This is a genomic window from Exiguobacterium sp. SH3S3 (genome assembly GCF_004337115.1).
Lineage (GTDB): Bacteria > Bacillota > Bacilli > Exiguobacteriales > Exiguobacteriaceae > Exiguobacterium > Exiguobacterium aurantiacum_A.
This window is the reverse complement of the sequence record NZ_SJUU01000011.1, coordinates 1-113,222: the sequence shown is the minus strand read 5'-3', so window position 1 is coordinate 113,222 and position 113,222 is coordinate 1. Positions and strand designations below refer to the sequence as shown.

Genomic DNA, 113,222 nt, shown 5'->3' with positions numbered 1-113,222 from the left:
CGTTACGTCGTCGAAGAGATGAAGAAGCATAACTACACGCTCGGTGGCGAGCAGTCGGGTCATCTCATCTTCCTCGATTACTCGACGACGGGCGACGGGATGCTCTCGGGTGTCCAACTCGCACAAATCGTGAAGACGACAGGACGCAAGCTGTCTGAACTAGCAGCTGAAATGCCGGTCTATCCACAAACGCTCGTCAACATTCGCGTCACGAATAAACAGGATGCGATGACAGGGGAGCGCGTGCTCACAACGATTCAAGAAGCGGAAGCTGAAATGAACGGAAACGGGCGTATTCTCGTCCGGGCATCAGGTACAGAGCCACTCGTTCGAGTGATGGCTGAAGCGCCGACGAAGGAAGACTGCGACCGTTACGTCGAACAAATCGCTCAAGTCGTCCGTGAAGATTACGGTGTTGAAGGATAATTTTGTCGAAACAGGGAATAACACAAGGGAATCCAATTTTGGGTTCCCTTTTTGTTTCCGTTTTGTCACTGTGAAATCATTTGATTTTCTTGACGGATGGGGGTGTGATTTGTACTATTAAGAGCGTGACCTTAGAAACGGAGGGGCACAAAGTACGAGAAAGCGCCAGAACTCTTTATGAGTTGACGAGGTTGGAGGTTATCGAGATTTCGGCGGATGCCTCCTAGTCGCCTGTCACGACTAAAAGCAATCCCTCAAAACGTTCGGGTGACCGGACGGCCAAAGGGGAGCGCATTGACAGCTCTTTGAAAAAGCCCGTTTCCTTTTTCGAGAAATCGAATATAGAGGAGATTTTTGTATGTGTGGAATTGTAGGAATGATTGGGAATATCGGAGCGAAGGAAATCCTTCTCAAAGGTCTGGAAAAACTCGAGTATCGTGGCTATGACTCGGCAGGTCTTGCGTTGATGCATGACTCTGTCAACGTTCATAAGGAAGTCGGTCGCATCAAGGCGCTACGCGAAGTCGTCCCAGCAGAAGTAGACGGATTGATCGGAATCGGCCACACACGTTGGGCAACACACGGGGTACCGAGCGTACCGAACGCCCACCCGCACCAGAGCACGACGGGCCGCTTCACGCTCGTCCACAACGGTGTCATCGAGAACGACGAGCAGATCAAGGCGACGCTCGACGCACCGTTCCTCTCAGAGACGGACACGGAAGTCATCGTTCAATTGATGGAGAAGAACTTCGTCGCACTTGGTGACGTCGAATTGGCCTTCCGCAAGACGTTGTCTGAGCTCCACGGCTCGTACGCGATCGCGATGATCGACTCAGAGGACAAAGAGCGCCTCTATATCGGTAAGAACAAGTCGCCGCTCCTCGTCGGACTTGGTGATGGTACGTTCAACGTCGTCGCGTCGGACGCGATGGCGATGCTCCAAGTGACGGACCAGTACCTCGAGCTCCACGACGGCGAGATCGTCATCTTGACACGTGAGTCGGCGACGATCAAGACGCTCGACGGCGACGTGCTCGAGCGCGCGCCGTACACGGCCGAGATCGATGCGTCAGACATCGAGAAGGGCACGTACGCGCACTACATGTTGAAGGAGATGGACGAGCAACCGGCCGTCATCCGTAACATCATCCAACACTACCAGAACGACAATGGCGACATCGAGCTCACGGAAGGCGTTCGTTCGCTCGTCTCAGAAGCAGACCGCATCTACATCGTCGCTTGTGGAACGAGTTACCACGCTGGTCTCGTCGGCAAGCAATTGATCGAGCGCGTCGCTGGTGTGCCGACTGAAGTGCACGTCGCGTCAGAGTTCGGTTACAACATGCCGCTCCTCACGGAGAAACCATTGTTCCTCTTCATCTCACAATCAGGTGAGACGGCCGACAGCCGTGCCGTCCTCGTCGAAGTGAAGAAGCGCGGCTACAAAGCGCTCACACTCACGAACGTTGCCGGTTCAACGCTGTCGCGTGAAGCGAACGAGACGATGCTCCTCCATGCTGGCCCTGAGATTGCGGTCGCATCGACGAAAGCGTACACGGCGCAAATCGCCGTGCTGGCGATCCTCGCTTACGACATCGCTCGTGCGAACGGGAAGAAGCTTCCGTTCGACCTTATGACGGAACTCGCTCGCATCGCGACGATCATGGACTCGGTCATGGCTCAAAAAGAAATCTTTGAGCAGTTGGCTGACAAGTTCTTGAAAGAATCACGTAACGCGTTCTTCCTCGGTCGTGGGATGGATTCATACGTTGGTCTCGAAGGCGCGCTCAAGCTGAAAGAGATCTCGTATATCCAAGCGGAAGGCTACCCAGGCGGTGAGCTCAAGCACGGACCGATCGCGTTGATCGAAGACGGCACACCGGTCATCACGCTCGTCTCGCAACCGAACACGCACCTCAACATTCGTGGAAACATCAAGGAAGTTGTCGCTCGTGGCGCAGTTGCCTGCACGATCTCGATGGAAGGCATGGAACACGAGAGTGATTCATTCGTCTTGCCGCGTGTCGAGCCGTTGCTCACACCACTCGTGACGGTACTCCCGCTTCAACTCATCTCATATTACGCTGCACTCGCGCGTGACTGTGATGTCGACAAGCCACGTAACTTGGCGAAGTCAGTAACTGTAGAATAAAGAGTAGGCCAAGATCTTTCGAGATCTTGGCTTTTTTTTGTGATTTACGTTGCGTCAACCGGCTTGATATACTGAGTTTATAAACGACTAAGGAGAGAACGCCATGCGAATCCAAACATTTAAAACATTCATCCTGCCGGAGGAAGTGCGTTCATAAGTTGGCCCACCTCCTCCGATGATTTACCGTATTGGAACAATCATATCGGAGGACTACCCAATTGAAGATTCAACAACTGTATTACATGGTCACGAGTTCGCGCTCACTTGTCATCCAGATGGTATTCACGCTGAACGCCATCTATTACGTGACGACCGCCGAGCTGAACGCGCTGCAGCTCGTCTTGATCGGCACGATTTTAGAAGTATCGATTTTCCTGTTCGAACTGCCGACGGGACTCGTCGCGGATTTGTACGGCCGCAAACGGTCGATTGTCATCGGCACCGGTTTGATCGGACTAGCCCACTTGTTAGAAGGCGGCATCCCAGAATTTTGGGCCATCGCGGTCGCCTCTTCACTGTGGGGAATCGGCTGGACGTTCATCAGCGGGGCTGAGCAGGCGTGGATTGCCGATGAAATGGGGAACCAGGAGTTAGAACAGGTGTTTTTACGAGGCGCTCAGTACAGTTCACTCGGTCGCTTTATCGGGATTGGGATAGCGGTGCTATTCGCAGAAATGACGTCCGTGCAAACGACGATTGTCGTCGCTGGAGGTTTGTTAATAGGACTCGCGCTCCTCATCTGGAAAGTAATCCCGGAAACGAAGTTTGAGCCGATCACCCGAGCTGGCACCTCAAATCTGCTTCAGGCGAAGCAGACGGTAGCAGAAGGCTACGCCCATATCCGCGGCAATACGATCCTCGTTGGGTTGGCCGCCATCACGCTCGTCTGGGGACTCGCGAGCGAAGGGTTCGACCGGTTGTGGGGCGCTCATTTGATCGATACGTTTCGGTTGTCAGAACAAGCGGCCATCTATTGGTTCGGCCTGTTTTATGCCGTTGCGTTTTTACTGAACATGCTCGTCCTCAAAGGTGTCGAGACGTACATCAAAGGACGCTACGCGACGACATTGTTTTGGTTCAACGTTTTGCTCATCCTCACGATGCTTGCGTTCGCATGGGTCGGACAATTCTTTGTGGCCGTCTTGTTGTATTGGACGATTGCCGCGCTTCGGAACGTGCATTATCCGCTCATGAGCGTCATGACGAACGAGCGGCTCCCATCCAAGGGTCGGGCGACGATTTTGTCGATGTTCGGTCAAGTCGATGCGTTCGGCCAAGTCGCCGGCGGTCCACTCATCGGCCTCGTCGCCCTATATACGTCGATTCAAGGGGGGCTCGGGGCGTCAGCACTGTTGCTACTACCGATGCTCTATTTTTTAAGAAGGATTAAGCACCATTAATTCGAAGACCGTGCCTCGATTCGTTCGAGGACGGTTTTTTCAGTTAGATAACGAATCCGCTACAAATGTCTTGTCCGAGCGCAATCAGGGTACAGTAAATATGAGACGGCACAAATGAGGGGAGCGATTCGATGAAACAAAAGAAATGGGCGACGACACTTGGTGCCATGTTGCTCGCGACGTCACTCGCCGCCTGCGGTGATACGACAGAAGAAGACCAAGCTATTGACGTGACAGAAGAACAAATCGCAGAGCAAGAAGAAGAGCATGGCGCGATGGACCATTCGGGATCGGGTGAGGTGCCTGCCGAGTTAGAAGAAGCGGCAGACCCGACGTATCCGATTGACTCGATGGCCGTGTTGACTGCGGACCATATGCTTGAGATGGAAGGCGCGGAAGCGAAGATCGTCGGTGCTTATGAGACTACAGCTTACGCGGTCACGTATACACCGACAGATGGCGGGGAACCGGTCGAGAATCATAAATGGGTGATTCATGAAGAACTCGATACATCCGAATCAGCTCCGCTTGCTGATGGGACCGAGGTGACGCTTCAGTCCGACCATATGGAAGGCATGGACGGCGCGACCGCGACGATCGACTCCAGTGAACAAACGACCGTGTATATGGTCAACTTCATGTTGCAAGACGGAGAAGAAGTGACGAATCATAAATGGGTGACTGAAAATGAATTAGAACCGAAAGAGTGACGAGAAGACTAAAAACAGGGCGATACCCTGTTTTTCTATGGAGTTTGAAACATTTCATGTCGCGTTGCGTATAAGACAGGAAACACGAATGAAAAGAGGAAATAATATGGTTCACACATGGAATGAGCGAGCGCATACTGCGTTAAAAGGGAAGACGGGGATGTTGCTCATCTGGTCGTTCGCGTGCTCGGTTCTATTAGAGATAGGATTGATGGTAGACCCGACCTATTACGGCTTGGCGATAGAATCTGTTGCGCTGACCGTCCTTAGCCTTGGTGGTATCTTATTTTACATAGTCCTCTACCCAGTTATCGTCGGATACAACTGGCTCATATTAGAGACGGTACGAGGCCAGACAGTTCGATTGAGTGACGTCTTCGCTCCGTTTCGTCACCGCTACGGGAAGCATCTGCTTGCGACGCTTCTCATCATGTTGTTCCAAGTCTTATGGACACTATTATTGGTCGTACCTGGCATCGTGAAGTACTTCTCGTATGCGTTCACGTATTTCATCTTGCGCGACGAGCCGGACCTGTCCATTACAGAGGCAATTACGAAATCAAGGGATTTGATGCGCGGGCAAAAATGGGATGCGTTCAAACTGATTTTGCCGTTTATCCCGATGTATTTAGTCGGTTGGATTTTTTACATACGGCTCGATTTGGTCGTTCTCGGCTCATGGATTTTCCTTGTCGCGACGTCACTCATCCGCCCGTTCATCATCAGTCGATTCGCGATCATGTATGAAGACGCACGTCGGGCGTATGACGAGCAATGGAACCGCTCGGCGTGAAGCGCATCGAGTCTGATTTGACACGCTGACTCGTGATACAATCTTCCTGAAAGAGGGGGAATGCACATGAATATTGGAATCATTGGGGCAGGACTTAGTGGGATTGTCGCAGCACGGGAACTCGTCCGGCAAGGACATACGGTTGAACTGATTGAGAAGAGCCAGAGCGTCGGTGGACGCTTGGCGACCCGACGGATCGGGGCCGGGAAAGCCGATCACGGGGCCGTCTATTTCACCGTACGCGGGGAAGCGCTTAAACAGGCGGTCGCCGATTGGGTCGAGCGGGACTGGGTAAGCGTCTGGTACGCCGACCCGTATCCGCGGTACGTCGCCCGTGACGGCATGAACGCGCTCGCCAAACAGTTGGCAGACGGCTTGACCGTCCAATTGAACGAACAAGTCGAGACGGTCAGTATGGAGAACGGGACGGTCGTCGTCACGACAGACGTGGCGACGCGCCACTATGACCGTCTCCTCATCACGTCACCGCTCCCACAGACGTTCGAGCTGCTCGCTGACTTATCGAGTCAGGTGGCTGAGTCGTTGCGTGAGCTGACTTACGCCCCGACGTTCGTCGGGTTGTTCGAGTTCGCGGGCGACACCCAAATCGGTGCGGACGGGATTATCGACACGGACTTGGCACCTGGTCTGTTGAAAATCATCAACAACCGGCAAAAAGGCATCTCGGCGACAGAACTCGTCAGCGTCTACATGGATGAGGCGTGGAGTGAAGCTTGGTATGAGCGTCCTGCTGAAGACACGCTTCAAGAAATCGAGCGGTTGCTAACAACCGTGACCGGAGACGTAGCGATTCAGTCGAGACAGTTGAAGCGGTGGCGCTACGCCCAGGCGACAGACGTTTGGCACGAGCCGTACTATAAATTGAACGACGCCCCGATTTACTTGGCGGGTGACGTCTTCCTCGAGCCGGACGATGCTTCAGGGCGGACCCGGTTCGAAAGTGCGTACGTCTCGGGTCTCCGCGTTGCGGCAGCGATGCGGTCCTAAACCTTCTGCGGAAGGTTTTTTGATCACGACGCCTAATAGTCAGGCATACGATTTTGAGAAAGGAGGCGTTGATTACGTGAATCGGGTGAGTCTGAAACCGTTGCGCATACAGCACGAAACCGCATTGTACACGTTTGAATGTGAGAACCGTCCCTATTTCGAGCGTTACGTTCCGAGCCGTGGAGACGCGTACTATGAACCTGAAGCATTTCGTCAGGCGTTAGAACGTTTGTTGGCCGAACAAGTGAACGGGGATGGATATTATTATTTGATTTGTCATGGTGAGGCCATCGTGGGGCGTCTCAACGTCCATCATGTCAATTTCGAGACCGGGGAAATCGGCTATCGAATCGGTGAGAACTATGTAGGTCGTGGATATGCCACCGCAGCTCTTCAGCAATTACTTACGCTTAACCTTCCTCGATTCACACGATTGATTGCCAAGACGACGACAGATAACAAGGCGTCCCAACACGTCTTGATGCGTTCTGGCTTTTCTCGTGAAGATGAAATACATCAGATTGAATGGGAAGGACGATTCTTATCTTTTTACACATACGTTTACGAAATGGACCGATGAAGCGCCTACTTCGTCGGTCTTTTTATTTGACGGCATCTAGTTTAGGGCATAAACTATCTCTAACTAGTTTAGGGGGTAAACCAAAATGAAAGAATTGATGCGGGAGGCCGTCCAACTATTTGAAGAAGTCATGTTCCACGGAGCGGAACATGTCATTGAGGCGATGGAAGGCGACGTCTGGCGCGAGTATTCGCGTGAACAGCTCCAACTATTAAAACTGCTCGAACAGTTCGGCCCGATTCAAGCGGGTCAGTTGGCGATGAAACAAGGTGTGCATAAGAGCGCCGTTTCAAACCGCTTAAAAAAACTCGTTGAGAAACAGCTCGTCGTCAGTCGACGCGGGCAAGACCAACGCGAACGGTTGATCGAACTGACAGCGGCGGGACACCACGTCGTCGAACAGGCAGATACGGCCGTCTACCATTATGTCGAGTCACTACTCGACGGGAAAATAGATGAGGCAGAGATCGAACAGTTCGTCCGGACGTTCCGGAAAATCAAAGAGCTGCTTCGAATTGGGGAGGAATAACACGTGCGCAAAATTATTCAATGGCGCTTCGGCATCTTGATCGGTCTCGTCGTGTTGACGGCGGCCTTGTTCGTCGCGGCACCAAACTTGACCGAACAGGCAGAACAGGCGGGAAGTTTCCAACTGTCTGAAGACATGGACTCGCAACGCGCGCAAGACATCTTGAACGCTGCGGGCAAGAGCGATAAGACGATTTCGCTCGTCTATGAATTTGAAGCGCTCGGAGATGCCGAACGGGCCGATATTGCCCGGGTAATCGACGAGCTGGAACAAAATGATACGGTCGTCAAAGATGTGCTCGACCCGTTCGAGAACGCCGAGACGGAGGCACAACTCGTCTCGGAAGATGAACGTATCGTCCTCGTCCCGATCACGGTCGAAGGGTCGATGGAGGACATCAACGCTTTCGCGGACGATGTCCGCGAGAACATCCTCCCGACAGACGAGACCGTCTACATCACAGGTGAAGAAATCATCAACAACGATGTGAACTTGAGTGCGCAGGAAGGGTTGAAGAAGACCGAGATCATCACGGTCGTGTTGATTTTCGGACTGCTCTTGCTCGTGTTCCGTTCAATCGTAACCCCGTTCATTCCGTTGATCGCGGTCGGGTTCACCTATCTCCTCAGCCAATCGTTCGTCGCGTTCTTCGTCGACTGGTTCGGTTTCCCGGTCTCGAACTACACACAAATTTTCCTCGTGGCGATTTTGTTCGGGATTGGGACCGACTACTGCATCCTGCTTCTTAGCCGGTATAAAGAAGAACTCAGCGCCGGGCACGCGATCGAGGACGCCATCGTCAACACGTATAAGACGGCTGGGCGGACGGTGCTCATTAGTGGTCTCGCCGTATTCGTCGGCTTCGCCGCGATCGGATTTGCCGATTTTCCGATCTTCAAGTCGGCCGTCGCGGTCGCGGTCGGGATTGCCGTCTTGTTGCTCATCTTGTTCACGGTTGTGCCGTTCTTTATGGCGACGCTCAAGAATCGCTTGTTCTGGCCGTCGAAAAAAGCAGGCGAGCATCACGACAGCAAGCTGTGGGCTGGATTCAGCCGCATCTCGGTCAATCGTCCGTTCGTCTCGATCCTTGTCGTCGCACTGATCACCGTGCCGGTGTTATTCACGTACGACGATGCCCGGTCGTTCAATACGGTCGATGAGATCGGTGACGATTATGACTCGGTGCGCGGTCTCAATTTGATCTCGGAAGGGTTCGGACAAGGCGAATCGCTCCCGGTTCAAATTATCTTGAAGCAAGAGTCGGAACTGACCGAGTCGGATATTCCGTACATCGAGAAGTTCGCGAGCGAATTAGAAAAAGTCGATGGTGTGAGCGGTGTCCGTTCGATCACACGTCCGACCGGTGACGTCATCGATGATTTTTATGTCGATACGCAACTCGAACAAGTGAGTTCAGGGCTTGCCGAGGCAGAGAGCGGTCTCGGTGACGTGCAAGACGGGCTCGCTCAAGTCGAGACCGGTCTAGACGCGGTCGTCAGTCAACTGCCGGCTGGTACGACAAACGCCGGGGCGCCGCTCGCGGAAGCGGCAGCCGGACTCGGCCAACTGAACGCCCAACTCGGTTTGATCGGACAAGGTCTCACGGCGACGCAAAACATCCCGGCGACTGTGGCGCAACTGCAACAAGTGTCTGGTGGTCTCAGTCAGATCGAGGCGGGTATCAATGAAGCAGCGTCTGCGTTGACGGCGCAAGGTGCGCAAGTCGGTGAGCTCGGATCGGGTCTCGGCCAACTCGCGACTGGTGTCGGTGAAGCGAACGCTGGGCTCGCGCAAATCGAAACCGGTCTGGGCGACGCGGTGGCGTTCCTCTCGGCACTCAGTGAAGCGGACAGCCTGCGTGAGACGGGCGTCTATTTACCGGAAGGAACGCTCACGTCAGACGAGTTCGCCCCGGCCGTCGAGCGTTACGTGTTCGACGAGGGGACGGCGACACAACTCGAGGTCATCCTTGATATGGACCCGTACTCGCCGGAAGCAATCGATACGGTCGAAACGTTGAAACAGACGATGGAACGTGTCGTGACGGACACCCCATTTGACGACGCGACCATCGGTTACGCCGGGATTTCAAGCATTAACAGCGATTTAAACGAGACATCGACGAACGACTTCAATCGGACCGTCGCCATCATGCTCGTGACGCTGTTCATCGTTTTGACGGTACTATTCCGTTCGATGATCATGCCGCTCTATATGATCGGGTCACTATTGCTCACGTACTACACGTCAGCGGCGATCACGGAGCTCATCTTCGTTGAAGGACTCGGTTATGACGGCATCAGCTGGGCCGTACCGTTCTTCGGGTTCGTCATGTTGATCGCGCTCGGCATCGACTACTCGATCTTCCTACTCGATCGGTTCCGCGAAGAATCGATCAATGGGATGACGGTGCGTAACGCGCTCGTCCACGCCATGACGAAGATGGGGACGGTCATCATGACGGCAGCCGTCATCCTCGCCGGGACGTTCGGGGCGATGATTCCGTCTGGTGTACTCAGCCTCGTCCAGATCGCGACGATCGTCATCACCGGTCTGTTATTGTACGGGTTGATCGTGCTGCCACTCCTCATCCCGGCAATCACCGTATCGTTCGGAGATGGTGTTTGGTGGCCGTTCAAACGAAAGAATAAATGACTAAAAAAGACGTCATTCAATTAAACTGTCCCTCAATTGTTAAGTACAAATGACAATTTGAGGGACAGTTTTTATTTGTTTAGTCAATGTGGGCAGAATAGCGAAAAACAAACTTCATATTTGAAAAAATGCACCGAAATATAGTGTAGATCTTTATTCTACTGAAAGAAGGCAACAATCATGGTGAATCATTTTGAAAAAATGAGCTCGTTGTTAGTATCGCGTATGTTGATCGTTTTATTTTTCCTCTCTTATCCGATTATGGGTGTTTTATACTGGATCGGGGAGCTCGCTGGACAAGACGCAGTCAGTTTTATTGTGGTAGGGAGTGTCATTCAGATTGGGTCATGGCTCGGCCATCGCTTCTATGTAGAGCATGCTTGGTTGAAGTATGGGCTCGTCACATTGATGTACATTGCGGCTTCAGCGATTATCTTGACGCTACCAGGTGCGGCGATTCAAAATGTCGTCTTTCTTTACATCGTGTTGACGTTGATGTACTTGAATCGTCATCTTGTTCTATATGGTAGCATGCTCGCGCTAATCGTCTCGGTCTCAGCTGTCTTGATTGGGCGCTTTTCATTTGCAACGCCGCTCGACCTCGTCATTTGGTTCACGATGCTCACAATGGCTTTGTCTGGCGCGTACTTTGTGTCCTTCTTTGGCGCAAAGTTGTTGCATGAGACGTTCGCACAGCAAGAGAAAGCAGAACAACATGCAGGAAAAATCGAGCTGACAATGGCGAAAACGACAGCGAGTGCGACTACGCTTCACGGAGCTGTCTTCACGATGAATGATTCAGTCGATTCAGTCACAAATGCTTCGGAACAAGTGACGGAACAAATCGGTTCGATGACGAAACGAACATCTGAACAGGCAGGTCTTATCCAAACTGTCGCTTCACAAATCCATTCAACTGTACAGGCGTTTGAACGAATGCAGCAGCAGCTCCAGGAGACAACGTCTCAAGTGAGTGGCGTCTTGCAGGACGCTCACGTCTCGCATGAAAACATGGACTCGACAGAACGTTCGCTTGCTGAACTGAACTTAAGTATCGGTGAAGTCAATCATGCGTTTAAAGGGTTGGCGGAGCGCTTCCAAGAAGTACGGACGATCACGGGGACGATTCAGCAGATTTCATCTCAGACGAACCTGCTGTCGCTCAACGCCTCAATTGAAGCGGCGCGAGCGGGTGAGCACGGGAAAGGGTTTGCCGTCGTCGCGTCCGAGATTCGAAATTTGTCGGCTCAAACCGCCCAAGCCTCATCTCAAATCAATGATATTATCCAACTCGTCATGCAAGAGGTACAAGTGACGGAACGGGCGATCGATGGCAGCACAGAACGTTTGTCGACGCAGGAAGAACAAGTCCGTAAGAGCGGGACGTCGATTCTCTCCATGATTCAGACGACAGGTACGGTCGCGAGCACGGTGGATGAGACATCGACCCAGCTCCAAGTCGTCGCTTCAGAACTGAACAAAGTCCATCAAGTGACGGGCCAAATGTCGGCACTGATGACAGCTCTCGAAGAGAACAGTCAAGACGTGCATGTGTTGACGACGTCGCAGCAACAGGCGTTGGCTTCGTTGAAAGATCAAATTGCAGAATTGAACGAGATTGCGAACGAACTCGTCTAAACGATGGACACGCCTTGAAAATAGGTGTGTCCATTTGCGTATACATCTCTTCTAAAACGGGAAAAGTTTTGCGTCAGTCCTAACATGAGGAGGAACGATCAATGGAAATTACAATCACAGCTATCTTAAAGGCTCACCCGGGCAAAGAGAGTGAGTTGCGTCAAGCACTCGATCAGGTCATCCCGCCGTCGCGGCAGGAAGAAGGGTGTCTCGCCTACGTGTTACACGAGTCGATCGATGCGCCGGGTACGTTCGTGTTCTACGAGAAGTATCGGGACGAGACGGCGCTCGACCATCATATCAACTCAAGCCACTATCAAGCGTATCGGCAAGCTGCCGAGACGTTACTCGCTGTCCGTGACGTGTACCGTTTGCGAGAGGTCTGAAAGGAGACAGTCCGATGATCACACAACCGATTATTCCGTGTATTTGGTTCGAACAAGACGTCGAAGCGATTGCCGATTGGTACGTCTCGATATTTCCTGATTCATTCGTCGATTATACGACGAAACTTATCGACACCCCGCCTGGCGAGACGACGGTCGTCACCGTCTCACTCTTTGGTCAGTTCTTTCAATTGCTCGGTGCGGGTAACTTGAAGGAGCGGAATCCGTCCTTCTCCTATATGATTTCGCTCCCGACGTCAGAAGAAGTCGATACGCTGTGGGACAAGTTATCGGACGGTGCTGACGTGCTCACGCCGCTCGACACGTACGACTTTAGTGAACGTTACGGCTGGTTGAAAGACAAGCACGGTGTCTCTTGGCAAATCATGCACAACGACGGCATGGACATCCAGACGGTGACGCCGTGTCTGTTGTTCGTCGGGGAGGCGTTCGGCCGGGCCGAGGCGGCGATGGACGATTGGGTCACAGTGTTCCCGGACTCGTACGTGCTCGACGATCAGATGATCCGTTACGATAAAGACGATGGCCCAGAATTAGAAGGGAAGTTGAACTACGCCCGTTTCGTCTTATCTGGACGTGAGTTCATCGTCATGGACAGTGCCGAGCATCACCAGTTCGCTTTCAACGAGATGCAGTCGTTGATCGCGTTTTGTGAGACACAAGAACAAATCGATGCGTATTGGGATGAACTATCGTCCGTACCTGAAGCCGAACAATGCGGTTGGCTACAGGACCGCTACGGCGTCTCCTGGCAAATCGTTCCGTGGGAAATGGAAGAGATGCTGACGACCGGCACGCCGGAACAGTTGGCGCGGGTAACGGCAGCGTTCTTGCCGATGAAGAAGATCGAGCTGACCGAGTTGCGGAAAGTATATTGAAACGAACCATGCCACCCTTAGCGAATCAGGGCGGCATGGTGTTATTCGCGTTTTGTTTTGGAGAGTGCGTCTTTCTCGATGATCGTATCGGACAGACGCAGTTGTTCAGCTGCTTCGTCGATGAAAGGCTCACATTGACTGAGCGGTAGCTCGTCTCCTGTCTCGACCGCGTAACACGTCCCGTTTCCGACGGGATCGGTCAAGTTTGGAACATAGTAGAGCGTGTCGTACCGGAACGACCCGTTACGGAACACGGTCAAGTTCGGCTCGTCGTCGAGCAGCGGGCTACCGAGCATGTAAGCGGGTTCCATCCCGAGCAACTCCAAGATGGTCGGGGCGATGTCCGTTTGACCGCCGTTCGCTTCGATCGTTCGACCTTCGTTCAAGTTGGCTGGCTTGATGTAGAGTGGAACAGAACGGTCGAGCTGAAACAGTTCGACGGCCGAATCGGCGTTCGCTTGCTCGGCCATCTCGTCACCTGCGGCGGTCAGGCCGCTGTCATGATCGCCATAAAAGACGACTAACGAATTATTCCACGTCCCGTTCGCCTTCAATTGATCGACCATCAACCCGACGGCCGCGTCGACGTAGTGGACGGTATGGTAATAGTTTTGAAGCAGCGGGTCGTCATAACCGGTCAAGTCCAATCGTTTTTCAGCTTCTGGGAGCTCATATGGCGTATGGCTCGTCAAAGCGACCATGAACGCATAAAACGGTTCCGCTAACGTGTCCATCGCTTCGACGGAAGTGGTCAAGAAATCTTTGTCGTTAAGCGCCATGCCGATGACAGGTTCTTCCGGATAGTCATCTTTGCTGAAAAAATGATTGAAGCCGATATTGTCATAGACGTTGTCGCGGTTCCAAAACGTTTTGTCGAACGCATGCATCGCGGCCGTATCATAGCCGGCTTGGCGCAAACGTTCAGGTAAGGCGTCAAACGTATGGTCACCGTACTGGGTGTACACCGAACCGGATTTGACCGGGTAGAGCGAGGTGTTGACCGTGAATTCCGCATCCGACGTCCGGCCTTCGTGCGTCTGATGATAGAAGTTCGGGAAGTACAACATCTCGTCACGAAGCGCGTTCAAGTTCGGTGTCAGTTCCTGTCCGTTGATCGTCTGTCCGATCACCGACGTCTGGAACGACTCGAGCTGCAGCATGATGACGTTCGTATCGGCCGTTGTCTCGACGTCAGTTGGAGTCGAGGTACCGAGCCGCGTCTCTTCTTGTACCGTTAAGTCGCCTCCGAAGCCGAGTTGGTCGCCGATGCCACGGAACAAGTCGAGGCCGTGATACCCCCAAAAGCCGTACTCGTAATATTCACGCATGTTCGAAATCGGTGCTTGCTCGTCATCATTCGGCTGACTGACGGTTAACGGAACGACGAAGGCGGTCAAGCCGATGACAAAACCGGCAGCGGCGATCCGGCGATTTTTTCCTGTGCCTTGCGCAGGTTTTTTTCTCATATAGACGAGGACAGCGGTATAAAGCACCAAGTCCGCGAACAATAGAAAGTCGGTCGGTTGAATCAACGTCAGGAAGCCGCCGCCGACGTCGCCCATCTGACCAACGTCTGACAAAAGCGCGACCGATAACAGATTGCCGAAATAGCGATAATACCAGACGTCGGAGATGAGGAGTGTACTGTGTAGAAACAGCGAGGCGAATAAAATCCAGCGCCGTGTTTTCGTCTTCACGAGCAACGCCCAGCTCGTCATCATGAGAATCATCCCGATGTTGACGAGTAAAAAATGAACGTTGAACGCGCTCGCGGTCAAGACGCTGAATAAAAATAGTTTGGCAAGTGATAGTGACAGATAACTCCAATAATCAAGATGGTTCATAAATAGCCTCCAAACGGTACGTACACGTCGTATTCTTTTTCATGTACCTGTTCGTAGGTGGCGGGAAACATGGGGGTGTGCGATGCGGACGAAAAAAAGCGAGGCGAGCGCCTCACTTGATCAAAAATGTGTCCCGAAGCTCGATAATCGTGCCTTCTGGGGCTTGTAGTTTGCTCAGGTGGCCATCGACGACGAAGTAGATATTCCCGCCGTGTTTCGGCAAGAACGTGACACCGAGCGCCTCGAGCCGACCGACTTCCGCTTCAAGGTCATCGACGTACAAGGCGAAGTGAACGGGTCCGGCCGCATGTTTCGAATACGGCGATAACGCCTCGTCCGCCTTCGCCGTCTGAAGTTCGATATAGAAGTCGCCGAGCTTGAGCCAACTGTTGAACGCCCGGGTATGGAAGTCGGGTGACTCTTGGACGAGCTCAAAACCGAGCGTTTCATAAAATTGCTTTGACGCCGCATAGTCGGGCGTTTGGATACAGAGATGGTGGATTTGTTTCATCGTGTCACTCCTTTGCTTTCATTTTAGCGAATAGGAGCCTGAAGCGGAACTTTTCTTGAAAGAAGACGTATACGACACCGAGGAGGGATCCGGTCACGAACGCGACGAGCACGGCCCCGAACGGACCGACGGTGACGGCGGCGATGACGTTCACCATATGTTGCACCGGATAGGCCCGGGCGACACCGGTCGGGATGGAGATGAACAGGGAGCCGATGATGGCGATGGCGATGAGCATCGCCATCCAAGTGAGTTGTTGAATACGCATGTAGTGTCTCCTTTCAAAATGAAAACGCCACTTCTCCAAGTGGAAAAGTGGCGTGGACAGACAGACGTATCCAAGCCACTTCCCTACGCTGGTATGAGCCAGATCAGGTTCGAAGGGTCCGGCAGTTGCCGTCTCAGCCCGAAGGCTCCCCTAGTGGTCGTTTATTGGTTTGAGTATAGCATAACGTTATTTTGTTGCCTCAATTTTTCGCGGTCGGAAGATGAAATAAATGATACCGCTATACAGGGCGTATAAAAACAGGGAAAACACGAGATTGATGAGCCACGGGAGTGTACCCATAAATACAGTGACCGAGGCGTTACGGAACCAGCCGAGTGAAAGACATAGTCCGACAAAGCTGAGCACGATTGTCGTCCAAAAGCTGATATCTGGACGTCTCGCCACGCGGCGAACGACTAGACCGATTATGAAGCTGAAGACAGCCGTCGCACCTAAATACATATAGAGTAACGCATCGACAGGGTATGAATAATAGACAACGTCCATATTATTTCCTCCTAAACGAAGTGTGGTGAAAGGAAGTGAGGTCAGTGAGGAGTGCGATCCCATGGCGTGACGAGTCTTACCGTGAACAGTTCGAGCACTGGCTCGATGGCCATGTGCCAGGCGTGACGTGGCGGGTTGTGAAAGATACGGATTTGACATACTTGATGTATGGAGAGTACGGAGCAGACCGTTACTACGCCAAGGCGGTGACAGCAATCAGTGGTGGCGAGGCCGAACTGTCGATGCATCTAGCCGAACGGCATCCGGGACTCGTCCCGGAGGTCATCGCCATTGACGCGGCACGCAACTGGCTACTTATGCGAGACATCGGCGGGGATGCACTTCGCGAATACCCTAAGCACAGTCGGTACGAAGCGGCTGTGCGTCAATATGCGAAACTACAGAGAAAAGAAGCGAATTACATGGATACGCTTTTGGCCTACGGCATCCCGGACCGGCGTCCGGCTCGTCTAAAAGAAGAGATACGGACGTATTTACCCGAGTTATGTACGGGGTTAGATCGAGATAAGGCAGAGGCGGTGCTGGCGCTCCAAGACGAACTCCTCACCATGTGCGACGAGCTCGCGACTGGGCTGCCGATGAGTCTCGAGCACGGCGACTTACATGGCGGCAACATCTTTTGGCGCGAACAGAAGGATGACTTATGTATTCTCGATTGGGGCGATGCGACCGTCACCCATCCGTTCTTCAGCGTCCGTGTGTTTTGGAACGCGCTCTACGACTTGTTGCCAGAAGACGATGAAGTCGCATGGTATGAACAGATTCAGAAGATGCGTACCGTCTACTTGGCTGAGTGGGAAGGTGTGGCGCCTCGGGACGTGCTATGGCGCCATTTGTTGATCGCTGAAGAGCTCGGTTGCGTGTATCGGGCACTGTCGTGGCATGTATATGTTACCAACTATCGGTATGATCCGTCCGAGTCAGCCGATAAACCGGCCCAATGGCTTAACTTGTTCCTCGAGTATCGGGACTTGAAACGTCGCGGTACGTGATCACTCGTTCTTCTCGAGCAGGTTTTCATAATCCGTCTCGTTCCAAAACAGCTGGGCGATCGACTCCGGTGCTTTCAAAATCTCACCGTCTTGGTCGTAGACGATAGCGTAGCCGTTTTCGATCTCAAAGACGATCAAGTCGGCCGTCACTTCCTTGACGCCGTTCCCGGCAATGATGACGTTCTCGATTGGGTCGCGTGCGACTTGAACTCCCCATTCGTCGAGCTCGACGATGAGCGCTGACGTGTAGGCATGGCGGTCGTAAATCGATTGAAACTCGTCTTGCGTCAATGTGACGTCGGTCGGCGGGGCACTCGTCCCGTATTTGCGCTTCTCAATCTCCTCAACGAATTGCGTGAACGACTCTTCTTGCCAAAAGAGCGGTGCGACCGACTCGGGACCGTTGGCAATCTCACCGTCTTCATTCTCATAGACGGTCGCGTACGTACCGTCGTCGAGCTTGAACGGATAAATATCGGCGTATGTATGATGGATCCCGTCCCCGGCGATGACGACGCGTTCGAACGTCTCACGGAACGGTGTTAGCCCTTGGGTTTCGAGCGCTGCTAACAAGTCTTGGGCAGTCTCGTGTTGGTCAAAGACGTCTTTGAAATCTTCTCGTGTCCATTCGATCGTCGCTTCTTCATCTTGTTCGTTCATATCAGGAGAGACGATTGGTTTCTCGGCTTGATCGGTACAGCCTGTCAGCAAGAACGCGCTTAAGCCAAGTAGTCCTAACCGTTTCATAAAACAACCCCCTAGTAAGTTACATTATTTCCCTATTTTACATTAGCGTAGCATGTATGAAATGGGATGAGAACCTGGATACTTTCTCATCTAGGGCAAATGGAATCGCTACCTCGTCTGGTTCAATCAATACAACCTGTACGATTGAACAGGGGAATGTCGACTTTTGGCGAACACATTTAGGAAACTGATTTAAAGGAGAGAGAGAGATGCCAAAACGAAAATTTGCCAATCGTCGTGATTGGGAACGCATATTAAAAAATCGATACGCGCAAATGGAGGTGCGGGACGACCGCTTCTCGGGCACCGTCGCCCTCTTCCAAATTGACGCCGTCCGAGCCCCGCAATATAAGATGCATAACGGCGAGGAGTTCATCGTCGCCGACGCAGGTTACGCGTGGCTCCAGTACTTCTCAGAACATGAACCGTTCGGGGTGACCGTCATGTTCGACGACCGGGGCAACATCGTCCAATGGTACATCGATATCGTTGAAGGGATCGGGTATGAGGATGGGATTCCGTACATGGATGACCTCCTGCTCGACATCCTTATCTTCCCGAACGGTGACGTCGTCCGTAAAGACGAGGATGAGTTCGAAGCGGCAGCCAAGTCAGGTGAGATCACGCCGGAGATGGTCGACCGTGGCTGGCGTGATTTCAAGGCGACGCTCGATCGGATCGAACGCCGCGACTTCGTCTATTTTGATTTAGCGAACGAGCATTACGAGCAGTTGAAGCAAAAGCTTTGAGTCTTCCCGTACTGCTTTTGGTACAGTGAAAGAACAGGGGGGAAGATAGATGAAACAAATTGATCTCGAGAAGTGGCCGCGTAAAAAGCATTATGAGTTTTTCAAGGCGTTTGACGCCCCGCATTTCAACGTGACGGCGAACGTCGACGTGACGAAGCTACATACGTTCGCGAAGACGCGCGGACAGTCATTTTTCAAGCTGTTCTTATACGGCGTGGTGAAGACGGCGAACGCCATCCCGGAACTTAGGTACCGGATGCGCGGTGACGTGGTCGTCGAGCATGATGTCGTCCATCCATCGTTCACCGTCATGATGGATGATGACGTCTTCAATTTCTGTACGGCGACGTATAAAGACGCGTTTCCCGACTTCATGGAGGAAGTGGCCGTGCGGATGAGCGGGGCGAAACGAGAAGTCGTCGTCGGAGATGACGAGCCGGACAGCCTGCTCTATATTACGAGCGTGCCTTGGCTCACGTTCACGAGCATCAGTCACCCGACGAATGACCAACAGCACGATAGCGTTCCGCGGATCGCCTGGGGCAAATTCACGAAGGTTGGCGACCGGATGATGATGCCGCTCTCGGTTCAAGCGCACCACGCGCTCGTCGACGGCGTCCATATCGGGAAATATTATGAGAAACTGCAGGCGTGGCTCGATGATTTGAGCGACCTTCACGTCAAACAGCCTGAAGAGGTCGGACTCGACGAGGCGATCCGCCTGCGCGAGAACGGAGAGCTCGAGCGGGCGAAGCAGCTGTTGCTCATGCTGTTGCGTCAAGATGAGAAGAATCCACGACTCCACGCGCAATGTGCCTGGTGTTATGACTCGCTCGGCGAAGAGCGTCAAGCCGTCCCGCACTATGAGCGGGCCATCCGACTCGGTCTGAGCGGTCACGAGCTCAGTGAGACGTATATCGGGCTCGGCAGCACGTACCGTGCGCTCGGTCGTTACGAGGATGCCGAGGAGCTGTTTGCTAAGGCGATCGAACAGTTCCCTGACATCGCTGCCTTGAAAGTGTTCCAAGCGATGACGCGCTACAACCTCGGACAGCATCAGGAAGCGACCGGTGCGTTGCTCGAGCTGCTCGCTAGTCCGCAGCCAGATGACAGCATTCAGCGTTATCGTCGCGCCATCGCATTCTATGCGCGCAACCTCGACGAGACGTACGATTGATCCGGAAGACAAGGCCTGTGGAAGCGGCCTTGTCTTTTTTGGAGACGAATTGATTGACCGATCCAAATTGAAGTGTTATATTTATCTTGAATTAAAGATAATTAAATTTAAAGTATTGTTTTCTCTCAACAAAGGAGGGGAAAAGATGAAACAATCAGACGCCTTAAAAGCGATTACCGTCTTATTTCGGGCCTCGCAGTCGATCCAGGACATGGTCAAACAAGAAGTCGCCGTATATGGACTGAACGCGACCGAATTCTCGGTACTCGAACTGCTCTATCATAAAGGCGACCAACCGATTCAAATCATCGGTAAAAAAGTCTTGCTCTCGAGCGGCAGCATGACGTATCTCGTCGATCGGCTCGAGGCAAAAGGCTACTTGGTCCGGAAATCTTGTCCGAGCGACCGCCGCGTGACGTATGCCGCATTGACTGAAGCGGGAACCGACTTGATGGATCAAATTTTTCCGATACACGCGAAACGGATGCACGAGTTGTTCGACGGACTCGATTTAGATAACACAATCACTCAATTGAAGACGGTCGGCAAACGTGCCGAGGCGTCAAAAATTTTTAATTAATTATCTCGGAATCAAGATTTTGAAGGGGCGATTTAGATGAACCATGTAAAAGGGATTCACCATGTGACGGCGATCACGAGCAGCGCCGAAAAGAACTACGACTTCTTTACGAACGTCTTAGGGATGCGTCTCGTCAAGAAGACGGTCAACCAAGACGACATTCAGACGTATCACTTGTTCTTTGCGGACGATAAAGGAAGCGCCGGGACGGACATGACGTTCTTCGACTTCCCGGGCATCCCAAAAGGCGTGCACGGGACGAACGAGATTTCAAAGACATCGTTCCGTGTCCCGACGGATCAGGCACTCGACTACTGGGTCCGTCGTTTTGATCGGTTAAAGGTCAAGCATGAAGGGATCACCGAGCAGTTCGGCAAGAAGACGCTGTCGTTCGTCGACTTTGACGACCAGGCGTATCAGCTCATCTCGGACGAGTTCAATCAAGGTGTCGCTTCCGGTGAGCCGTGGCCAAACGGTCCGATTCCGCTCGAGTATGCGATCACTGGCCTCGGGCCAATCTTTATCCGTATTTCCGACTTCACGTACTTCAAACAAGTGATGGAGCAAGTCATGTTGTTCGAAGAGATCGGGCAAGAAGGTGACAACCATCTCTTTGAAGGAGGTGAGGGTGGAAACGGAGCGCAAGTCGTCGTCATCCATGACGAGACATCTCAGCAAGCACGCCAAGGGTTTGGAACGGTTCACCACGTCGCGTTCCGCGTCGACGACCGCAGCGTCCTCGATGAATGGACAGCGCGGCTGCAACAGTTCGGGTTACCGACGTCAGGTTACGTCGACCGCTTCTTCTTTGAATCATCATACGCACGCGTCGCACCGCAAATCTTGTTCGAATGGGCGACCGACGGACCAGGATTCATGGGTGACGAACCGTATGAGACGGTCGGTGAGAAATTGTCGCTCCCACCGTTCTTAGAGTCGAAGCGTGAGCAGATCGAAGCGATGGTCCGGCCGATTGATACGGTCAGAAGTACCAAAACGTTCGAGAAAGAATATGAGGGTATGCCATCATGAGTTTTTTCAATCGTTTGTTCGGTAAACAAGAAGAACCAACCAACTCACAAGGAGGAACTACTATGTTGAAAATTGGAATCGTACTCGGATCGACTCGTGAAGGACGCGTTAGCCCGCAAGTCGGAGAATGGGTAAAAAAACTTGCCGACAAGCGCGGTGACGCCAACTATGAAATCATCGATATCGCGGACTACAGCTTACCGCTTCTCGGCGAGGCAGGCAGCGACGCGACAGGTGCCGCGGCATGGTCGGAGAAGATTGCAGAGATGGACGGTTTCGTCTTCATCGTACAAGAGTACAACCACTCGATGACAGGCGCGCTCAAAAACGCCCTCGACTACTTACGCAACGAATGGCATAACAAGGCGGCAGGGATCGTCTCGTACGGTTCGGTCGGCGGTGCTCGGGCAACTGAGCATGTGCGCGGTGTCTTGAGCGAACTCTTGATCGCCCACGTCCGGGTCCACCCAGCGCTATCGCTCTTCACAGACTTCGAGAACGGCACGCACTTCGCACCGAAAGACGTACAAGTCCAATCGGTGAACGATATGCTCGACCAGCTCGTCCCGTGGACAGAAGCGATGCAGACGGTCCGTACGAAAGCGGCGGAAGCAACGAACAACTGAGTATTCGGCCAGCCCTTAAACAGGCTGGATTTTTTGTGCGTTTCTCGGACGAGTAGTGTAAATTTTAAAAGAGTGGGGGGATAAAAATGTGGGAGCGGAAAATTGTTACGGCTTCAATGACGGCACTGATTTATGCGTTCTTATTGGCCGCTTTTGTTGTCCTATCGCTAGAATCGGATAGCGGAGGACTATGGGATAACGTGAACGGGTTGCTACTGTTGACGGCCGTTTATTTAGCGTATAGCTTCCCGGCTATCGTCACTTACGGCGTTTTGACGTCAATATTCAGTGACTGGTTGGCGCGCCGTGTACCGAAGCGGTTTGAGACAATCGTCTCGTTTGGATTACATATCGGATTCGGGCTCGTTTTACTTTGGCTCAGCCTAGGGGCGGCCGTTCTGTTCTGGACGATTGATCGCTGGTTGAAACATAAAGGCCGTCGATTTGAACGCAGACAGGCGTTGTCTAGTCTGGTCGTGCCTGCCGGTGTCTTATTAGCGGTCGTTGGGATTGTTTACTTTGTCGGCATGGTGCAAGATGTCGTGCGTCATCTGTACGGGTGAAAATCGGACGAATAGGGAACAGGGAAAGGAAGTTTATCGACATGGAGGAGGAATCGTGATGAAATGGATGATCTATGGCGCGAACGGCTATACGGGTGAACTGATTGCCCGGCAAGCAGTAAAAGAAGGGATGACACCGGTGCTCGCAGGGCGGCGTGCGGACGCGATCGAGCGGCTCGGCGATGAGCTCGGATGCGAGACGCGTGTCTTTAGTCTGTCGCTCGACAAAGCGAAGCAGGAACTCGCTGACATCGACCTCGTCTTGCACTGTGCTGGACCGTTCGCCGATACGAGTCAGCCGATGGTCGAGGCGTGCCTCGCGTCACAGACGCATTACCTCGATATTACCGGGGAAATCGAAGTATTCGAATACATCCATTCGAAGAAACGGGCCAAGCTCGCGCAAGAAGCCGGGGTATTGCTGTGCTCGGGTGTCGGCTTTGACGTCATCCCGACCGACTGTGTCGCCCGCAAGTTGAAGGAACTCATGCCGGACGCGACGAATCTCGCCCTCGGCTTCTCGGCTGCTGCCGGTATTTCGCGCGGAACGATGAAAACAGCAATCCGTGGGCTCGGCTCGAGCAGTGCCGAGCGGAAAGACGGAAAACTGTCGCCGTTCCCGCTTGGGGCCAAGCGTCGACAAATCGACTTTGGGCGCGGCAAGAAAACAGCGCTCGCGATTCCGTGGGGTGACGTCTCGACCGCGTATTATACGACGGGCATCCCGAACATCACGACATGGATCCCAGTGCCCCCAGTGGCCGGATATGCGTCTCGTCTCATGTCGTTCTTTAGTCCGATTCTTGGTAGTGACGCTGTCCAAGGACGTCTCTTACGCTATGTCGATGAACATATTAGCGGACCGGATGAGGCGGAGCGGGACGGGTCGTCGACGTATGTTTGGGGCGAAGCAACGAATGCAGACGGACACAAATATATCGTCCGCATTCAGACGGCGAGCACGTACGCCTTCACCGTCTATGGGGCGCTCGAGGTCGTGAAACGTCTCGTCGGTTCAAGCCGGGTCATTCCTGGAAGCTTCACACCAGCGATGTTGTTCGGCTCGCATTTTATCGAAGAAATCGAAGGGTCGTCCTCGTTCGTGATTGATGAAGTCCGCCTGTAAAGCGGTGCCTTGTAACGGAATCACAATCTGTTCGCAATCGAAGTGTGGTAAACTCAGGGAAGATTAGAGGGAGGGAACGAGATGAAACGCTTAGAACTAGCCAGGCGCATCGAACGCATCAAAGCGGAAGGGACGTCTGCCTACATCAGGCATCGAAAACAGACCCCTCCCTATGAAGGTTCGGAGTTAATCGTTGAAAATAAAGGTCATGTGTTCCGGATGGGGAATACGAGTTTTGCGGTCGGGTTCGGCTTGAACCGTCCGACGAGCTTTTACGATCTGCACCAAATGGAGAAGTGGGTCCGTGGTAAGAACGTGTCCCGCCTACATATTGAGGTGTGTCCACTCGCGGACATGTCGCTCATTCGCCTGCTGCAGGAACGAAACTATACGCTCGATCACTTTCTTGACGTCTGGTTGCTCGATGTGAACGCGTTTGAGTTGCCAGAGAGTGAAGCGACACGTGTCGAACGTGTGCACGCTGATAACGTGAACGAATGGGCCCGGGCGATCGCGACAGGATTCGCCGAGACAGGGACGGTGCTGCAAGAGACGATTGATACGGCGAAAGGGTTTTATGCGTTACCGGAAAACCAGGCGTTTCTCGTCCGTGAAGACGAGACAGCGGTCGCCGGCGGTATTCTCGCCGTTCAGGACGGGATGGGGGAACTGTTTTTGACGAGCACGATTCCCGATTATCGAGGAAAAGGGTATCAGACCCAACTCATTTTAGAGCGAGTCGCCGCGGCAAAAGCGATGGGTTGCGAGTACGTGACGGTGACGACGAAAGTCGATACCGCCTCGGGACGCAACATGGAGCGCCTCGGTTTTACACCGTTTTATCAAAAAGCAGTCATGAAAAGTCCGATTCTCAAATAAACAGGTCGCCCCGCGGGGCGACCTGTTGTCGTTAGAGTAGTGATTCGGCACCGTCGACGTACACTTCTGATCCGGTGACGTGGCTCGACATATTGCTCGCAAAGAACAAGACGACGTCGGCTACTTGCTTCGCCGTACCTGATTTTCCGGCGAGCGGTTGGTTGCCTTCTGGGTATTCGATCGGGATGACGATTTCTTCAAGTAACGCGTCGTCCCGGTTCGTCGAGTCATCGATGTTCGTATCGATCGCACCCGGACAAATCGTGTTGACCCGAATACCGAACTGGGCGAGCTCAGCCGCGGCCATTTTCGCAAAACCGGTCTGGCCGGCTTTCGTCGTCGCATAGCCGCTGAAGCCAAAGTTTTTAAAGAAACGGTTCCCGTTGATCGACGACGTGATAATGACGCTACCGCCTTTCTCTTTCAAGTAAGGGATCGCATGTTTCACGGTCAAGAACGTGCCCGTCAAGTTCGTCTCGACGACCCCGTTCCAATCTTCGAGCGACAAGTGCTCAATCGGTGTGATCGTCCCGTTCCGTCCCGCGTTCGCAAACACGATATCGACATGTCCGAACCGTTCGACCGTCTGTTCATAAGCCCGTTTCATCTCGTCTTCGTTGGAGACGTCGGCGCTAATACCGATGGCGCGGTCCTCCCCGATCAAGCTCGCGAGCTTCTCGGAGTCCTCTTGGTTCAAGTCGACGATGGCGACTTTTGCCCCCGCTTGGACGAACCGGATGACAGCGGCGCGTCCGATTCCTGACGCCGCTCCTGTGACAAACGCGACTTTACTCGACAACAATGTATTTGAAATCATGTATTTGTCTCCTTTCAGCTACCTGTTGTCATATTCCACTGTTCTATAAAAATTAAGCCCGTTTTCTTGAAAAATGATGACTCTTCGTTCAATCAGACGTTACATGAATCGATAGCGCAATCTTGAGCGTCGCATCCGGATCGAGCTCGATGGTCACATGTTGACCGGCGCGAAGTTCTTGCACGTCGCTAGCAAGACCCGTCACTTCCGTCTGGTCATTAACTAGAATCGTATGCAATTTGATTTCATCCATATCCGCCTCGGCTGGACCAATCATTAGTTGAGGGATTTCAATCCGTTCGATGCGTCCGTCGAGCGTGTGATCGTTCCACGTGCTCACCCAATAGATTGCTAACAAAAAAAGACCGATGAACGCGAAGGCAAAGATGAGTCTAGCTCTCATGGTGATCCTCCTCTGCGGTACCCCGGTGCGATGGTTTCCATTAGTTATTTACCCGAAATCAGGAATTTATATAGGCTGATTTTTACAGGGATTTGAATGACAGATGCGGAATATAGTAAAAAAATTGAAGAGTGGAGGCGCTGACGATGGTTCTAGTCGGGATGGTTGGGTTAATCATTTTAGGATTGATTGCTTTCGGGTGGTGGACGATCGGGTTTCCCAGACGGCGGGTGTGGGGTGGGCTGATCATGCTAGTGGTTTCCTTCCTCTTTTCGCCGCTACTACTCGTCGCGAGCGGCGAGCGCTACGGATTTGATGGCGTCGTGGCAGGATTGGTAGCGCTGTTCTGTATGGTCGGGGGCGGTTTTTTCTTCACGACACTTGGCTGGACTGGTCGTCACCGAAAAGTCAGGAAAGTCCGGACATTGTCGGAAGACCCTGATCTGTTTTAGTTTGGGTTGTCGTTGCCCCTTCGAAACCCGTACAGTAAACGTATGGAACAAAATGGAGGGATACATGTGTCGACACTGATTAAACCGACCGCGTTACGGCCGGGCGATACGATCGGCATCGACGTCGAGCTCGATGCGACCGCCGGGACGATCACCTTTTTAGAGAATGGAGTGACGACATGAGCGAATTTATTACCGTGGTCGACCGGACACGTAAAAGAATCGGGTTGAAGCCCCGGTCCGACGTCCATCGTGACGGCGATTGGCATGAGACGTTTCACTGCTGGATGATTGACCCGACGCATCTTTACTTACAGCTCCGCAGCGAGACGAAACAAGATTTTCCAGGACTGTTCGATATCACGGCAGCAGGACATCTGGTTGCCGGAGAGACGGTCCGGGACGGGGTCCGTGAGATTCAAGAAGAACTGGGAATCGAGTTATCACTCGATCAACTGACTGCTCTCGGAGTGTTTGAAGATGTGATTGAGACGGGAGCGTTTCTAGACCGGGAGTTCGCCCATACATATGTCTATCCGTACGCTGGGGAGGCGTTCACGTTAGACGTTGACGAAGTAGCAGACGTCGGCAAAGTTGATTTCGAGGCGTTCGTCGCCTTGCTCGCCGGTTCGCGCGAACAGATTGAGGCGACTTCGGTCGTAACCGGAAAGACGTTACGCGTGACGAAAGAGACGCTCGTTCCACATCCGGAGACATACTGGAACCAAGTGATTGAAGGGGTTCGGACATTTCGGGAGAAAGCAGAAGGCCATGATGATTGATATCATCTGGCGACTGTTGAACGGATTGCTCGTGCTCGGTTTAGGGGGAGTTCTAGTTTGGTGTTTTCGCAAGTGAAGAGGGGGAATTGACGAGATGGAAGTTGTACATCCAGTAACACCGCTCGAGATTGAGACGGCGCGCTTACGATTGCGGGCACCGCGCATGAGCGGTGACGAGCGTGTCGTGAACGCGGCGATTCGCGATTCACATGAGGAGTTCCGGCAGTGGTTGCCGTTCGCTCAAACGGTCCCGACGTTAGAAGAGACCGAGATCAATTTACGACGTGCCCACGAACTTTATGTGCAAGAGGAGAGTTTTCGCTACCTCATCTTTTTACGAGATACGGGAACGTTCGTCGGCACGGTCAGTCTGCAAGGCATCGACTGGGACGTCCCGAAGGCAGAGATCGGGTACTGGCTGCATTCGATGCACACCGGACACGGCTACATGGGCGAAGCGGTCGAGGCGGTCACGCGGTTCGGGTTTACACATTTCGGATTCAAACGGATCGAGGTCCGTTGTGAGTCGACGAACCGGGGCAGCCGGATGATACCAGAACGTCTAGGGTTTCAACTTGAAGGCATACTGCGGAACGACGACTTGTCCGCCGATGGCAACCGCCTGACCGACACGGCCGTCTATGCGATGCTGCCCGGTGAACTCAAACCGTCAGCGACATGATTCGTTGTTCGCCGACGGGTATAGCGTTCACAATGACGACGGGGTGCACACCGTCCGGGATTATCGAGTCGATATCTTTTGGCAACGTCGTATATTTCTCTTGATCGAGCGGCAGCGTGAACGTCTCGAGGACGGGCCAGTGTTTGTCTTGAAGCGGTTCGAGTGTGACGGATGACATCGTTATTCCTCCCTCATTAGAAGTAGCGCACTTTCAGTATACAAAAAATGAATGGGAAAGGACCAACTATGGACCAACAGATCTCGTATCAACAAAATGCACCACTATCCGACATGTATCAAGCTTTCATGGACGGGTTTTCTGATTACATAATTCGCTTTGACATGGATGCGGCAGGATTCGAATCGACCTTCCTCGTCCGGGATCAAAATCAACCGTCACGCTCCATCGTCGCGTATGCGGACGGACGTCCGGTCGGTGTCGTCTTGAGTGGGGTGGCCCATTTAGAGACAGGTTGGGTCACGCGTTGCGGTGGTCTGGCCGTCTCCCCTGCGTTTCGGAAAATAGGGATTGCCCGCGAGTTGATGCGCCGTTTTGACGAGCAGGCAACGGGGACACGTCTACTTGAAGTCATCCAAGGCAACGACTCGGCACTCGCTTTGTACGAGCGGCTCGGGTACGAGACGGTACGCGAAATCTTTTATTTCGACTCCGTTCCGACCGAAACGGAAGCGACACGCGCGATCGAACCGATCGTGACGCTGTTCAATCGCTATTACCCGTCGGCATCGCACCGACCGATCTGGCAAACGGACGCCCGGACGACCCAGCAACGAGCGGAGCTCGTCCGGATCACAGAAGGCGACAAAACAGGGGCGCTCTTGTTCCGGTCAGGCGTCCTCCTCGACGTTTTCGGCCGGGATGAGGATGCGGAATGGCTCCTACGGGCGGCCGCAGCGAATGGACCGATCAAGTTGACGCTCACGTCGGATCGTCCTGCATTGATCGAGGCGGCGCGAACGCTCGGGTTCAAACAAGATGCCATCGCCCAGTTTGAGATGGTGAAGCGCGAGACGGGTGTCTGATGAGACGTCTTCTTCCCATGTTGATGGTCGGTCTCATCGTCGGAAACTTGTTCACGATTCTCGGATTGACGACGAACTTGTCGCCGTCAATCGACCGTGTCTTTCTGTTCGGGGGCCCGGCGGTGACGTTTATAACTGCTGTGGGTATTGTCTTTGTCGTCCTAAAAATGAAGCGAGACAAACGGTGATGAACTATTCGTGAAGTTTGTGAGAGTGCTTGCTCACCGTTTTGAAATGTTAGACATATAAATGAAATGCTTCATATATTGAACTTTTCAGGTAGGGGTGATATATTCGCACTTGTAGCTTTTTATATAGCTAGCGAATCATCCTATTTGGAGGTTTTATCAATATATGTGGAAACAACTTTTACTAACTGTCGGTGTCGGCGTACTCGTTTTGAATGGCCCGGCGTCGGCCTCAGCAGATCAACTTACCCCGCAAGAGCTCGTCAAGACGACGAAGTCCCTTCAGAAGATAGAGCGTGATGTTCGCGCATCAAAGCAAGCGGTTGAAAAGGCGAAGCGTCATGTGCAGACCGTCGAGACGCGGGCGGATGCGCTTCAAGCTAAACTAGATCAAGTAAGCACTCAGCTCGAAGCGTATGAAACGGCTTCGACCCCTGAAGAGACGTCTTTGTTTAAACAAGTACTGTCGTCTGTCCTTCCTAGCGCGAAGGCGGAAGCGGCGGAATCCGAAAAAGCCGAGACAGATTTAAAAGCGAGAGAAGCCGAAGCTGCTCGAGCGTTAGACGAATTGAGTGATCAACAGGCCGAAGTGAAGGCCGAGCGGGAACAGGCGAAGGCTTCACATGCGGCAGCGTATAAGCAGTTGAAGGCACAAGCTGCGCAATTAACAGATTTGAAGAAGCAAAAAGCGGCAATCGCACCAGATCAGTTTATGATTCCGGCGACGGGACGTCTGTCACAAGGGTTCGGCCCTGCTAGTGGACAATTCGGCTATACGTTCCACAACGGGATCGATATCGCCGCCAAAGTCGGGACACCGATCTATGCAGCGGCTGACGGCAAGGTCATCGACGTCAAGACGAGCGGCCCTTACGGCAAGCACGTCTTCATCGAGCATGACTTGAACGGACAGAAGTGGACGACCGTCTACGCCCATATGCATAAAATCGAAGTGAAGAAAGGCCAAGCGTTGCTTCAAGGTGAAGGCATCGGCCAAATCGGCAACACGGGCAATTCTTCAGGTCCTCACTTACATTTCGAGGTGCATCAAGGAAAATACGGTTACTCGTCAAGTTCGGCCGGCAATACGGTCAATCCGATGGACGTAGCGGAAGTACTCGGCGGCACATCACCAATCAAAGCGGTTTATTGACACGACGCGACGTAGCGTCGTGTTTTTTTGCGCAAAAAAAGCCGCATTACAGCGGCTCTCGTTCATTCGCGGGTTGGATCGTGATTGCCTTTGGTGTCGGCGATTGTATCCGAGCTTCCGAAGTCTTCGACTTGGCTGAAGGCGTCAGTACTTTTCCCGGCGTCATCTGTTCCGTCGAGCTGTTTATGGGCAGCCGTCTCAGACGCATTGAGGACATCTTCTTCGACCGGACGATCGAGGTCTGTTTGATGCTCTTGTTCTTCCTGCTCACGTGCATGTTTGATGCAAAGCGTCGCTTCTGGGATGATCTCGAGCCGATCGAGTTCAATTTCTTTCCCGCACACTTCACATTTTCCGTACGTCCCGTTTTTGATGGCGAGAAGCGCCTTATCGACGTCCGTTAAAAATTCTTCGTCGAGTTCGGTGAGTGCGTGGTCACGTTCGCGTAAAAACAGCTCTTCTCCCGAATCGGCGGGATGGTTGTCATAGTGCGACAACTCTCCTTCGTCGTAAACTTCTTCACGATTTTCCAGATACCCTTCGGTCTTGGCTTTCTCTTTTAGTAGACGTTCTTTGAACGTATCGATTTGTTTTTGTGTCAACATACGGTCCACTCTCCAGTTCTGATTTCATTAGTATAAGCATTTCCCATTTTGCGACGCGACAAACCTTTCTGTCGGCAAAGCGGATTTCTAAAGACTTGAGAAAACGGGTATGATGACAATGAGTGTCAATTGTCGTGGAATAAGGAGGAAGCAACATGAGAAAAGTTGAGGTTGTGGAATACGATACAGCATGGACGGAAAAGTTTGAGGACGAGTCGAGCAGGCTCGAACGATTGCTCGACGGTGAACTGATTGTGATTCATCATATCGGAAGCACGTCTGTCCCGGGGCTTGACGCCAAACCGATCATCGATATCATGCCGGTCGTTCGCCAAATCGAACGCGTCGATGGATTGATCGGCCACATGGAGGCCCTCGGTTATCGCAGTTTCGGCGAGCACGGTATTCCGAGACGGCGCTTCTTCGCCAAAGGTGAGGACGTGCGGACGGTCCATGTCCACGTCTTCGAGGAAGGGGACGAAGGGGTCGTCCGGCATTTGGCCTTTCGGGACTACTTGATGGCGTTTCCGGACGTACGTGCCGAATATGCCGCTCTCAAACAACAGCTCGCGAGCCAACATCCTGAAGATATCGAAAGCTACATCCAAGGAAAACAAGAATGGGTGTCCGAAACGGAGCGAGTGGCGACGCTTTGGTATTTGTCCCAGCAACAGACATGAAACTTTTTTCCGCTTCATCTCGTAACGATAAATAACAAGTTGAGGGGGAAACAGGATGAAGCAATTTCTTGGGAAATGTATCGAGTACGCGTTTGTCGCGCTCGTATTCGTCGGATTATTCTTTGGCTTGCGCTATGGGGTCCATCAGTTCGTCCCGGCAACGGAAGAGATTCAACGTTACACGTATCTCGTCTTAGGGACAGCCGCTCTCGTTTTTCCGGCTTCGTTGTTCGGCGGCTATTTCCTCGCCCGTCCGATTCAGCGCCGGTTGAACGGAACAGCGACGGTCAGTTCGAACCACGTGTTGCGTGGTGATGAAAAGCCACACGGGATCACGGAAGATCGAAACGGCACGCACACTGGGGGCGGTTTATGATGCGCTTGCGCCCCACTAGTTCGGTTAACGAAGAAGCCGCCACGTTTTACGAACGTGTCGGCTTTCGAGCGAAACGTCAAATCGTCGTGAAGCACCTTTAGAAAGGGGAGACGGGTCATGACGCGGCGCCTCGTGCTATTTATCGTGTTGACGTTCGCGTGGTCATGGTCATGGTGGGGTCTGAACATCTGGCTCGTCCGCTCGACCGGTGCTTCGTCTTCGCTGCTGCATTTCGCTGGGGCGTTCGGACCGCTCGTCGCGGCATGGCTGACGACGGCTTGGACGGATGGGTGGTCAGGGTGTCGTCGATTGTTTGAGCGCGCCTATGGCCGCTTGACGATTCGCTGGACGTTACTCGCCGTGTCTCTACCCGTTTTGTTTTTCGCAATCGGTGTCCTCGTTGTCAGTATGACGCCGGAAGTCTCAAATAGTTCGAATTGGTTTGCCAACGACAAGCTTCCGGACTGGTCGCCGTTTGTGTTATGGCTCGTTTGGGTGGCGACATACGGGTTTGGTGAGGAGAGCGGGTGGCGCGGGTATTTGCTGCCGACACTATCAGAACGGATGGCGGTCCGACCGGCGACGCTCGTGGTCGCGCTCGTTTGGGCGCTTTGGCATGTGCCTGTCTTTTTATACGACCCAGATTTTCAAGACATGTCGGTGTTCATGATTGCCGGTTGGACGATTGGACTTATCTTCGGCTCCTTCTTTTTAGGCTGGTTGACCGTTCAGGCTGACTTCAGCATCTGGCCGGCTATCCTGTTTCACGGAACGTTCAATTTTTTGAGCGCCGGGGATGCGTTGCCGGACTTCATTCCGGCGATCTCATCGGTACTTTTGATTGGACTCGTGCTCGTATTGGCCCGTCGTTATGACGAGCAATTTCATAAACGTTGAAAGTAGGGATTGGATGGAAACGGTTATTTTAGTGATTGGGATCATCGGAGTGATTTCTTTAATGTTTTTCATGTCGAACCAGTGGATGGGATACAGCAAAGGCAATATCGTCATGACGCTCGATGATCATCACACGGACTTGAATCAATACGTGCCGGCGATTTTGACGAAACTCTATGAGGACGGCAAGTCGGCCCATTATCTCGGCGACCGGAAGTTTGAGGTGGACGGGAAACGATACGTCCTCGTCGAACGGACCGTACCGATCGGTCGGGTTCCGACCCAGCAGACGGTACTCATGCCGGATAAAACGAAGTAAAGCCACGCGGCCGCGTGGCTTTTTGTTATTGTGCCGGGGGTCCGAAACTACCGGCATGATAATCGCGGAACGCTTGGCGAATCTCGTCCTCGGTATTCATGACGAACGGACCATGGGCGATGTAGTCCTCACGGATCGGCTGTCCTGAGTAGACGAGCAGGCGGGCCCGTGACGTCGCTTTGACGCGGAGTGCGCTCATGCTGTCCGCTGTTTCGTCGTACGTGAGCGTCGCCACGTGCGTTTTCGCGAGCGGGGTCGCCGACGTGCCGAGCTCGACTGAACCGGCGAGCACGTAGACGAATCCGTTATGATTTGTCGGCAAGACGTGCTCGTAGACGGCACCGGCTTTCAAACTGATTTCGCTCATCGTGATCGGCACGAGGCTGTTCATCGGCCCCGTTACCCCGGCGACGTCGCCGGAGTAGACGCGCATCTGCCCGCCGTCGATTGGTACGACCGGGGCGTCTTCGACATATACGTTCTGATAGGAAGTCGTCGTCGATTTGAGCGATTTTGGCAAGTTGAGCCATAGTTGCAGCGTATGGATCAAGTCGTCATCGACGGCTTCCTCGGCATGCCGGGCCGCCCAACCGGCGTTCATATATTGAACGTCACCGGCGTCTAAAATCGAGTGACCGCCATGGTTATCGATATGTTCGAGCCGACCGTCGATGACGTAGGTGATCGTCTGAAACCCGCGGTGCGGATGGTCAGAGAATGTGCCACGCTTGAACCAATCCTCGGCCATTAAAATGAAGGGGTCGAACTCGTCTTTTCGTTCCGGGGGTAACACCCACCCTTGTTGGACGTGCGGATAGCCGTTCTGTTTATACGTGACTTGCCAGTGTGCGGCGACATCGCGGTCAAATCGTTTCGTCATCAGACCATCTCCTTCGGAAGCGTTTGGCTTCATTGTCGCATATGGCCGATCTTGAAACGGGTGATTTTGCTCTCTGAACGTGCAAAGACAGACGGGCAGGAGACCGTCTGTCAATAAGGGGCGAGCGACAGCCAGGTGGCGCTGTCCTCGGAACTGAGTTTGTAGTGGTTACCTTTGGTCGTGACATAGACGTCCGTCTTTTTGGACCATTCATGGAGCATCACGTCGAACGTTTGGGACTTTACTCCATGAATTGGGCCTGCCACTTGGCCGCATCGTCGCGGAGCAGCTGGAAATGAGACCCTGTCTTCGTATTCGTCAAAAACACGTCATTTCCTTCATAGCTGACGTCGAACGTTTGCGCACATATGCCTTCGAAGACGGTCAAATAAGGGTTCGGGGCAGGTGCGCCGGCTTTCGAGACGGCTTTCGCGCGCTCGATCGCATTGAAGATGAATTGCGTATCGTCAGCTGTAGCGTGGCTTAAAAACGGCTCGTCTTTCGATTCCGTACCGATCAAGGCGAGCTCGTGAAAGACGACGTGCCGGCGGTGGTCGAATTGTTGGCGCATTTCGTTCTTCAAGCTATCCCCGCGCAACAAGGTTTCTTCTTTATAGGTGATCGACACGACTTGTTTATGGGCTTTTCCATCGCGGGTGAACGAGAAGCTGAACAACGGATAGCGTTTGTTCGCTACGAGTGTCGATGGGAGCGTACTAGTTTGCTGGGCTCCTAGAAAACGGTCGAACGACGCGTCGAACGGTCGGATCACGTCGCGATAGAGCTCTTGGTTTGACGAGGTATAAATCCCGTAGCGCTGTTCGCCATCAGCCGACTCGGTACCAAACCCGATCGAGAGAAACGGCTGTCTAGAAGATAAATCAATAGGGACCACGAGGGTCTCGGCCGTATCCGTTGACTCGAACGTGAACTCATATGAACCGTTGAACGGCATCGTCACGTGGACGAGCGTTTGCTCGAGAGCAGTCCGGAGCGGATACGGTTCGTTGCCGACCGGTTTGTCCATCTCGTTTAGAAATTGAAGTCGTTCGTGCGGTTGAGCGTTTCGCAGTTTCGAGATGGACGGATAAGTGACGGACAAGTCTTGAAAAGCCGTGAGACTGTCGGGAACGGATGCGACTTGTTTGATATAAGTGATTGTGCCTACCTGACATTGCACGTAAAACTGATTCTCCACTTCAAAGAATGTGGCGGTCGGGAACGCTTCGGTTGACGTTGTCGTCGTCAACGGCTGCGTCAACGTGACCGTTCCGACTAAACGGCGGTCGCCGGCGGGAACGGTCGTGATCGCATCTTCTGGATAACAAGCATCGAGCACGTTCGTCCGGTCGGACTCGGTCATCTCGATCTGTTGCCCCGAAGGAAGCGTGGCGCGACCTTGATAGTACTCTGGAGCTGTATGTAAACGAAAAGCATGTTCTTCCTCACATCCAAACAGGAATGATAAAATGGCGAGCGTACAGAAAAGCAGGTACTTTTTCACAGCGGTGCACTCCTTCGATGAATAACTTTCATCATTGTAGCACCATTTTTTTGTGACTTTAGTCTTAGGAAAACTAATGTGTTTTTTAAATAAAAAAGCGAAAAACCCGCTCGACTTGAACTGAGCGGGTCTGATTTACACTTATGGATATGAAATGGAATTTCTCGATTTCAACGTTGTCGATTTTTGACGAATGAACCTTGATATAGCGTCATTGCTAAAAAACGAATAGAAAGCGTTGAAATAAATTATGGGTTTTATAGGTATTTATTGGTTTTTATATTCTTTTAGTCGACGTCGCGACCGCGTGAAGCTTTCAAAATTTCGAACCATTCTTCACGGCTGAGCTCGATTTCGAGTGCGTCGACACCGGTGCGGACTCGTTCAATTTTCCCAGAGCCGATGATCGGCATGATATTGACCGGATGCTTAAGTAGCCAAGCATAGACGATTGAATCGATACCGCTAGCGTCATGACGGACGCGGATCTCTTCAAGTTTTTCACGAAGCGGCGCGTAGTCGTCTGCAGAGAATAACTGGCCTCCGGCGAGCGGGCTCCAGGCCATGAGCGGCATCCGCTTTTCGTGACATAGGTCGACAGAACCATCTTCGAAATGTTTCAACTGCATCGGCGAGAGCTCGAGCTGGTTCGTCACGAGTTGGAACGGTAGCCGTGACTGCAGCAATTGCTGTGTCGACGGCACGTGGTTCGAGACGCCTAACGTCCGGACTTTTCCGCTCTGTTGCAACGTGATGAACGCCTCGGCGACTTCATCTGGATCCATGAGCGGATCGGGACGATGGATCAAAAGTGTATCAATCTGGTCAATTCCGAGCTCGCTCAAAGAACGTTCGGTTTGGCTGATGATATGTGCTTTCGTCGTATCATAATGGTTGAGCGTTTGGCCGGGGTTGAATGAGCCGGTCAATTTGATGCCCGTCTTCGTCACGATTTCGATTTGGTCGCGAAGCGAAGGTTTGAGGCGCAACGCCTCTCCAAATAATCCTTCACACGTATACCCGCCATAAATGTCGGCGTGGTCGAACGTCGTGATGCCGAGCTCGATACATTGCTCGATGAACGTGAGACGCTCCTGTGGGCTCATCTCCCATTCGGCGAGACGCCACATTCCGTGGATGATGCGTGAGAACGATAAGTCTTCCGTTAGTGCGATTCGTTGCATAATCGATTCCTCCTAATTGTCTGTCGCTTTCATTATACGGGTATTGTCCAACAGCGTCACTTTCTGCGCGCGAGCAGGGATGCTGAAACAGGGTCAATCGTGACGGAATCCGTTATGATAGACGAGAGACAAACAGAAAGAGGAGTTCTTCATGAATTGTTATGAAATTTATGCGGACGTGTCGTTCGAACAAGACGTTCACGAGACGCGTGTCACCGCTTATCACCAAGACCTCGAGCTGCATGGGATCGGACGGAGCGCCGCCGTATTTCGCGTGAAAGATACGCGACTCGTCATCAAAGTGTTCTTCCCGGGCTATACTCAAATCGCGGCGGAAGAAGCCGTGATTTATCGTACGCTCGAAGGGCTGCCCCAGTTCCCGCATTTGTACGAAGTCGGGCCGAACTATATCGTCATCGATTATATCGAAGGCAAAACGCTGTTCGAGTGTTTGACCGAAGGGATTTGGATTGACGCGGCGTACATCGAGCAAGTCGACGAGGCGCTGATTAAGGCGCGGCAGCTTGGACTGACCCCGTCAGACGTACATTTGCGCAACATCATCCTCAGTCCGCAAGGCCGCATCTATTTGATCGATTTGGCCCGGTTCCGGCAAGGGCAGCATATCGACCATCAATGGGAAGACTTGAAACGGATGTATCGGCTCTACCGGCTCCGCTTCGTGCCGAAACGATATTCCGAGCGGCTGTTGAACGGGATCGCCTATTTATACCGCACGTTTGTCAACGATCCGAGACGCTAGTCGAAGGTCGTTTTTATTTTGGCGATTAGGGAACAACAGTAACGTATCGTTGTCGTGTCACTAAAAAAGGAGGACGTCCGAATGGCTCACCGAATTTATGCGAATGAACTTGAAACGTTGCATGACTGTGTGGAGACGTGTAACTACTGTCTTGAATCGTGTCTTGAAGAGCGCGATGTGAAGATGATGGTCGATTGCATCCGGCTCGACCGCGAATGTGCCGCTATGTGCTCGTTCCTCGCCGAGGCGATGACACGGGATTCGGCATTCGTGCCCGAACTCGCACGGGCTTGTGCGGTCATGTGTAAGGCGTGCGCCCAAGAGTGCGAAAAACATAAGCACGAGCACTGCCAAGAGTGTGCGCGCGTTTGCTTCGAATGCGCTTCGATGTGCGACCGCTTAGCAGCTTGAGCGGAATACGGTCAGTCGACGCGACTGACCTTTTTTTGTGGAAAATGCGTCGCGACGTGTGTTTTGAGAGCGAGATACGTATAATGAAGAAAACTCATGAAAGTGGTGTATGTATGATCCGTAATTGCCGTCGTGACGACCTTCAAGCCGTCTTACATATTTACAATGACGCCATCGTCAACAGTACTGCCGTCTATCACTATGAACCGGTGACGCTTCAAAATCGAGTCGCCTGGTATGAAGATAAAAAAGCGTCCGGACACCCCGTCATCGTCTGGCAAGACGGCGACGTCGTCATGGGTTTCGCCACGTTTGGTCCGTTCCGTCCATGGCCGGCCTATCATTACACGATCGAACATTCTGTCTACGTCCATCCGAGCTATCGCGGCAAAGGTGTCGGCAACAAGTTGCTTCGTGAGATCATTCGCATCGCGGAAGCGCGTGACTATAAGACGATGATCGGCGGAATCGACGCTGCCAACATCGCGAGTATCAAAGCGCATGAAAAATTGGGCTTCGTTCATTCAGGGACGATCAAACGAGCCGGCTACAAATTTGGAAAATGGCTCGACTTGTCATTTTATCAATTGGATTTGACAGGTCCCGAAACACCGCAAGAAGGCTAAATGTTGTCTATCGACACTTCTGAAATACGGTATACTGGCAACAGTGAATCGAATGGAGGAATCAAGATGACAGAACTACCGAATTGCCCAAAATGTCAGTCGGCCTACGTCTATGAAGATGGCGCTTTGCTCGTCTGCCCGGAATGTGCTTACGAGTGGTCACCGAGCGAGGCGGCCGAGGCCGAGGCGGACGCTGAGGTTAAAGACGCGAACGGGAACGTGCTCCAAGATGGAGATACGGTCACGGTCATCAAAGACTTGAAAGTGAAAGGTACGTCACTCGTCGTCAAACAAGGGACGAAAGTGAAAAGTATCCGCCTCATCGACGGCGACCACGATATCGATTGCAAAATCGATGGGTTCGGCGCGATGAAGCTCAAGTCAGAATTCGTCAAGAAACTATGAAAAAACTGTTTCGGTCCACGGACCGAAACAGTTTTTTGTATTACGAGAAGAACGGCTTGTATTCACGGCGTTCATGCATGACAGATACCCATTGGAGCGTCGTGAACTCCTCGAGCACCCATTCGCCGTTGAAGCGGCCGAGCCCTGAGTCTTTCTCACCGCCGAACGGCAAGTGCGGCTCGTCGTTCACCGATTGGTCGTTGATGTGGATCATCCCGGTCTCGACGCGGCGAGCGAACTCGGTCGCCCGGTAAATCGAACCGTGGACGGCTCCGCTAAGACCATATGGAAGTTCGTTCGAGATATGGAGCGCTTCTTCGTCGTCTTTGAATGACAAGATGACGGCGACCGGTCCGAAGATCTCATTTTTGGCGAGCGGCATGTCGTTCGTGACACCGCTAAGGACGGTCGGTTCGAGCACGTTGCCGTTCGCTTTGCCACCGACGTGGAGCGTCGCCCCGGCGTTGACCGTCTGATCGATTTGGTCGAGGATACGATCGATTTGATCATGGTCGATGAGCGGTCCGACTTGTGTATCGGCTTCATTCGGATTTCCGAATTTAAGGCCGCGGACACGTTCGTTGAACCGTTCGAGGAACGTGTCATGAATCGATTCGTCGACGAGAATCCGGTTCGTCGACATACAGATCTGACCTTGATGGAAGAACTTGCTGTAGACGGCCGACTCGACAGCGCGGTCGATATCAGCATCGTCTAGGACGACGAAGACGTTGTTGCCGCCGAGTTCGAGCGCGGTCTTCTTCAACAGACGTCCGGCCTTCTCGGCAATGCCTTTCCCGACCTCGGTCGATCCCGTGAACGAGATGAGTTTTGGGATCGGGTGCTCGACGATGGCATCGCCAATCTCAGAGCCGCGACCGACGACGATATTCAAGACGCCTTTCGGGAGCCCGGCTTCTTCAAACAATGAAGCGAACAGGAGCCCGCCAGTGACCGGTGTCGCCGTCGCTGGTTTGACGACGACCGTGTTGCCGGTCGCGAGCGCCGAGACGATTGAACGGACTGCGAGATGAAACGGGAAGTTCCATGGGCTGATGACGCCGATGACGCCGAGCGGCTTCCGGTAGACCCGGTTCTCTTTGTTCGGTACGATCGACGGTTTGATCAGGCCGTCCATCCGGAACGGGAACGTCGACGCCTCTTTAATGATTGCCATCGAGGCGGCGAATTCGCCTTCTGCCTTGATGCGGGTGCTTCCTGACTCTTTCACGAGCCAGTCGATGATGTCGTCTTTGTAGTGTAACGTCAGTTCAGCGAACCGCTCGATCAGGGCGCGGCGCTCTTGCGGCAGCATGACCGCCCATTCGCCTTGCGCTTCCTTAGCTACCTGATATGCCTTGTCGAGATCGGACTCGTCTGCTGACCGGATCGAGAACAGCTTCTCGTCCGTGAACGGGTTGACGTTGTCGATCGACTTGTCGCTCGAACCGTCGACCCACTGGCCACCAATGTACATCTTCGTAAAATCGGTATGCATAAGAACACTCCTTTGTTTTTTGCTTCACCATAAGAAGTATTCACCTCTTGTCGAAAATTAAACATTAGAATGTGTACTAGCTTGCTTTACCAACTAGTTGATTTTGGTATCTTTATGCTTTCGATAAACTCGGGAAGCGACAGCCTTCCGGGAAAAGGTGGCCGTCACTCATGCGGATCATCCATTGACCGTCATGTGACGCACGCTGTTCGACATCGGCCAAGTCAGGTGTGAATTCAAAGACGATTTCCGTGATCTCTTCGAAGGAGAGCCGCGCCACGACATCACGCATATCGACAGGCCGAGGCGACAGCACCGCGAACAAATGCAGACGCGTGCGCTCAATAAAATAGATGACATGCACGTCGTCGAAGCGATAGACGTCCTCGTTCAGGCCTTGATAGAAACTGAACATCCAAATATGCATGTCGTCCGTCGTATAGAGCCGGGGTGAGTACGGGAGCGACTCCAGTTTGAACCGACGCCACCGTTCGGCGTCGACGTCGACGTGTTCGAGCGGGGGCGCCGAGCCCGACACGGAGACAAATAGCTCCGGTTCGTGTTGGACAGTGAACCCTTGCTTCTCATAAAACGTTTCGAGGCCCTCGTTACAAGCTAAAATATAAGGCAATCCATCGGCGTCATGTTGTTTGAAGAGGTGCTTGAAGACGCGGGTGGCGAGTCCTTGTCCTTGTCGGTCCTCGTCCGTCATGACCGTCCCGATTTGATACATCTCACGAGCGGTTCCGTCCGTCACGAGGGTCATCCGGCTCATGCTGACGTTCGAGATGATGTTCCGGTAGAACGTCAACGAATAACAGCGATAGCGGTCGGTCCATTCTCCGTCCAAATACCATCCGCGAAAATCGATGCCGAACATTTCATCGGTCAAGTAGAAAAATGATTCACGTTCTTTATCTGAATACTCGAGATTGGTGATCGGTCGTTTAGCCATGTGACTCACTCCTTGTTTTGAACTTCTCGGCCTGTTCCTGTACATTAGAGGCAGAGAGGGGTAATTCAAATTATGAAACGGTATGAAGCTATTTTATTTGATGTCGACGATACGTTGCTAGACTTTAAACGGAGCGAGCACGTCGCCTTGGAGCAATTGCTCGCCTCACATAACGTCCGGATGACCGATGCGTTAAAACAACAATACGTGACGATCAACAACGGGCTATGGCGCGCGTTCGAGCGCGGTGAGGTCGGACGGGAAGACGTCTTGATGGGCCGCCACACGCAACTGTTCGACACGCTCGGGATTGCGATCGATGCGCATGAAGTCGAACAGCGCTATCGGGACCATTTGCACGACGGGGTGCACATCATCGACGGGGCACTCGAACTCGTGCAAACGCTCAGTGAGCAGTATCCGCTCTATATCGTAACGAACGGTGTGACAGAGACACAGTTCAAGCGGCTTGAGGCGTCGGGGTTGCTCCCGTATTTCAAGGACGTGTTCGTCTCCGACGCGACGGGATCGCAAAAGCCGATGAAACCGTTCTTCGATTACGTGTTCGACCGTGTCCCAAACGTGTCGCCAGAGCGCGGACTCATCGTCGGTGACTCGCTGACGGCGGACATCGCCGGAGGACGCATGTACGGGCTCGATACGTGTTGGTACAACCCGGATGAGGTCGCGGCAACGGTCGAGACGACGTATGAGATTCGAGACTTGAACGAACTAAAAACGATCTTGTGACGCGTGGCTACTAGGTCAGCGGTCAATGAAATGAGGCGGCAATGTCTCGGGCAACGTATAGAGCGTCTCTGGATACAACGTCAGTTCGCGTAACTGCTCGAGCGGCTGCCAACGATAGATGAGGTGATCTCCTTCTGGTCCGTGAAAGTCGCCGGTCCGGAGCGGTAGGTCACCCGATACATAAAAATACATGCCGATCTCATGAACCGTGCGTTCTAAGTACGTGAAGAAATTTTCGGAGACGAAAGCGAACGTCGTTCCCGTCAGTGTCGCGTTGAGCTCTTCTTCCAGTTCGCGCATCAAAGCGAGTTCGGCTTGTTCCCCGATAGCGACACGACCGCCCGGCAACGCCCAAAAGTCGTCATTTATGTTTCGGTGGACCAACAAGTGCCCGTCTTTCACCCAAATGCCGGCGACGCGGTAGTTGAACGTGCCTTGATTGGTCGGAAATACGATATCCATCTTTCATCACTCCATTCCTTTAGCTACAACCAGTATACGCCAAGGAGGCAGGGCATGTTTCAATCAAATGCAGTCTATGAGGGAGAAGATTTTCGAGAGGAGACGCTCCGCGACCTTCAACTTTCACATACGACGTTCGAGAACTGTCGGTTCACGTACATCGACGCGACCGAGTTCGAGACCGAGCAGTGCCGCTTCATCAACTGTGACTTTACCGACTCGAAATGGAACGCGTCGCGCCACGTCGGCAGTTCGTTTTTAAACTGTCAATTCAATGGGGCGAATTTGTTTTTAAGTGAGTTCGATCAATGCAAGATGACAGGTTCTTCGTTCGAGTCGTGTACGTTTGAGGGCGTGACCGTTCGTGGGGGCGACTGGTCGTTCGTCAATTTACGTCACGCACCGCTCCGAAAAATGGATTGGTCGGATGTTCGTCTAGTAGAGGCTGATTTGTACGGGGCGGACTTGAAGGAGTCGCGCTGGACGAACGCTGCGTTGACACGTGCCGTCCTGCAGCATGCGGACTGTACGGCTGCCGACTTCATAGGTGCTGACATGGACGGGGTCGATTTCACGGACGTTACGCTCAAAAAGACGAAACTCGACGTCATGCAGGCCGTCCAAGTCGCGCGTTCGCTTGGGGCCATCGTCGAGTGAAACAGGAGACCGTGCTTGGAAAACTGCTCGCTTTCGCGACTGAACGGGCCGACGTCCGCAGCGTCATCTTGAACGGGTCGCTCGTCAATCCGAACGTCGCACCGGACCGCTTTCAAGATGTGGATGTCACATTTTTCGTTCTGGACGTATCATCGTTTATAACGGATCGGTCTTGGATCGACCGGTTCGGCGACGTGTTGATCATGCAGACCCCGGACGAGTCACCGTCTCAAACAAGATACGAGCGGTTTGCGTTTCTCGTCCAGTTTGCAGCCGGTCATCGGATCGATCTGACCGTTCGCCCTGTTCACGTCGTGGAGGAGGCGATTGCGGAAGATTCGCTCAGTCTCGTCATGCTCGATAAAGATGACACGGCAGGCCTGCCTGTGCCGAGCGATGAGACGTACCGAGTCGAACGTCCGAGCGCGTTTGACTATGTGTCGTGTTGGAACGAGTTTTGGTGGGTGTCATTGTATGTCGTGAAAGGACTGAAGCGCAATCAACTGCTGTATGCGCTCGATCACGTGACGATCATGCGAGACATGCTCCGACAGATGATGGCGTGGGATGTCGGATATAGGACCGGCTTTTCCGCGAATATCGGGAAAGCTGGGGACGCTTTGGTGAACCACTTATCAAATCAAGCTTGGCAAGCATACTTACGGACATACCCGGTCGCGGATCCTGCGGCGATTGCAGCCGCGTTTGAAACGTTGGTCGAGCAGTTCTGCGTCTTCAGTCGGCGTGTTTCGGAGAAAAGTGGCAACTCATTTCGGGACGACGAGTCCAAGCGGATTCGTGACGCTTTTTCGACGCTTTGGACTTCAAACGATTAGTTTTTAGCCGAGTCGGGAAACCCCCTCTATAGAAGGGGGAATGACGCTTGAATCCGTATACGACGTTCATCGCGCTCCTAGTGGGGAGTTTACTCTTATTTGTCGGCATCCGGACGAAGAAATGGCCAATCGTTGTCGTGGCCTTATTTCCGCTTGGACTCGTCGCATTCAATTTGTACTTATTGATCACTGGACGCTAGAAGACTGCTTGTCAGTCTTCTTTTTTATACATCGATTTTACGAAAAACGCGGTCGGGAGCAAGATTCCGATTGCCGCTTCGAGTAGGGCGAACAGACGGGCCGGCCCAACCGGCAGTAAGTCACCGAATCCAATTGATAGAAGCGTGACGCCGCTGAAATAGAGCAGATTTTGCCATGATGGCTCGACAGCGGTCATCGTCTCAAGTGACGTGACGAGAATGACCCCGTCCCACGACAACGCGTAATACACCAAGGCAAACCCGACCAACACGCCTAACAAGCTGATAAAAAGGTGGCTGAATAACCGGCCGTCAAATCCAGTCTGCCGGTACGTCTGTCGGCGGAAGAAGGTATATACGTTCAGTCCGACGAATAAGAGGGCAACCGTCAGTAAAATCGTATTCATCCTCATCTCTCCTTTTTTGCTAAGTCATACTAAGTTGTTTCCCTGAACAATTGACGTCAAACGGACCTGATTGCACCATGAAGGATTCTGCGACAAGGAGGTGTCCGTGTGCGACGCTTTAGGTTGACGAGTTTAGTGCTGCTTCTGCTGTTAGGTGGATGTGCCACGAAGAAACCATTTGATTTTGATAAAATCAGCTCGTATAAAATTTTTTACAACATTCCGACCGAGGCGATTATTGAGGATATGACCCGGTATGATCTCGTGATCATCGAACCGATTTGGTATACACCGGAACAGATTGAAGCGATTCGTTCGAACGGCACGAAAGTGCTCGGTTATATAAACGTGATGGAGGCGGACACGTGGAATCGGGAACTGATCGGTCAAATGAAACAAGATGATTTTTTCTATCGGGACGGAGAGCGGATTTATTTTCCGAAATGGGATTCTTATTTGACGGATATCAGTTCGGACCATTTTCGGAAGATTTTGATGCGCGAAATTCAAAAGCAAGTCATCAATAAACACTTGGACGGTATCTTTTTAGACACGGTTGGAGATATCGACGATGTACACCTCGACTATCCCGAAGACTTGACTGAACAATTGAACGGGTTAGAAGCATTTTTAAAAGCGATTAAACAGACTTACCCCGGGGTCCCGATTGTACAAAATTGGGGAATCGAAACGCTTGAACGAACGAGCGCTCCATACGTGGATGGGTTCATGTGGGAGGGGTTCAATTATTCGGAGATCACATCGGACTCTTGGTCGATGGACATGTTGGACCGGATGAATGTGATTCAAGAACAGTATGGGACTGCGGTACTTACCGTTTCGGACCAAGAGGAAGCCATTAGTCGAGACTTGGCGGAAGCGAACGGGTTCATCCATTATCATGAACCCACTTATTACGATACGTGGGATTTTCAGGAAGGAGATTAAGAAAATTAGCAGGGGAATTTGCTGCGAGCGCCAAATAAGTAAGCATGACATTCGTGTTATGAAGCTGTGACTAATCGTTGGGAGGGGATTATCATTCTATATGCTCAAGACCGCCCGTGGATTAAGTGGGCCGAAATTCTTGTCGTGTTTACTCTGTTGATTGGAATCGATTTAGCTTTCAATTTAGGGACGATTCAAAATGATTTGAACCTATTTTATGTAGCCGCCATCTTATTCGCGCTACGTTACGGAACAACCTTTGGATTGATTAGTTTCGCCGTCTTGCTGCTGTACAAAGTCCTCTACACCGGACTTGTCGGAGGCGATATCTTCTTACTGTTCTACGATACAAACTCACTTCTCACCCTTTTCTATTACTTCGCACTCACCGTCATCGTCGGCTTGTTTAGCACTTCATTTCGAGAGCGTTATGAAATCAGTCAGTTTCGCAACGAAGAACTGAAAGATGAAAACACGTATTTGAAAGAGACCGTCGATTTACTCAACACTTCGCAAACGACTCTTCGTCAAAAATTACTTCAATCGGAATACAGTTTAAATCAATTGTACGAACTAGCTGTCTCGCTTGACTTGCCACATCCTGAATTGATTCGTAGCGAGACGATTCGTCTGCTTAAAAAATATTTCTTGGCGAGCGACGTCGCCATCTATCATGTCGATCGATCGCAAAAGTCGATGCGTCTAATCATTCGCCAAGCCGAGAAGAAAGAGTTTCCACAAACCATTTTCTTAGATGAGGCGTCGAGTATGTTCAAACGTTTCTTCCAAGTCCAAGAAACGATGTTACGACAACTCGATGATGACGACACGGATCCGATGTTGCTCGCTCCGATCGTGATTGACGGAGAGACGCGTGAAGTTGTCGTCATTAAGCGTCTGCCGCTCCGGAAACTGACGACAGATGACCTCCACGTATTAAATATCCTGTTCTCATGGATTGGGACGCGAATCACAAACGCGCAAAACTTGATTCGTAAAGAGCAACACGAGAAGCTCTACCCGGGCACATCGTTCTATAAGAAAGAGGCGTTCATCGAGATAATGGCGCTTCAAGAGCAAAAGAAACTTCATCACGACCAACCGTTCATCGTACTCGAGTATGCGCTCGGTTATGAACCAGTCTCGCTCGAAAGTATTGAAGCGATCGTGCAGTCGTATTTGCGAGAGATTGATATTGTCGGTTATGACGAAGACGAGAACAAGCTCTTGCTGCTACTCCCAGGAACGAGTGAGGAGAACCGTCAACGAATTTATGATCGGATCGAAGGGATTTTGATCCAGAAGGGAGTGTGAGTTCATGGAAGCCATCGACAGTTTAGTTTGGATTGGGCTCTATGTGATTCACGCAATCTTAGCGTTCGTTTTGTTAGTGGTGTTGAAGCGGAAAATGAAAGCGCTAGACTACGGGGTGGCAGTGGTCGCTTTATGCTTCGGCCTATTTTTACCTTTTGTCGCTGAAGTCGCAGTATATGCGATTTATCGCTTCGCAGAACGCTTTGATCGGAGCGGACTGATTGAAGATTACGATGAGTATATTGATTTTCGGGTCGTCAATTATGAGCAGATTCGGCACGATGCGAAAACGAGCTCTAGCCTGTTGCCGTTAGCCGATGCCATCAATTCAAAAGATCCCGCGATCCGCAAGCACTCGATTTTGACGCACGTCAACCAGTCCATCAATAACCAAGGGAAATACTTGCAGATGGGGCTTGAGAGCACGGACAGTGAAACGGTCCATTATGCGGCCGCGACGATGAACATTCTCATCAATCAGTATGAGCAGGAATTGAAATTGGCGAAGCGTGAATACGATTTAGGAAACCCGGAAACGATTCGCCGGCTAGCGACAATATACAAACGGATGGTTCACAGTGAACTGATCACGGAAGTCATGTTGAAAGACAAACGCGAGGCCTGGTTAAAAGAGATTTTGACAGCGAAGACACTGTATCCGCCGTCTTCATGGATTTATGAGGATTTAAACGAAGTCTACATCACGTTAAAACGTCCGAGAGATCAGCTCGAAATTTTGAAGGAGTATGTTCACCATTTCCCGGAACGCATCGAGGCCCACCTCATGCTCATCGACTTTTACTATGAACGGGAGCGGTGGACCGAGGTGAAGGCTGTCATGTTTATGATGCAAACACAATTTTCGTTAGACGATGTGCCGTATGAGCACCGACTGTTGTTTGAAGAATGGAGTGACTCGACATCATGGAAAAACGAACTATAATCTCATTCTCGCTCTTCATCGTGTTATTTCTCGTCGTCGTCGGTGCAATCCAATACTTGAGGATCCATTCCTTGCATACGTTGTTACCGAACGTTGCTGAACAACGAATGAATATCGACCAATTGCAAGGGGATGCTTCCGCTAAAACAGGAGAGCATCAACTTCAAGTTTACCTTGTCCGAGACGAAGGTGATTTGGCGGTCAATACGGCAGATAATTTATTGCATGGCTTGCGTTACGCCAAACTAGACGTTCGAGAAATTGATGCGGGTGCGGTCAGTTCGATCGTGCCGTCGCCCTACAGTATCATCATATTTACAGGCGAAAAAACCACGACATGGCCATTGCAAGAGACGAAACGGTTCGTCGAACAAGGAGGCAATGTCGTGTTCGCCAACCGCTTCAAAGACCCCGCTTGGAATGAAGTGACAGGTATCGAAGAAATCGGTGAATTCGTTCCAGATGTTTATGGTCTGAACTTCGAAGAAACGATTTTCCCGGGTTATGTCGACTTGAATCCACCGGACGATCTGTTCGTCCATAGTGTCGTTGACTTCGCAATTGCAGACGAAGTGAACGTTATGCTGTCAGCGGAAGGGTTTCCCGTCCTTTGGGAATATGAGGTCGGTGACGGGAACGTTCTGTACTGGAATACAACGACCACCGATCAAAAGATGATTCGCGGACTGTTCGTCCAAACGCTCGGAACGTTACCGCCTGCGTTCGTGGGTGCCCAAGCGGCGATTAAGCTCATGTATATCGATGACTTTCCGGCTCCAGTCATGGACGGCAAGATGAAAGATGTCTCGGCGACACCACTCGATAAATCGGTTAAAGACTTCTTTGCCGAAGATTGGTGGAAAGACATGGTCGACATGGCTCAAGATGACGACATCATTTACACGGGCGCGATGATCGGGACGTACGAAGAAGAGATGGAACTGCTAGATGAAAAATTGATTAAACGCGGCGAGTTCCCGATGCTCTATTTCGGCCGAAAACTATTGGCGCAGGGTGGTGAAATCGGGTTGCACGGATATAACCACCAATCGCTTGTCACGGCCGATGAACCGATCGATCCGACGTACGGATATATTCCGTGGAAAGACAAGGACGAGATGAAGCGTTCGCTGCTACAGGCAGAATCGGTATTTGCTAACTATTTCCCGGCAGAACAACTCAAATCATACGTCCCACCTTCGAATGCACTCAATCGTACCGGTGTCGACGCGATTGCTGAGGCGTTGCCTGAACTGCGGACGATTGCGTCACTCTATACCGGTGACCCGGAAAGTGGTGATTTTGTCCAAGAGTTCGAATTTGATACGACACATGCCGGAATCTATCATTTCCCGCGCATCACGAGTGACTACGGGGAAGAAAGAGGTTCGATTTTCCAAATGGTTGATGCCATCGCTAACTTTGGAGTGTTTTCACACTTTATCCACCCGGATGACGTCATCGACCCAGACCGTGCCTTCGGTCGAGACTGGGATACGATGTTTACGAGCCTACGCAAAATCGTCCACGACGTAAATGACCATTATCCTCACCTGGAAGCCTATACACAGCACTATGCGACGGAAAAACTAATCACGTATCAAGAGGCAGACTTGAACGTCACGTTTGATGACGAGACCATTTATTTGACTGGGGACGGACTCGTCAATCCGTCACACTTTACCGTCCGTCTAAAAGTCGGCCAATCATTGGACACAGGCGAATTCGCATTCGGTACGGTCGAGCAGATGGAGGCGGACCGTCCACTCTATCTCGTCAAATTGACATCAGCGAACGCTGAAATCGCCATCAAGGGGGACCCACAATGAAGATTGGGCTCGTGTTAGAAGGGAGTTACCCGTATGTGAGCGGAGGTGTCTCGAGTTGGACGCAGACGCTGATTGAAGCGATGCCGGAAGTCGAGTTTGAAATCATCTCGATTCAGCCGTCGGTCAAGCGACCAGAAGATATGAAATATAAGTTGCCGCAAAACGTGTCAGGAATCACGCACCTTTATTTAAGCGATACGGATAAAAAGGCGAAGGGTCGAATGAAACTCGACGCCGAAGACGAACGGAAAATTTCCGAATGGCTCATGTTGAAAAACCCGAACCGGCAAGCGCTCGGCATTCTCGGGAAACAAGTCCCGTCAAGCCAAGCCTTCTTCTCAAGCGAGTTCTTTTGGAGCAACGTAAAAGCAGCTTACGCAGAAGAAATGAACGGCGGATCGTTCATCGACTATTTTTGGATGTGGCAGAGTATGTATATGCCGATCTTGCGTGTGTTGCATCAACCGTTACCAAAAGTCGATCTCGTCCACTCCATCTCGACAGGCTACGCCGGCGTCGTCGCATCTTACATGAAAGAGACGCAAGGCATCCCGTTCATTTTGACCGAACACGGCATCTACTCACGTGAACGCGAGGAAGAAATCCTTCAGTCTTATTGGATTCCGTCCCCTTACAAACCGAGGTGGGTTCGCTTTTTCCACCACTTGTCACGCGAGGCGTATAACGCGGCCGATGAGATTATCACGCTGTTTGAGCGGAATCGCGAATATCAAGAGTGGATTGGGGCGCCTAGCGAGAAGACAAAAATTATCGCCAACGGGATTGACGACCGTCATATCCGCGCTACGCTTGAGCGAGCCGAGAATGATGTGTTCCAAATTGGGGCCATCGTCCGCCTCGTTCCGATCAAGGATTTGAAGACGATGATCTATTCCGCAAAAATCCTTCAAGAGCGCCATCGGCTGTTTAAACTGACAATCATGGGTCCGCTTGATGAGGACGAAGAGTACGCTGAAGAGTGTCATCTACTGATTGAGCAGAGCGGGCTGACCGACTATGTCGAACTCGTCGGGAAAGTGAACGTGCAAGACTGGTTGCCGAAATTTGATTTGTTGTTGTTGACGAGCATATCGGAAGGGCAGCCGCTCGCCATTTTAGAAGGGATGGCGGCTGGCATCCCTTGGGTGGCGACCGATGTCGGGGCTTGTTCGGAACTACTTTACGGACGCGCTGACGATCCGTTCGGTCCGGCCGGCTTCATCGTTCCTCCGGTCCATCCGGAAGCCATCGCTGACAAAGTCGAATGGATGATGGATTATCCGCGCGAACGGATGCGCTTCGGTAAAAACGGCCGCGAGCGTGTCCGTCAGTATTATCGATTGCAACAGTTCGTCGACCGCTATAAAGCCATCTATGAAGCGAGGAGGGAACAGTATGGCGGGCATCGGGTTTAAGTTACAAAAGTTGTTTCAAGAAGACTATTACTCTTCAAGACTGAAGGCGTACACGTTTTCCGGGCTCGTCACATCAGGCCCTTGGCTGATCGTCATCCTCGTTGTCGGTACGATTCAATGGTTGGCGTTTCAGATGCCGATGTTGTCACTCGAGGAACGGACGCTGTTTATGCTATCCGTGTCTTACGCGTTCATTTTCTCGCAAATTCTATTTAGTTTTCAGCAGCTCGTCGTCACGCGATACGTGGCCGATTTATTTTATGAAAAGAAAGCCCATGAGATCTTTCCTGTCTTCACCGGCATGTTAAAAGTGACGATTCTTGCTGCCGTCGTCATGTATAGCGTGTTTTGGCTGATTTCACCGCTCGGTTTAGCCTATAAGCTCGTCCTGTTCGTCTTATTCATGACCATCAACGTTATCTGGGTCATGTTCTTGTTCTTGAGCGCCGCCAAATTTTATCAAGCGGTCGCTTACAGCTTCTTGCTAGGCGGGGTTATTTCAGTCGCGAGCGTCTATTTGATCAGTCGTCTCATGGTCAACCCATCGAGCCTCGAACTTCTGTTTGGCTTTACCGTTGGGATGGTCGTGACGCTGTTCGGGCTATTCTTCGCGATGCTCCGAACGTTCCCGCTCAGGTATGCGACGCGAGAATTTTCATACTTCCGGTACTTTGATAAGTATCCGGACTTGTTCGCGATTGGTGTGTTATACGTGCTTGGGATCTGGGTGACCAACTTCATCATTTGGTTTGGTGAAGGTCGCATGGTGATTGCCGATTCGTTCGTGTTCAATCCGTATTATGACACGGCCGTGTTCTGGTCGTACTTGACGATCATCCCGACCCAGCTCTTGTTCGTCGTCGCTGTCGAGACAAGGTTTTACGAGCGCTACCGAACGTTTTACGGCTTGATCAATTATGGCGGGGCGTTACACCAAATTGAGAAGGCGAAGCAGACGATGACGACGGTGTTGAAAAATGAATTGATCCGACTTGGGCGAAGTCAAGGTGTTGTCACCTTGTTCGCTATCCTGATGGCGGGTGTGTTCGTCGGTTGGATTGGTGTCCCGGAAGAAGTCGGTCAAATTTTCCGGATGACGACGCTCGCCGCGTTCGCGAACGCGATGATTCTCGTACTGACGTTGCTCTTGCTGTATTTTGAGGATCGTCGTGGGGCGTTGTTCGTCAGCCTCTCGTTCTTCATACTGAACGCCTTGTTCACGTTGTCGTTACTATCGCGCGGGATCGATTGGTATGGGGTCGGCTTTGCTATCAGTACGACGATCACGTTCTTTATCGCAGGACTGCGCTTGATTTATTTTATGGGGAAGGTCGATTATTACGTGTTCGCGGCCTCGAACCGTCGTAAGCTCGGGACAGAACGGTTCTCGCATTTTGGGACCGCGCTCAACCGTCGCTTCTCGCGTTAAAGGGTTTGCATTTTTCAAAAAGATTGATATGATGTGGTCGAAGATGACCGAATTTCATAATGTTTGCCACTAGGGGAGTCGCTTGACGCGGCTGAGATGGACAAGGTCCAGACCCTTTGAACCTGATCTAGTTCACGCTAGCGGAGGGAAGTGGGCGAAACGTCCTTTCTCACACTCTTTGTGTATGGCCGACGCCGCTTCCGTTATGGGAGGCGGCGTCTTTTTTCATACAAAGGAGGAGAATACGATGACATTTACCGCACACATCCGCCAAGAGGCCAACGCCTTGTTTGAGGCGAGTTTCCACCATCCGTTCGTCCGCGCGCTCGGAGACGGGACGCTCGACGAGGCGAAGTTTCGGCATTACGTGATGCAAGACTCGTACTACTTGAATCAATTTTCGAAAGTACAGGCGAAGGGCGCTACACTTGCCCCGACGATGGAGCTGGCGAGCCGATTTTTGACGCACGCCCTCCACACGATCGAGGCGGAGCACGAGTTGCATCGGGAATTTTTTACGATGCTCGAGGTGAGTGACATGGAGTGGGCGACGTTCGAACCAGCTCCGACGGCTTATGCATACGCGCTCCATATGCAACAAGCCGGGCCGACCCTCGGAGACGTACTCGCGGCGATTCTTCCATGCTACTGGGTGTATTACGAGATCGGGGAGCGCTTGAAGGACGCAGAGCCAGACCATCCAATCTATTCTGTTTGGATTGCGACGTACGGTTCGGAATGGTTCCGTGAACTCGTCGAAGAGCAGATCGAGCGACTTGACGAATTGGCGGGACAAGCGACGGAGTCAGAACGGATGCGCTATCAGCAGCTGTTCTTGAAAAGTTGCTACTATGAGCTCGCGTTTTGGGAGATGGCCTGGACACTCGAATCGTGGGAACTGCCGCTTGAGGTGGGACGATGAGGCCGGATCTATGGGAAGCCGTCCGGTTGAAGCGACCGCTCGTCCATAACATTACGAACATCGTCGTCGCCAACTTCTCGGCCAACGGGTTGCTCGCCATCGGTGCGTCCCCGGTCATGGCCGATGCGATTGAAGAAGTAGCAGACATGACGACCGTGAGCGATGCCCTCGTCTTGAACATCGGGACGCTTGACGCGATGACCGAGGCGACGATGATCCGTGCCGGACAAGCTGCGAATCAGTCGGGTCGTCCTGTCGTCCTAGACCCGGTCGGTGTCGGGGCGACACCGTTCCGCCGCGACGTCGTTGAACGAATTTTGCGAGACGTCCGCGTCACGGTCATCCGTGGGAACGCCGGGGAAGTCGCCACGCTTGTCGATGCCGGTTGGACGACGAAAGGGGTCGACGCCGGAAGCGGCACACATCATCCGCAACAACTCGCCGAACGAGCAGCGAACCGATTTAGCTGTGTTGTCGCGATTACGGGGAGGACAGATTTCGTGAGCGATGGTACGGTCACGCTAGAAATTTTGGGCGGGCATCCGCTCATGACAGAGACGACAGGCACCGGCTGTCTACTCAGTGCGGTCGTCGGTGCGTTCCTTGCTGTTGAACCGGACGTGATGACGGCAACCTCGACCGCGCTCACCGGATATGCACGATGCGGCGAGTTGGCGAGTGAAGCAGCGACGGGTCCGGGGGATTTCCCAATCCACTTTCTCAACGCACTCGCTACCATGACGTCAACTGACCTGCCGAGCGACCGAATCGAGGTGTTCGCGCGATGAGGCCTCAAGTCTTGACCATCGCCGGTTCGGACTCTGGCGGGGGAGCCGGAATCCAAGCCGATTTGAAAACGTTTCAAGAATTAGGCGTATTTGGCACGAGTGTCGTGACCGCGGTGACGGCTCAAAACACGCGTGGCGTGCACGGTGTCGAAGCCGTCTCCGCCGACCTCGTCGCACGCCAGCTCGATGCAGTCGGATCAGACTTTATCATCTCGGTGTGCAAGACCGGGATGCTGTTCAATCGTGAGTTGATTGACGTCGTAGCTGACGCGCTCGAGCAGCATCGATTTCAAAATGTCGTCGTCGATCCGGTCATGATCGCTAAAGGCGGTGCGACCTTGCTTGAACGGGACGCCGTCACCGCGCTACGGACGAGGCTGTTACCGATGGCGACGGTCGTCACGCCAAATATCCCTGAAGCTGAAGTGTTGACCGGCTTGACGATTTGTACGTTCACTGATCGTATGAAAGCAGCTGAGCGCTTGTTGTCTTACGGGGCAAACGTCGTCATGTTGAAAGGCGGTCATTTGGACGGTCCTCTCGCCGAAGACCTAGTCATGACGAAGACCGATACGTTTCGAATGGTGACACCACGGTTGCTGACGAAAGATACGCACGGGACCGGCTGCACGTTTTCGGCTGCGCTAACAGCGGAGCTCGCGAACGGGCATACCGTTACGGAAGCCGCGCAGAAGGCGAAACAGTTCATCCATAGTGCCATCTCCCACGGATTACAAATTGGCAGCGGACATGGACCGACAAATCATTGGGCGTATAACAAGCACCCGAAGGAGGTGGTTTCCATTGAATCCATCGCCTATCGTTGAGCGGTTAAAGCTCTACTTCATCTGCGGCACGGCGGATACGTTTGATCTCGTTCAGACGGTCGAAACGGCGCTTCAATGTGGTGTGACATGTTTTCAATTTCGCGAAAAAGGTAAAGAGCCACTGTATGGGGATAAAAAAGAAGCGATGGCACGAGCGTTGCATACACTTTGTCGACAGTACCGTGTCCCGTTCATCGTCAACGATGATGTCGAGCTGGCAATCAAACTCGATGCGGACGGAGTTCATGTCGGACAAGAGGACGCAGCAGCCGAAGTCGTTCGTCGGCGAATCGGTTCAAACAAGTGGCTCGGTGTCTCGGTCCACTCGATCGAGCAAGCCGCAACGGCTTCGAGATACGCCGATTATGTCGGAATTGGACCGATTCATCCGACTGTGTCGAAACAAGACGCGGCCGAAGTGAACGGAACGATGCTCATTCGGCAAGTGCGAGCCCGGTTTCAGCATTTGCCAATCGTGGGAATTGGTGGAATCATGCCTGAACACGTCGAAGCGATTCGACGTGACGGGGCTGACGGCGTAGCTGTCATCTCGGCCATTGCTTCTGCACCGGACGTGGCCATGGCCACACGGCGTTTCGCTTGTCTCTGAATTTTATTTGAGGAGGAAGACAGATGAACGTATTTGTAATTGGAGCGAATGGACAGATTGGAAAGCAACTCGTAGAACGATTGAAGCAGGATGGGAAGCACGAAGTCACCGCGATGGTGCGGAAACAAGAGCAGCTAGACGAGTTCAAAGCGAACGGCTATCAGGCGGTTCTCGGAGACTTAGAAGGTGACGTTGAGACGTTGAAGCAAGCGATGAGCGGCATGGACGCAGTCGTGTTCGCGGCCGGTTCGGGCGGCAGCACGGGAGCCGACAAAACGTTACTCATCGACCTAGACGGTGCAGCGAAAAGCGTCGAGGCGGCCCAAGCGAACGGCAACATTAAGCACTTCGTGATGCTCAGTGCCTTGAAAGCGGAAGATCGCTCGGCATGGCCCGATTCGATGAAACCGTACTACGTGGCAAAACATCATGCGGACCGTTTGCTCGAACAGAGTGGACTCGACTATACGATCGTCCGTCCAGGCGCACTAACAGACGATGCCGGTACAGGCAAAGTGAACGTCGACAACGTGTCGACGGGCGAGATTCCGCGGGCGGATGTCGCAGCGTTCTTGGCCCATGTCATCGGTCGACAAGAAGCGGCAAACAAAGCCATCGACTTGGTCAAAGGTGACACTGCGATCGAAGAAACGATATAAACCATGCGAGCGAGCGGATTCGAATCCGCTCGCTTTTTTTTGCGGTGATGTGTCAGCCCGTTCGAAAAAGGAATTGATGCGGCCGATAGAGAAAGTAAAGACGTATCTATTCAAGAAAGGGGGCTGTTCATGACCGCGTTATTTGTCTATATGGCCGCCTATTTACTGCCGGCCTTCTTGTTGAGCCACCTCGCGCTCGACGTCCTGTTACGTAACCCGCGACAAGTCGAGCATCGATTGCTCAGTCTGTTCGTATTCGGTTACGCAATGCTGTTTTTGGCGGAGTTCGGCCGTCATTTGTCACCTATCGAAGCAAGCCCGGCGTTCGTCACCTATTGGTTCGGGAATGCCGGTATTTTGATCTTTATCTTTTCGGTCCATTTCATCGTCAAAGTGACGGGCGTCGGTGCGAAGATGCCGAAATGGGTATATCCGTATGCCATCTACTTACCGTTGATCCCGGTTGCTTTGACGTTCATTCGACAAGAGAACATCATCAACAGTCAACGCTTTGACCAAGTCGGGCTCTGGATTTATCCTGAATTCAACGTTTCTTATTTGACGACGATGACGATTGGGAACGTCTTTCACTTCCTGATTATTTTGTTGTTGGCATATGCGCTCAAACGAGCAGAACGGCATGAACATCAACGGGTGCTGCGTCTACTCATCTTGACGGCGGTACTCGTCTTGATTTGGGACATCGTGTTCGGTTACTTCCAATTTCGTGGAGTCGTTCCGCCTTATGCGTATATGTACGGCGGATTGGTCTGGACGGTGGCGCTCGTTTTGGCGATGAACCGGCTCGATTTTCTCGCCTCTTACGCCAAGCGCTACGGGACGTTGTACAACTTGAACCCGTCTGCCATTCTGCTCGTCGACGATACTGGTCGGATCGAGAGTGCGAACCCGGCCGCACGCATGTTGTTCCACACGGTCCGTGTCGTCAATGAACGGTTCGTCGACCTATTGCCGGAGAAGAAGCGTGAGGAATGGTGCGATCACTATACACAGCACTTCACGGCCCAAAAGAAGTTTCTAGAGTTCGAGACGAAGGTTCAGACGAAGACCGGACAAGAACGATACGTCGTCATCGATGGTGACTTCGTCTATATCAATCAAAAAATTCACGGCATGATTTTGATTCGCGATGTCCACACGTTCAAGGAAGCCGAGCAGTCGATTCGTTTTTTCGCCTATCATGACCCGCTCACGAAGCTCGCCAATCGCCGGGCTTTTTATGAACAAGCTGATCAAGCGTTGCTTCAAGCGGACAACCTTGCCCTCGTCATCCTCGACCTTGACGGGTTTAAAGGAGTCAACGACACGTACGGCCATCAAGTCGGCGATGACTTCTTGATCCACCTCGGCGTCCTGCTCGAAGAAGCGACACCGGACACCGGGCTCGCGTCGCGCGTCGGCGGTGACGAGTTCTACATCTATTTGACGGACGTGGAAGAAGCGGACATCGTCACGTTCGTGGAGCGGCTGCGGACGACGTTGGTGGAACGGCCGTTCAAACTAGGGCACGGGGTGATCCCGATTCGAGCAAGCATCGGCGTCAGCGTCGCACCGGACCAAGGCATGGATTTGGACACGTTGATTCATAAGGCGGACCAAGCGATGTATCAAATCAAGCAGCAAGGTAAAAATGACTATGCGATTTATGACGACGTGTTAAACGGTCCGACATAACGGGAACGGTAGTAGAGATGTGATTTCAAAAGGAGGAGATGGGATGTCAGAAAAACCATTAGTGACGATGCGGGCCGAGGGCGAAGCGACGAGCGTGAAGACGACGGTGCATGTGCGCGACCTAGAGCCGTTTATCGTCGATGAGCCGGAACGTCTCGGCGGGACCGATGCCGGACCGAATCCGCTCGAATACTTACTCGGGGCGCTATCATCGTGTACGACGATCACGATTGCCTATGTCGCGCAAGATCAGGACTTCAACTATGAAGGTGTGACGTTCGCGACGGAAGGGACGCTCGACCCGCGCGGCTTCCAAGGCGTCGAAGGGGTCCGGACTTATTTCGAGAACGTGCACGTCAACATCGTGCTCGACACGACCGAGTCGGATGAACGGATCGAGGCGCTACAAAAAGGCGTCGAGGCCCGGTGCCCGATCCATAACTTGATGCATGCGGCCGACGTCGACATCACGGCAACATGGACCCGTAAATAACGAGAGGATGGGGGCAACCCATCCTTTTTCTTTGGACAGAGACAGGGAAACACTAACTGTGGCACGAACAAGAACAGATGCGAGAAAGGGGGGAGGTTATGCACATTCGACCGATGACACGAGAAAACGCCCGCGCCATCCAAGCGTGGACGTATGAAGCACCCTATGATTTTTATAATCAGGACCCTTCGGCTGAAGGGTTAGACGAGTTAATGACTTATCATGCGATTCACGACGATGAAGGGTTGTTCGGTTTTTATTGCCTCGGACCGTACGCGCAAGTTCCGAACCCGACATACGCGTACGATGCCATCCATCTCGATATCGGATTGGGCATGCGCCCGGACCGCACCGGTAAAGGACAAGGTCGTTCGTTCGTCGAGACGGTGCTTGGCGTAGCAGAGCGCGAGGAGAAACCGCTGCGCTTGACCGTGGCTGTGTTCAACGAGCGGGCCATCCATTTGTATGAACAGATCGGGTTCCGTCAAGTCGCCGCGTTCCTCAAAGGGCAGACGAACTTCATCGTCATGGTCCGTTGATTAGCCAAATTGTTTTTGATGGGCTTTCTTTCGCTTCAAATAATCCTTGTCCGCTCGGATCTGGTCCCAGCGCTCTTTGAAGAAGCGGGCCGACTCGGCTTTTTCTTCGTCGATTTGGCGATCGTGAATAGCGCCGTCGTCTTTATACTTGCGGCCACCTTTATAGTTGGCGTAACGACGGGCCCGGGTATGGCCCATCTGGATGAACTTCCGCGCCATGTCCATGCCGACGAAATCGTCGTTTGCCCGATACGCTTCAAACAGCTCCATGATCTCATCGGCGGATTGGCGGGCGATGTCGGGTGTTTTAAAGCGCCAGTGCGGCAAAATCTCACTCTTGTAAGGCTCGACGAGCAGCACACCTTGTTCACCGCGTCCGACGCGATAGAGCTCGGGGTGTTTTCGGAAATCGATCGTCTCAAAATCAAGATCATAATCAAACGGCATCGTCATCCCTCCTCTGTTCCGTTGTTCCCGGAACTGAGGCGAGGGAAACGAGCGAAGGAGCAGCTGACATGATTCAATTAGACACAGAACGGCTAAGGCTCAGAGCGTTTCAGCTCGATGACGCCGAAGCGATGCATCGCTATGCGAAGAATAAGCGGGTCGGACCGATGGCGGGCTGGGCCCCGCACGAGTCCGTCGACGAGACGCGGGACGTCATCCGTATATTCCAGCAAGATCAAGACGTCTGGGCGATCACGTTGAAAGCGACCGGCGAACTGATCGGTAGCATCGGTTTGCACGACCGACGCCCGGACCCGGATATCCAACACGACAACCAGCGCGAAATCGGCTACGTGCTCAGTCCGGATCATTGGGGGAGAGGCTACGTCCCGGAAGCGGTGCGTGAGCTGCTTCGTCACGGATTTGTCGACCTTGGTTTAGAACTGATCTGGTGCGGTTATTTTGACTTCAATGACCGGTCGCGTCGTGTCGTCGAGAAGTGCGGTTTCACGTATGCGTTCACGACGACGCAAGAGCTGACTCGGTTGGACGGACGGACCGTTCGAAGTTTGGTCTATGTCATCACGCGTGATGATTATGACAACCGCTCATCTCTTAACTAAGGGAGCAGAAAAACGTCAAAAGATTTCGAGTAGAGGCGCGTCGTCCCTGGTGGATAGACGCGCCTCTATTGTTAATTATTAGCTAAGAAAAATCGAAGTTTTTAAATTTCTTAAAAAATAGTTGATATGTAACCGGTTACACATTATGCTTGTTTTGTAAGCGTTACCAAAGAAGGAGGGGCGAGATGGCGACAATCAAACAAGTGGCCAAACGAGCGAACGTTTCTGTCGCGACCGTGTCCCGTGTCATGAACAATAACGGATACGTAAGTGCAGAAGCGCGGGAAGCCGTCGAGCGGGCCATCGCCGAACTTGACTATGCCCCGAACCGAGTCGCGCGTTCATTATTTAAAAAGACATCGGGCTTGATCGGCTTGATTATGCCGGATATTACAAATCCGTTCTTTCCACAATTGGCCCGAGCGATTGAAGACGTGGCCAACCAGCACGGCTATCAGGTCGTACTTTGCAACACGGATGAGCAACTTTCAAAAGAGCAGACGTATTTGGTCGCTCTTCAGACGATGCATGTCGATGGACTGATTATTACGACGAACCATTCGGATAACCCGAACTATGAAAAGTTAGAACTACCGATGGTGGCGTTAGATCGTATCGTCAAGCCGGGGATTGATGCCGTCATCTCGAACGGGTATGAAGGTGGACGCCTCGCAGCGGAAACGCTGTTGAGCTGTGGGGCAACAAAGCTTGCTCACATCGCTGGGCCTAAGCACCTCCTAACGGTGAGACGACGGACAGATGGTTTTCTCGACGTGGCGGGTGACCGGCTCGTCGGGATGACACATTCTAGTTTTGCATTCAAAGAGGCGCTCACGGCGGCACAAACATTATTTGACGAGTATTGGCCGTTCGATGGTGTGTTTGCCGCCAATGACGTCATCGCCGCCGCAGTCTTGCAGGAAGCGGTGCGTCGCAACGTCCGGGTGCCTGAAGACTTACAAGTCATCGGGTATGATGGCATCGAGTTAGGTGAGATGACGTCTCCGCCACTCACGACGATTGCTCAACCGATCTATGAGATGGGGCGACTAGCGACCGAGCGACTTCTTGATTTGATTGAAAAGAAAGAGACCGCTGCAAAAGAAATTTTATTGCCTGTCACACTGACAGAGCGACAGACGACGAAACGAAAGGGGCATGACGCATGAACCGAATTGTTGTCATCGGGAGTGTATCTATGGATTTGGTTGTCACGACAAATAAACGTCCACAGGCTGGAGAGACGGTCATCGGGAATACATTTCAGACGGTACCCGGGGGAAAAGGCGCCAACCAAGCAGTGGCTGCCGCTCGACTAGGTGGTCAGGTCGAGATGGTCGGTTGCGTCGGATCCGATGAATTTGGGAATATAATCCGTCAAAATTTTAAACAGAACCAGGTCGGGACGCGTCATCTGCGAACGATTGGCGAAGAAGTGACAGGGACGGCGCATATCGTATTAGCAGACGGCGATAACTCAATCGTCGTCGTTCAATCCGCGAACAAGCATGTACGCTTCACCGACGTGGAGTTGGAGCAACTGCTTGATGACCAGACGCTCGTCTTGTTGCAACTAGAAATTCCGATTGAAACCGTCGAACAAGTGAGTACGTACTGTCATCAGCGAAACATTCCAGTCCTGTTAAATCCGGCGCCGTCTCAAGCGCTCACGAGTGAGTTACTTGAAAAGGTGACCTACGTGACGCCGAACGAGCACGAATGCCGCGATCTATTCGGCGACTTGCCGATTGAAGACGTATTGCGCCGTTACCCAAACAAATTGATTGTGACAGAAGGAGTAAGAGGTGTTCGTTTCTTCGACGGGAAGACGATTCAACATATCCCAGCCATCCTGGCGAATGTCGTCGATACGACCGGGGCGGGAGATACATTCAATGGCGCTCTCGCAGTTTCCCTCGTGGAAGGAAACAATTTAGAAGAAGCCGCGCGTTTTGCCGTCGTAGCTTCGGGCATGAGCGTGGAAGGATTCGGGGCTCAAGGCGGGATGCCGAACCGAGCCGACGTGATGAGACGATTGGAGCGAGTGTGATGAAAAAACATGGGATTCTCAATAGTCATTTGGCAAAAGTCTTTGCTGACCTGGGACATACGGATACAGTTGTCATCGCCGATTGCGGACTGCCGATCCCTAAAGGGGTAAAGCGGGTCGATTTAGCACTACGTCTAGGCGAACCGTCATTTCTTGATGTGTTGAATGCGGTTGAGGCTGACATGGTCATCGAACAGATTACGGTGGCGGACGAAGTGTTCACCGAGAACGAGCCGATTGCCAAAGCGTTGACCGAACGATTCGAAACGGTCAAGACATGCTCGCATGAAGCGTTCAAGCGTGAAGTCGAGCAGGCGAAAGTCGTCATTCGTACAGGTGAAGCGACACCGTATGCGAACGTCATTTTACACGCCGGCGTTTTATTTTAAGGAGGGGTTCGATGCACATCCAGTTGAAACGCATCCATAAGTCTTTCGGTCCGGTGAGTGTATTGAGAGGTGTGGACTTTGAATTGTTGCCTGGTGAAATTCACGCGTTGATGGGTGAGAACGGGGCCGGCAAATCAACGCTTATGAAAGTGATGACCGGACTTCACGCGCAAGACAAAGGGGATGTCCAAATCGATGGTGCCGTGCGGCAGTTCAAACATCCGAAAGAAGCCGAACGAGCCGGCATCGCCTTCATCCATCAAGAGTTGAATATTTTGCCGGAATTGACGGTGATGGAAAACTTGTTCCTCGGTCGGGAGTTGACCGGTCCGTTCGGTGTCATCAAGCAACAAGAGATGAAGCGTCGCGCCCGGGAATATTTGGCCGAGCTGAACGTATTCATGGAAGTCGATGAGCTTGCTAAAAACTTATCCGTCGGTCAACAACAGATGATTGAGATCGCGAAAGCGCTCATGACAGACGCAAAAGTCATCGTCATGGACGAACCGACGGCCGCCTTGACCGACCGTGAGATTCGGGCGTTGTTCTCGGTATCGCGTGCATTACGTGACCAAGGCGTGTCCATCATTTATATCTCCCATCGGATGGAAGAAATTTTTGAACTGTGTGACCGCATCACCGTTCTCCGTGATGGGGTGTCGATTGGGACGCATCCTATCGCCGAGACGTCATTTGAAGAAATCGTCAAAGAGATGGTCGGACGCGAGATCGGGGAACGTTACCCGGACCGGACCGCCACGATTGGCGACGTCGTCCTCGAAGTTGATAGTTTGATAGGTAACCGGTTCCACAACGTCTCGTTCGATGTACGGGCGGGTGAAATCGTCGGTTTCTCAGGATTGATGGGAGCCGGTCGGACCGAGGTGATGCGCGCCTTGTTCGGCGCCGACCGCACAAGAGGCGGTGTCGTCAAACTGAATGGAAAAGAAATAAAGATCAGACGGCCGGCTGATGCGATTTGTCACGGTATCGCGTTTTTGACAGAAGACCGAAAAGGCGAAGGGTTGCTCCTCGACTTCTCGTTACGAGAAAACTTGTCGCTACCAACGCTCGATAAACGGGCGAAGGGTACAATCATCTCGAGACAAGACGAGGAGCGCTTCGCGGACGGATATTTGAAGAAGCTGCGTGTCAAACATCATTCGATGGAACAAAAAGTGAAGTCGCTTTCTGGCGGGAACCAACAAAAAGTCGTTCTAGGCAAGTGGCTTGGCGTCGAACCAGATGTCCTCATCCTCGACGAACCGACACGAGGAGTCGATGTCGGGGCGAAAAAAGAAATTTACACGATTATGAGTGAGTTGGCAGAGGCAGGTGTCGCAATCATCATGGTATCTTCGGATTTACCCGAGGTGCTCGGGATGAGTGATCGAATCGTCGTCATGCGAGAAGGCGTCGTCACAGGGACGTTAGCAAAAGACGAGGCGACGCAAGAAAAAGTCATGACATATGCGACAGGAGGACAATGATATGGAATTGAAAGCAACGGCTGCGCTAGGGCGACCGCAAAAGCTCGGATGGGGGCAAAAACTCGGTCCACTGTTCGGATTACTTGCTATCATCGTTGTGGTGACGGCTCTCGAACCAGGATTTCTCTCGTTGAACAACATCTTTAACGTCTTGCGGCAAGTTTCCATCAACGCCTTGATTGCGTTCGGGATGACGTTCGTCATTTTGACAGGCGGAATTGATTTATCAGTCGGGTCGATTCTCGCCCTCTCTTCAGCGTTCGTCGCCGGGATGATGGTCGATGGTCAACACGCTGTCATGGCGATCGCGCTCGGTTTGATTGCGGGTGCCGTGCTCGGTGCGTTTAACGGAGCCGTCATCACATACGGGAAAGTCGCGCCGTTCATTGCGACGCTGGCGACGATGACCATCTACCGAGGGCTGACGCTCGTATACACGGATGGCCGGCCAATCACCGGTTTAGGGGACTCAACTTGGTTTGAAATGTTAGGGCGCGGCTACTTATGGATTATTCCGGTGCCGGCGGTCACGATGTTGATTGCGTTCGGCATACTCTACTTCATCTTGAAAAAAACGACGTTCGGCCGCCATACGTATGCGATTGGCGGTAATGAGGAAGCTTCTAAACTGATGGGGATTGGCGTCAACAAAGTCAAAGTGATGATTTACTCGTTGTCAGGCATGTTGGCAGCGTTAGCAGGAATCATTTTAACGTCACGCCTCAATTCGGCTCAGCCGACGGCAGGCACTTCATACGAGCTTGATGCGATTGCGGCTGTTGTTCTCGGGGGAACAAGTTTAGCCGGGGGACGTGGTTGGATTGTCGGAACATTGATTGGCGCTCTAATTATCGGCACGTTGAATAACGGCTTGAATCTTCTCGGCGTCTCGTCGTTCTTCCAACTCGTCGTCAAAGGGGCCGTCATCTTATTCGCGGTGCTACTTGATCGCAAACAAAACGCGTAATCATCGAAAGGGGAAACAGAAGATGAAAAAATGGACAGCTTGGCTACTCGTACTGACAATGGTCATGATGGCGGCTTGTTCGACGGAACAACCGGGAACAAGTTCGGAACAAGAACCAAAAGATGGGGACTTTAAGATCGGACTCTCCATCTCTACATTGAACAACCCGTTCTTCGTTGCTTTGAAAGATGGAGCTGAAGAAGAGGCGAAGCAACTCGATGCGACACTCACTGTGGCTGACGCACAAAACGATGCGGCGAAACAAGTGAGCGACGTCGAAGATATGATTCAAAAAGGCATGGATTTGATTTTGATTAACCCGACGGATTCCGAAGCGGTCGGAGCCGCTGTTCAAAGCGCGAACGATGCTGGTATCCCTGTCATCACGGTCGACCGGAACGCAGAATCGGGAGAAGTCGTCGCCCACGTCGCGTCAGACAACGCAGCTGGCGGGAAGCTCGCTGGTGAGTACATGGTTGAACTCGTCGGGGAAGGCGGGAAAGTCGTTGAATTAGAAGGTATTCCAGGAGCATCGGCCACACGCGATCGCGGTCAAGGCTTCAACGAGGCAATCGATGGAAAACTCGACGTCGTGGCCAAACAATCGGCAAACTTTGACCGGGCCCAAGGCTTAACGGTCATGGAAAACATTCTCCAAGACAATAAAGATATCGTCGCGGTGTTCGCGCACAATGACGAAATGGCGCTCGGTGCGGTCCAAGCGTTGAGCAGTGCCGGATTGAGCGACGTCAAAGTCATCGGTTTCGATGCGACGGATGACGCGGTCAAGGCTGTCGAAGACGGAACGATGGCCGCAACGGTGGCACAAAAACCGACAGAGATCGGAAAACTCGGTGTCGAAGCAGCCGTCAACTACTTGAAAGGTGAGACCGTGGAAGAAAACATTCCGGTCGACCTCGAACTCATCAAATAAGGCAACAGCCGGTACGTCCATGGGACGCACCGGCTGTTTTTTATGATTGTGTGATCGGGCGGAGCGCTTGAACGACTTCATCTTTGACGGTCACACCGTCTGCCTCGAGCTCGGCGATTTTGTCGGCGAACTGAGGCAGGTGAGCTTTATGGGCGATGAGCAGTTCATCAAGCACCCGTTTCGCGGTCTCGCCGCTCGGGATGAGCGGATTGATGATGAACGCTTGAAGAGCAAGTCCGTAATTCCCAGTCACAGCTGCTTCTTCGACGCACAGCTCCATGTTTTTCATGACTTGGAGCCAACCTTTTTCGGCTGGTGCGAGTGAACCGAAGGCGATCGGTTTCGCGCCGTTAGCACCAATATAGGCGGACACTTCGACGACGTCGTCGGGAGCAAGGTCGGGGACAGCACCATTATTTTTCGTCGAGACGACGATGTGTGTGTTTTTATTCGCATAGATCGAGGCGATCGTCTCACACGCCGCGTCCGAGTAGTGGGCGCCGCCCCGCTTCGACAGTTGCTCCGGCTTATGGTCGAGGTGCGGATCTTTATACAGTTCGAACAGCTCGGCTTCCGTCTGTTTCACTTGTTCGGCCCGTGTCCCGACAGCCGGATCTCGGTACTCCTCGAGCATGTGGGCGAGCATCTCCTCGGCGCGATAATAGTAACGGTGATAGCCGCACGGGATCATATTCATCTGATGCAGCTGCTCTTTGAAGAACGGCATGTCGTGGATATTGGCCGGGATGCCGGAATTACCATCGTACATCTTGTCGATGATATCGCGCGTCACATCACGACCAGTCACGTCATGCACGCGGTGCCAGTGGAAGTGATTCAATCCGGCGAAAGAGTAAATCAAGTCTCCCGGTTTCTTGCCGATCAGTTCCGGTTCGGCCATCATCGCGTTGACCGGGACGTTGCAAAGTCCGATGACTTTGTCCCACTTCCCGTAACGAATGATGGCGTCGGTCACCATACCGCTCGGGTTCGTGAAGTTGACGAGCCAGGCGTTCGGACAAAGCTGTTTCATATCTTCGACGATGTCGAGAATGACAGGAATGGTCCGGAACGCCTTCAAGATGCCGCCGGCCCCATTCGTCTCTTGCCCAACCATGCCGTAGGAGAGCGGAATCCGTTCGTCTTTGATCCGAGCGTCGAGCAAGCCGACACGGAACTGGGTCGTGACGAAGTCGGCGCCTTGTAACGCTTCCCGCCGGTCGAGCGTGAGATGCACTTGGACGTCATATGGCGACGCGTCCCACATCCGCTGCGCCATCTGTCCGACGATGGCGAGTTTCTCTTTACCGGCCTCGATATCGACGAGCCACATCTCCCGAATCGGTAACTCCTCGTAACGTTTGATGAACCCTTCCATCAATTCTGGCGTGTAGCTGCTGCCGCCACCGATCGTGACGAGTTTGATTCCGGTTGTCATACAAATATCCTCCTCATATAGTTCACAAAAAAATCGAGTGATGTGTAAATGGAATTGACCGTTCGATGTATTTCCTCGTATCCATTTCAGTATAGAATATAGAGAAATAGACACAATGGATTTACAGATAAATCCGAAAGCGTTTACAAAATAAAACAAGATAGCAATGATTTTTGTGAATTATATTCACGAGAGGAGATTAGATATGTTATTGACCGAAAAGCTGAAACAAAATTTGTTTTCCCCGTCAGAACGAAGCGTCATCGATTATTTATTTGAACAGCGGGAACACATCTCCACCCAAACGATGAAGCAGATTGCCGAGGCGACGTACACGCATCCATCAATCCTTAGTCGAATCGCCGAAAAACTCGAGTTCTCGGGTTGGGTCGATTTGAAGACTGTTTTTTTAGAGGAAATCGACTATTTGAATCGTCATTTCTCGACGATTGACGCCAACTATCCGTTTGGAGCCGAAGACGGATTGATGACGGTGGCGAATAAGGTGGCGGCGCTGAAGCAGATGACGATTGAAGACACGTTGTCGCTCCTCGATCATGAGGCGTTCGAGCAAGCTGTGACGATGTTACATGAGGCACGGCATATTAAAGTCTTTTCACTCATTCATAACTTGCTGCTCTGCCACGACTTCAAGTCCAAAATGAATCGCATTGGCAAGCAAGTCACACTTTGTGAGGTGGACGCCGAGTTCGAGGCAGCGAACTCGGATGAAACGACGTGCGCGCTCCTCATCTCCTATACAGGTGAGAGTGACTATACGGTCGGCCTCATTCCTTATTTGAAGAGCCGCCGGGTGCCGGTGCTCGCGCTTACGAGCCTCGGCGAGAACGCCATCTCGCATGAGGCGGACTGCACGCTCCGTTTGACGACGCGGGAGCGTCTCTACTCGAAAATCGGCAGCTTCACCTCGAACGACTCGATCCATTGTCTGCTCGATTTCTTATACGCCGGTGTGTTTGCGAAAGACTATGAGGAACATCTTAAATATAAGATTCAAATTTCAAAACGGTTCGATCATCGGAAAAGTTCGAGCGAAATCATGCAAGAAAAAGAGCATCCGTTCACGTGAACGGATGCTCTTTGCGGCGTAGATACAGAAGATAACCGACGAACAAGGCGAGACCAAGCAGGGTCATCGCAGTCGTGACGATGAAGAACGGCGGACGATACGTCAACGCGACCTCGTTTCGACCTTCGTCGAGGGCGATGGCGCTGAACGCGTAGTTCGCTTGCAAGACGTCGCGTCGCTCTCCGTTCACAGTCGCCTTCCACCCTCGTTCATACGGAACAGGGAGGACGGCATATGTCCCTTCGATTGCGTCTTCAACCGTGAAGTCGATGTCAGGTCCGTCCCAAACGACCGGAATATCCGGGATAGAAGCCGATTCTTCAAGGGCGTCTTCGAGTGTCGCATAATCTTCCAACTCGATCGTCACGTCTTCAAGTACATACGTTCCTTCCGGTAGACGGAGCGGTACGTTTTTCTTGAGAGGTGTCCGGAGCGTTATCGAAGTGAGATTGGTCCGATAAATCGACGCTTCTGGTTTTCGAGTCGTCCGGTAATTCCCAAGCCGGATGAAGAAACCGTCACCTTCAAGCTTGCGGATCTTGAACGAGACGTACAAATCACCCGTCGCCGAGTCTGGGACGTCCGGAATAAAGTCGACTCCTCCTTCTTCAGCGGTGACTTGGAGTGTCTCATCTTCCCATACCGCATTAACGGGCGCACTCGCGAACGTAATCGTTCGCGCTGGTGACGGTGCTGCGGTTCCCTGTTCTAAGATGACACCGGACAACATCGCTTGCTCACGCGTCAATATTGAGACATCTTTAAGCGCTTCACGACTGTACGTGTTTGAGGTCGTCCGGACGAACGGCAAGCGGGTCTCGCTTTCATAAACGGCGTAACGTTCTGTTTCGGCAAGCAGTTGGAAGCCGTACGGCGCCTCGCTCGCGATTGCTTTATCACGCATCCAATAAGGGGCCGACAGCACATGATGTAAGTTCGAACGGTTGCCGAGTGTCCCGTAACGGCTGACACTTTCCCGTCTCATATCAATTTCAAGGTCGCTCCAATAGAATGTGAGCAAATGTCCGTTCAAAATACTCGAGTATAGGCTCGTCCCAAGGAACGACTGGACGATTGGTGTATTGTTTCGCAACGGTATCATCCAGTCCACGCGTTCGAGCGGACCGGCATCTTCACGGACGAAATCGATAAGCTCCCGTTGTTCGGCGCTATTGTACTGCTCACTCGTGACGAACGTCTCGTTCGTGTTGACGATCGCCATATCGTGAAGTACCAACTTCGTGTAACCGTTGAACACGATGAGACAAGACGCGATGATGAGGTACGGAGCCAACAATGGTTTAAGCCAAAACGATAAGACGGTTAAAATCATGAGGGCAAACATACCGAAGACGATTGGCCATGACGCGTTACCGAATAGCCCAAAACCGAGATAAGCCAAAACGGTTACGACTGCTGCTTTGAAAAATGATGTTTTTTCGAAGCGCCAATGCGTCAAGCCGACAGCAACCATGCCGCCGATCGTGAAGCTCGCCAAATACTCCCAGCGATATTGCGGTGCCGAAAAGCCGTTGAAGAAGCTACCGACATGCGGACTGAAATGGAGTAGGGTCAACAGTAGACTCATGCTCGCAAATAATCGGAACGTGACGTGACGGTAGAGCGGACGATAAAGAGCGAACAGTAGGAAGACGGCCGGTACGATCAGCAGACTGCTATCGTATAACAAATTGTCGAGCTGAATCCAACGAATCTCATGCTCAAGCGATGGTCGCTCATTTTGCAAAAAGCCATAAGTCGCCGGAATGAACGCAAACGAACTCAGAAGTAGGGCAATGACGCCAGATCCGCTATAGAGCAACCATTGCTGTTTACGACTGACCCGATCTTCGGGTAGGTGAATGAATTTTCGGAACAAGACATAGACGAGAACGAAGACTAAATTGATGTAGGCAAAGTAAAAGTTATTGATCAGCATGATGGCACTAACAACAATAAAGAAGTCGGCACGACCGTTTCGGATGATGCGTTCGAGACCGATGACAAGGAGCGGGACCCACAAAAAAGCGTCCGCAAAAAACTCCCAAAACGTCACGTGACGGATGTACATGACCGACACACCATAAATGACGGCACCGACGAAAGCGTGGAATGTGCGGACGTTAAATAACTGATACGCATACGTCGCGAACACGATGACGACAGCGAGCCGGATGACGCTCACAATCAAGGCGAGACGCAACCACATATCCAAGTCAGGTGTGACGAGTCCGAGCACATCAAATAAGGAAACGACGGCGACCGAGAGCCAAAATACGACTGACGTTGAAAAGTAGTAAGCGAGTTGTGTGAGGATACCGCCGCCGAAGCCGAAGTCCTCGGCATAGACGAGATTCCCTTTATGGAACGTTTCGTAAAGGAAATGCTTGAACGGGACCATTTGCGATAAGCCGTCATTCGGTCCGGCGATGAAGCCACCCTGTGATTGATAGTAGATAAAAAAAGCGTGGGCGATGGTCGACACGAGCAACGCGGCAGTGATGAGTTTGAACTGTCTCATATTGTCGATTGCTCACGTTTCAAAATTTTACTCGTGACGATGAACGTCGCCGGCACAGCGATAAAGATGGCGAACAAAGGGGCCAACGTCGTCGAGACGTTCAGTTGTTCGACGAGCAAATAAATACACACCGTCGTGACTGTGAAGTTGACGACTTGCGTCAACGGAAACTGCAAAAATTTCCGTAGCGTCGGTTTGACTTTGAACGTGAAATAACTGTTCAAAAAGAAAGAGGCGATCATGCTGAGCGTGAATGCCACCACATGAGAGACCCCATAGCTGGTGTTCCATAGATGATGAAACAGCATATAAATCAAATAGTAGTTAAGAGTATTAATTCCCCCAATGGCGACGAATCTTATAAACTCGGCCTTTCTCTTGTTCATTCGCACTCTTCCTTTGTATGTTAGTTTCTTGAATCAAGTAGGCCGGACGGCGTTTCGTCTCAAAATAGATGCGACCGACGTACTCACCGATGATCCCGAGGCTGACGAGCTGGATTCCACCAAGCAACAGGATGGCTGAGATGAGCGTGAAATAGCCTGGTGTGTCGATACCGTCTTGAATGATGTCAAACAGTGTCAACAGAATATAGAGCATCGACAGTAGTAAAATCAATACGCCTGAGTAAAAGCAAAAGCGCAGCGGTTTCGAATTGAAAGAGATCAACCCGTCGACACCGTAATTGAATAGTTGGCTAAACGACCATTTTGTCTCGCCGTTTTGACGGAGCACATTTTGATAAGTAATCGTCTTTTGTTCCATGCCAATCCACGAGAATAAGCCTTTTGAGAACCGTTGATGCTCGTTCATTCGTAAGAGAGCGTCGACAGCCTCGCGGCTTAGCAGGCGGAAGTCACCGACACCGTCCTCGAGTTCGACGTCGACAATTTTGTTGATAAGCTTGTAATACGTCCGAGAGGCCAGTTTTCGAGTCCTGCTTTCGCCGGCTCGGTCGCGCTTGGCGATGACTTGATCAAATCCTTGCTCGAAACCGGCAACCATGTCCGGAATCAGGGACGGCGGATGCTGTAAATCGGTATCCATCAAGATCGTCGCATCCCCCGTCGCGTGTTGTAACCCGGCCAGGATGGCTGCTTCCTTCCCGAAATTTCGCGAGAATGAGATGTAACGCACTTCAGGATGACGCTTAGCCAAATATTTAATTACATCAAGTGTACGATCCGAACTTGCATCATTCACGAATAAGATTTCATAAGAATAAGGGGTGCCGTCAAACTGTTCATGGATGGCGTCGAAGATGAGAGGAATGTTTTTTTCTTCGTTATAGGCAGGTAATACCATAGAAATCGTCTTCATAAAAAAACACTCCTTTCTACATACTTCCGATGATTATCCATTCCCGAACAGTTGCAAACTCAAGCGTCAATGGTTTCTTTCACATAAAACAAAAACATCCACACCGTCAAAATGGAGTGGATGTAAGATCAGTTAGTCAATCGAGCGGAGCAATGCGCGCACCGGGCTACCGTCACCTTCCACGATTGGAAGCGGGACGGCGTTCAATTCGTAATCTCCGGGCGCGATCGCATCGAGGACCAGCCCTTCGAGGATGTGGACGCCGTTCCGCGCGAGCGCGTGGTGGGCGTCCATGTCTTTACTGTCGATGGCGTCGACCGATGGCAGGTCGAGACCAATCAAATAAATACCGAGCTGTCCCAACCGCTCGGCGAGGGATGGCGTCAGTTCCGGGATTTGGCTTGGAAATTCAGCTTTGTTCGGCCATCCGTCCGTCTTCAGGATGAGGCGCTCGACACCGGTCAAGTCGAATCCGTCCAAATCATTTGCTTCAATCTTTTGTCGCCCGGGCAAATGAATGACCCGGACCGGTCCGATGTAGAGCCCGGGGTCGAGGTCGATCACCCGCTTGCCGGCATCGTCGAAATGGAACGGGGCGTCAATATGTGTGCCTGTATGTAGACTCATCGTCACTTTGCCGACGTTGACGGAGCCACTGTCCGCCATCGGCCAAGCGATCTCGTAGTTGAACTTTGTGTCGCCCGGCCATGTCGTGATCGAGTCGTCGAGCGGCTGTGATACGTCAATCCATTGTGTCATCGTTATGTCTCCTCACAATTTTGTCCGGACGGTCCATAGTTCAGGGAAGAAACGGTGGTCGAGGACGCGGCGCAAGTAGTTCACGCCGGACGATCCACCCGTGCCCATTTTTTGACCGATGATCCGTTCGACCGTGCTCATATGATTGAAACGCCACATCTGTTGTTGGTTGCCGATGTCGAGCAGCTTCTCGCCAAGTTCGTACAAGTCCCAATACGTGTTGACGTCCCGGTACACGGCGGCCCAAGCGTTCTCGACGCTCTCGTTCCACTCCCAGTCTTGCGTCACGTCCCGGTTGAGCACGTCCGCGTCGATATGCAGTCCGCGGCGGTGCATCTCATGGACGGTCACGTCATAGATGCTCGGTGCGTTCAGTGACGCCTCGAGGAGCGGATACAGTGCCTCGTCATGGGCATAGACACTGAGCGTCCGTGCGTTTTTAAAGCCGAGCGCGAATTCAATCTGGCGGTTCTGGTACGATTGGAAACCAGATGACGAGCCGAGCTCGTCACGGAACTCTAAGTATTCGGCCGGCGTGAGCGTCGCGAGGACGCTCCATGATTGGATGAGCTGTTGTTGGATTTTCGAGACGCGGGCGAGCATTTTGAACGAGCGTTCGAGCTCACCCGTTTCGATGGCTGTCACGGCCGCCGTCAACTCATGCAAGATCAACTTCATCCACAGCTCACTCGTCTGGTGGATGATGATGAACAGCATCTCGTCGTGGTGGTCCGACAGGCGATGTTGACTCGATAAGATCGGGTCGAGCTGTAAATAGTCGCCATACGACATGGCTTTTGAAAAGTCAGTTTGAATCGATTGCTCGACTTTATGTTCGATACGTTCACTCATCGTTAATCTCCTTAAGCCACGACTTCACGGACGTTCTCGAACGCCTCGTATTCTTTGTTGTCCATTATTTTTTTCAAGATCATGATGACGTCGTACACGTCGGTGAACGTGTTGTAGAGCGCGACCGGTGCGAGGCGGATGATGTTCGGCGCTCGGAAATCAGGAATGACGCGATGTTGTTTGAGCGCTTTACAGATACGAGCCGCTTCCGGATGCTCGAGGCTCAAGTGGGCACCGCGTCGTTTTTCATCGCGCGGGCTGCCGATGACGAAGCCGTGCGGTTCGAGCAGTTCATCGATCAATTCGGTCATATACGTCGTTAAAGCGAGCGACTTCTCACGAATCGCTTTCATGCCGACCTCGTTGAACATCTCGAGCGCGCCGAGTTGCGGCGCGAGGCTCATGACGTGTGGTGTCCCGATTTGGAACGCACCGGCATGCTCAGCCGGTGTCATCGTATGGTCCATGTCGAACTGCTTATCTTTTCTTGATCCGAACCAGCCGGAAAGACCTGGTGTCGTCCCGAAATGACGCTCGTGGACGAACAGCCCACCGACACTTCCCGGTCCGCCGTTCAAATGCTTATAGTTGCACCAGTAGGCGAAGTCGACGCCCCAAGCGTGAAACGCGTGCGGGATGGCACCGACCGAGTGGCATGCATCAAAGCCGATCAAAATATCGCGTTCGTGTGCGGCTTTGGCGAGTCGGGCCATGTCGAGAATTTGACCGCTCCGGTATAACACCGTCGGCAAGACGATGAGCGCGATGTCGTCGGTCATGGCGGCGATGATGTCATCCTCATTTAAATAACGGCCGTCACGGCTCGGCACTTGCACGAGATGCTCGGCCGGATCGAGATCGCGTAGCAGGAGTTGGCTTTGAAGTGCGTAAATGTCCGACGGGAACGTCAGCGCATCGGCGAGAATCTTCGTCCGCTTGCCGACCGGCTTAAAGAACGTCGCGGCGAGCTGGTGCAAGTTGACGGTCGTCGATCCGGTGACCATGACTTCGTCGGCACTCGCACCGATGAGCGGCGCGTTGAGTGCGGCCAGCTCTTCTGACAGGTTGAACCACGGATGGCGCCCCGACATCCAGCCGTCGATCCCGAGTTCTTTCCAATCACTGAGCGATTCGAGCAGCGTCTTCTCGGCTCGTTTCGATAACAGGCCGAGCGAATTCCCGTCCATGTAGATCCCGTCTTGCGGCAAGTAAAACTCTCCCCGGTAGCGTGCGAGTGGGTCGCTTGCGTCTCGCGTCTCCGCATAACCGCGTGTGAAATCTTGAACCATACCATTTCCCCCTTTGACTATCGTGCCATGCTGACAAAAGCGTAGCAATCGGACGCATACGTGTCAACACGGACCGACGCATCGAGACAGCAATAGAGCCGCCATGAAATCGGCGGCTCAGACAAGCTCATTTGATTTTTTTGATGTTCTCTTGACGCAACAAGCTGAACAGCGTGTACACCATCAAGATTAGAATGATCGTGAACGGTAGCGCCGAGATCAAGGAAGCGGTCTGTAGCCCCTCGAGCCCGCTCGCGATGAGCAGGACAGCGGCGATGCCACCGAGCAAGATGCCCCAGACGATGCGGACGGAAAGCGGCGGGTTCAATCTTCCGTTCGTTGTCATGCTGCTGATGATATACGTCGCCGAGTCGGCCGACGTGATCAAGAACGTGAGAATCAATAAAATCGACAAGACAGACAGGATGAAACTGAACGGCAGTTCGGCAAACGTGACGAACAAGGCGCTCGTGACGTCGGCATCGACTGCCTGGGCGATCGATGTCCCTTCAAACAAGTCGAGATGAAGGGCGGTTCCTCCGAACACAGCGATCCACATGAGCGCGATGAACGGTGGTACGATGAGAACACCGACGATGAATTCGCGAATCGTACGGCCGCGTGAGACACGAGCGACGAACGCGCCGACGAATGGCGACCAGGCGATGGCCCATGCCCAGTAGAAGATCGTCCAGTCCCGTACCCATGTCCCTTGTTGATACGGTTGGAGACGGAGGCTATAGCGGATAAAGTTTTGCAAATAGTCGCCAAGCCCGAGCGTGAACGTCTCTAAGATGAAGATGGTCGGACCGGCGAAGAAGACGAACACCATCAACACGAGTGCCGTTCCGAGGTTGATGTTACTGAGCCATTTGATCCCGCGATCGAGCCCGGTCGTCGTCGACGTCAAGAACAAGACGGTCAATACGATGATGATGAGGACTTGGACGAGTGCCGTGTTCGGCAACCCGAAGACGCTATTCAGTCCGCCATTGATTTGCAGGACGCCGAGCCCGAGCGACGTCGCGACACCCATGACCGTCGCGATGACGGCAAAAATGTCGATTGTTTGGTTGAGCGGTTGTTTGTAAGGCCGTTCTTTGATGAGCGGGGATAAACTTGTCGAGATTCGTCCATCTGTGTTCCGGCGAAACTGGAAGTAGGCGATGATCAATCCGACGATGGCGAAGACGGACCATTGACTGACACCCCAGTGAAAGAACGAATAGGCCATGGCGAGTCGGGCTCCCTCGACTGTCAGTTCAGTCGTATCCGCATAGGGGGGCGTGATGAAGTGACTCATCGGTTCAGCGACGCCCCAAAAGACGAGCCCGACCCCGAACCCGGCCGAAAATAACATTCCGATCCAAGTGAAGAACGGGTATTGCGGGCGATCGCTGTCTGTCCCGAGACGAATCTTTCCGTACTTACTGAAAGCGAGGAAGATTAAGAAGAGGACGAAAAAGAAGACGGCGAGTAAGTAGAACCAACCGAACGACTGGGTCGTGAAGTTGAAGATACTGCCGGCGATGTCAGCAAATAATGTCGGGCGAATCGCACCGAATAAGACGAGCAGGGCAATGATGCTCGCAGAAATGTAAAACACACGATTCAAACGCGGCTTTCCAGGTGAGATGTTCATAAAGAACTCCTTTCCGAACGGACAAATATTATTGAGAACTAATAATAAATTCCCTATTTTTGAAAGTGGGAAACCGGAGTTTTCATTTACTGTGCAATCTGACAGTTGAGACTGAGCAAATCAGGGAATTAGAATGGAGATAAACATGCTGAAAGGAGAGAATTAAATGAAATTGATTGCCATCGACTTAGACGGGACGTTATTGTCGCGCACCGGTGTCATCACGGAAGCGAACCAACAAGCAATCCGGCGACGCCAGGAGCGCGGTGATTTGGTCGCCATCTCGTCAGGACGCTCAATCCATGATATCGAGGAAATTTTGAAGCGGAGCGAGTTGACGTGCCCGATCCTTTCCGGGAACGGGGCGATCGCATTTTATGAAAATGAACGTATTTACTATCACGCCCTCCCGAAACAAGTCGTTCAGGAGTTATGGGACGTGGCACATGAGCATGATACGTACGTCGAGTTTTATACGAACGCCGGTGTCAAAGTGTTGCGCACGGGTACCGACTTGTTAAAAGGCGAATTAGATGAGGTGTTGCCGCACGACCAGTCGTTCACCCGAGAGTGGGGCGAGCGGGAGATCGAGATTCAAAATGAACAGTTCGGCCTGACGTACGTCGATACGATTGATGAGATTGATTTTGAAGCCGATGAAGTGTACAAAGTGTTCATCTATTCGTTCGATCGTCGTAAGCTGCATAAGCTACGGAAGCTTTACGAGCCGCGGACTGATATTTTGATCACGACGGCGGGATGGACGAAGATTGAAATTGGACATCCGAAGGCGAGTAAAGGCATGGCGCTGAAGCAGCTCGCCGAGCATCATCAGATCCCGCAAGAAGAGATCGTTGCGATCGGGGACAACTTGAATGATATCTCGATGTTTGAAGTGGCGGAGACGAGAATTGCGATGGGCAACGCGGTCGATCCGCTAAAAGACATCAGTACCCATATTACGAAAGACGCCGAGGCGGATGGAGTCGCGTATGCGCTGGATCGTTATGTATGAGCTGAAATTTTGAAGAAATGGTGAACTAGGGTTCGTCGCTGGGCAGAACGGCTATTGTATTAATGTAGTCCTCATTCAACGTGTTGAGCTGAAAGGGGGCAACGGATGAAACAAAGATTCAGTCGTTGTTTGGCCGAGGCCGGCTCGGTGAAACGAGAGACAGCATGTCAGAAAAATCGACCTGTGTGACCGTCCTTCATATCCGATCTGTCGTCCACCTTGCGTATGTTAAAATGGCAAGGGGCAGACAAACATGATGCTTTGGGGAAGCAGACGTCAACAGGTATCGATTTTTCTGGAAACAGAGGTGAGCAGGACGAGGTTCGTGACAGATTTCATTTTTCACAGTCGAAGTGTCGGTAACATGCCAATCCGGAACCGATTTTTTGCTTCTGTGCCAGGCTATATCGACCTCTAGACGAACGTACGCTCAGAAATCATTGCGTGAATCGCGTCGATTTTCTAGCACGTATTTGACCAATCCGCTGGGACGGTCGATCGAGATGTTTCTCGATCGGGTGAAAGTCCGCTTTTTTAGAAAATGCTCACCGTTAAGCGCCACACGTGTGGCGCTTTTTCTTAGGTGATGAATGAAGGGGTGAATCTATGCCGAAATTGTACTGGCTCGGCACGTTCGTGAGCGGACTGCTGCTCATGTCAATCGGAGAGGCGAGCGCGGTGCCGCGCGTCGTCCCGTATTTTTTGATGGCGGTCGGTGTGACCGGCTTTTTAGTCCAATCCTGGTTCGAACAAAAACGACGCCGTTGACACGGCGTCGTTCGTCGTTAAATCGATTCAAGCAACTGATTGAGCAGCGTATCGATGTCAGCTTGGAGCGCATCGGCTTGTCGTTGCAGCTTCATCAGTTCCTCGACGTCGTTCGTGTCGTTCATTTGAGCGAGTAGACGCTGATGATCATCTTCGAGCTGGTTCAATCGTGCCTCGTCGGCCGCGGTATCGACGGGCCGTTGCGGTTTGGCTATTTTGGCTTTCGGTTGCGAGACGGGTTCGGCGATGTGAGGTTCAACCCGTTTTTCGAGCGCGTAGGCGACATTTCCCGGGAAACGGGTGATCGTTCCATCGAGCCAATACGTGATCGGGAACAGTTTGTTCAAGAAGTACCTGTCATGGGAAACGACGACGAGCGTTCCGGTGAAGCGGTCGAGCGCTTCTTCGAGCGCCTCGCGCGCTTCGATGTCGAGATGGTTCGTCGGTTCGTCGAGAACGAGCACGTTCATGTCCTCGTGCATGAGGACCGCGAGCATGAGCCGCATCTTTTCACCGCCGCTCAAATTGCCGACCGGTTTGAACACGCTCGCTCCATAAAACAAGAACTGGGCGAGCAACTGCCGTGCCTTGCCCTCGTCGACGGCGATCCGGTCTCGGAACGCCTCGATTAATCGATGCCCGTCTTCAAACTGGACGTGCTGGGACAAGTAGCCGATTCGGGCCCGTTCCGCCCGGCGAACGTCTCCGGAAGTCGGTTCGATCTTGCCGAGCAATAGCTTCAAGAGCGTCGACTTGCCACTGCCGTTCGGTCCGACGATGGCGATCCGCTCCCCGTGACCGGCGTAGAACGAGACGTTTTGGAACACGGTCTGGTCATACGTGACAGAAGCGTCTGTCACTTCAAACACATCGCGCCCGGTTCGCCCGCTCGCGGTGAACGTGATGTCGGGCTGAATCGCCTCGAGTCGTGGTTTTTTGATCGTCTCGATCCGAGCGAGCGCCTTTTCCATCGATTTGGCGCGGCGGTAGAACTTTTCGTTCGGGGGATTGCCCTCGTTCGCCCATTGGCGTAACTGCCGGATCGTCTCTTTCATCTTCTTGATTTTCTTTTGTTGCTCGGTGTAGGCATGGAATTGGTCGAGCAATAGCTTCTCTTTTTGAGCGACGAACGAGCTGTAATTGCCGTCAAAACTCGTCAACTCACCGTCCTCGCATTCGACGATTCGTGTGGCGACGGCATCGAGGAAGACCCGGTCGTGCGAGACGAGCAGGAGCGTCGACGGGCTGTCCCGTAAGAACGACTCGAGCCAAGCCATCGCTTCTAAGTCTAAGTGGTTCGTCGGCTCATCGAGGATGAGCAGTTCCGGTTCTTGCAGCAGTGCCAAAGCGAGCCCGATCTTCGTCCGCTCGCCGCCGCTTAACGTGTCGAACGGGCGGTCGACAAACCGCGTGAGGCGTAGCCCGTCGATCATAGCGTTCACTTTGGAGTCGATCACATAGCCGCCGCTCTGCTCGTATCGGGTTTGGAGCGCTCCGTATTTGTCTAATAACGGTTCAAGTCTGTCGCTTGACGCCATCTCTGTCTCGAGCGCATGCATCGCCTCGCCGAGTCGAATCAGTTCGGCGAACGCGGTGTAGAGCACGTCGCGCCCGCTCTTGTCCGGATAGTCGGGCAATTGTGCCAAATAACCGATGTTGAGCCGTTGTTTTCGATAAATCGTGCCATCGTCCGGCGCCTCGGTGCCGACGATCAAGTGGAGCAACGTCGTTTTGCCGCTGCCGTTCCGTCCGACGAGTCCGATCCGTTCGCCTGCGTTCACGTGAAGATTGGCATCAGTCAGGACGGCGTGGCCACCGAATTGTTTTTGAATATGTTGCATGTCGATCAACATGTAAGTTCCTCCTAAAGTCGAGGCCTATCAAAAAAACCGAGCGCAAACAAGCGCTCGGTAAGGAAGAGAGGCGCTTCGTCGTATTTTCAACAATGTCTAAAACAGGACAGACGGGTCCTATGGTTAAGCAACATCGTGAAAAATCGCACGCAAAATGTACAAATGTTCAGTTGACCAGTGCGTACGTCCGACAAAGTTCACCTTTCTCCCTCCTTTCGATCATCGATACAACTAGTGTAAGCGATTTCTTGGGTTTCGACAACGCTTGAAAAACAGGAGTTCATTCGATGGACGTCGTATTAGTTAGGAATCAAAGGAGGGATGAAGATGCGCAAGGAATGGCTCGGTGCCATCAGTTTGGCGCTCGCCGCTAGTATTTGGGGCGGTATGTACGTCGTCAGTAAGTATGCGCTCGGGTTTATCGAGCCGTTCACGCTCGTCTGGATGCGCTACGCCGTCGCGTTCATCGTCTTGTTCGCGGCATGGTCGTTGTTCGGTCGTGAACAAGTGAGGCGCGAGGATTGGAAATGGATCGCGCGCGTCGGTGTGATCGGTTACGTCGCCTCGATCTCATTCCAATTCATCGGCACGAAGCTGTCCGATGCCCACACCGGTTCACTCGTGACAGCAGCGACGCCGGCGTTCATGGTGTTGTTCGCCCGGTTGATTTTGAAAGAGCAGCTCACACCTGTCAAAATTGGGTCACTCGTCTTAGCGACGCTCGGCGTCATCATCGTCGTCGGCTGGCACGTCGATGGGACGTATTTGCTTGGCAGCATCGTCTTGGTCGGTGCCGCCATCACCTGGGCGCTCATGTCCGTGTATGTCAAAGTCGCCTCGCAAACGGTCTCGTCTCTGACGATCACGACGTTCGCGATTGGGATCGCCTTCGTCTTGATGACACCGCTCATGGGGCTAGAAGTCGTGCAGTCTGGCGTTCCGGACATGACGAGCGTCCTTTGGCTCAGCGTTTTATACGTCGGCATCATCTCGACGGCCGGGGCGTTCTTCTTTTGGAACAAAGGACTCGAACTGATGGATGCGAGCGTCGGGTCGTTGTTCTTCTTCTTTCAGCCGCTCGTCGGAGGTTATCTCGGTTGGCTCGTTCTCGGCGAACAGCTCGACCGCAACTTTTTCATCGGCGCTGCCTGTATCGTCACGGCCGTCACCTGGTCGACACTCGTCGAACGGCGGCAAAAGCGTCGCCTCGACGTGACGGCTTCATACGAACGAAACATTTTATAACACGAACGGTCGGCCCGATGAAGGCCGACCGTCTTTTTAAAATCCGTGTTCATCCAATTTGTCCTGGTCGCGCTTCATCTCGAGTTCGAGCCGCTGGATTGCCAGCTTTTCTTGCTCGACTTTGAGACGAAGCTCCTCGACGCGTGCTTTGCGCGTTTTGATGATCGTGTCCGCAACGATGGCGTTGACGGCGATGATCATGATGTAGAAAAAGAAATTCATCCGAAGTCTCATCCTCTCAGCGTCTGCTGAACAAGTCTGTGACTAGTTGTTGGGTGAGCAACGCCTCGCGTCCGTCCGTCAAAATCGGGGTGTTGTCGGTTAGCGCCGTGATGAAGTGGTCGATTGCTCCTTGGAAGCCGCGCTGCGTGAGCAACGTATCCCACGAACCAAACGTCTCGGTCGAATGCGTGCCGTGCTCGAAGCGATTGAGCGTCACCATTTCATCGACCGTCAAACGGAGTCCGTCCTTGATGGCGACGAGTCCTTCGTGATTGACGCCCGCCTTGCGGTGCATCGACGTCGTATGCAGGCCGTTTTCATCTTGCCAGACGTGACGTGCGAAATGGAGTCCGTTCGATGCGGTCGTCTCGATTTGTCCCGTCACGAGCCGTAAGTCACTTCCGGCAAAATAGCGGAGCGTATCGACGACGTGCAAGTAATCGTCGAGTAACGTGAACCGGTAATCGTGTCCGCGCAACCCTTCCCCTCGGTGCTTGACGAAGTCGAGCGAGTGGAACGGGGCCGCTGCCTTCACTTGATTATACATCGGGGCGAAGCGACGGTTAAAGCCGACCATCAGCTTGCGGTTCGTACGTTCTGCCGTTTCGACGAGCCGTTCGGCCTGTTCGACGGTTGCGGCGAGCGGCTTGTCGACGTACACGTCGACGCCTTGCGCGAGTAAGTAGGAAACGACCTCGTAATGCGTCTCGGTCGAACTATGGACGAACGCCGCATCGACAGACGAGGCGAGCGAATCGAGTCCCGTGAACGATTCCATCCGATGAGCCCGACAAATTTCATCCCGTTTAGCCTGTGTCGGAGAGTAGGCGCCGACGAGTTCGAACGAGGTGCTGTTCGTCAAGATGGGCAAATACGCTTTTTGGGCGATGCCGCCGAGGCCGACGACACCGATTTTCGGTTTTCTCATATGTACCACTCCTTTCTCTCATCATAACGAAAAAAGAACCGGATGACACCTACGCTTCACGCGTAAAGTCATCCGATTCTATGTCAGAGACTGGCACTTAACACGATGTCGCCCTCGGGTGTTTGATTGCCCCGTTCAGGCTCTTTCGTGACGGCGACCGTGTCCCAATCTGTCGCTGACTCGGTCGAGTCGAGCGTATAGATGACGGTACCGTTGCCTTTATCGTCTGTGACGAACGCACCGGTCGGAATCGGAGATCCGTCCTTGAGCAACCAGACTTGATACACTTCGTTCGCCTCGAGCGGTGCGAGGCCGTTCGTCTGGACGATGAGTTGGCGATCGCCGTCTTGTTCGGCCAAGTAGGCGACCCCTTCTGATTCGCCTTCGAGTGGCACCGTATCGGTCAAGGTAATCGCGGTCGGCTCGTCTTGATTCATCAACAGATAGCCGTTACCGACGAGTGAGAGGACGAGTGCGGCCGCGAGTGCGAGCGCTCCCCACGAAGACTTCTGCTTCTTACGGGTTTCCGTGAACGGTGTGACGGGAGCCGGTTCGGCTTTGACGAGCTTCGGTTCAGTTGTGTCTTCGGAAAAGACGTTGTCGAGGATGCGAGCCTTCATGCCGCTCGGTGGTTCGGTCGGTTCAGAGAGGAACGCGACGCCTCCGACGAGTGCCTCGAGTTGTTCGAGTTCTTCTTGGCACGTTTGGCATGTTGCTAAATGTGCCTCGAAGCGAATCCGTTCGTCTTCCGTTAAATGTTGGTTGAAATAGTCGATCAATTGGTCACAGGCGTTCATCGTTCCACCTCCTTATCTATATCGTCATGGGATAGATGTTTTCGTAACTGTTTCAGCGCTAATCGAATCCTTCCTTTTACGGTACCGAGCGGGATGTCGCACGCGTCGGCAATTTTCTGCTGGCTGAGACCTTGGAAATACATGAGCCGGACGACTTTTTGTTGCTCGACCGGCAACTCGGCCATCGCCGTCTCGATTTGGGTCCGTTCTTCTTGCCACTCGACCTCGGTCTCGACAGAAGGGGACGGGGAAGGAATCGCTTCAGCATATGATTCATCGAGCTGTAAATCGGGTTTGCGTTTTCGAATCAAGTCGATCGTGACGTGTCGGCTCATCGTGAACAGCCACGATTTGAACTTGCCTTTCGACTCGTCGTACACACCGCCACCGCGCCACAGTTTGATGAAAACTTCTTGCATCGCTTCTTCGGCGAGGTCGCGGTCTTTCGTCAGTTGCATGACGAACGCGTACAAGATTCGTTCGTAGCGGTCATATAGTGTTTCGAGCGCTTGCTTGTCTTTTTTCCTGACGCGCTCATACAATTCAATATCAGTCATGGCGTTCTCCTTTACTCATGAAGGGAGTCCCTTGTATTTATCTAACGGATAGAATCATCAAATGGATGCCTATTTGATTATGACTATTTTGTGAATGATCGTATGTATCCATCGTGTTCAACGTGAACACGTGGAAGTTGCATCCCCGATTTGACGGAAGAGTCGTAAATTCAAGTAGGTGAGCAATTGATGTGTCGCGTAGCTGAACAGCGCCGCCGTGACGAGTGTCATGACAAGCGCGGGCCCGTTTGACAGCGACTGATGCCAGAACGGATACGTCCGCACACCGGATAAAAAGGCGAAGACGAGGGCAAAACCGATCAGGATTCCGCTATACTGACAGTAGTACCGACTTAATCGATTTTTCATGTCGCTCATTCCTTTCGTCCTTTTACTATACGAGATGGGGTATGACGACACAAGGAGGATGACCATGGAACGATTTACGAACGAGGGGCGGACGCTCGTCTGTTTTGATTTCGACGAGACGTATTTCCCGCATGCGTGTACGGCTGAACAGCTCGAGCACTTGCGGCGGCTCGAAGATTTTCTCGAGCAGCACTCCCATCGGTTGTCGACGATGTGGGTGACGGGGAGCTCGCTTGAGACGATTTCTGAGAAGGTGAGGCGGGCCGACATGCGCTACTTTCCGCATCGGATCGCCTCGAGCCTCGGGACAGAGCTATACCATATTACAACTGCAGGAGAACTCGAGCTAGACTCGAACTTCCAGTCACTGTTCCCGTCTGATTTCTCTCGCCGTGTCGAACAGGTCGTCAACACGTTGGCTCACCATGCGCTCACGATTGAGCCGCAGACGAACATGGGGACGAACGCGTGGATGCACAACTATTATTACTTCGGTGAAGATAAAGTCGAGCTAGAGCGTATCCAAACGGCCGCTCGTGATTTTGGGATCGCGGTCAACGTCAGTCGTTGCAATCCGCTCGCCGGAGATCCCGTCGGGGCGTATGATATCGACTTCATCCCACGCGGAGCCGGGAAGACCGCCGCGGTCGATTACGTCTGTACCCGCTGTGCATTTCAAGTGGGCGAAGCGTATGCGTTCGGTGACAGTGGGAACGACTTGGCGATGTTGAAGCACGTCGGTAACGGATACGTCCTCGGCAACGGGACGGAGCAAGCCAAGTCTGAGCACGATCGTGTGACCGCGGGAAGTTATGCGGAAGGAATACTAGAGGTGTTGATGCGGTTTGTGCAGGAGACACGGTCGCACTAGTTCACTTCATGCACTTTAAGCGAAACGGAGTGCCGATTGTTGCGCGCTCGCGAGCAAATAGGACCGAACCGTTCTCGTGGAAAAATCAAATGAGACGTGACTGTGCCAAAGTTCGGTGAACACGGTCACGAGGGCGGCTTCCGCTAAGTCAGGGCGTGTCGTCAAACGCAGTGTAACGGCGTATAATATGCGTTCGTAACGGTCGTATAGGAGTTCTAAAGCGAGGGCGTCTTTTTGTTGGATGCGTTCGTACAATTCGTGGTCGGTAATAAATGACATTGTAAACTCCTTTAGAGGGTCCAGTTCTCTCATGTTTTGGTCGCGGTGGTCAATCGGCTAAATAAGTAATGGTTATATTTCACTAATCACCGTGCCGTAAACGGTTACTTTGACCGCGGAGCACATTCAAAAACACCCGAAGAACCGTTTGTGCGGGTCTTCGGGTGTTTTAGGTCAAAATGAATGATAGCAGTGGGGGCAAGTTTGGCTACTGCCGGGTGCCCGTTTGAACGTCTGTTTACAGTTCGGGCACGTGACGGTCTCGCTCTCTTGACCGAACAAGCTTCCGCGGTTGAATAAGACGTCTTTCAAGTTCGGCAACGCCTTGGCGGCAAAGATCATGGAAATAAATAAGAAGATGGCCAAAACGGCCAGCATGACGTATGTCATGACGGGCGTACCCCTTTCACAAAAGATTCGTTTCTTCTAGCATACGGGAAATTACTCAAACGTACACCTTTAGATTAGAAATAAGAACAAATGTTCTGTATAATGAATGTAACAAAGGAGGGGGCAGGATGAAGGATGAAGTGACGCGTTGGATGCGGATGGGCCGGGTCGTCGAATTGATGTATGTGGATCGTCACGGGGTCATCTCGAAGCGACGGGTCAAGTTGATGAAGCTACAAGGGGAACAAGTAATCGCATGGGACATCATGAAGCAAGCCCGGCGGACGTTTTGCATCGAGCGCATCCTCGCCTGCCTCCCGATGGTCGACCGGAAATTTGGAGGAGAAGAGGGAGTCGGATGACGCCACTCCCCAAATGTTCGGCGCCGGCAGAACGCGCACTGCCGCCTCTACTGATACGCTCGAACAACTCACGGCTTATCCGAGAATGAAGATCGCCGTGATGCATGGTGTCGGACCGAGTGTGTTTCGATTGTTAAAGAGTGCTCTCGCTGAACAAGGACTTCGGTTCACGGATAGCGAAATGAATTCCTAGTCCCGTTATGGGCTAGGAATTTTCTGGTTAGACGTATGTTTTCCTATGAAAAAGGGAAGTAATATATTTGTCATCTCTATTTCAGCCTAAAATCTAGTACCATGACGATAAGGTTTGTTAACCTAGCGACACCCATGAGAAAGGAAGTACACAGCATGAGGACGAAACATTTATCCGCCATTCTAGGAAATGAGATGGATGATATCGAATGTGATCCATGGGTGACCGGAATTGAAACAGATTCCAGAAAGGTCAGTCCAGGGAATTTGTTTATATGCATCCGTGGTTATACGGTGGACGGACATGAATTCGCCGAAGACGCTGTCTCTAAAGGAGCGAGCGCGGTGATTTCTGAATCTCCGCTTGACCTCGAGGTGCCGAACATTGTCGTTGCCGATACGAAACGAACGGCCGGAGTGGTGGCGAGCGCGTTTTACGACCACCCGTCCCATCGGATGCGAATTTACGGCGTCACCGGTACGAACGGGAAGACGACGACTGCTACGTTAACATATGATTTATTTCGTTTATCAGGACGTCCGGTCGGGATTGTCAGTACGATTGGAGCCCGTTATAAAGATAAGAAGTTAAAGACGCCCAACACGACGCCAGAAGCCGTCGTCTTGCACCGCATCTTGGCCGAAATGGCAGATGCCGGGGTGACCGACTGTGTCGTCGAAGTATCATCGCACGCCATGATGGAAGGGCGTGTCGAAGGGGTCCGCTTCCATGCGGCGGCGTTCACGAACTTGACGCACGATCACCTCGACTACCACCGTTCAATGGATGAATACGCACGGGCGAAAGCGCGTCTATTCGAACAAGTCGAAACGACGGACGGCGACGCCATCATCTTGAACGCGGAAGACCCGGCGAGCGAGACGATGGCCGCATTCGCACCGACACGGCGGAAAGTCATGTACAGTACGCACGCAGACGTCCCGGCCGATATTCAAGTCATCTGGCTAGGTCACACCGTCCGCATCAAAATGAACGCGATGACGATCGAAGCGCCTGTTCACTTTATGGGATCGTTCAACGCTGCCAACTTGGCCGCGGCCATCGGTCTCGTCTCGACGTCGGAGCTCATGCTTCGCGCGATTATCGATAATGTTCCAGGGCTCACACTTCCGAAAGGTCGTCTCGAGCGGCTTGACACGGAAGATGCGGAGATTTATATCGACTACGCCCATACACCGGACGGGCTTGAAAAATGTCTGTCCACTTTACAAAAAGGGGAGCGGCAGCTCGTCGTCGTCTTGAGCGCGGCCGGAGACCGTGACCCGACGAAGCGGGCCGAGATGGGACGCATCGCGAGCCGCTATTCGGACGATTTGATTGTGACGGTACATGATGTCCGAACCGAAAATCCGAAGCAAATCATTGACGGGCTGCTAGAAGGGATCGACGCGGACACGCATTATGTGACGTTTGAAGCACGAAGAGACGCGTTGCACCATGCGGCCGTGCAAGCGCTCGACGGCAAGCGCATCGTCGTCGTCGGAAAAGGGCACGACCATGTCGAACGTGTCGGCAGCGAAGCGATCCCGTTCAATGAATCGGATATCTTGTTAGAAGAACTGAAAAAATTAAAAGGCCAAGAACCGGCCGTTTGAATTTCATTACCAAGCATATAGAAGAAGGGCTGAATCGTTGGATTCAGCCCTTCTTTGACGTTTAGTCGTTCATGCGGACGACGATCCGGCCACTCAGCTCACCGCGCATCATCGCCTCGGCTTGACGCGGGACGTCATGGAGCGGGATCTCGTGCACCATCTGGTTGAGTACGTGCGGTTCGATCAGCTCGTGTAGACGCTCCCACGCCGTCACTCGTCTTGCGATCGGCTGCATGACCGAATCGATGCCGACGAGACGGACGCCTCGCAGGATGAACGGGTAGACGGTCGCAGGAAGTTCGTGCCCTCCAACTAGTCCACAAGCGGCGACGGTTCCTTCGTATCGGGTTTGGCTTAAAATATTTGCGAGTGTGTTACCACCGATCGAGTCGATCGCAGCATCGAACCGTTGGCGAGCGAGTGGTCGGGGGGTTCCTTCCAATTCACTGCGTGGTATTGTCTGTTCAGCACCGAGATCAGTCAAATAAGATGAATCTGTTTTTCCAGTCGAGGCAATGGCGTGATAGCCGAGTTTATGGAGCAAGGCGATCGAGAAACTTCCAACTCCTCCGGATGCTCCCGTGACGAGCACTTCTTGACCGGGATGAACGCCTTCATGTTCGAGTGCCTCAATCGCGAACATGGCGGTCAGTCCGGGTGTCCCGATCGTGATGGCATCTCGCATGTTCATGCCTTTCGGTAATTTCACGAGCCAATTTCCTGGAACTTGTGCAAACTGGCTGAAGCCACCGAAATGACGCTCACCGATGCCAAAGCCGGTCGCGATGACTTCGTCCCCAGGCTTGAAATCAAGATGATCAGATTCGGTGACTTTCCCGACAAATTCGCAGCCTGGGATGAACGGATAATGGCTGACGATTTTGCCCGATCCGGTCAATCCGAGGGCGTCTTTGTAGTTGAGTGCCGAATAATGGACCTCGACGAGGACGTTGCCGTCCTCTTCTTTAGGTAGTGAGTCGAGCTCGACCTCAGTCACCTCGGAATGGAGTCGGTCGTCACGCTTGTCGAGCACGAGTGCTTGAAATGAGTCGTTCATTGTAAATTGGCCCCTTTCTGTATGGCAAATCTGTTCCCTTTGTATCATTACCCACTCTGGAAAATATATACGCGAATGTTTCGTTATAACGAGGTGTGGAATGGTACAATGTAGTAGATTCAATTAGAGTGAGGAGGAATGAAGCATGCGGCACGACGACTATGAGTTTGATGAAGAAGTAGAAGTAGAAGAAGGCGAATTGTTCAACGTATACGACATTCTGCCACCAGATGGAACTATTCTCGAAATGGCGACTGCCGAAGAGATGGTCCGCGCGGCGGAGCTTGAAGCGACACATAACGCGCTCGAGCGAATCCAAGAATCAAACTTCCAGTTGTCAGGAGTAACGTTTAAAGAGTTACTGACAGAGTTCGAACGATACGAGCAAGAATCGATGGAATTCTGGACGGGCGTATATAGCCGACTGCGCATTCCATGGGCATGGACGATTCGAATCGATGTGGCCAATGGCCCGATTCACGTCGTCAATGATCGTGACATCTTTATCGATGAGGCAGACTTCGAAGAGTACGATTTTGAAGAGTTTGCCGATGATGACTTTGAAGATGAGACCGATAACCAAAACTGAATCCAAAACGTCTTTCCCTTATTCAGAAGGGAAAGACGTTTTTTTGACTTCGCTCATGTCCATACGCATACGCATCACTTCCGTGGCACCGAACCAGAGCCCGACGCTACACAGCAGGGACACACCGCTCACCAACGCTCCGACGATCGCGATATCTCCAATCATCGTGAACGATAGCACAAGGCTGAATATCCCGAAAAACAGCAATCCTCCCGCTATAGTCTTCATACATCACGCCACCCTTTCTCATTTGATTTGACTCTAGTGTAGCCGGTCAAACGAAACAGGGTTGATCTATTTTTATACCTGGTTGAAAATTAGATGAGGTCGTGGATGGCGTACGTTTTTCCATTGACAAACGGCTTGTCGATCAACTGCTCGACGAGGACGCGGCCGACCGTCTCAGGCGAACGCAGTTTTCCTTCCGTCTCGTAAGCTTGAAACTGTTCGACATCTTGAAACGCTTCTCGTGAAGACGCGCGGATCGTCTGTTGCATAGATGTGTCCATCACGCCCGGGTTGAACAAGGCGAGGCGATGTCTCGTTCCTTCTAGTTCGAGCGCGACGGTCTCACTAAAGTGGTCGAGTCCAGCTTTCGTGCCGCAGTAGGCGCTCCACCCCGAGATTGGACGTTTGGCGGCACCTGACGTCACGTGGATGAGCGAGACGGGCACCTCGTAAGCGAGGACGGCGTTCGTGATCAGCATCGGGGCGAGCAGATTCGCCTGAACGTGAGCGGTGAGCTGCTCCGTGTCGAGGTGGCCGGCCCGATGAATCGGTTCGATCAACGCCGCATTTTGGATGATGAGTAGCGACGTGGCGTCAGCGATGTGCGGCTTGATTTGGTCAAGGGCTCGAAGTGTACTCGATACGTCGGATAAATCGACTTCGATATGTTCGAACGTTAAATCGCGTGATTGCGAGCGTGATAGGTTGATGACGTCGTAGTTTCGTCTCGACAGTTCTTCAGCGACAGCGCGGCCGAGACCGCGCGACGCACCGGTGACAAGGGCAAGTTTCAAATAAATTCTCTCCTATTCGTGAATCGTTTTTCGAAAACCGTAGAAGGGGCGGAAGTTCAAGCGTTCATAATACGTATGCGAGGAAGCGCTCGCGAGCATCTCGAGTCGTGTCTCAGGATAGAGTGCATGGACGTGTGTCAATAACCGTTCCCCGAGGCCAAGCCGGCGGTGCGAAGCAGCGATGAGCAACTCGCACACGTAAAGGCTGACTTTTGTGTCGGTCAAACCGCGAAGATAGGCGATCACGTGTCCCGTTTCAGACTCGATGACGAAAGCGACGTTCGAGTTTTTCCATGCTTCTTTTGTTTGTTCGGTTTGACTGACAAGTTGGTGCCAACCCTCGGCTTCGTTCAATCGTTGAATGTGGTCAAAATCAGTATCTTGATACGTTCGGATTTGCAAATCAATCAATCTCTTGTCCAACCGTCACCCTCCGATATGTAGTTGCACATCATCATTTTTCAATCAGCTTAATCAAGGGACATCACCCACATAAACATTAACCTAAATAATGGTAAAATGATAGGTGTTATTTTCCTGTAATAATATGATATACAAGTATTTTAAAGGTGGGAAGCAGGATTGGTCGGCAGATTTATCGCTACTGAACGAACAGGCGAATCGAGCAGAAAAAATATCCAGACGAAAAATCACCCTTACAGTTGAAACAACTCAGCTGTAAGGGTGATTTAAATGTCGAGAGTTTATCCGCTGCTCGCTTTTTCTTCGAGCTCGGTTTCGGTCGTTCCAAGGTTGTTCAAGTACACCTCGTATCTCGGGAGCCAGTACCGGTACGATACCCAGACGAGACCGCTCGTCGCGGCGAACAATGTCAGCGTCGCCGGCCAGAACCAGCCCGAGACGATTCCGTCCGCATAGGCAAGACCGATCGGAGAGAAGACGAAGTAGACGAACACCATCGAGGCGACGAGGATGATTGACGTCGAGATCGCATGACGCCAAGGCTTCACCCGACCGAGGTCGATCCGGATCGGCTTGATTTGTTGCATCGGACGCAGTTTGGCGAACAACAACATGATACTCGTCTCGATGACGAACAAGATGCCGTAGATGTGGATGAAGTTGATGCCAAGGTCAAATCCGAACCATTGTTTCATACCCCAGACTAAGAAGTAGTACGTGATGACGTGGAAGCCGATGATGATGAGCCCGATGCCGTTGAGTGTATCCGACACCGAAACGGCGCGGAGGCCGCCGAAAATGGCGTAGATAGCGCGAATGATGCCGATGAACCAAATGACGAGCCAAAGTGACTGTTCAAAGCTGATCCCGAGCAGTTCAGGCACATCGAAGAGCTGAAGGACCGCGAGGCCGCCGGAATAGAGCATCGACGGAATCGTGACGCACATGTAACCGAACAAGAACAAGAGGACGGTCAAGCGCCGGACGTCCTCGTCATAGCGTTGACTTAAAAACTCAGGGATCGTCGTGATACCGATGCCGAGAAAGCGAGGCAGTAGGAATAGTGCCATGATGATGGCGGCAATCCCGGCCGTCACTTCCCATGCCATCGCCGACGTCGGTTGGTCGGAATTTTTCCGCATGCTCGCATACAAGGCCGACTGGTACGGGAAACAGGTGGTCAGGGTCGGGAAGACGTTCGCCTCGAGCCAGCTCTGCTCGGGTTGCGGCCATCGGCACAAAGACGTGAAACATCTCGCCTTGCGTGAGTGGGTATGCCCAGGCTGCGGCGCCCGCCACGACCGGGATGTCAACGCAGGACTGAACCTCAAACGAGAGGCCGAACGCATCCTGGCCTCTTCAACCGTCGGGACGACGGGGCTAGCCTGGTCAGGTTCCGGTCGTTCGACCGGATGACCCAGGAATCTCTCACCTCCAAGCGTAGCGTAGGTGGGGGTAGTTCAACCCTCCTTGTATTACTTCTTATCTATAAGTACTTTTCGTAATTACCCGCCTTGCACGATAATTATTTCCCGTCATCGCTTTTGTAAACAAACCGTAACAAAGCTCACACGAAAAAAGACACCTGAAACGTCAGGTGTCAGAAAAAGCGAAGCAATGAAGTGGCGACAGTGAAGTAGATGATCAATCCGAGATTGTCCACGACCGTCGTGATGAATGGACCCGAGGCCACGGCCGGATCGAGTTTCAGGCGGTTGATCAAGAGCGGGACGAGTGTACCGACAATCGTGGCAACGCTCAGTGAGGCGAAAATCGACAAGCCGACGATCATGCCGATCAAGGCGCTATCGTACAGGACCGTGATGACCCCGAAAATAACGACCATACAGGCGAGTCCAAGCAGGACACCGGTTCCGAACTCCCGGCGAATCATCTTGGCGACATTTTTTCGGTTGATCGTGCCGAGTGCGATTGAACGTACGGCGACGACGAGCGACTGGGTGGCGGCGTTTCCGGCCGATCCCATGACGAGTGGCATGAAGACGGCGAGCAAAACAATCGTCTCGAGCGTATCTTCAAATCCACCGATCGTCGATGCGGTGATCATCCCGAGGAACATGAGGCTGATGATCCAAGGGGCACGTTTTTTCGCTGCCTCGACCGGGCCCATGTTGATGTCAGACGAGCCTTTCGTCGCGGACAGTTCTTCAAAGTCTTCGGTCGTCTCGCGTTCGATGACGTCCATGACGTCGTCGACGGTGATGATGCCGAGCAAGTGATCATCGCTATCGATGACCGGGAGCGCGAGCAAGTCATACTTTTGGACGGTTCGGGCCAAGTCTTCTTGATCGGCCATGACGTGGGCCGAAACGACCCGCCGCCCCATGATGTCAGCGATGAGATGGTCGAGCGGGGAGACGATCAAATCACGGAGCGACACGACGCCGACGAGACGTCGGTCTACATCGATTACATATAAATAGTAAATCGTCTCAGCTTCAGGACCGAGGTCACGCAACTCTTCAAGTGTCGCCCCGATCGTTTTGTCGGCCTGTAGCACGATGAACTCGGTCGTCATAATGGCACCGGCCGTATCGTCCGGATAGCGCATCAAGTCTTTGACCTCGGTCGCCTCGGTCTCGTCCATCTGTTCGAACAGTTCGTTCATGAAATCGTCCGGAAGTTCGTTCATGAGATCGGCGGCATTATCCGAGAACATATCGTTTAAGACGCTGACCGCATACGGGCGCGGCATTTCTTGGATGAACTGTTGTTGTTCATCGAGCTCTAATTTTTCAAATAAATCGGTGTACTCTTCCGGTGATAAAGCGCTGTATATAAACGCCCGATCGGGTTGGTTGAGTTCGATGAAGATGTCGGCCTGTTCACCCGGGTGAAGTGTTAAAAACACGTCGCGGAAATCGACCGGATCCTCTTTTTGGATGAGCGCTGTCACTTGGGCTTCATGACGCGCGCGTTCTGTACGTTCGATGGCCATCGACTCACTTCCTTTTCTAAAGTCATTTTTCATATCCTGTCGTTATCGTACCTTAATTTGAAAAGAAAAAATAATGGATTTTATTCACAGTTCATACATCGTGTATCCATCCTAACCGTCGCTCTCTCCTTGTTCATTGATTCACAACCGTTTGTTCATTCAGTTTGACTCATATTGTATCCATTCTTTTGTGGAATCGACCACAATCAGAACGCTGGAATTACCCGCCTCGGAATTGGGTAAGTTGATAAGGTAAGGGTAGAAACACACCCGAATCACTAGGAGGAAGCGAGATGATATCGATGACGGATCAATTGACCGCACGGGATACGACGCTGAAACATCCGATTCACGTGTATTCAGAAATTGGTGAATTAAAGACTGTACTATTGAAGCGTCCAGGACGCGAACTTGAAAATTTGACGCCGGAGTATTTGGAACGACTCTTGTTCGACGACATTCCACATTTGCCGGTCATTCAAAAAGAGCACGACTACTTTGCGAGCGTGCTACAAAACCGGGGCGTCGAGGTGCTCTATTTAGAAAACTTGATGGCAGAGACGTTATCGCTGCCTGGCGTACGTGAACGATTCGTCGCCGACATTCTTTCGGAATCAAAATCAAATATTAACGGTTCATACGAGACGCTCAAAGAGTATTTACTCGCTTATGATAACGAACAGTTGATCGAGACGGTCATGGCCGGTATCCGTAAAACCGAGATCAAGCGCGAAAAGCGCCGTCATCTGCACGAGATGATCGAGGACACGTATCCGTTCTTTCTCGACCCGATGCCGAACCTGTACTTCACGCGCGACCCGGCCGCGGCGATTGGGAACGGCTTGTCGATCAATCGCATGAAAGAACCGGCGCGTCGCCGCGAATCACTGTTCACGCAATATATTATGAGATACCATCCACGCTTTGCGAAGCATGATATCCCGATCTGGTCGGATCGTGACTATCGGTTCGCGATGGAAGGCGGAGACGAACTCGTCCTATCAAAAGAAGTCGTCGCCATCGGGATATCGGAACGGACGACCGCCCAAGGAATCGAGCGCGTCGCCCTCAACTTGCTCGCGAACGGAGGCACGTTCAAGAAAGTCATCGCCATCGAGATTCCGAAGTCGCGTGCGTTCATGCACCTTGATACCGTCTTCACGATGGTCGACCACGATAAGTTCACGATCCATCCGTTCATCCAAGGACCGGGCGGCAAGATGAACATCTTCGAACTGACGTTGAACGCGGAAGGTGAGCTGCACATCACGCAACACACTGATTTGTTGAAAGTGTTAAAATCGGCTCTCGGCCTAGAGGAAATCGTGTTGATCCCATGTGGTGGTGGCGACCCGATCGCTGCGGCGCGCGAGCAATGGAACGATGGGTCGAACACGCTCGCAATCGCCCCAGGTGTCGTCGTTACGTATGACCGGAACTACGTTTCGAACGAGCTGCTCCGTTCAGAAGGGGTCGAAGTCATCGAAATCATGTCGAGTGAGTTATCACGAGGCCGTGGAGGCCCACGTTGTATGAGTTGTCCAATTATCCGTGAAGATATTTAACGAGGAGGAGAAACACATGTCCACAACGTTCAACTTTGATTTGAAAGGTCGTCATTTTTTATCGCTTAACGAGTTTTCGCGGGACGAACTGAACTACTTGATCGACTTATCGGCAGCGTTCAAACGTCAAAAGAAACAAGGGATTCCCCACCGGATTTGTGAAGGCAAGAACGTGGCGCTCTTGTTTGAAAAACCGTCGACACGGACGCGCTGTGCGTTCACAGTTGCGGCAATCGACCTCGGCATGCATCCTGAATACCTCGGGAAATCGGATATCCAGTTCGGGAAAAAAGAATCGGTCCGTGATACGGCGATCGTGCTTGGACGCATGTTCGACGGCATCCAATTCCGTGGCTTCGCTCACGAAACGGTGGAAGGTCTTGCACGGGATGGCGGGGTCCCGGTTTGGAACGGTTTGACGGACTTGTATCATCCGACGCAAATTTTGGCCGACTTCTTGACCGTCAAAGAACAAAAAGGTGATTTGGCTGGCATTCGTTTCGTCTACGTTGGAGATGGACGCAACAATATGGGCAACACGCTGTTGATCGGTGGTGCCAAAGTCGGCATGGACATGCGAATCTGTGCGCCGAAATCGCTCTGGCCGTCTGACGAGGTCGTCGATTACGCGCGTTCGGTCGCGGCTGAAACAGGAGCACGCATCACCTTGACGGAGAGCATCGACGAAGCTGTCGCTGATGCGGACGTCATCTATACCGATGTGTGGGTATCGATGGGCGAAGAAGCCGAATATGAAGAGCGGATCAAGCTCCTTCATCCGTACCAAGTGAATATGGACATGGTCGAGAAGACCGGAAATAGAGACGTCATGTTTCTGCATTGCCTGCCGGCGTTCCACGATTTAGAGACCGAGGTTGGGCGAGCGATTCATGAACAATATGGACTGAAAGAGATGGAAGTGACCGACGAGGTGTTCCGCAGCCGCCATTCATACGTGTTCGATCAGGCGGAAAATCGGATGCACACGATCAAAGCCGTCATGGCGGCGACACTCACCGATACGTTTGAATGGCTCGAACGCTAACGAACGAGGAGGCATGTCCTCCTCATTCGTACTAAACGAAAGGGATGAGTTATATGTCTACTAAATTAGATCATGACTCAAGTGGTTCGGCTGGTGCGAGTCCTAGCAAAAAAGATCAACGGTTAGGTCTTGGTGCACTGACAGCCCTCGTCGTCGGTTCGATGATTGGAGGGGGCGCCTTCAACTTGGCGGCCGATTTGGCCCAAGGCGCGAACGCCGGAGCTATTTTGATCGGGTGGGTCATCACCGGTATCGGGATTATCACACTCGGTCTCAGTTTTCAGAACTTGACGATGCGTCGTCCTGACCTAGACGGCGGTGTATACAGTTACGCCCGGGCCGGCTTTGGCCAGTTCGTTGGCTTCAACTCGGCGTGGGGCTATTGGTTATCTGCTTGGCTCGGTAACGTTGCCTACGCCACACTATTGTTCAGCTCGGTCGGTTACTTCTTCCCGATCTTTGAAGGTGGTCAAAACATCGCCTCGATTATCGGCGCCTCCATCATGTTGTGGCTCGTGCACTCGTTGATTTTACGAGGCATCCACGAAGCCTCGATGATCAACATCATCACGACGATCGCGAAACTCGTTCCGATTTTTGCCTTTATCACCATCACCTTGTTCTTCTTCAATATCGATAACTTCACGTTCGACTTTTGGGGCCAAGGCGGCTTCTCGTGGGGCAGTGTGAGAGACCAAGTCGTGTCGACGATGCTCGTCACACTTTGGGTATTCATCGGTGTCGAAGGGGCGGTCGTCTTGTCGGGCCGGGCCCGTAAGCGCTCGGACGTCGGGAAAGCGACCGTCATCGGCTTACTCGGTACGCTCGTCATTTACTTGCTCATCTCGATCATGTCACTCGGATTGCTGAACCCTGAGAGCGTGGCGAACGCTTCGCAACCGGCGATGGCGTATTTACTCGAATCGGCTGTCGGGCCGTGGGGCGCGATGCTGATCAACGGGGGCCTCGTCATCTCGGTACTCGGTGCTTGGCTAGGATGGACGTTGCTTGCGGCGGAAATCCCATTTGTCGCCGGTAAAGACGGTGTCTTCCCGAAATGGTTCACGAAAGAGAATAAAAATAACGCACCGGCCAATGCACTCTGGCTCACGAACGGGTTGATTCAGTTGTTCCTCTTCACCTTCCTGTTCTCAGACGCTGCTTATAACTTTGCGTTCTCACTCGCTTCGAGCGCCATCTTGATCCCGTATGCGTTCTCGGCGTTCTACCAAGTCAAAGTCGCCAAAAACGGGCTCGGTTATAATGTTGGCGAACGTCGGACGCGTGACCTTATTATCGGTGCGGTCGCCTCGATTTACGGGATTTGGCTGATCTATGCGGCCGGTATCGACTATTTACTGCTCACGACACTTCTGTATGCACCAGGGACGTTGCTCTATATTAAAGCGCAGCGTGAGAACGGAATTAAGACGTTGACGAAAACCGAATGGATCGTGGCCAGCATCTTGACCGGACTCGCGATCTTGGCAGTCGTACGGATTGTATCAGGCAACATCTCAGTCATATGATCGGGGGAATCGAGCATGCGTAACAAACGAGTAGTCATCGCCTTAGGCGGGAATGCGATTCAACAAGGAAAAGATGCGACGGCGGGCGCTCAAATTCGGGCCGTCGAGGCGACGGCCCAGTCGTTGGTCGCCCTCATCGAAGAAGGCGTCGACGTCATCATCACGCACGGGAACGGTCCGCAAGTCGGAAACTTGATTTTGCAACAGGCGGCCGCGGACAGTGCGGCGACGCCGGCGATGCCGCTCGACGTCTGTGGAGCGATGACGCAAGGGATGATCGGGTATTGGTTCGAGAACGCCCTCACGAAGGCGCTTCGGTCGCGCGGCCTCGAACGTTCCGTCGCCCCAATCGTGACGCGGTGTGTCGTCGATCCGAACGACAGTGCCTTCAGTCACCCGACGAAGCCGATCGGTCCCTTCTATTCAGAAGCGGAAGCGTCGGCGCTCGAACGGTCGACAGGTCACGTATTCAAAGAAGATGCGGGCCGCGGTTATCGCCGCGTCGTACCAAGTCCGTACCCGACAGCGATTTGTGAGCATACGGTCATCCGTGACCTCGTCGACAACGGCCACATCGTCGTCGCGTCCGGCGGCGGCGGGATTCCCGTCATCGACACGCCAGACGGATACGTCGGGGTCGAGGCGGTCATCGATAAAGACTTTGCCGCCGCGAAGCTCGCGGAACTCGTCGAAGCGGACATGTTACTCATCTTGACGGCCGTCGAGTACGTCTACGTCAATTTCGGGACGACTGAGGAAGCCGCGCTAACCGAAACGACGAACGAGCAACTCGAGACGTATATCGCCGAAGGTCAGTTCGCACCGGGCAGCATGTTACCGAAAGTTCGGGCCGCCTTGCAGTTTGCCGAGTCGGGAATGGGACGCGTATCCGTCATCACGTCGCTCGAGCAGGCGCACGCTGCTGTCCGAGGAGACGTCGGGACGAGAGTCCGGCTCGCCGCGACGCTCCAACAATGATCAACGCCGTAGACATCTCGTCTACGGTTTTTTTGTGCATAACGCGGACCGGCCGTTTTTGAACCGCGAACAAGGGGAAGGGTTGTTGTATGTCAAACCCGACATTGCTATCATCACCTGTAAACGATTGCACTAATATGGGGGAAGGATGTGACGAAGAGCGGCAACGCTCGAACTTATGCGTCTATTTGAACAGGAGAACGTATACACACAGCAAATGAAGCCACTTGCAGATGAACGTGCCGTCGTCCAAGGGAGCTGCTATCGCTTCACGGTATTGACGAGCCAGTTGATCCGGATGGAGTACGCCGAGGACGGTGTGTTCGAAGACCGACCGACCCAAGTCGTGTGGAACCGGGACTTTGACGTCCCTGACTTCCGGATCATCGAGGACGAGAGTGAACTGCAAATCATCACCGATCACGTTCATCTGTATTATACGAAAGGACCGTTCGCGCCGAACACGCTCTACGTCGACGTGAAAGGGAACTTTAGTACGTACTATAGCCGCTACACGTTCAACGGCCCGGAACGGACGCTGAAAGGGACGGCCCGAACGCTCGACCATGTCGATGGAGCGACCGAGCTCGGGGAGGGGATCGTCTCCAAGCAAGGCTATGCCGTCATCGACGACTCGGACTCATTTCTCATGACAGACGACCGCTTCGTTGAGCCGAGACGAACAGGTATCCATGATTTGTACTACTTCGGCTACGGACACGAATACAAGCAAGCGCTTCACGATTTTTATAAGCTGACAGGTCCGACGCCGTTGTTGCCACGAAAAGCACTCGGTAACTGGTGGAGCCGCTACTGGCGCTATGACGAGACCGAGTACAAAGGGCTCATGCGCCGCTTCAAAGAAGAAGATATCCCGTTCTCGGTCAGCGTCATCGATATGGACTGGCACGTCACCGACGTCCCTGAAGAGTACGGGAGCGGTTGGACCGGCTACTCATGGAATAAGAATCTGTTCCCGGACCCAAAAGGCTTCTTGACGTGGTTGAAAGAAGAGAACCTGCTCGCCACGCTGAACTTGCACCCAGCCGACGGGGTCCGGGCGTTCGAAGACCAATACGTGGCGATGGCCGAAGCGATGGGGCTCGACTCATCGAACGGGGATCGCATCCCGTTCGATTTCTCTGATAAACGCTTCATTCAAGCGTATTTTGAACAGATGCATCATCCGCACGAGGTAGACGGCGTCGATTTTTGGTGGATCGACTGGCAGCAAGGGTCGACCTCGAAAATGGAAGGGCTCGACCCGATGTGGATGTTAAACCATTATCATGCGGCCGATATTTCCCGAGACGGAAATCGTCCGCTGATCTTCTCGCGTTATGCCGGACCGGGCAGCCATCGTTACCCCGTCGGTTTCTCGGGAGATACGCTCATCTCTTGGGCGTCGCTTGCGTTTCAGCCTTACTTCACGGCGACGGCATCGAATATCGGTTACGGCTGGTGGAGCCACGACATCGGCGGGCATTACCGAGGGTCGAAAGACGATGAGCTCGCCGCACGCTGGGTCGCGTTCGGGGTGTTCAGCCCGATCATGCGCTTGCATTCGACGTTCAGTATCTTTAACGGCAAAGAGCCGTGGCGCTTCGGTCTCGAGTCCGAACGGTCGATGAAGTCGTTTTTACGACTCCGCCACCAACTCATCCCGTATTTGTACACGATGAACCGGCGTAATCATCAGGATGCGCTCCCGCTCATCCTCCCGATGTATTACGATCATCCCGACGAAGAAGCGGCGTATGGCGTGCCGAATGAATACTACTTCGGCAGTGAACTCGTCGTATCACCGATCGTCGAGCCGATGAACAAGCGGCTTCACGTCGCGGCGACGAACGTCTGGTTGCCGACAGGCGATTGGTTCGACTTCTTTACGGGTCATCGCTACGAAGGTGATAAGTCGATCCGAGTGTTCCGTGGGCTTGACGAGCAGGCCGTGTTCGCGAAAGCTGGAGCGATCGTCCCGCTGGCCGCTCATCGCTCTGGACGCAACGACACCGACAACCCGACCGATCTCGAGGTCGTCGTCTTCCCAGGGGCATCGAACACGTTCACGCTGTATGAGGATAACGGGACCGACCGGGCTTATGAGACCGGGGCTTACGCCGAGACGACGTTCACCCTCGACTGGGACGAGCGCAGCCTGCACGTTCATATCACGGGCGACACGTCCGTCTTACCGTCAGACCGGACCGTCACATTACTCGTACGCGGGGTGACCGGTTCGGGCGAGTATAAACCGGAGACGCAGACGTTACGACACGAACTCGGTAAAATTGATGAGGAAGTGACGGTGTCGCTCCCTGTCGAGGTGACGAACAACGGTCATCGACTGGAGCGCTTGTATCGCTTCATTGACCGCGCCGAGATATCTTACGATTTGAAAGACCGCCTCTACCGGATGGCGGCGTCGAAGACGAGACTCGAAGCATGGCTGTTCGATCTGCATGCGCTTGAACTCGAACGCGATTTGCAAGATGCGATCATGGAATTGATGCTCGACTGAGGAGAGGGGGCAACCCCTCTTTTGTCTTGTCAGAAAACTGTCGGAATTTGAAAGCGTTTTCACAAGTTGGGTCTCGTATACTAAAAGAAAGATCACCAGTTCGGGAAGCGAGGGATTGAACATGAGACAGCAATGGACAGTCGACGATTTAAGACAACTCGATATCTTCAATAAATGCACGAGCCGCGAGCTAGAGAGCTTGCTACCGCACGTATACTGTCGAACGTACCGCAAAGGGCAGCTTTTATTCATGGAAGGCGACCCACGTGAGCGCGTCTACTTTTTAATCAGTGGGTATGTGAGGCTCGAGCGGTGCAATGAAACGGCGACCCATCAATACACCGACTACTTGAAGCCGAAGCAGCTGTTTCCGTACCGGGGACTGTTGACGGAAACGTATTACCAACATTCGGCGGAAGCGCTGACCGATATTGAAGTCATTTATATGCCGACGGATCGCTTTGAAGCGCTCGTCTCAAGAAATGCGACGATGCTCTTGCACATCGTCGGTCAGATGAATCGAATCCTTGACCTTCATGAACGCCGTGTTCAGGAAATCATCACGCCGAGTGCGAGCGACCGGGTGATCAATACGATCCATTACTTGATTGAAGACCTCGGAGAAAAAGAAGCCGACGGTGTGCGCGTACGTTGTCCGTTCACGACAGTTGAAATCTCGAGACTGTCGGGGACATCGCGCGAGACCGTGTCCCACATCTTATCGCGACTGCGCAAAGAAGACATTCTCCAGTTCGACGCCCGTCAACTCGTGACGTTGCATCCTGAGTATTTTGAACAAGCGACACACTGACGCCACGCTCCATTCGTGGCGTTTTTTTGCACGTCTCGACAAGCGAAGCGTTCGCTATGGACCCTTACATCAGTTATAATTAGTGAGAATCATCACAAAGAAAAATTGTCATGCACGTTTAGAAAGGATGAACGCAGTGAAACGACTGCAAGCTCTCGCTTTGGCCGAGAAAGGACATATCGTCGGGCTCGTCATCGCCGCGGTGATGATCGGGTTGTCCATCTTGGCTCAGGCTTATTTGATCGTCGACGTCGTCGACCGAGTATTTTTAAAAAACGAATCGTTCCAAAGTGTCATCCCGTCTCTAGGTTGGCTCGTGCTCGCGCTGCTCGCACGTGCCTTGTTCGGGTATGTCTCGGGACGCATCGGTGCCAACTTGTCGGAGCGGGCGAAGCGGACGCTTCGACGTCAACTGCTCGACCGCTACACATCGAATCCGATCGAGACGTCTCTATCCGGACAGTCCGGGAAGAAAGTCAGTGTCTATATGGATGCGGTCGATGAGGTCGATGCTTACTTTAGCCAGTACTGGCCCCAAGTCATCCAGACGTCGATCATCCCGCTGCTCATTCTCGTCGTCGTCTTCAGTCAGCACTGGATCTCGGGTGTCATCATGATGGTGACCGCGCCGTTCATTCCAATTTTTTTCATCATCATCGGTATCGCGACCCAGAAGAAGTCTGAAGAGCAGATGGAGAAAATGAACCAGTTCTCAGGGAAATTTTTAGACGTCCTTCAAGGATTGACGACACTCAAGCTATACGGACGTGCCGAGCAAGAAGCGCAAGCGATCGAGAAGAGCAGTCTCGACTTCCGGGACGCGACGATGGTCGTCTTAAAGACCGCTTTCTTGTCAGGGCTCATGCTCGAGTTCATCTCGATGCTCAGCACCGGCGTCGTCGCCTTAGAAGTGGCGCTCCAGATGGTCGTTTGGCAAAACTTGACGTTTTTCGCCGGCTTCTTGATTCTCGTCTTGGCCCCGGAATACTATTTAGCGATCAAAGACCTCGGCAGCGCCTTCCATACCGGGCGTGGTAGCATGGGTGCGGCCGATCGTATCTTCGAGGCGCTCGACGCCCCGGACGACCGCATCGAGTGGGGAGACAGACCGCTAACAAACCGGACGCCCGAACTTGTTCTCGATGCGGTCTCGTTCCAATATGAAGGGGGTCGCTTCACGCTCCACCCGCTGAGCGGGGTAATCCCGGCACGGTCACACGTCGCCCTGGTCGGCGCGAGCGGATCAGGCAAGACGACCGTGTTGAACGTGCTGTCCGGTCTTGTGAAACCGGACAGCGGCCGCGTCCTCGTCGACGGGGAGCCGCTCGAATCGTTCACCGATACGTCTTGGTACGGGACAATCGGGTATATTTCGCAAAACCCGTATTTGTTCGCCGGCAGTCTCGCCGCTAATATCGCCCTCGGTGAGACGGCGGACGAGACTGACATCATGCGGGCGGCTGAAGCCGCCGGCCTCGTCGATGTCATCGCCAATTTGCCGGACGGATTGAATACCGAGCTCGGAGAAGGCGGTTACGGATTGTCCGGTGGTGAGCGGCAACGCCTCGCCCTGGCCCGTGCCTTCTTGAAGCGTCCAGGTATCATCTTGTTCGATGAACCGACGACCGGTCTCGATTTGGTGACCGAGAGAATCGTTCGGCGCTCGATCGAGGAGTTGTCGCGTGACGCGACGCTTGTCACGGTCGCGCACCGTCTCCATACGATCAAGCAAGCGGACGCGATTTGGTTCATGGACGAGGGGAACCTCGTCGCGAACGGCACACATGAACAGTTGCTCGCTGTCCCGGCCTACGCCGACTTGTTCACGTTACAGAAAGGGGTGAGAGGATGAACTCACTTTGGACGATCACAAAATGGATGATGAAAGAGAAAAAGGATATCATCCTCTCGATCTTCTTCGGCTATACGGCAGGACTCGCGGCTGTCGCCTTGTTCGCGGCGAGTGGATATCTCGTGTCGCGGGCCGGCCTTGTGCCGCCCCTCTATGCGCTCATGGTACCGGTCGTCCTGATCAAGCTGTTCGGCGTCATTCGGGCGGGGAGCCGCTACCGCGAACGCTTGGCGTCACACCGGGCGACGTTCACGATTTTAAGCGAACTACGCGTCCGGTTTTATCGCCAGCTCGAACCGCTCGTACCGAACATCTTCGCCAAATACCGGAGCGGGGACTTGCTCGCCCGTGTCGTCGGAGACGTCGAAAGCCTTCAAAACTACTTTTTGCGGGTGTTTTATCCGCCAATCATCTTAGTGCTCGTCTTCTTGAGCACGATCTTCTTCGTCACGTTCTTCTCGATGACGGTCAGCCTTTGGCTCGTGTTCGGGGTGTTCGTGACCGGCTTTTTGATTCCGATCTTGTTTGCCGGCATCCGAGCGAAGCATGACCAGGAAATTCGGGCCTTGCGCGGCGACTTGTCGAGCGGGGTGACCGAGATGATGTATGGGTACCGCGATCTATTGTTGCACGACCAGCTCGGCCAGACCCGTGACGACTTGCTCGCTCGAAGCGATCGTTACGCCGCCGCACAGCGCCAAGACGTGACGAACCAGTTCTTCAACTCGTCGCTCGTCGTCGCTGCGTCACTGCTCGTGTCGTGGGGCGTGCTCGCGATCGGTGCCTACCTCGTCGTCGATGGCGAACTGGACGGCCTGTTCTTGGCCATGCTCGTCATGATGTCATTGACCGCGTTTGAGAACGTGACACCGATGGCGGTCTTCCCGGGTCACTACGCCGATAGTAAACAAGCGGCAAACCGCTTACTTGAGGTCGTCGAACCGAGTGAGCACCTCGTGGCGGCAGAAGCGGCCCGTGACGACATAGCGCTTCAGACGGCGCCTGACATTTCGTTTGAACGCGTAAGTTACCGCTATCCGGATACGTTCCGTGCCGTCCTAGACACAGTTGATGTGACGTTACCGCGCGGATCGAAGACCGTGATCGTCGGCCCGAGCGGGTCTGGCAAGTCGACGCTCCTGCAACTGTTGCTCGCGTTTGTAAGGCCAGAGACAGGCGAAGTACGAATCGACGGTCAGCGCTTGAATGAGGTCACACAAACATCGGTCTGGTCTCAAGCGAGTGTCGTCATGCAAGAGAACCACTTCTTTTTCGGTACCGTCCGAGACAACTTGGCCCTTGCCGGAGACTTCTCCGATGACGAGATGGAGCTGGCGCTGCGAAGCGTCCGCCTCGGTTTCGCGCTCGATGAGCCAATGCTCGAGAAAGGGGCGAACTTGTCCGGAGGGGAACGGCAACGGCTCGCCATCGCCCGGGCGTTGTTGAAGAACGGGTTGCTCTGGATTTTAGATGAAGCGACGTCGGCGTTAGACGCGCGCACCGAATCCGATGTGTTCACTGAAATCTTCCGGAAGGCGGACGAGGCGACACTCGTCATGGTCAGCCATCGTCTGACCGGGCTCGAACGGTTCGACCAAATCATCGTCATGGAAGCAGGTCGCATCATCGAGTCAGGGTCATACGACGATTTGATGCGCGCCCGCGGCATGTTTTATGAGTTGAAACAAATCGAACAAGATGTGTTCGCCTGAACGAAAAAAACGAGCGGCTCCGTCGGAGAGCCGCTCGTTTTTATATGGCAAATCTGGGTGCAACAAATGGGGGTTGTCGCAATGCTTTCAAAAAGAGTGTCGTGGAGGGGAATCCACGGGCCGTAACAAGTTTTGGGGAACGGTTACGTCCAGCTGTGGCAGCTACAACTCGAGTATAAGTGATAACGATTCTCATTGTCAATTAGAAAAATAAAAATAAACCGCAGACGGGATGTCTGCGGTCGAGGTCATACGAGTCGAGTCAGTTTGACGGAACGCCTTTACTGAGTGTAAAGCGGATCAAGCTGAACAAATAACGGATGTAGAACAAGGCGAACGCGTAAAATACAGCGACTGCCGGTGCGTTCAATTCGACACCCGGAATGTTCATGAGAAACTCCAAGATGAGAATCGATAGCAAGAAGACGTAGAGTCCAGCATCGAGAAAGAGTGGCATCAGCTTACCGCGTTGATGCCAAAACGTCCGGACGAGCGGGGCGACGATCATTCCGATGATGCGCTCGGCGAAGCCGATGCTAAGCACGGCGATCATAAAGGCGGCTACCGTCTCGAACGTCACAAGTTTTGAGAAGGCAAACATGGACATAAGCAAGAGCGGCCCGATGAAAATCATCATCGAAAGGGACGTGCGTAAAAAGATGAGTAAGTTCTGTTTGATTGTGTCGACTCCCCCAAAGAGCGACTGTCGGAACGTCTTGCCACGTTGATAGTCAAGGACGAACGATCCCACGAACATCAATCCGAATAGCGATAACAATATTGTCATGAAATGTGTTTCCCCTTTTTCTAGTCAAATCTATGATTAATTATGTTTATTCTAACCAAAGTCTAGCCTAGTGTACCGATTCGCTAGTTGAAAGTAAAGCGGGAAAACTGTCAAAGTTAGTAAAGTTTTGAGAACGTTATCGGCTTTATGAAGCCAAAATGAAACGGTTTCGTCCAGATTCTTTTGCGTGGTATAACGCTTCGTCGGCATGCTTCAAGACGCTATCGACTTCGATATCGTTCGAATGGCAGGCCCCGAGCGAGACGGTGATGTGAAGCGTGCCTGCACTCGTCTCGAATGGGAACGTCGAGACTTTTTCTCGTATAGATTCGGCGAGACGGGTCACTTCGTCCTTTTTGGCGTTCGGCATGATGATCAGAAATTCTTCACCACCGAAGCGACCGACGAGATGGCTGTCGTCACTTTCGGTGACGAGCAACATGCCGAGCTCGCGTAGTACGTCATCCCCGACATCATGACCGTACGTGTCGTTGACGCGTTTGAAGTGATCGATATCGACGAGGATGAGGGCGTACGCTTCCGCCTCGACGGTCAAGTTGGCCATCGCCTCATTCAACAGACGGCGGTTGGCGATGCCGGTCAAAGCGTCGGTACGGGCCAGTTGCTGCTGATGTTGAACGTTCTCAAAGTGGCGTCTCAGCTCTTGGAGCAAGCGATAAGCGGCACATGCCCCGGCGTAGATCACAACGATATAGACGAATAAAATGGGATAGAACAGTTCGAGCGGGAGGGCATAGTAGAGCGCCGACCCGAACGCGGCGACGCTGATCGTCGTGAAGACAAGGAGCGTGTTACGGGTGTTGTCGAGCTTGAGCCGCAACAGACTTGTCGGCAGGACGAGTGCGACCATCGTCGCGATAGCTAAGTAAAATCCGACGTATTCGCCATCCGTTATCATGAAAAAACGACCGATGAGAAACAACATACCGGCGACGACACCGCTCACCCAACCGCCGAACAAAACGGCGAGCATAATCGGGATGGAACGAAGGTCGATCAATATTTTTTCGAGATGAAGCGCGTTCGCGAGCAAAATCAAGGCGATGAGACCGCTCTGGATACCGAGCAGGATACGCAACTTAAAAGGTGACTGGGGCGTAATTCGAGGCCGGTTACGAAACGGCAAGAACGAGATGGTGAACAGGGTGAACAGAATACAAAGGTTGATGAAAAAAGAGTTGATGATGGTGAGCATACACGTGTCCCCTTGTGCGAGATAGAAATCATTAATTCAAGTATGACAACTCTGGATCGCGATGAATCGTCAAGCTGTTACCACTCACGCCATTCCTCCGTGATGTCTTCATCGGTTTCATACCCGGCGATGGCTGCACCGGCTCGGATGAAGTCGTACAGCTCCTCACGTTCGAGCGTCTCGATAAAATGGTCGTGCTCTTCGTCGAGGCCGTTCAAACGCAGGACGACATCGCGGACTGCCCAGAGGATCGCTGCTTCAGAGCCGTCGGAATGGGTCAAAGCGCTCGTATAACGCCGGAGCGCGGCGTCGACAGCGAGGATCGCCGACAGCGTATAGACGTCGTCGCCTTCGTTCAGCCGGTCTTCCCACAACAAGGTTGGGCGGTTCGCCCACAACTGGTCAAAATCCATGGATGGATCCTCCTTCTGGCCGTGATTGTATCTTCCTCTCTATAATAGCAAAAAAGTTTGGTATGATAGATGAAAAGGGGGACTGTCCGTGCGTTATTGGGATCATTTTAAACGAGCGTTCATTCCGATCGCGCTCATCTTAATCGGTTTAGCCATCTTTTACACATTATCGGCACGAAACAACCTGGTGTTGACCATACTTGGGGCAGCGATCGTCGGTGTGATTTTATTTTTAGTGATGCGCCATATGAACCGGGTCGAAGACTGAAGACGAGAACACGTTTGGGGTTCTCGTTTTTTGTTGTCAGCGTGCTTTTTTGGGTACACTACATAGTAAGGAGGGATTCATTATGGCAAAAGCTACATTTGCGGGAGGCTGTTTTTGGTGCATGGTCAAACCGTTTCATAAATACGAAGGTGTCGAACGAGTCGTGTCCGGTTACACAGGCGGACACGTCGACAATCCGACATACCAACAAGTCTGTTCGGAGACGACGGGTCATCTAGAGGCGATCGAAGTGACGTTCGACCCGGAGGTCATCTCATACGAGGAGCTGCTTCGGATTTACTGGCGACAAATCGATCCGACAGACGGGGGCGGACAGTTCAACGACCGCGGCGAATCGTATCGACCGGCCATCTTCTATCATTCGGAAGAACAACGGGACGCGGCCGAACGCTCGAAGCAAGAAGTCGAGAATTCGGGACGGTTCGAACGTCCGATCGAAGTCGAGATCCGTCCGGCCAAGACGTTTTGGGAAGCCGAGGACTATCATCAAGACTACTATAAGAAAAATCCGTTCCGCTACGAGATGTACCGGGTCGGCTCGGGTCGCGCCAAGTTCGTGAAAGAAGCGTGGAGCGATAAGAAACAAAAACAAGAACTGAAAGACCGTTTGACGCCGATGCAGTTCAAAGTCACGCAAGAGAACGGGACTGAACCGCCGTTCCAAAACGAGTATTGGGATGAGGAACGGGAAGGGTTGTACGTCGATGTGATCGATGGCACGCCGCTGTTCACTTCTCGCGACAAGTTCCAGTCGAACTGTGGCTGGCCAAGCTTCGCGCGACCGATCGAAGAGAAGCGGCTCGATGTGAACATGGACACGACGCACCACATGGTCCGGACGGAAGTGCGTTCGAAGCATGCCGACAGTCACCTCGGTCATCTATTTGACGATGGTCCGAAAGAACTCGGCGGCTTACGCTACTGTATCAATTCGGCTTCGCTCCGATTCATCCCGAAAGAAGAGCTCGAGTCTGCGGGATACGGGGAATACAAACATCTATTCGACGCATGAAGGGGAGACAGCCATGTTCACATCCGTCAAACAACAAATTCGCCGTGATACGATCGCGACGGTTCTAGATTATTACGATCATTCGATCCGGAACCTGACCGAAGCGGCACGGCGGGAAAAGTACGACAAGATGAGTACGAGTCCGTTCTCGTTCTTTCGTGGAAGCTCGCATTTGTTCTATTACGATTTTGCGAAAGTACCGCTCGCTTTCGATACGAGCGAGGCCTATCCGACGTTCATCCAAGGAGATCTTCACTTTGAAAACTTTGGGGTGTTCGGGGACGGGGCCGGGACGATCATTTATGATGTGAACGACTTTGATGAGGCATACCTCGGTTCGTATTTGTTCGATGTGCTCAGAATGGCCATTTCTGTCGACTTGTTCGCCGCCGAATCGGGCTTCGATTCCAACGAAGCGATTGAAGTGTACGCCGAGACGTATGCGCTCGCCATCAGACGGTACGCGAAAGGGAAAGACGGAGACGTGCAGTTTACGAAAGCGAATACGTCTAAAGCCATCAAAAAAGTGATCAAGAAGGCAGAGAAGAAGCAAGACGCGTTCATGTCGGAACGGACCGAAGTCCGGGACGAAGAACGTTACTTCGCGACGAGCGATGACTTAATCCCGGTCAGCGAGAAGACGGCGACGAAAATCAAACAGGCGTGGCCTGAGTATTTGAACTCGTTGTCGGGAGAGCATCGCCATCACGCCGATCATTACGACATCAAAGACATCGCCATTAAACGCGAGAGCGGGACGGCCTCGATCGGGCTCGAACGGTACTATATCTTGATCGAAGGGGCCGACGAGGAACATGACGAGGATGTCATCTTAGAGATGAAGCAAGCGCAATCGGCCGTCCCGTCCTTGTTTTTGCCGACCCATCCGTTGTTCGAGGACGGTCTGTCCCATGAAGGTGCGCGGGTCATCGCTGCCCAGCGTGCCATGGTGCATAGCCAAGACCCGTATCTCGGTTACTTCACGATCGACGGCAACGAGTATTACGTGCGGCAACGTTCGCCCTACAAACGGAAAGTGAAAGCGAAGCACATCAAGAACGAATCGTCGCTGATCGAAACGTTAAAAGTCCAAGCCGAGATCACGGCGAAAATCCATGCCCGGGCCGATGCGGACGCGAACGTTCTCGAGTATGAGGCGAGCGAGCGGATTGCGGAAGCCATCGGAGAGGCGCTGCCGTTGTTCGTTCGTCAAATCTCACGCTGGGCCCATTTTTACGCCAATCAAGTTCGTTTCGATTTCGAGGCGTTCACATCATGGGTCGAAATACGGTCTGAATCCGACTGAACCGAGCAAGACACTTGCGGTGAGGGACGGGTTTGTTTCAAAATGAGAGGGAAAAGGATGTGTTCGACCTATGATCACTGAGCAACAAGTCATCGCGCAAATGAAACACGTGATGAGTCAAATCGAACAGTCGAGCGGAGAGACGCAAAAGCGCCATCTGGCCAAGTTGATGGGTTACTGTGAGCTCATGTTGGCGGAGACGACACCCGCCGCACCGGTCGCGCAGGCACCTGTCGTCTCGGCGGAGCCGAAGCAACCGTTAGACCGGCAAATGGCCGCATTCCTCGGCATCCCTCTAGAGGATGAAGACGAACCTAAAACCGATTCGCTGCTCGATTTCTAAGCTGTGCCCTCGTGGCATGGCTTTTTTTATGAGGCGTCCACATTGACTTATATACCATAGGGGGTATAATGAAGATACTAAAACTTTTAAACAACGGAGGCGTGCCCATGCTTGATTTTTTGTTTGTCGCAGTGGTGATCGGATTGATTTATTTTTGGTGGACGAAGCGAAACAGCACGAAAACAGTATCGACGGACGAGTTGAAGCGAAAGATTGCGGAAGAGCGCAACATTCAACTGCTCGATGTGCGGGAGCCGCACGAATATAAAGGTGGACACATTAAACAAGCGAAAAACGTACCGCTCTCAGGGTTCGGTAACGCGGCAGCACAATACCCAAAAGATAAAGAACGTCCCGTTTACGTCATCTGTCAAAGCGGGATGCGGAGCCAGCGGGCAGCGGCGATGCTGAAGAGTGCGGGCTATACAGACGTCTACTCGGTCAAAGGCGGCATGAGCTTCTGGCGCGGCTGAGCAACAACCGGTTGAACGATTTCGTTCAGCCGGTTTTTTTGTGGGCTGATGTTTCTACTTTTGATTTGGAAGCGAGTCTGCTACGGTAGGAGAATAGGAAAGAGAGAGGGGATACCGACATGGCAGTCATTTTATTTGATATCGATGGGACGCTCGTCGACACGACCGTTCCGATGACGAAAGCGATTCACGAGGCACTCGAACAGCTTCCGCATCTTGAAAAACCAAGCGAGGACGCGGTCCGGTCTGGCTACGGTTTGGCTGGGGACGCCTTTTGGGAGCACGTCATCCCGGAGGCGACGCGCGAAGAGATCCGTCAAATCCGTAAACTTCGTCACGAGACGCTCGAGCAAGCGATGGCGGGGCAAAACGTCTTGTTTGACGGCATCTACGACATGCTCGAGACGCTTCGCGCGAACGGGCATACGTTGACGACGGCAAGCAACTGTGGCGTTCACTATATGAACTTGATCCTCGATACGCAAGGCATCCGTCAGTTCATGACGGCACCTGAATGTCTCGAATCGGTTGGTGGCGAGAAGAAGGCCGATATTTTGACGGCGCACCGCCTGCGCCACGGGGATGCACATTATGTCATGGTCGGTGACCGCGAGTCGGACGTCGAAGCGGGCCGGGCCCATGATTTCCCGGTCGTCTTGACCGGATTCGGCTTCGGGAACGAGGACGAGTGGGCGCTCGCCGATTATGTGATCGCGACGCCAAACGATTTGGTGACGTGGCTCGACAACTGAAAAAACGCCTGTTGAAATGAACTGAGCCCTGTTTTTCGGACAGTTTAATAAAAAGTGCGTCGTCTTTTATGCGGCGATCAGATGGCTCCGGTATTGCTCCGGAGTCATTTTTTTTAGGTTCCATTGCTTGCGTTCACTATTGTA

124 protein-coding genes, 1 pseudogene and 2 riboswitches (1 of these 127 running past the window's edge) are annotated in these 113,222 nt (G+C 52.7%); of the genes and pseudogenes, 83 read left to right on the top strand and 42 right to left on the bottom strand.

The genetic code is table 11. The features are described from left to right. The 12 genes from glmM to EVJ28_RS11255 all read left to right on the top strand — a co-directional run. A protein-coding gene (glmM, locus tag EVJ28_RS11310; RefSeq protein ID WP_131457626.1) for a phosphoglucosamine mutase crosses the window boundary here: on the top strand, positions 1-426 show its 3' portion. It extends 933 nt beyond the left edge of the window; the window shows 426 of its 1,359 coding nt (coding positions 934-1,359); its start codon lies beyond the left edge, outside the window; the stop codon is at positions 424-426. A gap of 358 nt (positions 427-784) precedes the next feature. Then, positions 785-2,581, top strand: coding sequence for a glutamine--fructose-6-phosphate transaminase (isomerizing) (gene glmS / locus EVJ28_RS11305; protein WP_131457625.1), 1,797 nt, complete (start codon positions 785-787; stop codon positions 2,579-2,581). A 218-nt stretch (positions 2,582-2,799) separates the two neighbouring features. Further along, positions 2,800-3,981: an MFS transporter gene (locus tag EVJ28_RS11300; RefSeq protein WP_131457624.1), complete on the top strand. Its 1,182-nt coding sequence runs from the start codon at positions 2,800-2,802 to the stop codon at positions 3,979-3,981. A gap of 131 nt (positions 3,982-4,112) precedes the next feature. After that, positions 4,113-4,691: a YdhK family protein gene (locus tag EVJ28_RS11295; RefSeq protein WP_131457623.1), complete on the top strand. Its 579-nt coding sequence runs from the start codon at positions 4,113-4,115 to the stop codon at positions 4,689-4,691. 106 nt (positions 4,692-4,797) lie between these two features. Further along, positions 4,798-5,484 (top strand): DUF975 family protein, encoded by a 687-nt coding sequence (locus tag EVJ28_RS11290; RefSeq protein WP_131457622.1) that lies wholly within the window; start codon positions 4,798-4,800, stop codon positions 5,482-5,484. Between the two features lie 66 nt (positions 5,485-5,550). Beyond that, the gene (locus EVJ28_RS11285; protein ID WP_236634142.1) at positions 5,551-6,492 is read left to right on the top strand and encodes an NAD(P)/FAD-dependent oxidoreductase; all 942 of its coding nucleotides are present in this window, start codon (positions 5,551-5,553) and stop codon (positions 6,490-6,492) included. A gap of 76 nt (positions 6,493-6,568) precedes the next feature. Beyond that, positions 6,569-7,072 (top strand): GNAT family N-acetyltransferase, encoded by a 504-nt coding sequence (locus EVJ28_RS11280; RefSeq protein ID WP_161566980.1) that lies wholly within the window; start codon positions 6,569-6,571, stop codon positions 7,070-7,072. An 85-nt stretch (positions 7,073-7,157) separates the two neighbouring features. Beyond that, complete coding sequence (locus EVJ28_RS11275) at positions 7,158-7,601, top strand: MarR family winged helix-turn-helix transcriptional regulator (protein ID WP_070329310.1); 444 nt, start codon at positions 7,158-7,160, stop codon at positions 7,599-7,601. Between the two features lie 3 nt (positions 7,602-7,604). After that, positions 7,605-10,256 (top strand): MMPL family transporter, encoded by a 2,652-nt coding sequence (locus EVJ28_RS11270; protein ID WP_131489013.1) that lies wholly within the window; start codon positions 7,605-7,607, stop codon positions 10,254-10,256. Positions 10,257-10,466: 210 nt separating this feature from the next. Then, positions 10,467-11,894, top strand: coding sequence for a methyl-accepting chemotaxis protein (locus tag EVJ28_RS11265; protein WP_161566979.1), 1,428 nt, complete (start codon positions 10,467-10,469; stop codon positions 11,892-11,894). 101 nt (positions 11,895-11,995) lie between these two features. Then, positions 11,996-12,280 carry a putative quinol monooxygenase gene (locus EVJ28_RS11260; protein WP_131457617.1) on the top strand — a complete coding sequence of 95 codons (285 nt, stop codon included), beginning with the start codon at positions 11,996-11,998 and terminating at the stop codon, positions 12,278-12,280. A 14-nt stretch (positions 12,281-12,294) separates the two neighbouring features. Next, positions 12,295-13,179, top strand: a complete 885-nt coding sequence (locus EVJ28_RS11255; protein ID WP_131489009.1) for a VOC family protein — start codon at positions 12,295-12,297, stop codon at positions 13,177-13,179. A 41-nt stretch (positions 13,180-13,220) separates the two neighbouring features. On the opposite strand, the gene EVJ28_RS11250 is transcribed toward EVJ28_RS11255, so the two are convergent. From EVJ28_RS11250 to EVJ28_RS11235, 4 genes are all read right to left on the bottom strand, one after another. Beyond that, positions 13,221-15,023, bottom strand: coding sequence for an LTA synthase family protein (locus EVJ28_RS11250; protein WP_131489007.1), 1,803 nt, complete (start codon positions 15,021-15,023; stop codon positions 13,221-13,223). A gap of 112 nt (positions 15,024-15,135) precedes the next feature. Then, positions 15,136-15,534 carry a VOC family protein gene (locus EVJ28_RS11245; RefSeq protein WP_131457614.1) on the bottom strand — a complete coding sequence of 133 codons (399 nt, stop codon included), beginning with the start codon at positions 15,532-15,534 and terminating at the stop codon, positions 15,136-15,138. 4 nt (positions 15,535-15,538) lie between these two features. After that, the gene (locus EVJ28_RS14290; RefSeq protein ID WP_236634141.1) at positions 15,539-15,802 is read right to left on the bottom strand and encodes an energy coupling factor transporter S component ThiW; all 264 of its coding nucleotides are present in this window, start codon (positions 15,800-15,802) and stop codon (positions 15,539-15,541) included. A gap of 63 nt (positions 15,803-15,865) precedes the next feature. Beyond that, a riboswitch (TPP riboswitch) is annotated at positions 15,866-15,964 on the bottom strand. Between the two features lie 24 nt (positions 15,965-15,988). Then, the gene (locus EVJ28_RS11235) at positions 15,989-16,309 is read right to left on the bottom strand and encodes a hypothetical protein (RefSeq protein ID WP_070329301.1); all 321 of its coding nucleotides are present in this window, start codon (positions 16,307-16,309) and stop codon (positions 15,989-15,991) included. Between the two features lie 44 nt (positions 16,310-16,353). Between EVJ28_RS11235 and EVJ28_RS11230 the strand changes: the two genes are divergently transcribed. Next, positions 16,354-17,322, top strand: coding sequence for an aminoglycoside phosphotransferase family protein (locus EVJ28_RS11230; protein ID WP_131489005.1), 969 nt, complete (start codon positions 16,354-16,356; stop codon positions 17,320-17,322). On the opposite strand, the gene EVJ28_RS11225 is transcribed toward EVJ28_RS11230, so the two are convergent. Beyond that, the gene (locus tag EVJ28_RS11225; protein WP_070329299.1) at positions 17,323-18,069 is read right to left on the bottom strand and encodes a hypothetical protein; all 747 of its coding nucleotides are present in this window, start codon (positions 18,067-18,069) and stop codon (positions 17,323-17,325) included. It abuts the gene before it with no gap. Positions 18,070-18,278: 209 nt separating this feature from the next. Between EVJ28_RS11225 and EVJ28_RS11220 the strand changes: the two genes are divergently transcribed. The 8 genes from EVJ28_RS11220 to EVJ28_RS11185 all read left to right on the top strand — a co-directional run bounded on the left by EVJ28_RS11220 (position 18,279) and on the right by EVJ28_RS11185 (position 24,801). Next, positions 18,279-18,818 (top strand): ribonuclease FAU-1 family protein, encoded by a 540-nt coding sequence (locus tag EVJ28_RS11220; protein ID WP_131489003.1) that lies wholly within the window; start codon positions 18,279-18,281, stop codon positions 18,816-18,818. A gap of 49 nt (positions 18,819-18,867) precedes the next feature. Further along, positions 18,868-19,995, top strand: a complete 1,128-nt coding sequence (locus EVJ28_RS11215) for a tetratricopeptide repeat protein (protein ID WP_131489001.1) — start codon at positions 18,868-18,870, stop codon at positions 19,993-19,995. Between the two features lie 145 nt (positions 19,996-20,140). Next, positions 20,141-20,575, top strand: a complete 435-nt coding sequence (locus tag EVJ28_RS11210) for a MarR family winged helix-turn-helix transcriptional regulator (RefSeq protein ID WP_131468436.1) — start codon at positions 20,141-20,143, stop codon at positions 20,573-20,575. Between the two features lie 36 nt (positions 20,576-20,611). Further along, positions 20,612-21,607: a ring-cleaving dioxygenase gene (locus tag EVJ28_RS11205; RefSeq protein ID WP_131457608.1), complete on the top strand. Its 996-nt coding sequence runs from the start codon at positions 20,612-20,614 to the stop codon at positions 21,605-21,607. Continuing rightward, complete coding sequence (locus EVJ28_RS11200) at positions 21,604-22,233, top strand: NADPH-dependent FMN reductase (protein ID WP_131488999.1); 630 nt, start codon at positions 21,604-21,606, stop codon at positions 22,231-22,233. The genes EVJ28_RS11205 and EVJ28_RS11200 overlap by 4 nt, the downstream gene beginning before the upstream one ends. Positions 22,234-22,319: 86 nt before the next feature. Next, on the top strand, positions 22,320-22,796 hold the full coding sequence (locus tag EVJ28_RS11195; RefSeq protein ID WP_131468434.1) for a hypothetical protein: 477 nt from the start codon (positions 22,320-22,322) through the stop codon (positions 22,794-22,796). Positions 22,797-22,854: 58 nt separating this feature from the next. Continuing rightward, positions 22,855-23,922, top strand: a complete 1,068-nt coding sequence (locus EVJ28_RS11190; protein ID WP_070329293.1) for a saccharopine dehydrogenase family protein — start codon at positions 22,855-22,857, stop codon at positions 23,920-23,922. An 81-nt stretch (positions 23,923-24,003) separates the two neighbouring features. Continuing rightward, positions 24,004-24,801, top strand: a complete 798-nt coding sequence (locus EVJ28_RS11185) for a GNAT family N-acetyltransferase (RefSeq protein ID WP_131457607.1) — start codon at positions 24,004-24,006, stop codon at positions 24,799-24,801. A gap of 31 nt (positions 24,802-24,832) precedes the next feature. On the opposite strand, the gene EVJ28_RS11180 is transcribed toward EVJ28_RS11185, so the two are convergent. Together EVJ28_RS11180 and EVJ28_RS11175 are read right to left on the bottom strand one after the other, a co-directional pair. Next, the gene (locus tag EVJ28_RS11180) at positions 24,833-25,618 is read right to left on the bottom strand and encodes an SDR family oxidoreductase (protein ID WP_131488997.1); all 786 of its coding nucleotides are present in this window, start codon (positions 25,616-25,618) and stop codon (positions 24,833-24,835) included. Positions 25,619-25,706: 88 nt separating this feature from the next. After that, positions 25,707-26,021, bottom strand: coding sequence for a hypothetical protein (locus tag EVJ28_RS11175; RefSeq protein WP_131488995.1), 315 nt, complete (start codon positions 26,019-26,021; stop codon positions 25,707-25,709). A gap of 248 nt (positions 26,022-26,269) precedes the next feature. Between EVJ28_RS11175 and EVJ28_RS11170 the strand changes: the two genes are divergently transcribed. From EVJ28_RS11170 to EVJ28_RS11160, 3 genes are all read left to right on the top strand, one after another. Further along, positions 26,270-26,473, top strand: a complete 204-nt coding sequence (locus EVJ28_RS11170) for a hypothetical protein (RefSeq protein WP_131488993.1) — start codon at positions 26,270-26,272, stop codon at positions 26,471-26,473. A gap of 179 nt (positions 26,474-26,652) precedes the next feature. Continuing rightward, positions 26,653-27,255 carry an NUDIX hydrolase gene (locus EVJ28_RS11165; RefSeq protein WP_131457603.1) on the top strand — a complete coding sequence of 201 codons (603 nt, stop codon included), beginning with the start codon at positions 26,653-26,655 and terminating at the stop codon, positions 27,253-27,255. Positions 27,256-27,349: 94 nt separating this feature from the next. Beyond that, the gene (locus EVJ28_RS11160; RefSeq protein ID WP_131468422.1) at positions 27,350-27,937 is read left to right on the top strand and encodes a GNAT family N-acetyltransferase; all 588 of its coding nucleotides are present in this window, start codon (positions 27,350-27,352) and stop codon (positions 27,935-27,937) included. Here EVJ28_RS11160 and EVJ28_RS11155 read toward each other — a convergent pair. Beyond that, the gene (locus EVJ28_RS11155) at positions 27,918-28,115 is read right to left on the bottom strand and encodes a hypothetical protein (protein WP_201738417.1); all 198 of its coding nucleotides are present in this window, start codon (positions 28,113-28,115) and stop codon (positions 27,918-27,920) included. The two genes, EVJ28_RS11160 and EVJ28_RS11155, sit on opposite strands and share 20 nt — an antisense overlap. Positions 28,116-28,183: 68 nt before the next feature. Between EVJ28_RS11155 and EVJ28_RS11150 the strand changes: the two genes are divergently transcribed. From EVJ28_RS11150 to EVJ28_RS11140, 3 genes are all read left to right on the top strand, one after another. Next, a complete protein-coding gene (locus tag EVJ28_RS11150) occupies positions 28,184-28,981 on the top strand; it encodes a GNAT family N-acetyltransferase (protein WP_131488991.1) in 798 nt (265 codons plus the stop codon). Positions 28,982-28,998: 17 nt separating this feature from the next. Further along, positions 28,999-29,169 carry a hypothetical protein gene (locus tag EVJ28_RS11145; RefSeq protein ID WP_161566978.1) on the top strand — a complete coding sequence of 57 codons (171 nt, stop codon included), beginning with the start codon at positions 28,999-29,001 and terminating at the stop codon, positions 29,167-29,169. A 166-nt stretch (positions 29,170-29,335) separates the two neighbouring features. Next, complete coding sequence (locus EVJ28_RS11140) at positions 29,336-30,322, top strand: M23 family metallopeptidase (protein WP_131457600.1); 987 nt, start codon at positions 29,336-29,338, stop codon at positions 30,320-30,322. 62 nt (positions 30,323-30,384) lie between these two features. Here EVJ28_RS11140 and EVJ28_RS11135 read toward each other — a convergent pair whose 3' ends face one another. Continuing rightward, entirely contained in the window at positions 30,385-30,927 is a 543-nt protein-coding gene (locus EVJ28_RS11135) for a TraR/DksA C4-type zinc finger protein (protein WP_131488989.1), read from the bottom strand. A 155-nt stretch (positions 30,928-31,082) separates the two neighbouring features. Between EVJ28_RS11135 and EVJ28_RS11130 the strand changes: the two genes are divergently transcribed. The 4 genes from EVJ28_RS11130 (at position 31,083) to EVJ28_RS11115 (ending at position 33,199) form a co-directional block, all read left to right on the top strand. Further along, positions 31,083-31,607 (top strand): GrpB family protein, encoded by a 525-nt coding sequence (locus EVJ28_RS11130; protein ID WP_131488987.1) that lies wholly within the window; start codon positions 31,083-31,085, stop codon positions 31,605-31,607. 55 nt (positions 31,608-31,662) lie between these two features. Further along, a complete protein-coding gene (locus tag EVJ28_RS11125) occupies positions 31,663-31,983 on the top strand; it encodes a hypothetical protein (protein WP_131469901.1) in 321 nt (106 codons plus the stop codon). A gap of 117 nt (positions 31,984-32,100) precedes the next feature. Further along, on the top strand, positions 32,101-32,880 hold the full coding sequence (locus EVJ28_RS11120; RefSeq protein WP_131488985.1) for a CPBP family intramembrane glutamic endopeptidase: 780 nt from the start codon (positions 32,101-32,103) through the stop codon (positions 32,878-32,880). A gap of 70 nt (positions 32,881-32,950) precedes the next feature. Next, positions 32,951-33,199 (top strand): hypothetical protein, encoded by a 249-nt coding sequence (locus EVJ28_RS11115; RefSeq protein ID WP_233589656.1) that lies wholly within the window; start codon positions 32,951-32,953, stop codon positions 33,197-33,199. 25 nt (positions 33,200-33,224) lie between these two features. Here the strand turns inward: EVJ28_RS11115 and EVJ28_RS11110 are convergent, their stop codons facing one another. The 3 genes from EVJ28_RS11110 to EVJ28_RS11100 form a co-directional block, all read right to left on the bottom strand. Continuing rightward, entirely contained in the window at positions 33,225-34,079 is an 855-nt protein-coding gene (locus EVJ28_RS11110; protein ID WP_201738331.1) for a pirin family protein, read from the bottom strand. A gap of 241 nt (positions 34,080-34,320) precedes the next feature. After that, positions 34,321-35,583, bottom strand: a complete 1,263-nt coding sequence (locus EVJ28_RS11105) for a hypothetical protein (protein ID WP_236634140.1) — start codon at positions 35,581-35,583, stop codon at positions 34,321-34,323. 287 nt (positions 35,584-35,870) lie between these two features. Further along, positions 35,871-36,767, bottom strand: a complete 897-nt coding sequence (locus EVJ28_RS11100) for an aldo/keto reductase (protein ID WP_131488983.1) — start codon at positions 36,765-36,767, stop codon at positions 35,871-35,873. 151 nt (positions 36,768-36,918) lie between these two features. Here EVJ28_RS11100 and EVJ28_RS11095 point away from each other — a divergent pair, with 151 nt between their 5' ends. The 4 genes from EVJ28_RS11095 (at position 36,919) to EVJ28_RS11080 (ending at position 38,972) form a co-directional block, all read left to right on the top strand. Further along, positions 36,919-37,530: a protein kinase family protein gene (locus EVJ28_RS11095; protein ID WP_131457593.1), complete on the top strand. Its 612-nt coding sequence runs from the start codon at positions 36,919-36,921 to the stop codon at positions 37,528-37,530. Positions 37,531-37,611: 81 nt separating this feature from the next. Beyond that, positions 37,612-37,941 carry a four-helix bundle copper-binding protein gene (locus EVJ28_RS11090; protein WP_070329275.1) on the top strand — a complete coding sequence of 110 codons (330 nt, stop codon included), beginning with the start codon at positions 37,612-37,614 and terminating at the stop codon, positions 37,939-37,941. Positions 37,942-38,054: 113 nt separating this feature from the next. Further along, entirely contained in the window at positions 38,055-38,567 is a 513-nt protein-coding gene (locus EVJ28_RS11085) for a GNAT family N-acetyltransferase (protein WP_131488981.1), read from the top strand. A gap of 66 nt (positions 38,568-38,633) precedes the next feature. Beyond that, a complete protein-coding gene (locus EVJ28_RS11080) occupies positions 38,634-38,972 on the top strand; it encodes a zinc ribbon domain-containing protein YjdM (RefSeq protein WP_131488979.1) in 339 nt (112 codons plus the stop codon). Positions 38,973-39,012: 40 nt separating this feature from the next. Here the strand turns inward: EVJ28_RS11080 and EVJ28_RS11075 are convergent, their stop codons facing one another. Continuing rightward, positions 39,013-40,470, bottom strand: coding sequence for an aldehyde dehydrogenase family protein (locus EVJ28_RS11075; RefSeq protein ID WP_131488977.1), 1,458 nt, complete (start codon positions 40,468-40,470; stop codon positions 39,013-39,015). Between the two features lie 112 nt (positions 40,471-40,582). Continuing rightward, positions 40,583-41,425: a GNAT family N-acetyltransferase gene (locus EVJ28_RS11070; RefSeq protein WP_161566977.1), complete on the bottom strand. Its 843-nt coding sequence runs from the start codon at positions 41,423-41,425 to the stop codon at positions 40,583-40,585. 72 nt (positions 41,426-41,497) lie between these two features. On the opposite strand from EVJ28_RS11070, the gene EVJ28_RS11065 reads away from it, so the two are divergent. Then, positions 41,498-42,175: a YjjG family noncanonical pyrimidine nucleotidase gene (locus EVJ28_RS11065; protein WP_131457586.1), complete on the top strand. Its 678-nt coding sequence runs from the start codon at positions 41,498-41,500 to the stop codon at positions 42,173-42,175. Positions 42,176-42,190: 15 nt separating this feature from the next. Here EVJ28_RS11065 and EVJ28_RS11060 read toward each other — a convergent pair whose 3' ends face one another. Further along, positions 42,191-42,637: an NUDIX hydrolase gene (locus EVJ28_RS11060; RefSeq protein ID WP_131488973.1), complete on the bottom strand. Its 447-nt coding sequence runs from the start codon at positions 42,635-42,637 to the stop codon at positions 42,191-42,193. Between the two features lie 54 nt (positions 42,638-42,691). Between EVJ28_RS11060 and EVJ28_RS11055 the strand changes: the two genes are divergently transcribed. Genes EVJ28_RS11055 through EVJ28_RS14225 form a run of 3 tightly spaced genes read left to right on the top strand, consistent with a single transcriptional unit; the run spans position 42,692 to position 44,330 of the window. Further along, on the top strand, positions 42,692-43,294 hold the full coding sequence (locus tag EVJ28_RS11055) for a pentapeptide repeat-containing protein (RefSeq protein ID WP_131464813.1): 603 nt from the start codon (positions 42,692-42,694) through the stop codon (positions 43,292-43,294). Continuing rightward, positions 43,291-44,130: an aminoglycoside 6-adenylyltransferase gene (locus tag EVJ28_RS11050; RefSeq protein ID WP_131488971.1), complete on the top strand. Its 840-nt coding sequence runs from the start codon at positions 43,291-43,293 to the stop codon at positions 44,128-44,130. The genes EVJ28_RS11055 and EVJ28_RS11050 overlap by 4 nt, the downstream gene beginning before the upstream one ends. Before the next feature lie 47 nt (positions 44,131-44,177). Next, positions 44,178-44,330 carry a hypothetical protein gene (locus EVJ28_RS14225; RefSeq protein WP_021065921.1) on the top strand — a complete coding sequence of 51 codons (153 nt, stop codon included), beginning with the start codon at positions 44,178-44,180 and terminating at the stop codon, positions 44,328-44,330. Between the two features lie 11 nt (positions 44,331-44,341). Here EVJ28_RS14225 and EVJ28_RS11045 read toward each other — a convergent pair whose 3' ends face one another. Next, positions 44,342-44,737 carry an ion channel gene (locus tag EVJ28_RS11045; RefSeq protein ID WP_131457582.1) on the bottom strand — a complete coding sequence of 132 codons (396 nt, stop codon included), beginning with the start codon at positions 44,735-44,737 and terminating at the stop codon, positions 44,342-44,344. Between the two features lie 108 nt (positions 44,738-44,845). Between EVJ28_RS11045 and EVJ28_RS11040 the strand changes: the two genes are divergently transcribed. The 14 genes from EVJ28_RS11040 (at position 44,846) to EVJ28_RS10975 (ending at position 59,148) form a co-directional block, all read left to right on the top strand. After that, entirely contained in the window at positions 44,846-45,685 is an 840-nt protein-coding gene (locus tag EVJ28_RS11040) for a glycoside hydrolase family 191 protein (protein WP_236634139.1), read from the top strand. A gap of 66 nt (positions 45,686-45,751) precedes the next feature. Continuing rightward, positions 45,752-46,999 (top strand): GAF domain-containing protein, encoded by a 1,248-nt coding sequence (locus EVJ28_RS11035; protein ID WP_131457581.1) that lies wholly within the window; start codon positions 45,752-45,754, stop codon positions 46,997-46,999. 4 nt (positions 47,000-47,003) lie between these two features. Continuing rightward, complete coding sequence (locus tag EVJ28_RS11030) at positions 47,004-47,942, top strand: tetratricopeptide repeat protein (protein WP_131468398.1); 939 nt, start codon at positions 47,004-47,006, stop codon at positions 47,940-47,942. After that, complete coding sequence (locus tag EVJ28_RS11025; RefSeq protein WP_131488969.1) at positions 47,924-49,771, top strand: DUF2194 domain-containing protein; 1,848 nt, start codon at positions 47,924-47,926, stop codon at positions 49,769-49,771. Before EVJ28_RS11030 ends, EVJ28_RS11025 begins: the two co-directional genes overlap by 19 nt. After that, on the top strand, positions 49,768-51,186 hold the full coding sequence (gene pelF, locus EVJ28_RS11020) for a GT4 family glycosyltransferase PelF (protein WP_131469921.1): 1,419 nt from the start codon (positions 49,768-49,770) through the stop codon (positions 51,184-51,186). Before EVJ28_RS11025 ends, pelF begins: the two co-directional genes overlap by 4 nt. Continuing rightward, a complete protein-coding gene (gene pelG / locus EVJ28_RS11015) occupies positions 51,167-52,615 on the top strand; it encodes an exopolysaccharide Pel transporter PelG (RefSeq protein ID WP_131488967.1) in 1,449 nt (482 codons plus the stop codon). Before pelF ends, pelG begins: the two co-directional genes overlap by 20 nt. Positions 52,616-52,676: 61 nt before the next feature. Then, a riboswitch (TPP riboswitch) is annotated at positions 52,677-52,781 on the top strand. A gap of 81 nt (positions 52,782-52,862) precedes the next feature. Beyond that, on the top strand, positions 52,863-53,537 hold the full coding sequence (gene tenA / locus EVJ28_RS11010) for a thiaminase II (RefSeq protein ID WP_131488965.1): 675 nt from the start codon (positions 52,863-52,865) through the stop codon (positions 53,535-53,537). After that, a complete protein-coding gene (gene thiM, locus EVJ28_RS11005; RefSeq protein ID WP_131488963.1) occupies positions 53,534-54,325 on the top strand; it encodes a hydroxyethylthiazole kinase in 792 nt (263 codons plus the stop codon). The genes tenA and thiM overlap by 4 nt, the downstream gene beginning before the upstream one ends. Then, positions 54,322-55,152: a bifunctional hydroxymethylpyrimidine kinase/phosphomethylpyrimidine kinase gene (gene thiD / locus EVJ28_RS11000; RefSeq protein ID WP_131488961.1), complete on the top strand. Its 831-nt coding sequence runs from the start codon at positions 54,322-54,324 to the stop codon at positions 55,150-55,152. The genes thiM and thiD overlap by 4 nt, the downstream gene beginning before the upstream one ends. Further along, positions 55,091-55,762, top strand: a complete 672-nt coding sequence (gene thiE / locus EVJ28_RS10995; RefSeq protein WP_370253778.1) for a thiamine phosphate synthase — start codon at positions 55,091-55,093, stop codon at positions 55,760-55,762. The genes thiD and thiE overlap by 62 nt, the downstream gene beginning before the upstream one ends. A 23-nt stretch (positions 55,763-55,785) precedes the next feature. Next, the gene (locus tag EVJ28_RS10990) at positions 55,786-56,421 is read left to right on the top strand and encodes an SDR family oxidoreductase (RefSeq protein WP_070329462.1); all 636 of its coding nucleotides are present in this window, start codon (positions 55,786-55,788) and stop codon (positions 56,419-56,421) included. 129 nt (positions 56,422-56,550) lie between these two features. Then, positions 56,551-58,116, top strand: a complete 1,566-nt coding sequence (locus tag EVJ28_RS10985) for a GGDEF domain-containing protein (protein ID WP_131488957.1) — start codon at positions 56,551-56,553, stop codon at positions 58,114-58,116. Between the two features lie 43 nt (positions 58,117-58,159). Beyond that, positions 58,160-58,609: an OsmC family protein gene (locus EVJ28_RS10980; RefSeq protein WP_131457573.1), complete on the top strand. Its 450-nt coding sequence runs from the start codon at positions 58,160-58,162 to the stop codon at positions 58,607-58,609. A gap of 98 nt (positions 58,610-58,707) precedes the next feature. Beyond that, positions 58,708-59,148, top strand: a complete 441-nt coding sequence (locus EVJ28_RS10975) for a GNAT family N-acetyltransferase (RefSeq protein ID WP_131488955.1) — start codon at positions 58,708-58,710, stop codon at positions 59,146-59,148. Here EVJ28_RS10975 and EVJ28_RS10970 read toward each other — a convergent pair whose 3' ends face one another. Continuing rightward, positions 59,149-59,595: a DUF4385 domain-containing protein gene (locus tag EVJ28_RS10970; protein ID WP_131488953.1), complete on the bottom strand. Its 447-nt coding sequence runs from the start codon at positions 59,593-59,595 to the stop codon at positions 59,149-59,151. 68 nt (positions 59,596-59,663) lie between these two features. Between EVJ28_RS10970 and EVJ28_RS10965 the strand changes: the two genes are divergently transcribed. The 7 genes from EVJ28_RS10965 (at position 59,664) to rbsB (ending at position 66,048) form a co-directional block, all read left to right on the top strand. Next, positions 59,664-60,218, top strand: coding sequence for a GNAT family N-acetyltransferase (locus EVJ28_RS10965; RefSeq protein WP_131488951.1), 555 nt, complete (start codon positions 59,664-59,666; stop codon positions 60,216-60,218). Positions 60,219-60,403: 185 nt separating this feature from the next. Next, positions 60,404-61,387 (top strand): LacI family DNA-binding transcriptional regulator, encoded by a 984-nt coding sequence (locus EVJ28_RS10960; protein ID WP_131464789.1) that lies wholly within the window; start codon positions 60,404-60,406, stop codon positions 61,385-61,387. Further along, the gene (gene rbsK, locus EVJ28_RS10955) at positions 61,384-62,268 is read left to right on the top strand and encodes a ribokinase (RefSeq protein WP_070329457.1); all 885 of its coding nucleotides are present in this window, start codon (positions 61,384-61,386) and stop codon (positions 62,266-62,268) included. Before EVJ28_RS10960 ends, rbsK begins: the two co-directional genes overlap by 4 nt. Beyond that, entirely contained in the window at positions 62,268-62,657 is a 390-nt protein-coding gene (gene rbsD / locus EVJ28_RS10950) for a D-ribose pyranase (protein ID WP_070329456.1), read from the top strand. The genes rbsK and rbsD overlap by 1 nt, the downstream gene beginning before the upstream one ends. Positions 62,658-62,668: 11 nt before the next feature. After that, the gene (locus tag EVJ28_RS10945; protein ID WP_131488949.1) at positions 62,669-64,147 is read left to right on the top strand and encodes a sugar ABC transporter ATP-binding protein; all 1,479 of its coding nucleotides are present in this window, start codon (positions 62,669-62,671) and stop codon (positions 64,145-64,147) included. Between the two features lies 1 nt (position 64,148). Beyond that, the gene (locus tag EVJ28_RS10940) at positions 64,149-65,114 is read left to right on the top strand and encodes an ABC transporter permease subunit (protein ID WP_070329454.1); all 966 of its coding nucleotides are present in this window, start codon (positions 64,149-64,151) and stop codon (positions 65,112-65,114) included. A gap of 22 nt (positions 65,115-65,136) precedes the next feature. After that, on the top strand, positions 65,137-66,048 hold the full coding sequence (gene rbsB / locus EVJ28_RS10935) for a ribose ABC transporter substrate-binding protein RbsB (protein WP_131488947.1): 912 nt from the start codon (positions 65,137-65,139) through the stop codon (positions 66,046-66,048). 40 nt (positions 66,049-66,088) lie between these two features. Here the strand turns inward: rbsB and EVJ28_RS10930 are convergent, their stop codons facing one another. Next, complete coding sequence (locus tag EVJ28_RS10930) at positions 66,089-67,486, bottom strand: 6-phospho-beta-glucosidase (protein WP_131488945.1); 1,398 nt, start codon at positions 67,484-67,486, stop codon at positions 66,089-66,091. A gap of 205 nt (positions 67,487-67,691) precedes the next feature. Between EVJ28_RS10930 and EVJ28_RS10925 the strand changes: the two genes are divergently transcribed. After that, a complete protein-coding gene (locus EVJ28_RS10925) occupies positions 67,692-68,576 on the top strand; it encodes a MurR/RpiR family transcriptional regulator (RefSeq protein WP_131488943.1) in 885 nt (294 codons plus the stop codon). On the opposite strand, the gene EVJ28_RS10920 is transcribed toward EVJ28_RS10925, so the two are convergent. From EVJ28_RS10920 to EVJ28_RS10890, 7 genes are all read right to left on the bottom strand, one after another. Then, complete coding sequence (locus tag EVJ28_RS10920; protein WP_131488941.1) at positions 68,569-71,097, bottom strand: YfhO family protein; 2,529 nt, start codon at positions 71,095-71,097, stop codon at positions 68,569-68,571. The genes EVJ28_RS10925 and EVJ28_RS10920 overlap by 8 nt on opposite strands. Further along, positions 71,094-71,405: a GtrA family protein gene (locus EVJ28_RS10915; RefSeq protein WP_330849203.1), complete on the bottom strand. Its 312-nt coding sequence runs from the start codon at positions 71,403-71,405 to the stop codon at positions 71,094-71,096. The genes EVJ28_RS10920 and EVJ28_RS10915 overlap by 4 nt, the downstream gene beginning before the upstream one ends. A 25-nt stretch (positions 71,406-71,430) precedes the next feature. Beyond that, a complete protein-coding gene (locus EVJ28_RS10910) occupies positions 71,431-72,417 on the bottom strand; it encodes a glycosyltransferase family 2 protein (RefSeq protein ID WP_131439439.1) in 987 nt (328 codons plus the stop codon). 132 nt (positions 72,418-72,549) lie between these two features. Beyond that, entirely contained in the window at positions 72,550-73,176 is a 627-nt protein-coding gene (gene kynB / locus EVJ28_RS10905; RefSeq protein WP_131488939.1) for an arylformamidase, read from the bottom strand. A 12-nt stretch (positions 73,177-73,188) separates the two neighbouring features. Next, positions 73,189-74,028 (bottom strand): tryptophan 2,3-dioxygenase, encoded by an 840-nt coding sequence (gene kynA, locus EVJ28_RS10900; RefSeq protein WP_131457562.1) that lies wholly within the window; start codon positions 74,026-74,028, stop codon positions 73,189-73,191. Between the two features lie 11 nt (positions 74,029-74,039). After that, positions 74,040-75,317, bottom strand: coding sequence for a kynureninase (gene kynU, locus EVJ28_RS10895; RefSeq protein WP_131488937.1), 1,278 nt, complete (start codon positions 75,315-75,317; stop codon positions 74,040-74,042). Between the two features lie 127 nt (positions 75,318-75,444). After that, on the bottom strand, positions 75,445-76,959 hold the full coding sequence (locus tag EVJ28_RS10890; protein ID WP_131488935.1) for a BCCT family transporter: 1,515 nt from the start codon (positions 76,957-76,959) through the stop codon (positions 75,445-75,447). 166 nt (positions 76,960-77,125) lie between these two features. Here EVJ28_RS10890 and EVJ28_RS10885 point away from each other — a divergent pair, with 166 nt between their 5' ends. Together EVJ28_RS10885 and EVJ28_RS14220 are read left to right on the top strand one after the other, a co-directional pair. Continuing rightward, positions 77,126-77,974, top strand: a complete 849-nt coding sequence (locus tag EVJ28_RS10885) for a Cof-type HAD-IIB family hydrolase (protein ID WP_070329442.1) — start codon at positions 77,126-77,128, stop codon at positions 77,972-77,974. Positions 77,975-78,580: 606 nt separating this feature from the next. Next, the gene (locus tag EVJ28_RS14220) at positions 78,581-78,742 is read left to right on the top strand and encodes a hypothetical protein (RefSeq protein WP_167615757.1); all 162 of its coding nucleotides are present in this window, start codon (positions 78,581-78,583) and stop codon (positions 78,740-78,742) included. A 17-nt stretch (positions 78,743-78,759) separates the two neighbouring features. Here the strand turns inward: EVJ28_RS14220 and abc-f are convergent, their stop codons facing one another. After that, entirely contained in the window at positions 78,760-80,595 is a 1,836-nt protein-coding gene (gene abc-f, locus EVJ28_RS10880; RefSeq protein WP_131488933.1) for a ribosomal protection-like ABC-F family protein, read from the bottom strand. A gap of 327 nt (positions 80,596-80,922) precedes the next feature. Between abc-f and EVJ28_RS10875 the strand changes: the two genes are divergently transcribed. Further along, positions 80,923-81,840 (top strand): DMT family transporter, encoded by a 918-nt coding sequence (locus tag EVJ28_RS10875; RefSeq protein ID WP_131469938.1) that lies wholly within the window; start codon positions 80,923-80,925, stop codon positions 81,838-81,840. A gap of 36 nt (positions 81,841-81,876) precedes the next feature. Here the strand turns inward: EVJ28_RS10875 and EVJ28_RS10870 are convergent, their stop codons facing one another. From EVJ28_RS10870 to EVJ28_RS10850, 5 genes are all read right to left on the bottom strand, one after another. Beyond that, positions 81,877-82,062 carry a hypothetical protein gene (locus EVJ28_RS10870; protein WP_131488931.1) on the bottom strand — a complete coding sequence of 62 codons (186 nt, stop codon included), beginning with the start codon at positions 82,060-82,062 and terminating at the stop codon, positions 81,877-81,879. A 16-nt stretch (positions 82,063-82,078) separates the two neighbouring features. Further along, on the bottom strand, positions 82,079-82,990 hold the full coding sequence (locus tag EVJ28_RS10865; RefSeq protein WP_131488929.1) for a Gfo/Idh/MocA family protein: 912 nt from the start codon (positions 82,988-82,990) through the stop codon (positions 82,079-82,081). A gap of 83 nt (positions 82,991-83,073) precedes the next feature. Further along, complete coding sequence (locus EVJ28_RS10860) at positions 83,074-83,787, bottom strand: anti-sigma factor (protein WP_131488927.1); 714 nt, start codon at positions 83,785-83,787, stop codon at positions 83,074-83,076. Continuing rightward, positions 83,784-84,344, bottom strand: coding sequence for an RNA polymerase sigma factor (locus tag EVJ28_RS10855; RefSeq protein WP_131457549.1), 561 nt, complete (start codon positions 84,342-84,344; stop codon positions 83,784-83,786). The genes EVJ28_RS10860 and EVJ28_RS10855 overlap by 4 nt, the downstream gene beginning before the upstream one ends. Before the next feature lie 117 nt (positions 84,345-84,461). Then, positions 84,462-84,713, bottom strand: coding sequence for a hypothetical protein (locus tag EVJ28_RS10850; protein WP_070329166.1), 252 nt, complete (start codon positions 84,711-84,713; stop codon positions 84,462-84,464). Between the two features lie 64 nt (positions 84,714-84,777). Here EVJ28_RS10850 and EVJ28_RS10845 point away from each other — a divergent pair, with 64 nt between their 5' ends. Next, positions 84,778-85,584, top strand: coding sequence for an HAD-IIB family hydrolase (locus EVJ28_RS10845; protein WP_161566976.1), 807 nt, complete (start codon positions 84,778-84,780; stop codon positions 85,582-85,584). Positions 85,585-85,599: 15 nt separating this feature from the next. Here the strand turns inward: EVJ28_RS10845 and EVJ28_RS10840 are convergent, their stop codons facing one another. Beyond that, positions 85,600-85,863 (bottom strand): hypothetical protein, encoded by a 264-nt coding sequence (locus EVJ28_RS10840; protein WP_131488923.1) that lies wholly within the window; start codon positions 85,861-85,863, stop codon positions 85,600-85,602. A gap of 174 nt (positions 85,864-86,037) precedes the next feature. After that, positions 86,038-86,253, bottom strand: coding sequence for a zinc-ribbon domain-containing protein (locus EVJ28_RS10835; RefSeq protein WP_236633483.1), 216 nt, complete (start codon positions 86,251-86,253; stop codon positions 86,038-86,040). Between the two features lie 128 nt (positions 86,254-86,381). Here EVJ28_RS10835 and EVJ28_RS10830 point away from each other — a divergent pair, with 128 nt between their 5' ends. Together EVJ28_RS10830 and EVJ28_RS10825 are read left to right on the top strand one after the other, a co-directional pair. Continuing rightward, positions 86,382-86,615, top strand: a complete 234-nt coding sequence (locus EVJ28_RS10830) for a hypothetical protein (protein ID WP_131488921.1) — start codon at positions 86,382-86,384, stop codon at positions 86,613-86,615. A 348-nt stretch (positions 86,616-86,963) separates the two neighbouring features. Beyond that, positions 86,964-88,424 carry a UDP-N-acetylmuramoyl-L-alanyl-D-glutamate--2,6-diaminopimelate ligase gene (locus EVJ28_RS10825; protein WP_131464763.1) on the top strand — a complete coding sequence of 487 codons (1,461 nt, stop codon included), beginning with the start codon at positions 86,964-86,966 and terminating at the stop codon, positions 88,422-88,424. Positions 88,425-88,485: 61 nt separating this feature from the next. Here the strand turns inward: EVJ28_RS10825 and EVJ28_RS10820 are convergent, their stop codons facing one another. Beyond that, positions 88,486-89,481: an MDR family oxidoreductase gene (locus EVJ28_RS10820; RefSeq protein ID WP_131488919.1), complete on the bottom strand. Its 996-nt coding sequence runs from the start codon at positions 89,479-89,481 to the stop codon at positions 88,486-88,488. A gap of 145 nt (positions 89,482-89,626) precedes the next feature. On the opposite strand from EVJ28_RS10820, the gene EVJ28_RS10815 reads away from it, so the two are divergent. After that, positions 89,627-90,070, top strand: coding sequence for a hypothetical protein (locus tag EVJ28_RS10815; protein ID WP_070329160.1), 444 nt, complete (start codon positions 89,627-89,629; stop codon positions 90,068-90,070). An 18-nt stretch (positions 90,071-90,088) separates the two neighbouring features. Here the strand turns inward: EVJ28_RS10815 and EVJ28_RS10810 are convergent, their stop codons facing one another. The 4 genes from EVJ28_RS10810 to EVJ28_RS10795 form a co-directional block, all read right to left on the bottom strand. Further along, the gene (locus EVJ28_RS10810; protein WP_070329159.1) at positions 90,089-90,298 is read right to left on the bottom strand and encodes a hypothetical protein; all 210 of its coding nucleotides are present in this window, start codon (positions 90,296-90,298) and stop codon (positions 90,089-90,091) included. 89 nt (positions 90,299-90,387) lie between these two features. Then, on the bottom strand, positions 90,388-91,092 hold the full coding sequence (locus tag EVJ28_RS10805; protein ID WP_131488917.1) for an SDR family NAD(P)-dependent oxidoreductase: 705 nt from the start codon (positions 91,090-91,092) through the stop codon (positions 90,388-90,390). A gap of 12 nt (positions 91,093-91,104) precedes the next feature. Further along, positions 91,105-91,515 (bottom strand): GNAT family N-acetyltransferase, encoded by a 411-nt coding sequence (locus tag EVJ28_RS10800; RefSeq protein ID WP_236634138.1) that lies wholly within the window; start codon positions 91,513-91,515, stop codon positions 91,105-91,107. Positions 91,516-91,796: 281 nt separating this feature from the next. Further along, a complete protein-coding gene (locus EVJ28_RS10795; protein ID WP_236634143.1) occupies positions 91,797-92,585 on the bottom strand; it encodes a sodium:solute symporter family transporter in 789 nt (262 codons plus the stop codon). 34 nt (positions 92,586-92,619) lie between these two features. Between EVJ28_RS10795 and EVJ28_RS10790 the strand changes: the two are divergent. Beyond that, positions 92,620-92,931: pseudogene (locus tag EVJ28_RS10790) on the top strand (zinc ribbon domain-containing protein); the annotation flags it as partial. Between the two features lie 184 nt (positions 92,932-93,115). On the opposite strand, the gene mgtE reads toward EVJ28_RS10790, so the two are convergent. Next, the gene (mgtE, locus tag EVJ28_RS10785; protein WP_131488915.1) at positions 93,116-94,474 is read right to left on the bottom strand and encodes a magnesium transporter; all 1,359 of its coding nucleotides are present in this window, start codon (positions 94,472-94,474) and stop codon (positions 93,116-93,118) included. A 335-nt stretch (positions 94,475-94,809) separates the two neighbouring features. Between mgtE and arcA the strand changes: the two genes are divergently transcribed. The 8 genes from arcA to cydC all read left to right on the top strand — a co-directional run bounded on the left by arcA (position 94,810) and on the right by cydC (position 106,487). Further along, entirely contained in the window at positions 94,810-96,039 is a 1,230-nt protein-coding gene (arcA, locus tag EVJ28_RS10780; protein ID WP_070329178.1) for an arginine deiminase, read from the top strand. A gap of 16 nt (positions 96,040-96,055) precedes the next feature. Further along, the gene (argF, locus tag EVJ28_RS10775; RefSeq protein ID WP_131469172.1) at positions 96,056-97,084 is read left to right on the top strand and encodes an ornithine carbamoyltransferase; all 1,029 of its coding nucleotides are present in this window, start codon (positions 96,056-96,058) and stop codon (positions 97,082-97,084) included. A gap of 53 nt (positions 97,085-97,137) precedes the next feature. After that, positions 97,138-98,613 carry an arginine-ornithine antiporter gene (gene arcD / locus EVJ28_RS10770; RefSeq protein ID WP_131458994.1) on the top strand — a complete coding sequence of 492 codons (1,476 nt, stop codon included), beginning with the start codon at positions 97,138-97,140 and terminating at the stop codon, positions 98,611-98,613. Positions 98,614-98,628: 15 nt separating this feature from the next. Further along, positions 98,629-99,591: a carbamate kinase gene (gene arcC, locus EVJ28_RS10765; protein WP_131488913.1), complete on the top strand. Its 963-nt coding sequence runs from the start codon at positions 98,629-98,631 to the stop codon at positions 99,589-99,591. A 178-nt stretch (positions 99,592-99,769) separates the two neighbouring features. Continuing rightward, positions 99,770-102,112, top strand: a complete 2,343-nt coding sequence (locus tag EVJ28_RS10760) for a glycoside hydrolase family 31 protein (RefSeq protein ID WP_131488911.1) — start codon at positions 99,770-99,772, stop codon at positions 102,110-102,112. Positions 102,113-102,233: 121 nt separating this feature from the next. Further along, positions 102,234-102,923: a Crp/Fnr family transcriptional regulator gene (locus tag EVJ28_RS10755; protein WP_070329176.1), complete on the top strand. Its 690-nt coding sequence runs from the start codon at positions 102,234-102,236 to the stop codon at positions 102,921-102,923. A 127-nt stretch (positions 102,924-103,050) separates the two neighbouring features. After that, a complete protein-coding gene (cydD, locus tag EVJ28_RS10750) occupies positions 103,051-104,775 on the top strand; it encodes a thiol reductant ABC exporter subunit CydD (RefSeq protein WP_131488909.1) in 1,725 nt (574 codons plus the stop codon). Beyond that, positions 104,772-106,487: a thiol reductant ABC exporter subunit CydC gene (gene cydC / locus EVJ28_RS10745; RefSeq protein WP_131469174.1), complete on the top strand. Its 1,716-nt coding sequence runs from the start codon at positions 104,772-104,774 to the stop codon at positions 106,485-106,487. The genes cydD and cydC overlap by 4 nt, the downstream gene beginning before the upstream one ends. A gap of 262 nt (positions 106,488-106,749) precedes the next feature. On the opposite strand, the gene EVJ28_RS10740 is transcribed toward cydC, so the two are convergent. The 3 genes from EVJ28_RS10740 to EVJ28_RS10730 form a co-directional block, all read right to left on the bottom strand. Further along, entirely contained in the window at positions 106,750-107,274 is a 525-nt protein-coding gene (locus EVJ28_RS10740) for a hypothetical protein (protein ID WP_131488907.1), read from the bottom strand. 145 nt (positions 107,275-107,419) lie between these two features. Beyond that, the gene (locus tag EVJ28_RS10735; protein ID WP_131488905.1) at positions 107,420-108,490 is read right to left on the bottom strand and encodes a diguanylate cyclase; all 1,071 of its coding nucleotides are present in this window, start codon (positions 108,488-108,490) and stop codon (positions 107,420-107,422) included. Between the two features lie 77 nt (positions 108,491-108,567). Beyond that, positions 108,568-108,903, bottom strand: coding sequence for a hypothetical protein (locus tag EVJ28_RS10730; protein ID WP_131458989.1), 336 nt, complete (start codon positions 108,901-108,903; stop codon positions 108,568-108,570). An 88-nt stretch (positions 108,904-108,991) separates the two neighbouring features. Between EVJ28_RS10730 and EVJ28_RS10725 the strand changes: the two genes are divergently transcribed. The 6 genes from EVJ28_RS10725 (at position 108,992) to EVJ28_RS10700 (ending at position 113,078) form a co-directional block, all read left to right on the top strand. Further along, positions 108,992-109,171, top strand: coding sequence for a hypothetical protein (locus EVJ28_RS10725; protein WP_016510109.1), 180 nt, complete (start codon positions 108,992-108,994; stop codon positions 109,169-109,171). 82 nt (positions 109,172-109,253) lie between these two features. After that, positions 109,254-110,204: a peptide-methionine (S)-S-oxide reductase MsrA gene (gene msrA / locus EVJ28_RS10720; RefSeq protein ID WP_131458988.1), complete on the top strand. Its 951-nt coding sequence runs from the start codon at positions 109,254-109,256 to the stop codon at positions 110,202-110,204. 13 nt (positions 110,205-110,217) lie between these two features. Beyond that, entirely contained in the window at positions 110,218-111,510 is a 1,293-nt protein-coding gene (locus EVJ28_RS10715; protein ID WP_131458987.1) for a DUF2252 domain-containing protein, read from the top strand. Positions 111,511-111,580: 70 nt separating this feature from the next. Beyond that, the gene (locus EVJ28_RS10710) at positions 111,581-111,853 is read left to right on the top strand and encodes a DUF5327 family protein (protein ID WP_131439374.1); all 273 of its coding nucleotides are present in this window, start codon (positions 111,581-111,583) and stop codon (positions 111,851-111,853) included. Between the two features lie 107 nt (positions 111,854-111,960). Further along, positions 111,961-112,326: a rhodanese-like domain-containing protein gene (locus tag EVJ28_RS10705; RefSeq protein ID WP_070329175.1), complete on the top strand. Its 366-nt coding sequence runs from the start codon at positions 111,961-111,963 to the stop codon at positions 112,324-112,326. A gap of 119 nt (positions 112,327-112,445) precedes the next feature. Then, positions 112,446-113,078 (top strand): HAD family hydrolase, encoded by a 633-nt coding sequence (locus EVJ28_RS10700; RefSeq protein ID WP_131488903.1) that lies wholly within the window; start codon positions 112,446-112,448, stop codon positions 113,076-113,078. Positions 113,079-113,222 lie beyond the last annotated feature (144 nt).

Coding starts and splice junctions, on each gene's coding strand:
- EVJ28_RS11145 (WP_161566978.1), top strand. CDS start 28,999: ATGTTGATGGTCGGTCTCATCGTCGGAAACTTGTTCACGATTCTCGGA.
- EVJ28_RS11195 (WP_131468434.1), top strand. CDS start 22,320: ATGTGGGAGCGGAAAATTGTTACGGCTTCAATGACGGCACTGATTTAT.
- EVJ28_RS11200 (WP_131488999.1), top strand. CDS start 21,604: ATGAGTTTTTTCAATCGTTTGTTCGGTAAACAAGAAGAACCAACCAAC.
- EVJ28_RS10920 (WP_131488941.1), bottom strand. CDS start 71,097: ATGAGACAGTTCAAACTCATCACTGCCGCGTTGCTCGTGTCGACCATC.
- EVJ28_RS11190 (WP_070329293.1), top strand. CDS start 22,855: ATGAAATGGATGATCTATGGCGCGAACGGCTATACGGGTGAACTGATT.
- EVJ28_RS11295 (WP_131457623.1), top strand. CDS start 4,113: ATGAAACAAAAGAAATGGGCGACGACACTTGGTGCCATGTTGCTCGCG.
- kynU (WP_131488937.1), bottom strand. CDS start 75,317: ATGGTTCAAGATTTCACACGCGGTTATGCGGAGACGCGAGACGCAAGC.
- EVJ28_RS10885 (WP_070329442.1), top strand. CDS start 77,126: ATGAAATTGATTGCCATCGACTTAGACGGGACGTTATTGTCGCGCACC.
- thiD (WP_131488961.1), top strand. CDS start 54,322: ATGAGGCCTCAAGTCTTGACCATCGCCGGTTCGGACTCTGGCGGGGGA.
- rbsK (WP_070329457.1), top strand. CDS start 61,384: ATGAACCGAATTGTTGTCATCGGGAGTGTATCTATGGATTTGGTTGTC.
- EVJ28_RS11070 (WP_161566977.1), bottom strand. CDS start 41,425: ATGGCTAAACGACCGATCACCAATCTCGAGTATTCAGATAAAGAACGT.
- EVJ28_RS11210 (WP_131468436.1), top strand. CDS start 20,141: ATGAAACAATCAGACGCCTTAAAAGCGATTACCGTCTTATTTCGGGCC.
- EVJ28_RS10865 (WP_131488929.1), bottom strand. CDS start 82,990: ATGAGAAAACCGAAAATCGGTGTCGTCGGCCTCGGCGGCATCGCCCAA.
- EVJ28_RS11110 (WP_201738331.1), bottom strand. CDS start 34,079: ATGACGAAACGATTTGACCGCGATGTCGCCGCACACTGGCAAGTCACG.
- EVJ28_RS10910 (WP_131439439.1), bottom strand. CDS start 72,417: ATGAAGACGATTTCTATGGTATTACCTGCCTATAACGAAGAAAAAAAC.
- EVJ28_RS10815 (WP_070329160.1), top strand. CDS start 89,627: ATGCGGCACGACGACTATGAGTTTGATGAAGAAGTAGAAGTAGAAGAA.
- EVJ28_RS10990 (WP_070329462.1), top strand. CDS start 55,786: ATGAACGTATTTGTAATTGGAGCGAATGGACAGATTGGAAAGCAACTC.
- EVJ28_RS11060 (WP_131488973.1), bottom strand. CDS start 42,637: ATGGATATCGTATTTCCGACCAATCAAGGCACGTTCAACTACCGCGTC.
- EVJ28_RS10980 (WP_131457573.1), top strand. CDS start 58,160: ATGTCAGAAAAACCATTAGTGACGATGCGGGCCGAGGGCGAAGCGACG.
- EVJ28_RS11250 (WP_131489007.1), bottom strand. CDS start 15,023: ATGAACCATCTTGATTATTGGAGTTATCTGTCACTATCACTTGCCAAA.
- EVJ28_RS10735 (WP_131488905.1), bottom strand. CDS start 108,490: ATGCTCACCATCATCAACTCTTTTTTCATCAACCTTTGTATTCTGTTC.
- EVJ28_RS10840 (WP_131488923.1), bottom strand. CDS start 85,863: ATGTCATTTATTACCGACCACGAATTGTACGAACGCATCCAACAAAAA.
- rbsB (WP_131488947.1), top strand. CDS start 65,137: ATGAAAAAATGGACAGCTTGGCTACTCGTACTGACAATGGTCATGATG.
- EVJ28_RS11080 (WP_131488979.1), top strand. CDS start 38,634: ATGACAGAACTACCGAATTGCCCAAAATGTCAGTCGGCCTACGTCTAT.
- arcD (WP_131458994.1), top strand. CDS start 97,138: ATGTCTACTAAATTAGATCATGACTCAAGTGGTTCGGCTGGTGCGAGT.
- EVJ28_RS11075 (WP_131488977.1), bottom strand. CDS start 40,470: ATGCATACCGATTTTACGAAGATGTACATTGGTGGCCAGTGGGTCGAC.
- EVJ28_RS11180 (WP_131488997.1), bottom strand. CDS start 25,618: ATGATTTCAAATACATTGTTGTCGAGTAAAGTCGCGTTTGTCACAGGA.
- EVJ28_RS10965 (WP_131488951.1), top strand. CDS start 59,664: ATGATTCAATTAGACACAGAACGGCTAAGGCTCAGAGCGTTTCAGCTC.
- EVJ28_RS10870 (WP_131488931.1), bottom strand. CDS start 82,062: ATGAATTTCTTTTTCTACATCATGATCATCGCCGTCAACGCCATCGTT.
- EVJ28_RS10700 (WP_131488903.1), top strand. CDS start 112,446: ATGGCAGTCATTTTATTTGATATCGATGGGACGCTCGTCGACACGACC.
- EVJ28_RS11185 (WP_131457607.1), top strand. CDS start 24,004: ATGAAACGCTTAGAACTAGCCAGGCGCATCGAACGCATCAAAGCGGAA.
- EVJ28_RS11275 (WP_070329310.1), top strand. CDS start 7,158: ATGAAAGAATTGATGCGGGAGGCCGTCCAACTATTTGAAGAAGTCATG.
- EVJ28_RS14220 (WP_167615757.1), top strand. CDS start 78,581: ATGCCGAAATTGTACTGGCTCGGCACGTTCGTGAGCGGACTGCTGCTC.
- EVJ28_RS10930 (WP_131488945.1), bottom strand. CDS start 67,486: ATGACAACCGGAATCAAACTCGTCACGATCGGTGGCGGCAGCAGCTAC.
- EVJ28_RS10760 (WP_131488911.1), top strand. CDS start 99,770: ATGCGTCTATTTGAACAGGAGAACGTATACACACAGCAAATGAAGCCA.
- EVJ28_RS10835 (WP_236633483.1), bottom strand. CDS start 86,253: ATGACATACGTCATGCTGGCCGTTTTGGCCATCTTCTTATTTATTTCC.
- msrA (WP_131458988.1), top strand. CDS start 109,254: ATGGCAAAAGCTACATTTGCGGGAGGCTGTTTTTGGTGCATGGTCAAA.
- EVJ28_RS11285 (WP_236634142.1), top strand. CDS start 5,551: ATGAATATTGGAATCATTGGGGCAGGACTTAGTGGGATTGTCGCAGCA.
- EVJ28_RS11025 (WP_131488969.1), top strand. CDS start 47,924: ATGGAAAAACGAACTATAATCTCATTCTCGCTCTTCATCGTGTTATTT.
- EVJ28_RS11235 (WP_070329301.1), bottom strand. CDS start 16,309: ATGGACGTTGTCTATTATTCATACCCTGTCGATGCGTTACTCTATATG.
- tenA (WP_131488965.1), top strand. CDS start 52,863: ATGACATTTACCGCACACATCCGCCAAGAGGCCAACGCCTTGTTTGAG.
- EVJ28_RS11160 (WP_131468422.1), top strand. CDS start 27,350: ATGGAAGTTGTACATCCAGTAACACCGCTCGAGATTGAGACGGCGCGC.
- EVJ28_RS11045 (WP_131457582.1), bottom strand. CDS start 44,737: ATGAATACGATTTTACTGACGGTTGCCCTCTTATTCGTCGGACTGAAC.
- kynA (WP_131457562.1), bottom strand. CDS start 74,028: ATGAGTGAACGTATCGAACATAAAGTCGAGCAATCGATTCAAACTGAC.
- EVJ28_RS10740 (WP_131488907.1), bottom strand. CDS start 107,274: ATGACAATATTGTTATCGCTATTCGGATTGATGTTCGTGGGATCGTTC.
- EVJ28_RS11290 (WP_131457622.1), top strand. CDS start 4,798: ATGGTTCACACATGGAATGAGCGAGCGCATACTGCGTTAAAAGGGAAG.
- EVJ28_RS11120 (WP_131488985.1), top strand. CDS start 32,101: ATGACGCGGCGCCTCGTGCTATTTATCGTGTTGACGTTCGCGTGGTCA.
- cydC (WP_131469174.1), top strand. CDS start 104,772: ATGAACTCACTTTGGACGATCACAAAATGGATGATGAAAGAGAAAAAG.
- EVJ28_RS10825 (WP_131464763.1), top strand. CDS start 86,964: ATGAGGACGAAACATTTATCCGCCATTCTAGGAAATGAGATGGATGAT.
- EVJ28_RS11175 (WP_131488995.1), bottom strand. CDS start 26,021: ATGAGAGCTAGACTCATCTTTGCCTTCGCGTTCATCGGTCTTTTTTTG.
- EVJ28_RS11225 (WP_070329299.1), bottom strand. CDS start 18,069: ATGAAACGGTTAGGACTACTTGGCTTAAGCGCGTTCTTGCTGACAGGC.
- EVJ28_RS10715 (WP_131458987.1), top strand. CDS start 110,218: ATGTTCACATCCGTCAAACAACAAATTCGCCGTGATACGATCGCGACG.
- EVJ28_RS10730 (WP_131458989.1), bottom strand. CDS start 108,903: ATGGATTTTGACCAGTTGTGGGCGAACCGCCCAACCTTGTTGTGGGAA.
- EVJ28_RS10860 (WP_131488927.1), bottom strand. CDS start 83,787: ATGAACGCCTGTGACCAATTGATCGACTATTTCAACCAACATTTAACG.
- EVJ28_RS10960 (WP_131464789.1), top strand. CDS start 60,404: ATGGCGACAATCAAACAAGTGGCCAAACGAGCGAACGTTTCTGTCGCG.
- EVJ28_RS10710 (WP_131439374.1), top strand. CDS start 111,581: ATGATCACTGAGCAACAAGTCATCGCGCAAATGAAACACGTGATGAGT.
- EVJ28_RS11030 (WP_131468398.1), top strand. CDS start 47,004: ATGGAAGCCATCGACAGTTTAGTTTGGATTGGGCTCTATGTGATTCAC.
- rbsD (WP_070329456.1), top strand. CDS start 62,268: ATGAAAAAACATGGGATTCTCAATAGTCATTTGGCAAAAGTCTTTGCT.
- EVJ28_RS10890 (WP_131488935.1), bottom strand. CDS start 76,959: ATGAACATCTCACCTGGAAAGCCGCGTTTGAATCGTGTGTTTTACATT.
- EVJ28_RS10970 (WP_131488953.1), bottom strand. CDS start 59,595: ATGCCGTTTGATTATGATCTTGATTTTGAGACGATCGATTTCCGAAAA.
- EVJ28_RS11215 (WP_131489001.1), top strand. CDS start 18,868: ATGAAACAAATTGATCTCGAGAAGTGGCCGCGTAAAAAGCATTATGAG.
- EVJ28_RS10820 (WP_131488919.1), bottom strand. CDS start 89,481: ATGAACGACTCATTTCAAGCACTCGTGCTCGACAAGCGTGACGACCGA.
- EVJ28_RS10975 (WP_131488955.1), top strand. CDS start 58,708: ATGCACATTCGACCGATGACACGAGAAAACGCCCGCGCCATCCAAGCG.
- EVJ28_RS11260 (WP_131457617.1), top strand. CDS start 11,996: ATGGAAATTACAATCACAGCTATCTTAAAGGCTCACCCGGGCAAAGAG.
- EVJ28_RS11065 (WP_131457586.1), top strand. CDS start 41,498: ATGAAACGGTATGAAGCTATTTTATTTGATGTCGACGATACGTTGCTA.
- cydD (WP_131488909.1), top strand. CDS start 103,051: ATGAACGCAGTGAAACGACTGCAAGCTCTCGCTTTGGCCGAGAAAGGA.
- EVJ28_RS10810 (WP_070329159.1), bottom strand. CDS start 90,298: ATGAAGACTATAGCGGGAGGATTGCTGTTTTTCGGGATATTCAGCCTT.
- EVJ28_RS10795 (WP_236634143.1), bottom strand. CDS start 92,585: ATGGCACTATTCCTACTGCCTCGCTTTCTCGGCATCGGTATCACGACG.
- EVJ28_RS10755 (WP_070329176.1), top strand. CDS start 102,234: ATGAGACAGCAATGGACAGTCGACGATTTAAGACAACTCGATATCTTC.
- EVJ28_RS11255 (WP_131489009.1), top strand. CDS start 12,295: ATGATCACACAACCGATTATTCCGTGTATTTGGTTCGAACAAGACGTC.
- abc-f (WP_131488933.1), bottom strand. CDS start 80,595: ATGTTGATCGACATGCAACATATTCAAAAACAATTCGGTGGCCACGCC.
- EVJ28_RS10845 (WP_161566976.1), top strand. CDS start 84,778: ATGGAACGATTTACGAACGAGGGGCGGACGCTCGTCTGTTTTGATTTC.
- EVJ28_RS11245 (WP_131457614.1), bottom strand. CDS start 15,534: ATGAAACAAATCCACCATCTCTGTATCCAAACGCCCGACTATGCGGCG.
- EVJ28_RS11090 (WP_070329275.1), top strand. CDS start 37,612: ATGGCTCACCGAATTTATGCGAATGAACTTGAAACGTTGCATGACTGT.
- EVJ28_RS11140 (WP_131457600.1), top strand. CDS start 29,336: ATGTGGAAACAACTTTTACTAACTGTCGGTGTCGGCGTACTCGTTTTG.
- EVJ28_RS11130 (WP_131488987.1), top strand. CDS start 31,083: ATGAGAAAAGTTGAGGTTGTGGAATACGATACAGCATGGACGGAAAAG.
- EVJ28_RS10940 (WP_070329454.1), top strand. CDS start 64,149: ATGGAATTGAAAGCAACGGCTGCGCTAGGGCGACCGCAAAAGCTCGGA.
- EVJ28_RS11095 (WP_131457593.1), top strand. CDS start 36,919: ATGAATTGTTATGAAATTTATGCGGACGTGTCGTTCGAACAAGACGTT.
- mgtE (WP_131488915.1), bottom strand. CDS start 94,474: ATGGCCATCGAACGTACAGAACGCGCGCGTCATGAAGCCCAAGTGACA.
- EVJ28_RS10855 (WP_131457549.1), bottom strand. CDS start 84,344: ATGACTGATATTGAATTGTATGAGCGCGTCAGGAAAAAAGACAAGCAA.
- EVJ28_RS11205 (WP_131457608.1), top strand. CDS start 20,612: ATGAACCATGTAAAAGGGATTCACCATGTGACGGCGATCACGAGCAGC.
- EVJ28_RS11055 (WP_131464813.1), top strand. CDS start 42,692: ATGTTTCAATCAAATGCAGTCTATGAGGGAGAAGATTTTCGAGAGGAG.
- EVJ28_RS10985 (WP_131488957.1), top strand. CDS start 56,551: ATGACCGCGTTATTTGTCTATATGGCCGCCTATTTACTGCCGGCCTTC.
- glmS (WP_131457625.1), top strand. CDS start 785: ATGTGTGGAATTGTAGGAATGATTGGGAATATCGGAGCGAAGGAAATC.
- EVJ28_RS10915 (WP_330849203.1), bottom strand. CDS start 71,405: ATGCTGTTTCATCATCTATGGAACACCAGCTATGGGGTCTCTCATGTG.
- EVJ28_RS11150 (WP_131488991.1), top strand. CDS start 28,184: ATGGACCAACAGATCTCGTATCAACAAAATGCACCACTATCCGACATG.
- arcC (WP_131488913.1), top strand. CDS start 98,629: ATGCGTAACAAACGAGTAGTCATCGCCTTAGGCGGGAATGCGATTCAA.
- EVJ28_RS11155 (WP_201738417.1), bottom strand. CDS start 28,115: ATGTCATCCGTCACACTCGAACCGCTTCAAGACAAACACTGGCCCGTC.
- pelG (WP_131488967.1), top strand. CDS start 51,167: ATGGCGGGCATCGGGTTTAAGTTACAAAAGTTGTTTCAAGAAGACTAT.
- argF (WP_131469172.1), top strand. CDS start 96,056: ATGTCCACAACGTTCAACTTTGATTTGAAAGGTCGTCATTTTTTATCG.
- EVJ28_RS11170 (WP_131488993.1), top strand. CDS start 26,270: ATGCTAGTGGTTTCCTTCCTCTTTTCGCCGCTACTACTCGTCGCGAGC.
- EVJ28_RS11100 (WP_131488983.1), bottom strand. CDS start 36,767: ATGCAACGAATCGCACTAACGGAAGACTTATCGTTCTCACGCATCATC.
- EVJ28_RS10945 (WP_131488949.1), top strand. CDS start 62,669: ATGCACATCCAGTTGAAACGCATCCATAAGTCTTTCGGTCCGGTGAGT.
- kynB (WP_131488939.1), bottom strand. CDS start 73,176: ATGACACAATGGATTGACGTATCACAGCCGCTCGACGACTCGATCACG.
- pelF (WP_131469921.1), top strand. CDS start 49,768: ATGAAGATTGGGCTCGTGTTAGAAGGGAGTTACCCGTATGTGAGCGGA.
- EVJ28_RS11220 (WP_131489003.1), top strand. CDS start 18,279: ATGCCAAAACGAAAATTTGCCAATCGTCGTGATTGGGAACGCATATTA.
- EVJ28_RS11135 (WP_131488989.1), bottom strand. CDS start 30,927: ATGTTGACACAAAAACAAATCGATACGTTCAAAGAACGTCTACTAAAA.
- EVJ28_RS10705 (WP_070329175.1), top strand. CDS start 111,961: ATGCTTGATTTTTTGTTTGTCGCAGTGGTGATCGGATTGATTTATTTT.
- EVJ28_RS11125 (WP_131469901.1), top strand. CDS start 31,663: ATGAAGCAATTTCTTGGGAAATGTATCGAGTACGCGTTTGTCGCGCTC.
- EVJ28_RS11165 (WP_131457603.1), top strand. CDS start 26,653: ATGAGCGAATTTATTACCGTGGTCGACCGGACACGTAAAAGAATCGGG.
- EVJ28_RS11085 (WP_131488981.1), top strand. CDS start 38,055: ATGATCCGTAATTGCCGTCGTGACGACCTTCAAGCCGTCTTACATATT.
- EVJ28_RS10875 (WP_131469938.1), top strand. CDS start 80,923: ATGCGCAAGGAATGGCTCGGTGCCATCAGTTTGGCGCTCGCCGCTAGT.
- EVJ28_RS14290 (WP_236634141.1), bottom strand. CDS start 15,802: ATGCGTATTCAACAACTCACTTGGATGGCGATGCTCATCGCCATCGCC.
- EVJ28_RS10850 (WP_070329166.1), bottom strand. CDS start 84,713: ATGAAAAATCGATTAAGTCGGTACTACTGTCAGTATAGCGGAATCCTG.
- EVJ28_RS11115 (WP_233589656.1), top strand. CDS start 32,951: ATGTCGAACCAGTGGATGGGATACAGCAAAGGCAATATCGTCATGACG.
- EVJ28_RS10925 (WP_131488943.1), top strand. CDS start 67,692: ATGTTATTGACCGAAAAGCTGAAACAAAATTTGTTTTCCCCGTCAGAA.
- EVJ28_RS10830 (WP_131488921.1), top strand. CDS start 86,382: ATGAAGGATGAAGTGACGCGTTGGATGCGGATGGGCCGGGTCGTCGAA.
- thiM (WP_131488963.1), top strand. CDS start 53,534: ATGAGGCCGGATCTATGGGAAGCCGTCCGGTTGAAGCGACCGCTCGTC.